Source organism: Kitasatospora sp. NPDC042419, assembly GCF_056437345.1.
This window is the reverse complement of sequence record NZ_JBWKAW010000008.1, coordinates 1-115343: the sequence shown is the minus strand read 5'-3', so window position 1 is coordinate 115343 and position 115343 is coordinate 1. Positions and strand designations below refer to the sequence as shown.

Below are 115343 nucleotides of genomic sequence, written 5' to 3'. Positions count from 1 at the left end.
GGTCGGGCGGAAGGTGAGCTCGGGGTAGAAGTGCTCCACCTCCGACGGCACGGCGAAGCGGAACTCGTGCGCGACCCGGACGGTCACCGGGCCGTCGAGGGTGAGGTCGAGCCTGCCTCCGCCGCTGACCGACGCCACCCGGCGGCCGGCCAGCACGTCCTCGATCGCCTGCTGTACTCCGATCCCGTTCTGCATGCGACCAGTGTGGACCGGCGGCCCGCAGCCTGTCCCGTCATCTGTCCGGTCACCCGTCACCCGTCACCCGTCATCGGTCACCTGCCGCCGGTCCTACGGCCGGCCTGCCCGGCCACGTTCGTCCAGGCCGGCCGCGCGCTCAGTGCGCGGGCCGGCCGCCGACCAGCTCGGCCGGCCCACCCGGCCGCCCGCGGGCGGCCAGCGCGGCCGAGGTCCGGGCCCAGGACGAGGACGACAGCAGGGCCCGCGCCTCGGCCGGCCCGCAGAGCCGCCACTCGACCAGCTCGTCCTCGGCCATCGCGATCGAGGCGAGCCGCTCCTCCGTCACCGTGCCGCCGTCGAACACGTACACCAGCACGGCCGTGTCCCGGGTGCCCGCCGGGTCCGCGTCCCGGCCGGGCAGCCAGTCCACGGCCAGCAGCCGGCCCGGCTCGCACTCCCACCCCAGCTCCTCGCGGACCTCCCGGCGGGCCGCCGCCCGGGGCATCTCCCGGTCCGCCTCGACGCCGCCGCCCGGCAGCACCCAGTACGGCACCGCTCCGCCCGGACCGTCCCACGGTCGCAGCCGCACCAGCAGCACCCGGCCCGCCGGGTCCGTGAACACCGTCCGCGCCTTGGCCCTGATCCGCGGACGGCCGGCGATGAAGGACTCCCGGTCCGCCGGGGGAGCGGCGGCCGTGCCGGCCAGGGACGGATCGCCCGCCGGCGGCAGCCCCTCCAGCCGAACGCCCGCCAGCCCGGTGTAGGCGGGCGGCGGCCCGGCGGTCAGATGGTCGAGGGTGTGCCCCGCCGGCAGGCTGCCCTCCAGCTCCAGCGGCCCGGCCGACCGCGGTGCCCGCAGACACGCCGTCACCCGCCGGGAGAGCCGCGGCGGCAGCGCGTGCCCCGCCTCCTCGGGGGTCAGCCACGCCCAGCCGCCTACCTCGGCCCGGTCCGGCGTGATCGCGGCCGCCTGCGCCGGTGTCAGCGGATCGGCCCAGTACAGGTGGGCGGCGATCGGCGGGCGGAGGTGGCCGAGAGTCCAGTCGAGGCAGGCCAGCGGCCCGAGCCGGGGCGTGAACCCCAGCTCCTCGGCGATCTCCCGGACGGCGGTCCGGCGCGGTGACAGGTCCTGCGGCTCCCAGCCCCCGCCCGGCACGGCCACCGGGTGCTCCCGGTCGTACGGCAGCCGGACCACCAGGACCCGCCCCTGCTCGTCCGGGAACAACACCCCGCCGGCCGCCAGCAGCTCACGCCCCGAACGCTCCGAACGCTCCGAACGCTCCGTCACCATCGCCATTCCCGCTCCCCAGTCCCGTCCCCACCCCGGGAACGCCTACCCACCCCGACTCCGCCCGCCACCCCCGCGGTTCCCAGCAGCCGGCCACCTGCCCACCACCCGCGATCCTCCGGCGCTCCGGTGCCCCGGCGCCGAAGATGATCACAAGTGCATGACGCTCCTTCCGCCCGGACCGCGCGGTGCACGAGGCTACGCGGCGTGATGTTCCGATCCCGGCCGAAGCTCGCCCGATTCCTCCTCGTCGTCGTCCTCCTCCAGCTCGTCCGGTTCTTCGTGCCCACGAACGCGCCCGGCAGCTGGGCGGGAACGGTGGCGGGGCTCCTGCTCGGCGGGATCCTTCCGGACCTGTGGGTGCTGCTGTTCGCCGCCCCCAGCGGGGTCCGGCTCATGACGGTCCGCTACGGCGCGGGGCGCGTCGTGCTCAGCGGGAACGTGCGGGGCGTTCTGGTCGAGATCGCGTGGCTGCCCACCGTGGAGCCCCTGGTGACCTGGGCGCTCGTCCCCGCCCGGGCCCTGCGACTGCGGCTCTGGCTGTCCTCGGTCGGCCTGCTGGCGGTGCAGGTGGCGCTCGGGGCTTGGCTGGTGTCCGCGCCTCCCGGCCTGGCCCGTGGGATGGGGACGGCGCTGCTGGCGCAGACCGCCGGCTGGATCCTCGGCTCCCCGGCGTCCCCGGTCGCCTCGTTCCGGGCCGTGTTGTTCCTGCCGTTCCGCCCCGCCTTGATCACGGGACTCCTCTGGTACCCCGACCGCCTGCGCGCCGAGGTCCTGCTCACCCGGGGCCGTGTCCGGGAGGCGCGACAGGCGCTGGAGAAGCTCCCCGCGGATGCCGGGGCGAGCCCCACCGACCTCGGCGTCCTGCTCGCCGAGGGCCGCTACGCGGAGGCCGAGGAGGAGGCCCGGGAGATCCTCCGGACCCGGGACGCGTGCTGCCACGGGGTCGCCTACATGGGCCTGGCCCGCGCGGCCGTCGCCGCGGGCGAGACGGGCGAACTGTCACGGGAGCAGGTGCGGGCCCGGGTCGACTTCGCGCTCGACGCCCTGCAGGCCGGCAGCGAGCGGGCCCTGCTGCGCCTCGTCCCGCAGGCCGCGGACGCCGCACTGCTCAGCCACCGGCCGGAGGTCGCCGTGCGGTACGCCCGACGGTGGGCCAGGGCCGGCTCCTCCCCGTTCTGGAGGGCGGACTCCTGCTGCTCGCTGGCCTCCGCGCTGGGTGGACTCGGCCGCCGCGACCAGGCCCGCGCCGCCCTCGCGAGGGCGCGCAGGCTCTACCCGGAGCTGGCCCGGATCCGGCAGCTGGAGGAGAACCTGGAGCAGCGGCCGGAGCCGGCCCTTCGGTGACAGCGCTTCGGGGGCAGCCCGTCGATGACCGGCCGGCGCGGACCCGGCCGGTCACACCCCGGTGCGTCAACCGCCGGACGGGGTCCGGCCCTCGCCGTCCTCCCCGGGCCGGGCGGTCGGCCCCGGGACGGTGAGGACGGCGAGGGCGGCCAGGGCGGCGGTGGTGGCGCGGGCCATCCGCTCGTCCTGCCGGAACGTCCCGCCGCGCAGGCGCGCGCAGCCCTCGACGGCGGCCAGCGCGAGCAGGCCGGGAAGCAGGTCCGTACTGCGGTCGACGACCCAGCGGGTGCCCCGGGTGGCCATCCACCAGAGGTCGGCCAGGGTGCCCGGCGGCGGTTCCACCGGTTCCGGGGCGGGCGCCGGGCCGAGCGGGCGCCCGGCCTCGGTGAGCAGTCCGTGGAAGGCGCGGGCGATCAGGTGGTGGCCCTCGGCACTGGGGTGCAGGCGGTCGACGCTGAGCAGCTGCCGCTCGGCGGTCCAGGGCAGGTCGGCGATGTGCAGGTGGACGGTCCCGTGGCGGGCGGAGAGCGTGTGCACCACCGTGTTCACCGCGCGCATCCGCCGCGCCAGCGGCCGGGCGAGCGGAGCCGGCAGCCGCAGCAGCGTGCCCGGGTCGGGCAGGCAGGCGGTGAGTACCAGTGCACCGCCGTCGGTGAGGCGGCTCAGGACGGTGTCGAGGGCCCGCGCGGTCCGTGCGACGTCGAAGCCGGACCGCAGGGTGTCGTTGCCGCCGGCGACCACGGCCGCGAGCTGCGGGCGCAGCGCGAGGGCCGCCGGCAGCTGCTCGGCCGTCAGGTCGGTGGTGAGTGCTCCGCTCCGTGCGAGGTTGGTGAACTCGACCCCCGTCCGGGACGGGGCCAGCGACCGGGCGAGCAGTGCCGCCCAGCCGCGCCATCCGTCGGCGAGCGGGTCGCCGATGCCTTCGGTGAGCGAGTCCCCGAGCGCCACGAACCGCACCGGTTCGCCGGTCCGCCGTCCACTCGCCCGTGCTGCCCCGTGCGCGGCGCCCGACCGGGTGCCGCCTCCCTCGTCGACCGCCGCGATCGTGTTCATCGCACCTCCCACACTTTCCCGGGCCCTGCGGCCCGGCCGTTCCGTCCTGCGTCCCGCGCCTCGCGCCCCGTCCCCCGCCTGCCGCTATTCCGCGCCGTGGGCGGCGAGGAAGGCGGTCACGGCGGAGGGCCAGCCGTATCGTTCGGCCTGCGCGCGGGCGGCGGCGCGCCGGGCCGGTTCGGGGCGCGCGAGGAGGTCGTGCACCGCGTCCGCGAACCCCGCGCCGGTGGGTTCGGCAGCCACGCCGGCCGGGCCGACCAGTTCCGGCAGGGCGGAGCAGCGGTTGACCGCCACCGGGGTGCCGCAGGCCAGCGCCTCCATCGCCGCCAGCCCGAAGGTCTCCACCGGCCCGGGGGCGAGCACCACGTCCGCGCAGCCGAGCAGGCGGGCGAGGGCGCCGCGCCCGGCCAGGTGGCCGAGGAAGTGGACGGGCAGCCGCTGCCGGGCCGCGCGGGCCGCCAGCCTCGACCGGAGCGGCCCGGTGCCGGCCACCGCGAGAACGGCGGGCCGGCCACGCGCGCGCAGCTCGGCGAGGGCGTCGAGCGCGTGCCCGGGGCGCTTCTCGGTGGAGAGCCGGGAGCAGAGCACCAGCAGCACCTCGTCCGGTGCCGCGTACCGGGCCCGTTCCTCCGCGCGTTCGTCGGGGGACGGCGGGCGCAGGGCGGCGAGGTCGACGCCGAGCGGTGCGCGTGCCACGTTCCGGACACCGAGGCGGCGGAACTCGGCGGCCGCCCACTCCGTCGTGCAGATCACCGTGTCGTAGGACCGGGCGGTGCGGCCGTTGAGCCGGTCGGCCGCCGCGCCGGCGACCGGGCCGGGCAGGCCCCAGGTGCGCAGCAGCCCGGCGGCGCTCTCGTGCGAGACCATCGCCGAACGGACGCCGTGCCGCCGGGCCCAGGCGCCGGTCCAGCGCAGGGTGGTCCGGTCGGAGACCTCCAGCCGGTCCGGTGCGAGCCGCTCCAGTTCGGCGGCGACCGCGCGCCGGTCGGTGAGCAGCCGGTAGCCGCCGCTGCCGGGCAGGACCGGACCGGGGAGGGTGACGACCAGCCCCTGTTCGCCCTCCTCCACGGCACGCCGTTCGCCGGGCACGACCAGCACCGGAGTGTGCCCGGCGGCCCGGTAGCCCGCGCCGAGGTGGCGCAGCGCCGTCCGCAGTCCGCCGGAGACGGGGGTGACGAAGTTCGCCACCCGGACGATCCGCAGCGGTCCGGCGGTCATGCCGTCAGCTCCTCCGTCACCGGGGCGCCCGCGGCATCCCGAGCGGTGTTCCGGCCGGTGGCCTCGGCGGTGTCCGGAACCTCCGCCGGCGGTCCGGGCCGTCGGCGGCTGCGGCAGCGGCAGCGGCTGCGACGTCTGCGGTGCCTGCGGTGCCTGCGGCGGGAGCACCGGCCGGGGCCGCCGCCGGTACGGGGGCGGGGGCGGGCGCGGTCGCCGATACGGGCGCGGAGGCGGCCGCGGGCGTGGACGCGGGCTCGGGGGCCGCGGCCACCCCGTGGTGCTCCGCCAGCACCTCCGAGTAGTGCCTCAGCAGCAGGTCCCCGACCGCCTCCCAGGTACGGGCCGTCACCTCCGACCGCCCCGCCCGGCCGTACGCGGCCCGCAGCTCGGCGTCCTCGGCGAGGGCGGCCACCGCGCGGGCGACCGCCGCTCCGTCCCGGGGCGGGACCAGCAGGCCGGTGCGGCGGTGCGCGACCAGGTCCAGCGGTCCGCCGGCGGCCGGGCCGACCACCGGGACCCCGCTGGCCATCGCCTCCTGGATGGTCTGGCAGAACGTCTCCAGCGGCCCGGTGTGCACGAACACGTCGAGCGTCGCGAAGCAGCGGGCCAGTTCCTCCCCGGTGCGCCTGCCGAGGAAGACCGCGCCGGGCATGGCGGCCTTCAGCCCCGGCCCGGACGGCCCGTCGCCGACGACCACCACCCGGACCCCCGGCAGTGCCGAGGCCTGGGCGAGCAGGTCGACCCGCTTCTCCGGCGCGAGCCGTCCGACGTACCCGACCAGCACCTCGCCGCCGGGTGCGAGCGCCCGGTGCAGCGCCTCGTCACGGTGGCGCGGGTGGAAGCGGACCGAGTCGACGCCGCGCGGCCAGAGCTGGACCCGGGCGACGCCGTGCGCCGTGAGGTCCTGCGCGGCGGGGGTGGACGGTGCGAGCGTCCGGGCGGCGAGGCCGTGGACGGTGCGGATCCGGTGCCAGGCGGCGGCCTCGCCCAGCCCGCGCCCGGCCCGGTAGGCGTGCGCGTACCCGGCGAGGTCGGTCTGGTAGACGGCGACGACCGGCAGGCCGAGCCGCGCGGCCACCTGCGCGCCGCGCGCGCCGAGCACGAACGGGCTGGCCAGGTGCACCAGGTCGGGCCGGTGCCCCCGGATCGCGGCGGCCAGCTGCCGGCTGGGCAGCGCGATCCGGACCTGGGGGTATCCCGGCAGCGGGACGGAGGGGACCCGCACCACCGGCAGGTCGGCCATGGCCGGGCCGGCGCCGAAGGTGTGCGACGGGCTGTGCGCGCCGCGCGCGGGCGCCGGGGTGACGACGAGCGGCTGGTGCCCCCGGCGGAGCAGGTGCTCGGCGGTCCGCAGCACGCTGTGGGCGACGCCGTTGACCTCGGGAGGGAAGGACTCGGTGACGATGACGACACGCATGCCTGAGTTCTGTCCGGGTCCGGCGTGCACGTGGCCAAAGGGATCTGTCGTACAAACGAACGCGGGTCGGCGATTTGTGCCGCCGACCCGCGTATCCGCCCGCCGAGGGGCTACCGGGGTGTTCAGACCGCCCCGGCGGCCGCCTCCTTCAGCTCCGCGTACGGCGCGAGCTTCCGGATCGACTCGATGCTCTTGATGCAGTCGTCCCGGCTCTCCTGCGGGTCGCCCGTCACCACGACGGAACCGTTGCTCGCCTTGAGCCGGAACCGGTGCATGCCGCTCTCGTCGGTGTACAGCTCGAACTTTCCTGCCATGGCAGTGTTCACCTCTCGTCTGGCTAGCCCCCTCGAACGGCAACGTAGGCCCGGATCCGCGCCGCTGCTTGCCGGACGGAGCATTCGGGTCGTCCGGCTCCTCGTCCTCCGCGCCCCCGGTTCCGGCGGAGGTCCGCTCCGCGGGGCGGGCGACCGGCTCGGGACGCCGGGCCGCGCGTGAGAGGGTCGGGGCACCAGCTCGCACGCGCAGGAGGAGGACCAGGTGCCGGGGTCGGAGTGGCAGGTCCACGGTCGGCGGAAGGTCTACGGGTCGCCGTGGGTCGAACTGTGGCTCGACGACGTCGACATCCCCGGCGTCGGCCGGACCGACCACCACGTCGTCCGGATGCCCCGCGCCTGCACCAGCTCCGTCGTCACCAACGACCGCGGCGAGCTGCTGATGATCTACCGGCACCGCTTCATCACCGGCCGCTGGGGCTGGGAGGTCCCGGCGGGTTGGGCCGACCCGGGCGAGGACCCGGCCGCCGCGATCGCACGCGAGGTCGAGGAGGAGACCGGTTGGCGTCCCGGAAAGGTCGAGCCGATGACCGAGTACGACGCCATGGCAGGCATCTCGGACGCCCGCTTCCACGTGTACCACGTCACCGGCTGCACCCGGATCGGCGAACCGGAGGACATCTCCGAGGCGGCCCGGGTGGAGTGGTTGCCGGAAGCCGACGTGGTCAAGCTCCTGACCGGCGGCGAGGTCGCCGACGGGCCGTCCCACGCCGCGCTCTCCTACTACCTCGGCCCGTACCGGCTCGCCGCGGCGGGCACCTGAACCCTGCCGCGGGTGTCCGTCGCCGGGCCGGGGCCTCGCGGGCCGGCGGGTGGGGCTCGCGCCGGTCGGTTCGCGCTGCGGTGGTGCCCGGGCGGGGCGACTCGTTCGTGAGTCCCCTGCTCGTCCCGCGGGTTGTCGGTGCTGCCGCCGGAGCCCGCGGGGTGGGAGGCGGCTCCCGGGGCGCCGTCTCCGGCCGGCTCCGGCCGGAGACGGTGGCGGCCCGTACGAGTGGCGGCCCGGTGCGCGGGCGGGGGAGGCTGGGGAGGGCGGGTGTGCGTGTTCCCGGCACCGAGGAGTGGTCATGGGCGACACCGAGGTACTGGTCGTGGGGGCGGGGCCGGTCGGGCTGACGGCCGCGGCGGAGCTCCGCCGCCGGGGTGTCGACTGCCGGATCGTCGACCGGCTGCCGGCCCCGCAGCCGTACGCCAAGGCGGTCGGCATCCAGCCGCGCACCCTGGAGGTGTGGGACGCCATGGGGCTGGTCCGCGAGGTCCTCGACGAGGCCGTGCCGATGCTGGGCCAACTGCTCTTCGTGAACGGCGAGCCCGGGCCGCGGATCGACCTCGACCTGCCCGCCGACGTGCCGTACCGCTTCGCCGCGCTCCCGCAGTACACCACCGAACGGCTGCTCACCGAGCACCTCGCCGGCTACGGGACGGCCGTCGAACGCGGCACCGAGGTGCTGGACCTGGAGCAGCGCGACGACCACGTCCGCGTCTCGCTGGCCACGCCGGGCGGGCCGCAGGAGGTGGCCGCGCGGTACGTGGTCGGCTGCGACGGCGCGCACAGCCGGGTGCGCCGCGCGGCCGGGATCGCCTTCGCGGGCGACGCCTTCCCGGAGCAGTACATGCTGGGGGACGTCGAGGTCGACTGGGACCTCCCCGAGGGCTTCGGCGTGCGCGCCTCCCACCGGAACGCCGACGGCGCCGTCGACGACCTGCTGGTCTGCATCCCGTTGCCGGGCCGTCGGCGGTACCGGATGTCGATGCTCGTCCCGCCCGAGCTGGCCTCCGCCCCGGCGGGCGGGGTGGCGCACGGTCTCGAACACGGCCACGCCCCGGAGCTGCGGCACATCCAGGCCGTGCTCGACCGCCTGTCACCGCAGCCGACCACGGCCACCGCGCTGCGCTGGTCGTCGGTCTTCCGGATCAGCCACCGACTGGCGGACCGCTACCGGGAGGGCCGGGCGTTCCTCGCCGGGGACGCGGCCCACATCCATCCGCCGACCGGAGCCCAGGGCATGAACACCGGGATCCAGGACGCGTACAACCTGGCCTGGAAGCTGGCCCTGGCGGTGCGCGGTGTCGCCGCCGACGGGCTGCTCGACAGCTACCAGGCGGAACGCCACCCGGTGGGCGAGGAGGTCGTCGGGCGCACCGTGCGGCACGCCCGCGCGGGCCTCGACGCCGACCACGACGACCTGACCACCGTGCTGCTCCGCGAGGCACAGCTCCTGGTCGGCTACCGCGGCGGGCCGCTGACCGCACCCGCACCCGCACCCGCACCCGGGCGCGGGCGCGGTGAAGGCCGAGGCGGCGACGGCGACGGTGACGGCGTCGGAGGCGACCACGGTCCCGCCGCAGGGGACCGGGCGCCCGACTGCGGCGGACTGGAACGGCCGCTGACCGCCTTCCCGCAGCGCCTGTTCGACCTGCTGCGCAGCCCCCGTCACGCCCTGCTGCTGTACGCCGACGCCGGGACACCGGCGGAACACCTCCACGGCACTGCGGCCGCCGCGCGTTCGGCGGCCCACGGCCTCCTGGACGTCCACGTCGTCCTCGCCCCGGAGGCGGACGCCAGGCCGGACGGCCTGCGGCTCCCGTACGTCCGGGATGCCGCCGGGGCGTTCCGGGCGGCGTACGCGGCCGACGACGGGGCGGCCTTCGTGATCCGTCCGGACGGTTACCTGGCCGCCCGCCTGCCCGCCGGCGACCCGGGCGGCCCGGCCGCCCACCTCCGCCGCACCTTCGCGGCCCCCGGCGCGGCGGGGAGGACCGCGTGACGCGAAAAGGAGCGGCGGAGCGGCGTCGCGCCGGGTGACGATTCCCGCAGCCCGCAGCACAGTCGGGTGGGCGCGGGACGGCTGGGGGAGGCCGTGGGTGCAGTACCTCGACCTCGACGCGCCCTCGGGAGGGCCGACCGGGACCATCAGTGACGTGCCGTGACCTGACGGCGACTCGGGCGGCGACTCGGGCGGCGACCCGGACGGAGGCCCAGTGTCCGGACCGGCCGTGAGCCGGTCTTCCCCCGGGTCGCCGGGGACGGTCGGACCGGATGCCCGGTGCCGTGCCCGCCTGCCGTCCGGGCCCGCCGCGGCGGAGCTGCGCCCGACGTTGATCGCCACCAACTCGCCGACGCGGACACGGACTTCGCCGGATCGAGTGAGAGGCTTCGGGACACGCCGAGACACCCGGTGAAGCGCTGCCAGGATCGGGGACCGCACCGGCGAACCCCCACCTCTCCGCAGTGAGCCGCCCGGCTCCGCTGCCGCCCGAGCACGCCCGTCGGCGGCCGGGGACGGGGCCGCCCGTGCCGTGACCGCCGACCGGAAGACGACCCAGGGAGCAACGTGACCCAGCCCCACGCGGATCAGGAGCACCCCGAGCACGACCACCCCGAGCACGACCACCCCGAGCACGACCACCCCGAAGACGACCACCCCGAACAGGACCACCCCGAACAGCCCCGTCCCGAACAGGCCCGGAGCGACCGGGAACCGGAGCGGCCTGACGAGCAACAGCAGGAGCACACCGAGGAGTTCCGCGCCCGCTTCTACGGTGACAACCGGATGAAGGCCGCCGCGTCGATCTCCACCGTCGCCATGATGCGCCGCCTGCCCCACCTCGTCCGCCGGGGCCTCTCGCTCGCCTGGCGGGCCGACCGTTCCGCGAACTCCTCGACCTCCAGCGCGACCGCACCATCCCCGCCCAGCGCCCCGCCGCCACGTCCTGACCGCAGGCGGCCCCCCGGCCGCCACGCCCAGCCCCCCGACGCAGCCCCCCGACCCAGCCCCCGCTCCCCGACCCCCGCTCCCCGACCCCCGCTCCCCGACCCCCCCGTTCCGGCGGAGCCGGCCACCCCGGCCGGCCCCGCCGGGCCCCTACCCGTGCGCGTCGGCCGACTCGTGCGGTCTCGCCCGCTGCTTCGACAGGTTCCGGGCCCCGGCGCGCCGTTCGGCGACGTCGGCGGCGTCGAACAGCTGCGCCGCGTGATCGATGAGGACCCCGATCCCGTCCAGCCGCCCGGTGCTGCCCACCCAGAGCATGTCCGGTGAGGGCACCGGCGGGGCGTAGAGGGCGAACACCGCGGTGCACCGGAACAGGGAGTCCATGGCCCAGCAGGCCGGTCCGTCCAGTCCGGTGGTGGTGGCCCTGGCGGTCGGGCGCACGCCCTCGGCCAGCTCGACCACGGTGGACGCGGCGCTCCGCGCGTCGGCGTGCGCGAAGCGTCCGGCCCAGCGCTGCAGGGGGTGCGGGTGCCGGATCCCGGCGAGCCGGAACAGCGCGTTCTGGTCGGCGTGCCCCTCCATGCCCGGCAGGCCGATCGCCCAGCCGTAGGGAGCCGTGTAGCGCTCGCCGAACTGGTGCACGAGGTCGTCGCGGGCCGCTTCGATCCCGGCGATGGTGTCGGCGGAGAGCGACTCCCACCCGAGCTTCTCGTAGTGCGCCTGGTGGAGCCGCGCGTCGCCGGCGTTGTGGACGATGTCGTGCAGGAGGAACCGCTCGGCGAGGTCGGTGAAGGCCGGGACCCGCCCGAACTCGGCCAGGACCTGGGCGATCACGGACACCTCGTGCAGGCTCCGCCAGCGGGCGAACGCCGTGTCGACGAATCCGCCGTCGAGGTCGTTGTGCACGTCCTTCGCCACCTGGACGGCGCGGGCCTGCAGTCGTGAGAGCGCCTCGAAGTTGGCGTCCTGCCCGGCGGCGGCGTCGGCGGCGCACGTCTCGTGGAGGTCGCGCCGCAGGTCGAGGACCGCGGCGACGACGAGTCGGTAGGCGTCCAGCGCCGGGCCCCAGTGCCGCCGGACGGCGCGGCGGAACCGGCGCTCCGTCCGGTCCTCGGCGAGCAGTCTTTCCGGCCCGCGGGCGAGGAAGCGGCGGGCGTAGGCGGCGGCCTCCTCCTTGACGGGGTCCGAGGGGGTGGGGCCGGCCGGCGGCGTGCCGGCGATGCGGGTGTTGCCAGGAGCAGTCACGTGAGCGTAGCTCTCTCGGGTGATCGGGCATGAGTGATCGAGGACGCTTCAGCGGCCGGGTACTCGATGCCGTAGAGGAATCCGGTCCGGTTCGGGGCCCGGTTCGGGGCTGTCCGACCGGCTCGACGCGTTGTGCACGACGGCATCCTTGCGCAGATGCGGCGCCGGTGGGTCGTTTCCGGACGGCACTTCGCGCGTTCCGTCGGGGCCGGGCCCGGCCGTGCCCGGCCGCTCCCCGCTGTTCCCCGGTCGCGCTCCGGCCGGCACCCGGCCGGCACGTGGAAGGACCCGACCGGCACGTGGAAGGCAGCCGCCCGGCACCCAACGGCACCCGACGGCACCCGACCGGCGCCCCTCCGCTGCCCGGGGGCGGTGTCGGTGGGGCGGGCTAGGGTGGGAAGCCCGTCGTTCCTGTACGGCCGGCACCGCCGCCGTCCCCTCCCGAGAGGCCCCACCCGCCGATGTACGCCCTGCACGCACTCTGGCGGGCCGACGGCCGGCTCGCCGTCTGGGTGGAGGACGCGGCGGCGTACCTGGGCGGGGGCGGCGCGGCGGAGCGCGGCCGGGGCGGGCATCCGTTCGCGTGTGCGGCGGGTGAGGTGGTGCGGCTGCTGGGTACGGTCGGGCCGGGTGTGGGGTGGCTGGCGGAGCAGGCGGCGGAACGCTGGACCGGGCTGCTGCTGCCGTCGCTCGGCGGCCGGCCGGTGCCGTCGCCGGACCTGCCGGTCGGCGCCGCGCCGCGCGGCGTGGGCCTGGTGCCGTGGCGGGTGCCGACGCTGCTGTTCGATCCGGCGCAGGCCGCCCAGCTGCTCGGCGCGCTGCACGATCCGCACTGGCCGGGGGCGACCGTCCGGCTCCCGGACGGGACGTCGGCCGAGCTGTCGTACGGCGCGTCGGTGCGCTGGCTGTCGGCCGTCCACGACCTCGCCTGGCGGCTGGTCGGGCGGGGGCGGCTGCTGCCCGCGCTGACGCGGGAGGCGGGGGAGTGGTACGCGCGCTGGCAGCCGGCTCCGGACGCCTCGGCCCGTCGCGAGGTGGTGTCGCTGGCCGCCGGGTGTCCGCCGGTCTGCCGCGCGGAGTCCCACCCGGCCGCCGCGTCCGCCCCGGTGACCGCTGCCCACGCTGCGTCCCCGGCGCCGGCCCCCGCCCCGGCCCCCGCGCCGACCGCCGCCCCCGCGCCGACCGCCGCCGCCCTGCTCGCCGAGGTGCTCGGCACCCTCGTCGACCAGGAGGCCCGGGCGGCTCTCGCGGAGGTCGACCCGCCCGCCGAACCGTTCCTCGCCGCGCTCCACTCGCCCGACGGCCGCCTCGGCGGGGCGCCGCCCGCCGGGCTGCCGGACCGGCTGAGCACCTGGCGGGCGGCCCGGCCGGCGGACGGGCCGGTGCGGCTGGGCTTCCGTCTCGCCGAACCGCTCGGCCCCGATCCGGACGATCCCGACGGCGGGGCGGTCACCGACACCTGGCGGCTCGACCTGATGGTCCAGGCGGTGGAGCGGCCGTCGCTGGTGGTACCGGCCGCCGCCCTGCGGCCGGGCTTTCCGGACCCCGCGTACGAGGCGCTCGCCCGGCTGGTCCCGGACCCGGCCGAGGCGTTCCTGGCCGAGCTGGAACGGGCCGCCCGGGTCCATCCGCCGTTGCGCGCCACGCTGTCGGGTCCGCTGCCCGCCGGGACGGACCTCGACCGGGAGGGCGCGCTGCGCTTCCTGCGCGACGGTGCCCCCGCGCTGACCCGGGCCGGGTTCGGCGTTCTGCTGCCGGCCTGGTGGCAGCGGCGGCCCCGGCTGGGGCTGGTCCTCACGGCGGGCGGTCCCGGCGACGGCCCGGGTGCGGTCAAGCGGACGGCCCAGGTCGACCGGGACGCCGTGCTGGCCTTCCAGTGGCAGCTCGCCATCGGTGAACTCGCCCTCACCGATCAGGAGTTGGCGGAACTGGCGGCCGCCCAGCAGGGGCTGGTCCGGCTGCGCGGCCGCTGGGTCGAAGTGGACCAGGCCCAACTCGCCGCCGCCGTGAGGTTCCTGGCCGAGCGGGGCAGCGGCACCATGGCGGCGGTCGAGCTGCTGCGGCTGGCCGTGGACGACGGCGCCGTGGTGGACGGCCTGCCGGTGACGGCCGTGCACGCCACCGGGCCGATCGGCGACCTGCTGGCCGGCCGGCCCGGGCCGGCCGACCGGGTCCCGGGGGTGCCGGCCGGGTTCGCGGGGGCGCTCCGCCCCTACCAGCGGCGGGGGTTGGCCTGGCTGGACGCGCTGGGCCGGCTCGGCCTCGGCGCCGTGCTGGCCGACGACATGGGCCTCGGCAAGACGGTGCAGACGCTGGCGCTGCTCGCCCTGGAGAAGGAGCGCGGGGCGACCGGGCCGGTGCTGCTGGTCTGTCCGATGTCGGTGGTCGGCAACTGGCAGCGGGAGGCCGCCCGTTTCACCCCGGGCCTGCGGGTGCACGTCCACCACGGCGCGGACCGCGTCGTGCCCGACCCGGCGGCCGCCGGCTCCGCGGACTCCGCCGGCGCCGCCGATCTGGTGATCACCACGTACGGGGTGGTCCAGCGGGACGCCGCCGAGCTGCGCCGGATCCACTGGCGGCGGATCGTCGCGGACGAGGCGCAGCACATCAAGAACCGGTCCGCGCGGCAGTCCAGGGCGCTGCGTTCGCTGCCTTCGGGCCCGCGGATCGCGCTGACCGGCACACCGGTGGAGAACCGGCTGGCCGACCTGCACGCCGTGCTGGACTTCGCCAACCCGGGGCTGTTCGGCACCGCGGAGGGGTTCAAGGAGCGGTTCGCGATCCCGGTGGAGCAGGCCGGCAGCGCCGACGCCGCGGCGCGCCTGCGGCGGGTCGCCGGGCCGTTCCTGCTGCGCCGGCGGAAGAGCGATCCGCTGATCGTCCGGGACCTCCCGGCCAAGCAGGAGTTCACCGTCCGCTGCACGCTGACCGCCGAACAGGCCGGCCTCTACCGGGCGGTGGTCGCCGACCTGCTGGAGCGTCTGGGCGGGCTGCGCGGGGTGGAGCGCAAGGGCGCGGTGCTGGCGGCGATCGGCCGGCTCAAGCAGGTCTGCAACCATCCGGCCCAGCTGCTGCACGACGGGACGGCGCTGGACGGCCGGTCGGGCAAGGTGGAGCGGCTGGTGGAGGTGCTGGAGGAGGCGCTGGCGGAGGGGGACCGGGCACTGGTCTTCACCCAGTACGCGGAGTTCGGCACGATGCTCCGGCCCTACCTGCGGCAGCGGTTGGGCGAGGAGGTGCTGTACCTGCACGGCGGGGTGCCGCGCGGGAGGCGGGACGAGCTGGTCGAGCGGTTCCAGGCGCCGGACGGGCCGCGGGTGTTCCTGCTCTCGTTGAAGGCCGGCGGCACCGGGCTGAACCTGACCGCCGCCAACCAGGTGGTCCACCTGGACCGCTGGTGGAACCCGGCCGTCGAGGACCAGGCCACCGACCGCGCGCACCGGATCGGGCAGCGCCGCGAGGTGCAGGTCCGGCGGCTGCTCTGCGTGGGCACCGTCGAGGAGCGGATCGACGAACTGATCGCGGCCAAGCGCACCTTGGCCGACGCCGTGGTCGGCGACGGCGAGCAGTGGCTCGCGGAACTGCCCACCGAGCGGCTGCGCGAGCTGCTCACCCTGTCCGCCGATGTGATCGGGGAGTGATCCGTACCGTGTCCGGACCCGCGCCGGGGGAGCAGCCGCTCGCCGACCGCCTCGACACCTTCTGGGAGGGGAGGGTGCCGACCGTCGTCGACGACGACGCCGGAACCCCCACCGCCCTGGACGAGTCGGGCCCGTCCGGGATCACGCTGGGCGGCCGCCCGCTGGACGCCGCCCTCGCGGCCGCCTACCGGCGGTTCACCGGGAACGGCTGAGCACGGGTCCGGCCGGGCGCGCCCGAGTACGCGCCCCGCCCGGGGCGCCTGCCCCACCACATGCCCGACCACATGCCCGACCACATGCCAGGGCGCCTGCCAGGGCGCCTGCCCGACCACATGTCCGGGCACGCGCCCGGCCGGTCCCCTCCGGCCCCGGTGAACCGCGGTCCGCCGGGCCTAGCCGGCCGTCACCGGGTAGTGGTCGGAGAGGTCGGTGTAGGTGTAGCTCTTGCCCCAACTGCTCACCGTCCAGGGAGAGCTGTGGAAGCGGACCACCGTGTTGCCGTAGGTCGCCGGGCGCGCGTGGTCGGCCCGGTAGAGGACGTAGTCGAGGTCCTCCTTGGGCTCGCCGGGGTAGCGGTAGGCGGCGATCGAGTTGTCGGCGGTGTCGAAGGAGTCGGCCCAGCCCGTGCGGGTGTCGGCCGGCGCGACGCCCGCGTTGGCGAGCAGCGAGGGGTACTCGGTGCCGTGCGAGTCGATGTTGAGGTCCCCGGCGAGGACGACCGGCTCGGCGGCCGGGATGTTCTTGGCGTCGACGAACGCCTTCATCGCCTTGAGCTGGGAGGCCCGGACGGCGGCCGGCTCCCCGGCGGAGCAGCCGGTGTCGGTGGACTGGAGGTGGGTGCCGATCACGTGCGTGCGCAGGCCGTTGACGTCGAGCACGGCGTAGACGAAGCCCTTGTTCGACCACCAGTCGGCCCCGCAGGCGTCCTTGAAGACGTACTGCTCCTTGCGGAGGATGGGCCACTTGCTGAGCAGCGTGACGCCGCCGTCCTCCGGGGTGGTGGAGCTGTAGTTGCCGGAGGTGGCGTCCCAGCCGCTGGTGGAGCGGCCGACGACCGGGGTGTGGTACGGGTAGGCGGCCGAGGCCTGGGCGACGAGCTGGTCGGAGGCGGCGTTGTCGAAGGCCTCCTGGAGCACGACCACGTCCTGGCCCTGGAAGAAGCCGGCGGCGGGGATGGCCTTGGCCCGGTGGTCCTGGCCCCAGTTGGGGTAGAGGCTCTTGCTCATCAGGAAGACGTTGTACGTCAGCACCTTGAGCGCGGGGACGCTGGGCAGTGCGGCGGCCCCGGCGCCACCGGCAGCCTGGGGGGTGGCGGCCTGGGGCGCGGCGGCCGGGGCCGTGGTGGCCGCGACGGCGCTCGGCGCGGCGGCGAGCGGGGCGAGCAGGGCGGCGGCGGCCGTGCAGGCCGCGGCGAGGCGCGCGGCCGGGCGGCGCGTGGAGGGAGTTGGCATGCCCGCAGTCAATGCGGGGTGGGTCACGTCCGGCAAGACAGTGAACGATAACCATATGAACTCATTGGTAACTTAAAGCTGTCTGGCCAACTCCTCCTTGGGCGGAGGAACTTGCCTGGCCAACTTGCTCGGCCACCACATGTGCCGGTCCAGGTCCATCGTCAGCGCGGTCACCAGGACCGAGCGCACCACCAGGGTGTCCAGCAGCACCCCGAGCGCCACCGCGAACCCGATCTCGGCGAACCCGACGATCGGCAGCGTGCCGAGCACCGCGAAGGTGCTCGCCAGGATCAGCCCGGCCGAGGTGATCACCCCGCCGGTCGCCGCCAGCCCGGCTACCGCGCCCTCCCGCGTGCCGTGCTGCGCGGACTCCTCCCGCACCCGGGTCATCAGGAAGATGTTGTAGTCGATGCCCAGCGCGACCAGGAACACGAAGACGAACAGCGGGAACGCCTGGTCCTGCCCCTCGAAGTGGAAGACGTGCTCGAAGAAGAACGCACTGATCCCGAGCGCCGCCGCGTACGAGAGCACCACCGTGGCGATCAGCACCAGCGGCGCCGTCACCGCCCGCAGCAGCAGCGCCAGGATCACCAGCACCACGCCCAGCACCAGCGGGATGATCGTCCGGTTGTCCTCCGCCGCGGCCCGCCCGGCGTCCAGGACGACCGCCGTCGAACCGCCCACCTTGGCGTCGGCGCCCGGCACGGCGTGGACGGCGTCCCGCACCCGGTCCACGGTGTCCTTGGCCGCCTGGCTGTCCGGCGGGTCGGCCAGGGTGGCCTGGAACAGCGCCTCCCCCTCGTGCGTCACCGGCACCGAGGCGGACGCCACCCCGGGGGTCGCCAGCGTCACCGCGCGCACGGTGTCGGCCTCGGCCGCCGTGCTGATGACGGTCAGCGGCGCGCCCGTCCCGCCGGGGAAGTGCTGCTCCAGCACCTCCTGGCCGTACACCGAGTCCGGCTTGTCGGTGAAGGTGCCGGCCGTGCTCAGGCCCGTGGCGTTCAGCGAGACCAGGCCGATGCAGCAGGCCGCCAGCGCCATCGCGGTGCCGATCCAGACCTTGCGCGGACGCCGCCCGATCCACGCCCCGACGTGCGCCCAGCGCCCGGTGCGGGTCGGCTCCGGGGTCCCGAACGCGGGCTTGACCGGCCAGAACACCCAGCGACCGACGATCACCAGCAGCGCCGGGAGCAGGGTCAGCATCGCGACCAGCGCCACCAGCACGCCGATCGCGCAGACCGGGCCGAGCCCGCTGGTGGAGTTCATCTCGGCGACCAGCAGGCAGAGCATCGACGCGACCACGGTGGCCGAGGACGCCAGGATCGCGGGCCCGGCCCGGTGCAGGGCGAACGCCATCGCCTCGTGCCGGTCCTGGTGCCGCCGCAGCTCCTCCCGGTAGCGGGCGGTGAGCAGCAGCGCGTAGTCCGTGCCGGCGCCGAGCACCAGCACGATCAGGATGCCGGCGCTCTGCGCGTTGACGGTCAGTCCGCTGTGCTCGGCCAGGAGGTAGATCACCGCCTGGGCGACCACCAGCGCCCCGGCCGCCGAGAACAGCGGCAGCATCCAGAGGACCGGGCTGCGGTAGGTGAGCAGCAGAAGGATGATCACCACGCTGACGGTGGCGGCGAGCAGCGTGCTGTCGATGCCGGCGAAGGCCTCGGCCTGGTCCGCTCCGATCCCGGCCGGGCCGGTGACGTGCGTGGTCATGCCGAGGCTGTTGTCGGCGGCGGTGGCGCGCAGGCTGTCCACCGCCGGGCGCAGGTCCTGCCAGCCGCCGGTGCCGATGTCGATCGGCACGATGGTCTGCATCGCCTGGCCGTCGGCCGACTCCACGGGCCCGACAACCTGGCCGAGCACGTGCGGGGCGGCGGCGAACTCCGCCGCGTCGCGGGCCGCCTCGACCTTGTCGGCGGGGGTGATCCCGCCGTCGCGCTCGTACACCACCACGGCCTGGGCGGTGTCGACCGGCTGGAACGCGCGCTGCTCGGCGAGCACCTGGGTCGACTCGGCGTTGCCGGGCAGCCAGCTGGAGGCCTGGTTGTCCTCGGCGTCGGTGAGCTTGCCCGCCAACGGGCCCGCGACCACCAGCAGGACCAGCCAGAGGGCGAGCACCACCCACTTGCTGCGGCGTCCGCAGGGCAGCGTGGCCAGTCTCCGGGTCGGGCTCATCGGGAAATCCCCAGCCTGTGAGGCGTCACTCGCTCCAGCCTGCCACCGCCCCCGCCGCTCGGCAGCCCGGGTTGCGCCGAACCGCGCGGGCGGGGCGGGCCGGTGCGTCGGCCGCGGGCCCGACACGGTCCGCGTGCCGGCCGGGCCCGGTGGTGCCGCCGGTCCGCGCGCCGGTCAGACGGGTGAGTCGGCCGCCGCGTAGACGCCGGTGCGGCTGCCGCGGTAGACGACTCCGCCGTGGGCGGCGAGCGACAGGCCGGAGTACTCGGTGCCGAGGGCGGACGGCTCGTCGCGCCACCGGAGCCGTCCGGTGGCGAGGTCGAGCGCGTGGAGCCGGTCGTCGTTCAGCGCGACGTAGACCATCCCGTCGGCAGCGGTCGTGGTGCTCATCCCGGCGCCGAGCCCGGGCGGCACCGCCGCGCTCCACCTGGTCTCCCCGGTGGCGGAGTCCAGCGCGGTGACCCGGTTGCCCTGGTCCAGGCAGAGCATCCCGTCGGCGAGCGAGCGGGGCGAGAGCAGGGCGAAGCCGAGGTTCGAGCGCTGCCAGCGGACCCGGCCGGTCGCGGCGTCCAGTGCGAGGACGGACGGGGCCCCGGCGTCGGCCGTGGTCACGTGGACGAGGCCCTGCCGGACCACCGGCGTTCCGGTGAGCCCGCCGAAGGCCCGCTGCTCCCAGCGGCGTTCACCGCTGCTCGCGTCCAGTGCGACGATCCCCTCCTCGAAGCCGGCGAGGTACACCGTGTCGTCGGCGACGGCGGGGGCGTGCGCGCCCGCCATCGCGGCGGTCCAGCGGTGGTCGCCGGTGGCCGCGGCGTACGCCTGGAGCTGGTCCCCGTAGGTCGCGAGGACGGCGCCACCGCTCACCGCCAGGCCCCCGGGCAGGTCGGGGACCAGGGCCTCCGGTGCCTTCGCGGCCCACCGGAGGGCGCCGGAGGCGGCGTCCAGGGCCTGCACGTGGGAGTCGGTGGCCACGCAGACCAGCCCGTCGCCGGCGGCGATCGGCCAGCCGGACGAGGGGTTGGCGGGCTCGCGGGAGCCGACCGCGGTGCTCCAGCGCGCGGCGCCGGTCCGCAGGTCGAGGGCCTCGACCGTCCCGTCGAGTCCCGCGACGTACAGCTCGGAGCCCGGGGACGCGGGCAGGGCGATCCGGCCGCCGGTCTGCGTCCGGCTCCACAGCCGGTGGCTGGTGTCGGGGTCCCGGCGCACCCACCAGGTGGCGCCTCCGACGGCGGAGAGCGCCGCGGCGCCTCCGGCGGCGCCGAGCAGGAGACGCCGGCGGCTGAGGCGCCGCTGCGCCGGGTCGAGCTGTCGTTCGTTTGCGTTCACACCGATGACGACCGCTCACGGCCGCGGCCGGTTCCCGCCGTCGCGCACGGGTTCCGCCTGCGCCGCGGGCCTCCGGGCGGGTGTCGCCTCCGGGTGAGTGTCAGGGAGCCGGGACGGCCGCCCGGGCGCGCAGCTCCTTCAGCGCGGTGATGTCCAGCGCGTGGCCGGTGCCGTCACCGCCGTGCTTGCGGTCCGGGGTCTCCACCACCAGCGGGACGCCGGCCGTCGCGGGGTGCTCGAACAGCTCCCGGAACGGCTCGGCGCCGATCAGGCCCGCCCCGATGTTGGCGTGCCGGTCCTTGCGCGCGCCGACCACGTCCTCCGAGTCGTTGGCGTGGATGAGCCGCAGCCGCCCCGGCCCGGCGGCCGCGACCAGCGCGTCCAGCGTCTCCCGGACCCCGCCCGGCACCGACAGGTCGTGACCGGCCGCGAAGGCGTGACAGGTGTCCAGGCAGACCCCGACCCGGGGGTGGCCGTCCAGCGCCTCCACGTACGCCGCGAGGTCCTCCATCCGCGAGCAGAGCGAGCTGCCCTGGCCCGCCGTCGGCTCCAGCAGCAGCCAGGGCGCGTCCTCGCCGAGCGCGTCCAGTTCCTCCAGCAGCGGCCGGACGTCCTCCCGGACCTGTGCCATCGCCTCGTCGCGGCGCGAGCCGCCGCCCGGCGCCGAGCCGACCGCCGAGCCCGTGTGCAGGACCACGCCCAGGGCGCCGATCGCGTGTCCGCGCAGCAGCGAGTGGCGCAGCGAGGCGGCGGAGTGCTCCCTGGTCGCCGGGTTGTCCGAGCCGAAGTTGATCAGGTACGGCGCGTGCACGTACGCCGGGATCCCCTGCTCGGCGCAGGCGGTCCGGAACTCGGCGTCCTGCGCCGGGTTGCCCGGGGGAGTGGCCCAGCCGCGCGGGTTGGCCACGAACACCTGCACCGTCTCCGCGCCCACCCGCCGGGCGTAGGCCAGGCCCGTTCCGGCCAGCCCGCGGGCGGCCACCGGCACGTGGGCGCCGACCGGGTTGCGGCCGGCGGCGAACGGTGCGGCCGCGGTCGGGCCGGGCGCGGTTGCGGGCGGAGCGGCGGGCGTGGTGGCGGATGTGGTGGCGGTACTCATGGCCCCGAGGATGTCACGCGGCCCGTCGGTGCCCTGTTGCCGGCCCGTCGGTGGCCCGTCGGTGGCCCGTCGACGGTCCGGGGGGGCGGAGCCCGGCCGACGTCCGGCGGCGGTTGTCGACGGGCCCTCCGCAGCCGGCCGGCGGTCCCTCGGCGGTCCCCCCCCGGCGGGCACTGCGCGGTCCACCACCGGACCGGTGGCGCGCCCCGGCCCTGGCCGTACGTGTACGACACGCCCGGAGCCGGACTCCTCCTTGCCCGATCGAGTGAATCGGGCGCCCGGCGCCGGACACGGCGGGCCGGGGCCCGCCACCATGCGGGGAGCAGTGGAGTCCCACGCCCCAGGGAGGCACCCGTGACCGCCGTCGAGCCCGCCGCGCCCGCCGACACCTTCGAGACGGTCGACCTGCGCGGCGCCGAGCTGGTGCGCAACCCGTTCGAGGCCTTCTCCCGGATCCGTGAACGGGCCCCGCTCGCCCGCGGCACCGTCCCGGTCTGGATCGCCACCCGCTACGAGGACGTCCGCACCGTCCTCGGCGACCCGCGCTTCGTCAACGACGCCGCCAACGTCCCCGGTGCCGCGCCCGCGCACCGCACCGAGCAGGTCTGGCGGGCGCGCGGCCTGCCGCCGGACTGCGAGAAGTACCTGCGCGCCGGGGTGTTCGACGCCGACGGCGCCGAGCACCGACGGCTGCGCGGCCTCGTGCACCCCTCCTTCACCGCCGGCACCGTCGGGCGGTTCCGCCCCCGGATCGAGCAGCTCGCCGAGGAGCACGCCCGCGGCCTGCGCGAGCGAACGGACGCCGACGGCACGGTCGACCTCGTCGCCCACTTCGCCTACCCGCTGCCGGTCACCGTCATCTGCGACCTGCTCGGCATCCCCGAGCCGGACCGGCCGCAGTGGCGCACCTGGAGCTCCTACCTCGGCCGCGGCGCGGGGGAGGGGCTGGACGACGCGCTGCGCGCGATGGCCGCCGCCGCCCGGGAGCTGATCGACCGCCGCCGCGCCGACCCCGGCGACGACCTGGTCTCCCGGCTGGCCACCGCCGAGGGTACCGGCCTCGACCCGGTGGAGACGGTGTCGCTGCTCCTCAACCTGATCGTGGCCGGCCACGAGACCACCGCGACGCTGATCGGCAACGGGACGGCCGCGCTCCTCGCCCACCCCGAGCAGCTCGCCGGGCTCCGCGCCGACCTCTCCGGACTGCCGGCCGCCGTCGACGAGCTGATGCGCTGGTGCGGCCCGACCCTCGGCGCGCTGCCGCGGTACGCCACCGAGGACGTCCGGCTGGCCGGCACGCTCGTCCGCAAGGGCGAGGCGGTGATGCCGATCCTCGCCGGGGCCAACCACGACCCCCGGGTCTTCGGCGAACCCGAGCGGCTCGACCTGTGCCGTGCGGCGGCCGTGCCGCACCACGACGCCCACCTCGGCTTCGGCTACGGCGCCCACCGCTGCATCGGTGCGGTCCTCGCGCACGAGGAGGCGGCGGCCGCGTTCGGCGCCCTGCTGCGGATGTACCCGGAGCTGGCCCTCGCCGTCGCCCCCGAGGCGGTCGAACGGGGCCCCAACCCGGTCGCCTGGCACCTGTCGGCCCTGCCCGTCCGCCTGGGCACGCCCGCCGACTGACGCTCCGCCCGCCGACCGGTACTGCGCCTGCGGACTGACGCTCCTCCTGCCGGCTGACGTCCCCCACCGGCTGACGTCCCCCGCCGGATGGCGCCCCGCCCGCTGACGCTCCGCCGCCCGCCCACCGTCGCCGCCCCTCCTGCGCGCCCGACCGCTCCCCGCGGTCGGGCGCGCCGTCGTTCCCGGGGCGGTCTCCCGGGGCCGCCGCCCCTCCCGCGTCCGCCGTTCGGCCCCCTGGCCACGCCGGTGCGCCCGCCCGGCCCGCGCGGGCCGGCCCCGGTCCGGGGATGACGCCGGCCCGACGCTCCGTCAGTCCGGCAGCCCAACCCTGGTGGCGGGGGCACCGGCGCGCACCTAGCGTCGGTTCGGCCGACACCCACCGGCCGTCATCTCCCGCACACACCGCGTCACCGCGCCGGCGTCCCCCGAGAGCGCGCCAGAAAGCAGGTCACCACTCATGCCCACGCGACGGGTCCATCACCTCGCCGCGGCCACCGCCGCCGCCACGACCGCCCTGACCACCGTCCTCACCGCCCTCGGTGCAGCCCCGGCCCACGCCATCGGCGGGCTGCACCTGGTCCAGCCCGGAGAATCGATTCAGCAGGCCGTCGACGCGGCCCTCCCCGGCGACACCGTCCAACTGCTCCCCGGCGAGTACCGGGGCAGTGTCCGGATCACCACCCCCGGCCTCACCCTGCGCGGCGCCGGGCCGACCTCCGTGATCCTCCCCGCCGACAGCACCGCCCGGGCAGGGGCCTCCGCCTCCGACACCGCCGCCGCGTGCGCGGCCGCCGGACACGGCCTCTGCGTGGTCGGCACCGACGACCGGCCGCTCACCGGCATCACCGTCGAGGCGCTCGCCGTCACCGGCTTCCGCAAGAACGGGATCAACGCCACCGGCACCGACGGCATGACCGTCCGCGCCACCCACGTCCACGACAACGGCCAGCAGGGCATCAGCCAGGAGAAGTCCACCCGGGGCGTGATCACCGCCAACGAGTCGACCCGCAACGGCCAGTCCGGCGTCTTCCTCGCCAACACCGTGGACAGCGAGGGCGGTGCGCTCTCCGCCGCCGGCACGGTGGTGAGCGGCAACCAGCTCGCCGACAACCGGATCGGCGTCACCGTCCGCAGGCTGCGCGACCTGACCATCGAGCAGAACGAGATCCACGGCAACTGCGGCGGCGTCTTCATCGTCGGCGACGAGGGCGTGCCCCGGGCGGGCGCGCTCACCGTCACCCGCAACCGGGTCCTCGCCAACAACCGCTACTGCCCGCCCAACCCCCGGCTGGACCACATCCAGGGGGCCGGGATCGTGCTGACCGGCGCCGAGGAGACCACGGTGACGGAGAACCAGGTCCGCGACAACGTCGGGGCCTCGCCGTTCTCCGGCGGCATCGTGCTCGTCCACAGCGTGGTCGGCGTGGCCAACGCCCGCAACACCGTCGCCGACAACCACGTCGTCGGCAACGGACCGGCGGACATCGCCGACCGCGACACCGGTACGGACAACTCCTTCGCCCGCAACCACTGCGCGGTCTCCGAGCCGGCCGGCCGCTGCTGATCCGGCCAACCCGGTGGATCCGGCCGATCCGGTAGCCCGGGCCCACCGCCGCACCTCCCCTCCCCGCCCCTCCCCGCCCCGCAATCCGTCGCCCCGTCCCGTCCGCCGGCCCCCCGGCCCGGCGGACCGCCCGGACGGCGCGGGCACCCCGCACACCCCGGCCCCCACCACAGACCGCAGCAACCCGCAGAACCCTGCAGAAAGCAGAGAGACGGCACATGACCACCGCACCCGCCACCACCCCGCAGGCCGCCATGCGCCTGCGGGAACTCGTCTTCGGCGCCGCCTGCGCCGCCGCCGTCCGCGCGGCCGCCCGGCTCGGCGTCGCCGACGCGCTGGGCGACACCCCCACCACCGTCACCGACCTCGCCGCCGAGCTGGGCACCGAACCCGGGCAGCTGCGCCGTCTGCTGCGCGCCCTCACCTGCTACGGCATCTTCGAGGAGACGGGCGGCGACCGCTTCGAGCACACCGAGATGTCCCGCCTGCTGCGCGAGGACGCCCCGAACAGCCTCCGCTACATCTCCCTCTGGTGCACCGAGCCGTGGACCTGGGAGGCCTGGCCGAAGCTGGACGAGGCGGTGCGCTCCGGCCGCAACGTCTTCCCCGAGCTGTTCGGCAAGGAGTTCTTCGACTACCTGCACAGCGACGCCGGGGACTCGGCCAAGGTCTTCGACAAGGCGATGACCACCTCCAGCCGGCAGTCCGCCGCCGACTTCGCCGCCTACCTCGACCTCACCGGAATCGAGTCGGTGGTCGACATCGGCGGCGGCCAGGGCCACGTCCTGGCCAGCCTGCTGGAGAAGCACCCGGCGCTGCACGGAACCCTGCTGGACCTGCCCAAGGTGGTCGCCGGCGCCGACCCCCGGCTGCGGGACGGCGGAGCGTTCGCCGCGCGCGCCCGGCTGGTGCCGGGCGACTGCCGGGAGGACATCCCGGTCCACGCCGACCTCTACATCATCAAGAACATCCTGGAGTGGGACGACGAGAGCACCCGCCGCACGCTGGCCAACGTCGTTGCCGTGGCGCGGCCCGGCGCCCGCGTCGTGGTGGTCGAGAACCTGGTCGACGACAGCCCGTCGATGCGGTTCACCACTGCCATGGACCTCATGCTGATGCTCAACGTCGGCGGGGCCAAGCACTCCGAGGCGAGCCTGGTCCGGCTGATGGAGGAGGCCGGCCTGTCCGTGGCGGAGGTCCGCCCGGTCAACCCGTACCTGCACGCCTTCGAGGCCACCGTCCGCGGCTGACCGGAGCCCCGGCCCGGACACCGCGACCGGGCCGGGACGACGGAGACCGCCGGTCCCCCTCAGCAGAGGGGGGACCGGCGGTCTCCGTCGTCCCGGTGGCCGGCTCAGGCCTTGCGCGAGGACTCCAGGTGCGCGAAGACCACCACGTTGTCCAGGTAGTCCCGGCGCTTCTTGTCGTAGACGCCGCCGCAGGTGATCAGCCGCAGCTGGGCGTCCGGCGTCTTCCCGTACACCTTCTGGTCGGGGAAGGCGTCCTTGGCGAAGGTCTCGACCGCGTCCACCGAGAAGACGGCGACCGTGCCGTCGGCCCGCTGGACCTCCACCTTGTGGCCCGGCATCAGCAGGCTGAGCAGCAGGAAGACGGCCGGCCCCTTGGTGGTGTCGACGTGCCCGGCGACCACCGAGGCGCCGCGTTCACCGGGGGAGGCGCCGTCCCGGTACCAGCCGACCAGGTTCTTGTCCTCCGGCGGTGGGGCGCCGAGCTGGCCGGCCGGGTCCAGGGTGAGTTCGGTGAAGGGGGCGTCCACGCCGATCTGGGGGATCCTCAGCCGGGTGGGCTTGGACCGCTTCAGCGCGGGCGCCGCGGGCGCGGAGGCCTTGGCGGGTCCGGCCGGTGACGCCGTGGCGGGCGCAGCGGCCGGGGAGCCGGCGGGCGCGCCGCCGGGCGTGGCGGGTGCGGTGGCCGCCGCCGGAGCGGCCTGCCCCGGCGCCGACTCGTCGGACGGCACCGTGTCCACCGAGTTGTAGATCAGCAGCAGACCGACCGCCGCCGCGCCCATCCCCGCGCGCAGCAGCCGGGACGTACCAGGGACCAGACCGGCCATCGCGCCGGCTCCTCTCCTCGGGCCCGTACCGCGGGCCCGACACGGCGAAGCGCCGCCCCGCGTGCCCCCGCCGCGACCGGCGCACTGGGCACCGGCCACGGCGGGGGAGCGGCGGGAAACGGCGCGGGATCAGATGGCTGCGTCGGCGGTGCGACGACCGCGGCGCAGGGCGATCGCGCCCGCACCGAGGCCGCCGAGCAGCAGGACGGCACCGGAGGCGAGGCCGCCGCCGGAGAGCGCCAGGCCGCCACCGCCGGTGTGCACGCCACCGTGCGGGGTCCTCTCGTCGGCCTTGTACTCGCCGCCCTTGGACTCGCTGCCCTTGTACTCGCCGCCCTTGGACTCCTCGGCCTTGTGCTCCTCGCCGGAGGAGCCCTTCTGCTTCTCCTCCCAGCTCTTCTGGCCCTCGGCGCTGGCGGCCTTGTCCTGCTTCTCCTGCCAGGTCAGGTTCTTGCCCTGGTCGGAGGCTCCGTCCGCGTAGGCGAGCGGGGCACCGGCGGCGAGGACGGCGGCGACGGCCGCTCCGGCGAGCAGCGTGCGTGCAGAACGCATGATGATGATCCTTCCGGCGCGGGGCCGCGATAGCCGACACGTCGTCGGCCAGGGGAATCGCGGGTGGGCGCCTGATCCACCGTCATCCACGGTGGCCGCCGCTGCCACCGGAGGGCGGCAGCGACGGCCGGGTAGGTGCGCCCTTCGGGTGGACTCCTCGGCGTGTTCACCCGGGTGCCCTGGGCGATCCGGGTGAACCTGCCCCACCGGGGTATCCGACGGTTCTCCGGTCGCCGGTCGGCGACCCTACGGACGTCTGCTCGTGCGGTCGGCTGGTCGTGCGGTCGGCTGGTCGTGCGGTGGGCCGGGCACGGGTGAGCCGGGGCACGGGTGGGGAGACTCGGCGCATGGCTGAGATCTCGAAGGACGTCCGCGAGCGGATCGAGGCGGGACACATCTGGTACGTCGGCACGGTCAACGCCGACGGGTCGCCGCATGTGAGCCCGATGTGGGTGGGGATGGAGGGGGACCTGCTGCTGTTCAACACCTCGGTCGGCCGGGTCAAGGAGCGGAACCTGCGGCGCGACCCCCGGGTCTGCCTGTCGCTGGCCGACCCGGCCGACCCGTACGACCGGGTGCAGATCCGGGGACGGGTGGTGCGGTTCGTCGAAGGGGAGGAGGCCGACCGGAACATGGACCGGCTGGCCCGGACGTACCTCGGCGTGGAGGAGTACGGCTGGCGGATCCCCGGCGAGCGGCGGGTGGTCGTGCTGGTCGAGCCCACCCGGGTCAGCCGGGTGTCCGGGGTCGAGCCCTTGCCGCCGGGCGCGCCCGGCAGCGGGCCGGCCGCCTCGGCCTGACCCGTCCCGCCTCGGCCGTCGTCCCACCCCGGCCGTCGTCCCACCCCGGCCGTGACCGTTCGCTCCGGGAGGGCCCCGGCGCCGGCCCGCCCGGGAGCGGTCGTCCGGGGGGCCGGGCGCCCCGGGGAACCGATCGGCCCGGCCCGCGTCTATCTTGAGGGGCCACGGACACGAGAGGGGCGGAACATGGGGACGGCCGGTCGGAAGGTGGCCGCCGCTGCGGCGGCGGGTGTGCTGCTGGGGGCACTGGCGGCGTGCGGGTCCGGGGGGTCGGAGACCTCCCGGAGCGCGGCCGGGAGCACGGCGGCCGCCTCGGCGAGCCCGGGCGGCACCGAGGGCTCGGCGGCAGCCGCCTCCGGCACCGCGTCCTCGGCCCCGACCGGGAACGCGGCCACCGGTGCGACGGGCGGTGCCGCGACGGGCGGCACCCCGGCGGCGGACGGCGCCACCGCGTCCGCCGGTGCCACGGCGGGCGGTGCGACCGGCGCGACGACGGGCGGCGCTACGGCGGGTGCTACGACGGGCGGTGCTACGACGGGCGGTGCGGTCGGAGGCGGCGCGTCCGGTGGCGCGTCCGCCGGAACCACGGCCGGTACCGCCTCCGGCACCACCGGCGGCGGTGCGCAGCCGCCCGCCGGGCCGGACTCCGACACCCTGCTGCTCGACGACAAGCTCGTCCTCCAGGTCCTGCCCGACCAGAAGGCGATGGCCGGCTGGGAGGAGGAGCGGCGGAAGGTGGACACCGGCGACCATGCCACCACCTGCACCGCCGCCGCGCCCTGCACCGGCAAGCCGCTGAGCGGCACGGCCCGTTTCGCCTCCGGCGACGTGACGGCGCGCTTCGCCGTCGACACCCTGGCCGGGAAGGCGGCGGCCAAGGAGCGGCTGAAGGAGGCGTACGCGGCCTACGGCGTCGGCGGGTACAGCACGCTCGACCTCGCCTTGCTGGGGACCGAGAGCCGCGCGTTCCAGGGGCAGTTGGCCGGCCGGGACGGCGTGAGCATCGTCCTGAGGTCCGGCACGGTGGTCGCCAGCGTCACCACCGAGGGCGGCCCGGTCGACCCGGCCGCCGCCCGGCGGCTCGCCGCGATGCTGGTCAAGCGCATCGAGCAGGCCCAGGCTGGCCGGACCCCGGACGCCGTCCTCGACCCGGCCTGACCGCCACCGGCCGATCCGGCCGAACCAGCAGACCCGGCAGACCCTGCCGACGACCACGGAGCCGGCATCGGCCGCCCTGCGCCCCGAACCCTGCGCCCCGAACCCTGCGCCCCGGACCCGGCCCCCGGACCCGGCCCCCGGACCCACTGCGGTCCGGGGGCCGCGTCGTGCGGATACCACGGTGGAGCCACGGCCAGGTGACGGAACGTCAGCACTTCACAGGTTCCAGCCAAGTTGAGGGCGGCCGTCCGCTGGCCGGAAAGTATCAGTCCGAATAGCGGACGCCACGGTGGACGGACGGCCCCGGCTGCGATGCGGGAGCGATGCCGCTGGTCCCGCCTGCGAAACCGGGTCGCGGACCGGGGGTCGTGACATAAGGGGCGGCTAAGGGAAGCCTGCGTGACCGGCGGGATCCGGTCGTTCGGGGAGGGGGCCGGAATCGAGCCAGACGGTTGCCCGGTAGCGAATCGGTAACCGAGAGTCGTACTGATGAACGACAAGCCCCGTCCGCCCCGCACCCGCCCCTCGGCCCGACGCGACTTCAGACTCCTGCTCTCGGGAGCCGTCGCGGCCCAGGCGGGCACTCAGGTGACCCTGGTCGCGCTGCCCCTGGTCGCGGTGGTGGAACTCGACGCCTCGCCCTTCCAGGTCGGCCTGCTGACGGCCGCCGAGACCGCCGCCTTCCTCCTGGTCGGCCTGCCCGCCGGTGCCTGGCTGGACCGGATGCGCAAGCTCCCCGTCCTGATCCGCGCAGACGTGCTGCGCTGCCTCGCCGTCGGCTCGATCCCGGCGGCCGCCGCGCTCGACGCGCTCACCCTGGTCCAGCTCTACCTGGTGGCCCTGGTCACCGGGGTGGCGACGGTCTTCTTCGACGTCGCCCACCAGTCCTACCTGCCGGTGCTGCTGCCGCGCGAGCAACTGGTCGCCGGCAACGGTGCGATCGAGACGGTCCGCTCCTCCGCGCAGATCGCCGGGCCGGGGCTGGGCGGCGGGCTGGTCCAACTGCTCGGCGCGCCACTGGCGATCGTCGCCGACGCGGTCGGCTACCTGGTCTCGGCGGCACTGCTCTCCCGGATCCGTGCCGAGGAACCGCGGCCCCGGACCGAGCCCGGCCGCTCGCTGCGCGCGGACGTCGCCGAGGGCGTCCGGTTCGTGACGGGGCATCCGCTGCTCCGGGTGATCGCGGCCACCACGGCCACCGCCAACCTCTTCAACGCCGTACTGATGGCCGTTCAGACCGTCTTCTGGGTCAGGGTCCTGGACCTTTCGCCGGCGGCCATCGGAGTGCTGCTGTCCGTCTCGGCGGTGGGCGGCCTGGCCGGGGCGCTCTGCGCGGGCCCGCTGGCCCGGTGGATCGGCCAGGGCCGGCTGATCTGGCTCGCCCCGCTGGTGACCGGGCCGTTCGCGCTGCTCTGGCCGCTCGCGGACGGGGGCGCGGGCGCGGTGCTGTTCGCCGTCGGCGGTGTGGTGGTCCTGTTCGGCGCGGTGGTCTACAACGTCGCCCAGGTGAGCTTCCGGCAGAGCCTCTGCCCGCCCGAGCTGCTCGGCCGGATGAACGCCACCATGCGCTTCCTGGTCTGGGGCACCCTGCCGCTGGGCGCCCTGCTCGGCGGCACCATCGCCGACGCGGCCGGGCCGCGCGCCGCGCTCTGGGTCTGCGCCGTCGGCATCCTGGTGGTGCCCGTGCCGCTGCTGCTCTCACCGCTGCGCGGCATGCGGGACCTGCCCTCCGCCCCGGAGCCCGGGGCCGCGTCCGGGCCTGGGTCCGCGGCGCCGGACCCGGACCCGGACGTGGAGCCGGACCCCCTGTCAGAGCCGTGTCCCGTGCCGGGGCCGGACCACGACCGCGCCGATCCGGAGGGTGCCGACGCCGTCAGACCGGTGCGCTGAACCGGCCCGCCCCGCCACGTACGCCCTGCCACGTACGCCCTGCCCCGTCCTGTCCCGCCCGCATCCTCGTGCCCCGTGCGAACGCACACCGCGGCCGGCCGGCTGCCCGGTTGCCGGGCCGCACCGGACCGACGCCCGCAGACACCCGCACCAGCCCCGGACCTCCGAACGCCCTGAACCGAAAGCGGAGACCCTTCCGTGTCCTCCAGCATCACGGCCGCCTACCTTGCCCGCTACCGGTCCGTCCTCGACGCCGCCCCCGCCCCCTCGGAGCTGCTGCCGCTCACCGGCGCCCAGCGGCGGTTCCTGATCACCCGCCGCCGCGAACTGCGCGGCCGGGCCGACATCGTGCCGCTGTTCTTCGCCTTTCCGCGCGGCACCGTGGACCTGCCGCGCCTGCGCCGCGCCGCCGTCCGGCTGGCCGCCCGACACCCCGCGCTGCGGGGCGCGTTCACGACGGTCCGCGGCACGCCCGTCCTGCGGCTCGGCGCGCCGTCGGTCGAGGTGGCCCGGGTGGTGGTCGGTGCGGACGGCCCGGACAGCCCGGACGTCCCGGACGGGGCCGCGGCGGCGGCGCTGCGCCGTGCGCTGCTGGACTGGCCGGTCGACGGCCCGGTGCTGCGCCTGCTGCTGGCGGCCGCGCCGGACGACGAGGAGGAGCTGCTGGCCGTCGCGCTGGACCACGCCGCCTGCGACGAGCAGTCGCTCGGCCTGGTCACGGCGGACCTCACCGCGGCGTACGGACAGGGCACGCCGGACCGGCAGAGCGAGCCGGAGGCCGCGGAGGCCGCGGAGGCTGTGCAGGCGGCGGGAGCGGCGGACGGGCAGGACGGCGTCGAGGCCTACCGCGCCGCGGTGGAGGGACAGTTGGCCGCCGAGGCGGCCGCGGCGACCGAGGCCGCGCAGGTTCACTGGGCGGCCCGGCTCGGTGCCCTGGACGAAGCGCCCCGGGGCGGGGTCGCCACCGGAGGGGCCGCCACCGGAGGCGTCGCCTGGTCCACCGGCATGGTGACCCACCGGCTGCCGGCCGCCTCCGGGGCCGCCCGGGGCGGGGTCTTCCCGGCCCTGCTGGACGCGGTCGGCGCGGCCGCCCGCCGGCTCACCGCGGGGGAGCGGGTGCTCGCGCTCGGCTACCCGTGGGGCGGCCGCCCGCCCGGTGCGGAGCCCGTCCTCGGCTGCTTCCTGAACACCCTCGTCCACCCGGCGCCGCCCGGGCCGGAGCGGGGCCTCGACGAGCTCGGCGCCGAGTGGTGGGACGACCTCGACCACGCGGACACCCCGTACGACGAGGTGGTGCGCGCCGCCCGCTCGGCCGGTGCGCGCTGGTCCGGAGCCCTGGACGGCCTGCTGACCTTCGAGGACCTGAACCGCCGCCCGCCGCTGGTGCTCGGCGGCACCGCCGGCCGGGAGACCCACCTGGGCGGTCGCCCGCTCGCCGCGCCGCTGGCGGTCTCCGCCTCGCACGGCGAGGACCTGCTGGTCCGGCTGGCCTGGGACCGCGACCGCTACCGGGACGCGGACGCCGAGGCCGCGTTCGGGGAACTGCTGGCGACGCTCCGCCGCCACCTCGGCCCGGCCGGCTGAGCCCGGCCGACTCCTTCCGTCCGAACCTGCCTGCCCGCCCGCCTGCCCGCCAGCCCACCGACCCACCAGCCCACCGGCCCGCCTTGCCCGGCGCGCGCACCCGGGCCCGCCCGTCCTGATCCGAGCCCGAGCCCGAGCCCGCCCCCCGAACCCGAACGACCCGCCGCGCGCGCCACCACCCCCGGCCCGCCCGGCAGCGGCGGGCCAACCGTGCCCGCCCGCCCCGTCGAACCGCATACCAACCCGCCACCGTAAGGGAGTTGCCCATGTTCGCACTCTCCTCGTCGCAGGAGATCGTCTGGCTGCACGAGCAGATGCTGCCCGGCAGTCGCGCGTACAACTTCACCGCCGCCCTCGACCTCTGGGGGCCGCTCGACACCGACGCGCTCCGGGCCGGTCTGGCCGCCGTGATCGCCCACCACCCGGGCCTCCGGCTCGAACTGGTGGCCCGGTCGGAGGGGCTGCCGCTCCAGCGGGTCGGCACCCGGACCGAACCGCGCCTGCGCACCAGCGACTTCTCCGCCGAACCCGACCCCGAGGCGACGTTCCGGACCCTGCTCGCCGCCGAGGCCGAGGAGCCGCTGGACACCACGCAGGCACCGCTGCTGCGCTGGCACCTCGTCCGCCTCGCCGACGACCACCACCGGCTGATCCACGTCGAGCACCACCTCATCCACGACGGTCACTCGTTCGCGATCCTGCTCCGTGACCTCTTCACCGTCTACCGGGCGCACGTCCTCGGCGGGACGGCCGAACTGCCCGCGGCCCCTTCCTACGAAGACCACGTGCGCGCCGCCGGACCCGCGCAGGACGCCGCCAGGGAGCGTGGACTCGCCTACTGGAAGCGCGAGTTGGCCGATGCCCCGGTGGACCTGACGCTACCCGGGCTGGCCCGTCCGGGAGCGGTGCGCCGGCACCGCGGCGGCCAGCTGCGCCAGTCGATCGGCGCCGACCTCGCCGAGCGGCTGCGCGAGCGCGGCCGGCGCGACGGGCACACCCCGTTCTCCACGCTGCTCACGCTCTTCGCCGAACTCCTGCGCCGGCAAAGCGGCCACCGCGAGCTCATGGTCGGCACCGCCGTCGGCAACCGCCCGCCCGGCTTCGAGGGCACCGTCGGCATGTTCGTCAACACCGTCCCGCTGCGCCTGCGGCTCGACCCGGCGGCGCCCGGGACCGAGACGGTGGACGAGGTGACCGACGTCCTCTTCCGCGCGCTGCCCCACCAGGACGTGCCCGTCCAGGAGTTGACCCGCGAGCTGGGCCGGCACACCACCGGCGCGGACAACCCGCTGTTCAGCGTGATGTTCAGCGCACACGACGCGCCGCTGCCCGACGTCCAGGCGCCCGGGCTGGAGGTGTCGCTGTACGAGGGGTTCAACACCGGCACCACCCGCTTCGACCTCGACCTGGTGCTGCTGCCCGACGACCGCCGGGTGGTCGGCGAGAAGCTCGGCGCGCCCGGGATGACCCTGGTCTGGGACTACGACGCCGACCTGTTCGCCGAGGAGACGGCCGGCCTGCTCGCCGAGCGGCTGCTGGAACTGCTCCGCGACTACCTCGACCGTCCGGACGCCGTGCTCGCCGACCTCGCGCCGGCCGCGCCCGCCCCCGCCGGCCCGGAGCAGCCCGCCCTGGACTCGCCCGCCCTGGACCAGACCGCCCCGGACCAGACCGCCCTGGACCCGTCCGTCGACCCGGCCGCTCCCGACCTGTCCGTCCTCGACCCGGCCGCCGCCCACGACCCGGGCGCCCTCGCCCTGCTCGCCGGCGCCGAACGGATCGGCTACGGCGACCTCGACCGCCGCGTCGCCGCCCTCGTCGAGCGCCTGCGCGCCGCCGGCGTGACGCCGGGCCAGCCGGTCGCCACCGTGCTGCCGCGCGGCGTGGACAGCGTGGTCGCGCTGCTCGCCTGCCTCCGGTACGGCGCGGTGTACGCCCCGCTCTCCTCCGAGGACCCGCAGGCCCGGCTCGCCCTGCTGCTGGAGCGGCTCGCCCCGGCGCTGGTCCTCGCGACCAGGCAGAGCGCACTCGCGCTGCCCGGCGCCGTCGCCCCGGCCCTGCTGGACGGTCCGGCGTTCCCGAAGGCCGAGCCCGCCGCGGTGCTCGACGGCGCCGCGTACGTGATCCACACCTCCGGCTCGACCGGCGTGCCCAAGCCGGTCCTGGTCGGCCGCGCCGCGCTGGCCCGCTACACCGCCGCGATCGCGGCCCGCTACGGCCTCGGGCCCGCGGACCGGGTGCTGCTCTTCGCCCGCCCCTCCTTCGACGTGGCACTGGAGGAGGCGCTGCCCTCGCTGGCCGCGGGCGCCGCCCTGGTGCTGCCGCAGCGCGAGGTGCCGACCGGGCCGGAGCTGGTCGCGGTGCTGGCGGCCCGCGGCGTCACCGTCGCCAACCTGCCGACCAGTTACGCCCTGGCGGTCCGCGAGGACCTGCGCGAGGCACTGGCGGACGGCCGCTGGTCCCCGCGCCTGCTCGTCCTCGGCGGGGAGCGGCTGCCCGCGCGGGCCCTGCGCGGGCTGGCCGAGGGTACCGCCGTGACCGTGCTGAACGCCTACGGCGTCACCGAGGCGACCGTCACCTCCACCGTGCACGAGGTCACGGCCGCCGACCTCGCGGGCACCGGCCCGACCGGGAGCGACCCGACCGGGAGCAGCCCGACCACCACCGACCCGACCGCGACCGACCCGACCACCTCCGGTTCGACCACCACCGACCCGACCGCGACCGCCCCCGACGCCGACGCCGCCGAGATCCCGCTCGGCACCGAACTGCCCGGCGTGCGCGTGCACGTCCTGGACGAGGGCCTGCACCCGCTGCCGCCCGGCGCGGTCGGCGAACTCGCCGTAGGGGGCGACGCGCTGGCCGACGGCTACCTCGGCCTGCCGGAGGTCACCGCGGCCCGGTTCGTCACCGTCCCCGCACTCGGCGGGGAGCGGGTCTACCGCACCGGCGACCGCGGCTTCCGGGGCCTCGACGGACGGCTCCGCTTCCTCGGCCGCCGCGACAACCAGGTGAAGCTGCGCGGCTTCCGGATCGAGCTGGAGGAGATCGAAGCCGCCGCCTCCGCCGAGCTGGGCGGCCGCTCCTGCGCCGTCGTGCTGCACCAGGACGAGACCGCCGGCCCGCGCCTGCTCGGCTTCCTGGAGGGGGACGAGCAGCCCGACCAGACCGCGCTGCACGCCGCCCTGGCCCGCCGGCTCCCGGCCGGCCTGGTCCCCGCGGCCTGGACGGCGCTGGCCGCCATGCCGCTGCTGCCTGGCGGCAAGCCCGACCGCGCCGCCCTGGCCCGGATCGCCGCCGAGGCGCCCGACGGCCTCGCGGCGGCCGCGGCCGAACCGCAGGCCTTCACCGGCCCCGGCCAGGCCCTGGTCGCCGAGGCCTGGCGCGAGGTGCTCGGCCACGACCGGTTCACCGCCGACTCGCACTTCTTCGAGGTCGGCGGGCACTCGCTGCTCGCCGCCCGGCTCGCCGCCTGGCTGGAGCCGCGCCTGGGCACCCGCCCGCCGCTGCGCACGCTCTTCCAGCACCCCGTCCTGGCCGACCAGGCCCGCGCCCTGACCGGAGCCGACCAGTGAGCCTCTCCGCCCCGTCCGCCGTCCTCGAAGCCGGCCACCGCGAGCTCGTCGACGCCTTCGAGAGCTTCGTCCGGCGTGAACTCGAACCGCTGGCCGCCGAGTTGGGCGAGTCCGCCGAGCAGCCGCCGGCCGACCTGCGGACCTACGTGCGCAAGCGCTCCGCCGCGCTCGGCTTCTACGCCGGCGACTACCCGGAGGAACTCGGCGGCGCGGACATGCCGTTCACCGCCGTCGTGCTGCTCCACCACGCCGCCGGGCGCAGCGGCTGCGCGCTCGCCCCGTACGCGCTGGCCGGCTCCGACGGGCCCAGCCCGCTGCTGCGGCACGGCACGCCCGAACAGATCGAACGCCACCTCGTCCCGCTGGTCCGCGGCGAGCGGACCCGCTGCCTGGCACTCACCGAACCGCAGGCGGGCTCCGACGCGTTCCGGCTCACCACGACCGCCGTCCGGCAGGGTGACGGCTGGCTGCTGAACGGCCGCAAGACCTTCGTCAGCAACGCCGACCGGGCCGACCTCGCCCTGGTGGTCACCGCCACCGACCTCGGCGACGGCGCCGGGCCCACCGCCGGCGCCACCGCGTTCGTCCTTCCGATGGACCACCCGGGCCTGCGGATCGGCCAGCGGTACGAGGGCATGTCCGGCGAGCCGCTGTTCGAGCTGACGCTCGACCGGCTGCACGCCCCCATGGCGTCGGTGATCGGCGGCGAGGACGGGGTCGGCGCCGCCACCGCGCTCGCCATGGACAGCCTCTCCCGGGGCCGGCTGGTGGTCGCCGCGATGTGCAACGGCATCGCCGAGTACGCGCTGCGGCTCGGCGTCGAGTACGCCCGCGAGCGGCAGGCCTTCGGGCAGCGGATCGGCGACTACCAGCACATCCAGGAGCACCTGGTGAGCACCCGGGCCGAGGTCGAGGCCTCCAAGCTGCTCACCCTGGCCTGCGCCCGGCTGGTGGACGACGGCACCGAGGCCCCCGAGAACGCCGCGCTCGCCAAGCTCACCGCCTCCGAGACCGCCGTCCGGGCGGTCGACCGCTCGCTCCAGGTGCACGGCGCCACCGGCTGGGTGCGCGGACATCCGCTGGAGTTCCTCTACCGCTACGTCCGGATGACGACCATCATCGAGGGGACCTCCGAGGTCCAGAAGGTGATCGTCGCCAAGGCCATGGGCCTGGGGTGAGACCGCGATGACCGCCCGATCGACCTACGGAGGAACAGCAATGACGATCCGTCAGTCCGAGCAGCAGCAGTCCGGCGTCAGTATCGCCTACGGCCGTCCGCACCAGGACGGCGCGGTGCTCGACCTCTTCACCAGCTGGGCCCGCCGCACCCCGCACGCCCCGGCGCTGATCGACGGCGAGCAGACCCTGAGCTACGCCGAACTCGAATCTCTCGCAGAGAAGTTCGCCGACACCCTGGCCGAGCACGTCCGCCCCGGTGACCTGGTCGGCCTCTGCCTGGACCACTCCGCGGCCCTGGTCGCGGCCACCCTCGCCGTCGCCAGACTCGGGGCCGTCCACCTGCCGCTCGGGCCGCGCCCGGGCGAGCGCCGGCTCCAGGCCGTCGCCGAACAGCTGCGCCCCGCCTGCCTGATCGGCGACCCGGCCCTGCTGCCGCCCGCCCACCGGGACGGGCTCCACCGGCCGCTGGACGCGCCCGGCGCGCCCGGCGCCGTCGCGGCCTTCGCCGCCGACCGCACCGCGGGCGTCCGCGCCCCCGCCGGGACCCTGTACACCGTGCTCACCTCCGGCTCCACCGGCACCCCGAAGGCCGTCGCGGTCACCGAGTCCGCGCTCGGCGCGCTGCTGCAGTGGTACCGCGAGCTGACCGGCCTCGGCCCCGGCGACCGGCACAGCCTGCTCATCGGCGTCGCCTTCGACCCGCACCTGATGGAGCTCTGGGCCGCCCTCACCGCCGGCGCCGCGCTCAGCGTCGCCCCCGACGCCGTCCGTTGGGACCCGGCCGCGCTCACCGACTGGTGGCACACGGCCGGCATCACCGTCGGCGTGCTGCCCACCCCGCTCGCCGAACCCGTCCTCGACCGCCCCTGGCCTGCCGGACTCGCCCTGCGCCACCTCTGCGTCGGCGGCGACCGGCTGCGCCGCGCCCCCGGGGCGGACGTCACCGCCACCGTCCACAACGCCTACGGCCCGGCCGAGGCGACCGTCGTCACCACCGTGCACAGCATGCCGCCCGGCGCCGACCACGGCACCGACGCGCCGCCGATCGGCCGCCCGATCCCCGGCGCCGTCGTCCTGGTCACCGACGAGGACGGCCGCCCGGTGCCGCGCGGCCACGCGGGCGAACTGCGGATCGGCGGGCGGGGCCTGGCCATCGGCTACCTCGACGCCGACCTCACCGCCCGACGCTTCGTCTCGGCGCCCGACGAGGTCGAGGGCACCGACCGGGTCTACCGCAGCGGCGACCGCGTCCTGATGCGTGCCGACGGCGTGGTCGAGTTCCTCGGACGCCTCGACGACCAGGTCAAGGTCAGCGGGGTGCGGATCGAACCGGCCGAGGTCGAGGCCGCATTCGAACGCGACCCCCGGGTCCGCCGCGCCGCCGTCGCCGCCCGCCCCGGCCCGGCCGGCGGGGCCCAGCTGCTCGCCTTCGTCCAGCCCGCCCCGGAGGGCCCCGCACCCACGGGCGCCGAACTGCTGGACGCCGTCCGGCCGTGGCTGCCCGAGCAGGCCGTGCCGGGCACCGTCCGGCTGGTCGACACCTTCCCGCTCGACGCCAACGGCAAGATCGACCGGGCCGCGCTGCTCAAGGCCGAGGAGGCCGCCCAGCAGGCCGGACCGGGGCCCGAGGAGGCCGCCACCCCCACCGAGCGGACGGTGCTCCGGCTCTGCCGCGGGCTGCTCGGCCGCGCGGACCTCGAACCGGCGGACAACTTCCTGGACGTGGGCGGGAATTCGGTCGCCGCCGCCAGGCTGCTCGCCGCGCTGGAGGACGAGTACGGGGTGCGGCTGCGTGCCCCGCTGCTGCTGCGCCAGCCCGACCTGCGGGCCATCGCCCGGCTGATCGACGACCGGCTCCCGGGCGCCGTCGCCGCCGGCTGACGGGCCGCCGCACCTCCCGACCGCCGCCGCAGGGCACCCCGGCCAGCAGCCGGGGTGCCCGGAAGGGACCACCCCATGACCTCCGCCGCCGCATCCGCCTCCTCCGCCGCCGCGCTCGCCTCCGCCGCCGCATCCGCCTCCTCCTCCACCGCATCCGCCGCCACCGCGCCCGCCGGTGTGCGCACCGACGGCGCCACCGTCCCGGAGTTGATCGTCCGGCAGGCCGAGCTGAGCCCCCGGGCGCTCGCCGTGACCGACGGCTCCACCGCGCTGACCTACCGGGAACTCGTCACCAAGGCAAGCAGGTTGGCCGCCGAGCTGGCCGCCCGCGGGGTCGGCCCCGGCACCGCCGTCGGCCTGCTCTGCGCCCGCGCGACCCGCCAGGCCGTCGCCCAGCTCGCCGTCTGGTGGGCCGGCGGCCACGTGGTGCCGCTCGATCCCGCCTACCCGCGTCCGCGCCTCACCGCCATGCTCGACGACGCAGGCGTCCGGCTGACCGTCGGGGACAAGACGCTGCTCGCCGACGCCGGTCTCGCCGCGGACCGCTCGCTGGCGCTCACCGAGTCCGGTCGCGCCGAGTCCGGCACCGTCGAAGCCGCCGAAGGCGCCGAAGTCACCACGCCCGCCGGCCCCGCCCCGGCCGCGGTCGCCCTCGTCTACTTCACCTCCGGCTCCACCGGGCAGCCCAAGGGCGTCCAGGTGCCGCACAGCGCCGTCGCCGACCTGGTCACCGCCCCCGACGGGATCGCGCTCGGCCCCGGCGACCGCGTCCTGCTCCACTCGCCCGCCGCCTTCGACGCCGCCACCTTCGAACTGTGGGCCCCGCTGGCCCGCGGCGCCGCCGTCGCCGTCTCGCCCGCCGAGCGCCCCACCCCCGAGGAACTCGCCCGCGACATCGAGCGGTTCGGCGTCACCACCGCCTTCATCACCACCGCACTCTTCCACCAGCTGGCGGCCCGCCGCTCGCGGATCTTCGGGGTCCTGCGCACGCTGATCGTCGGCGGCGAGGCGCTTTCCGCCGAGCACGCGGACGCGGTGCTGCGCGCCTTCCCATGGCTCGATCTCGTCAACGCCTACGGGCCCACCGAGGCCACCACCTTCACCACCCTGCACCGCATCCGGCCGGCCGACTGCACGGGCCCGGTCCCGATCGGCCTGCCCTTCGGCGGCGCCCGCACCCACGTCCTCGACGCGGACCGGCGGCCCGTCCCCGACGGCACCCGCGGCGAACTGTGGATCGCCGGCGCCCGGTTGGCGCTCGGCTACCTCGGCCGTCCCGAGCTGACCGCCGAGCGGTTCGCGGAACTCCCCGGCCTCGGCCGGGCGTACCGCACCGGTGACGGCGCCGCCCGGCGCCCCGACGGCACTCTGGAGTTCCACGGGCGGCTGGACGACCAGGTGAAGGTCCGCGGCTTCCGGATCGAGCCCGGCGAGGTCGAGCACGCGCTGCGCAGCCTGCCCGAGGTCGCCGAGACCGCGGTGGTGGTCCGCCGGGCCGGCTCTGAGGACGCCGCGCTGACCGCCTACGTGGTGCCCGCCGAGGGCACCCGTCCGGTGCCCGAGGCGCTCCGCCGGCAGCTCGCCGAGCGGCTCCCGGCCCACCTGGTGCCCACCGCCTGGACCGTGCTGGACGCCCTGCCGCTCACCGGCAGCGGGAAGGTCGACCGCCGGGCCCTGGCGGCCGACGACCGGCCCGCGTCCGGCGCGGCCGCCGGGCCCGGCACCGGAGCCGTGCTCACCCCGATCCAGCAGGTCGTGGCCGCCGCCTGGTCGCGGGCCCTGGAGCACCGGGTGACCGAGCCCGACGCGGACTTCTTCGCCGAGGGCGGCCACTCCCTGCTCGCCATGTGGGTGGTCGACGACCTCCGCGAGGACCTCGGCGTCGAGCTGCCGCTCGGTGACTTCCTCGACCACCCGACCGTGGCCGGCCAGGCCGCCCTGATCGAAAGCGCCCTCCTCGCGGCCGAGTCGGGCGCGTCCGGTGAGCCCGACGAGCCCGGCGTGTCCGGCGTGTCCGGTGACGCCGGCGGGTCCGCCGCGTCGGCCACCCCCGCCACCCCCGCCGAGACCGCCGAGACCGCGGACGGCGCCGTCGCCGCGCCCGCCGCCCACCCCCAGGAGTCCACCCGATGACCGCCCCCGCCGACCGGACCGGACCGGCCTCTCCCGTCGACCAGGCCGCACTGCTCCGCCGCGCCCGCCTCCGGGTGGCGGACGCCTCCGCGGACCGGGCACCCGCCGTCCCCGCCGACAGCACCGGCTCCGCCGACCCCGCCACCACCACCGAGCCCGTCCGGACCGCCGGCGCCGGCGGCCGCGGAACCGGGCCGGTGCCGCGCACGAACGCCACCGGCCCGGCCCCGCTCTCCCACGCCCAGCAGCGCATGTGGCTGATGGAGCGGCTCGGCCAGGGCGGCGCCCGCTACCACGTGCCGCTCGCCACCCGCCTGCGCGGCCCGCTGGACCTCGACGCGCTCGCCACCGCCCTCACCGGGCTGACCGCCCGCCACGCCGTGCTGCGCACCCGCTACGGCCATCGCGACGACCGGCCCCACCAGGAGACCGGGCCGGTCGTCCCGGTTCCGCTCCCCGTACTGCCGGCCGCCCCGGACGGAGCCGCGCCCGCCGGAACCGCGCCCGCCGGAGCCGCCCCGGACACCGGTGCCGAGACCGGCGCGGCCGAAAGCACCCCCGGAACCGCGGCCGCACTGCTGCACGCCGAGGCGGCCCGCCCCTTCGACCTCGCCGACGGCCCCGTGCTCCGCGCACTCGTCCTCCGGCACGCCCCCGAGGACCACACCCTCCTCCTCACGCTCCACCACATCGCCGTCGACGGCGGCTCCCTGCCGATCCTCGCCGCCGACCTCGCAGCCCTCTACGCGGCGGCCACGGAGCACCGCCCGGACGGCCTCCCCGACCCCGGACTCCCGTACGCCGACTACGCCCGCTGGGAGCGCGGCCGCGACGGCGAGCTCGCCGCCGCGGCCGCCGACCGGGCCGCCCGGCTCGCCGGCGCCCGGCCGCTGTCCCTGCTGCGCCCGGTACCGCCCGGCACGCCGGAGCGGTCGGCCGCCCTGCACAGCGCCCCGCTCACCGCCGACACCCTCGAAGGCCTGCGCCGGTTCGGTGCCCGGCACGGCGCCACCCTCTTCGCCGTCGTCCTGGCCGCGGCCTTCGCCGCCCTGCGCACCGCCACCGGCGAGCCCGATCTCGTCCTCGGCTGCGCGGGCGGCCACCGGGCCCGGCCCGAGCTGCGCCGGCTGGTCGGACTCCAGGTCAACACCCTGCCCGTCCGCGCCGAACTCCCCGGCGGCGACCCGACCTTCGCCGAGGTCCTGGCCACCGTCCGGACGGCGCTGCTCGACGCACAGGTGCACCACGACGTCCCGTTCGACCTGGTCGTCGAGCGGCTCGGCGCCGCCGCCCGCAGCGAGGACGGCACCGCGCTGCTCTCCGTCAGCTGCGACCTGGCCGGTCCGCCGGAGCCGCTCGCCCTGCCCGGCCTCTCCGCCGAGGCCGTCGACATCGACCTCGGGCTCGCCAAGTTCGGCCTCACCCTGCTGGTCGAGGAGGGGCCGCACCCGCGCTGCCTGCTCCAGCACGACCCGGCCGCCCTCGACGAGCCCACCGCCCGCCGTCTGCACGCCGCCTTCGCCGACCTGCTCACGGCCGTCGCCACCGGCGCCGACCGCCCGCTGTCCGAGCTCCCCGGCACCCGCCTCAACACCCCGGCACCCGCCGCCCCGGCCGCTCCCGGCGGGCCGGAACACCCGGCCGTCGCCGCCCTGCTCGCCGATCCCCGGGTCGCCGACGCGGCCGTACTCACCCCCGACCACGGGCCGGCCCTCGCCTACGCCGTCGTCCGGGGCCCGTCCGCACCCGGCGGCAGCGAACTGCGCGCCGCCCTCCGCCGACACCTGCCGCCCGACCGGATCCCCGCCGCCGTCACCCTCCTGGACACCCTGCCCCGCCGCCCCGACGGCACCGTCGACGCCACCCGCCTCCCCGGCGCGCCGCCCACCTCCGCGGGAACAGGCGCAGACACCGGCACCGGCGCCGCGGGCGCGGCCCATCTGGACGCAGTGCTGGCGGCGTTCGGGGAGCTGCTGGGCGGGCGCCCGCCGGCGGACGGGGACTTCTTCCGGCTCGGCGGCCACTCACTGGTGGCGGTCCAGCTCGCGGAGCGGCTGCGCACCGCCACCGGACTGCCGCTGACCGGCCTGGACGTCCTCGAACAGCGCACGCCGCAGGCCCTGGCCACCCTCCTCGCCGCCCGCGCGGATGACCGCCGCTCCACCGCCTCCGCCACCCGGAGCACGGGTGGCCGCAGCACGGCCGTCCGGGCCGGCACCGTGCTGCTCACGGGAGCCACCGGCGGCGTCGGCGCGGCCGTCCTCCAGGAGCTGCTCGCCCAGGGCCGCCCGGTCCGCGCGCTGGTCCGCCCGGAGTCCGCGCACCTGGTCGCCCGCAGCGGGGTCGAGATCGCGGAGGGCGACCTCGCCGACCCGGACAGCCTGCGCCGGGCCGTCGACGGCGTGGACGCGGTCATCCACTCCGCCTGCACCTTCACCGAGCACGACGTCGACATCGCCGCGATGCGCGCCCTGGTCGACGGCCGGCGCGGCGAGGGCGGCTTCGTCTTCGTCAGCAGCATCGACGCGTACGGGCGCCCCGCGCCGGGCGAGGTCCCCGAGGCCGGGCCGTCCGTCGAACCGGTCAGCCCCTACGGGCGGGCCAAGCTGGAGTGCGAGCGGATCCTCCTGGAGTCCGCCGACGGCCGCGGGCCCGGGACGGTGGTCCGATCGCCGCTGGTCTGGGGCCCGCACCGGCGGCTGCGCGACCAGCTCCGCTGGGGAGCCACCGGCGCGCTCTACCAGGACGCCCTGGCGGGCCGGCCGATCACCCTGCCACCGCCGGCAGCGGAGAGCGGCCACGACTGGTACGGCGCGAGCTGGGTGCACTCGGCGGCCCTCGCCCGGGCCGTCACGGGCTGCACCACCCGGGCACCCGGCCGGGTGGTCAACGCGGTGAGCGGGCACGTCTCCTGGGCGGACTTCACCGCCGAACTGGTCCGCCTGCTCGGCTCGTCCGCTGCCGTCGTCGAGTCCGGGGACGCGGACCCCGAGCTGCGCCGCCCCTGGCGCTACCGCGCCGACGCGCTGGCCGACCTGCTCGGCCCCGAGCCCGGCGAGGACTGGCGCGCCGTACTCGCCGCCATGACCGGGCCGACCGGACCGACCGCGCCGACCGGCTGACCGCCCGACCGCCGTCCCCGCACACCCCGCCGCACACCCCACCTTCCCTCCCGGCACGCCCCACCCCGCCCGACCACGCCCGACCCCGCCCCACCCCGCGCGAGCGGACACCCCGCAGGCCTCCGGCCGACGGGGTGTCCGCTCGACTGCCACCACCGGAAGCTCAGCCGGTGCGCTCCCAGCGGTAGAACTCACGCGCCATCGCGTCCTTCGGCCCGCGCCAGGTGGCCGGGTCGTACGCCTGGACGTACGCGGTGAGCGCGTCGCTGACCGCCCGGAACTCCGGGTGGCCGACCACCTGGGCGACGGCCGGGCCGGGTGGCCGGTCCGCCTCGATCAGGTGGAGGTACACGTCGCCGAACTGGAACAGGCTCCGCCCGGTGACGCCGATCAGGTGGGGCAGCTCGCCCCGGTCGGACTCGGCGAACACCTCGGCGATGCCCCGGGCCGCGTCCGGCTTCATCCGGGCGACGATCAGCGCGCGGTGCGTCTGCGTGGTGAGGGGAGGCGTCGTGCTCACAGCTCCGCGGCCCTCTTCTCGACCTTCTCGCGGATCAGCTGCATCTGGATCCGGGAGTTGCGGTTGATGTGGTTGACCATGCCGTCGTCGTCGACCGGCGCGGTCGGCTTCATCGAGAAGTCCTGCACCCAGCGCATCTTGGTGCCGGACGGGACCTCCGCGTACTCCCAGCGGATGTCCATGAACTCGAACGGGCCGGGCTCGACCCGCCGGGCGCGGACCGCGAGCGAGGACCGGTCGGTGGTGCGCTCGGAGACCCAGCTCCACACCTTCCCGTCGTCGTCGGGGTGCATGGTCAGCCGGAAGGTGACCCGGTCGCCGTCCCGCTCCAGCACCTCGACCGAGGCGTACTCGCTGAACAGCTGCGGCCAGTTCTCCAGGTCGTTGGTGATCTCCCAGACCAGGTCGAGCGGTGCGTCGATGACGATCTCGTTGTCGGTGTGTCCGGCCATCTCAGGCACCCGCCTTCGCGGTGACGACGGAGTTGACCAGCTCCAGGAACTCGGAAGGGGTCTTCGCCGACTCCGCGCCGTTGGTGACCTTCACTCCGTGCCGGTTCTCCAACTCGCCGACCACGCCGAGCAGGCCGAGGGAGTCCACGCCGAAGTCGTCGAAGCTGGCGCCGGGGCGCTCCAGGTCGAGCGGGTCGACGGCGACGCCGGCCCGGGCCTGGATGAGCGTCGCGAGTTCGGGATAGCTGAGGGGGTTGCTCACGGGATGTCCCTTTCATAGCGAGCGAGTTGCGGTTGAGCAGTCGAGCGGTTGAACCGACGGACGGACGGACGGCCGTGTGACCGGTGCAGCGGTAGAGCCGTGGAGCGGTGGAGCTTTTCGGACAACCGGAGAGGCGGCGCGCGCGGGTCAGGCCTCCGGTTCGCCGCGCCGCAGCAGCAGCGCGGAGTTGGAGCCCATCAGCCCGCGGCTGAGCACCAGCGCGGTGCGCAGTTCGGCCGGCCGGGCGCGCCCGGTCACCAGGGCCAGGTCGTGTCCGACCTCGGTGACGTTGGGGGTGGGCGGCAGGACACCGTCCTCCATGGCGAGTACGGCGGCGGCCGTGTCCAGCAGCGGTGCGCCGCAGTAGGCCCGGCCGGTACCGGACTTGGGTGCGGTGACCGGGACGCGTTCGGCGTACGGGCCGAGCGCGTCGGCCAGGGCGAGCGCCTCGGCGCGGTCGGCGGCGGGGACGCCGAGGGCGTCGGCGAAGACCACGTCGACCTCCTCCGGCGAGATCCTGGCCTCTTCGAGGGCGATCCGGATCGCCGCGGCCAGGCCCTCCCGGGAGGCCTCCCAGCGGGAGGCCCCGGTGAAGGTGGCGCCGTGTCCGGCGATGTACGCCCGGACGGCGGCCCCGCGCCGGCGGGCCGTCCGCTCGTCCTCCAGCAGCAGCATCGCGCCGCCCTCGGCGGGCGCGAAGCCGTTGGCCGCGGGGGAGAACGGCAGGTAGGCCCGGTCGGGCCGGTCGGAGAGGCTCAGCTCGGGGTAGCCGAGCTGGCACACCATCGAGTACGGGGCGAGCGGGGCCTCGGCGGCGCCGGCCACCACCGCGTCGGTGCCGCGTTCGATGGCCCGGGCGGCGTGGGCCAGGGCGTCCAGGCCGCCGGCCTCGTCGCTGGCGACCACCCCGCACGGGCCCTTGTAGCCGCCGCGGATGGAAACCTGGCCGGTGCTGGCGGCGTAGAACCAGGCGATCGACTGGTAGGGGCCGACGAACTGCGGTCCCTTGCCCCAGAGTTGCTGGAGCTCGCCCTGGCCGAACTCGCCGCCGCCGGAGCCGGCCGCGGTCACCACGCCGACCGCGTACGGGTCTTCCGGATCGGGGACGTACCCGGCGTCCGCCACCGCCTGGTCGGCGGCGGCCATCGCGTAGTGCGTGAAGCGGTCGGTCTGCACCAGGTAGCGGCTGTCGATGGCGGCCGCCGGGTCGAAGTCCCGCACCTGGCCGGCGACGCGCAGGGGGAGGTCCCCGCAGCCCTCGCGGGATATCCGGTCGAGGACGCTCACGCCCTGCCTGGTGGCCTTCCAGAAGGCGTCGGCCCCCACGCCGTTCGGCGCCACCACGCCGAGGCCGGTGATCACCGCCCGGCGGTTCTGCTGACGTGACGTCATGGATCTCACCCCGTTCTTGTGAGCACGACGGCGGACTGGAATCCGCCGAACCCGCTGCCGACCGAGAGGATGTGGCGCAGCGGCATCTCCCGCGCGGTGCGCGGTACGTAGTCGAGGTCGCACTCCGGGTCGGGTGTCTCGTAGTTGGCGGTGGGCGGAACCACCCCGCGGTCGAGCGCGAGGGTGCAGGCGACCACCTCGATCGCGCCGATCGCGCCGAGCGAGTGCCCGACCATGGACTTGATCGAACTCATCGGCGTCCGGTAGGCGTGCTCGCCGAGCGAGCGCTTGACGGCCGCCGTCTCGTGCCGGTCGTTCTGCTTGGTGCCCGAGCCGTGCGCGTTGACGTAGTCGACGTCGGTGCGCTCGACCCGGGCGTGGGCGAGTGCGTGGTCGATCGACCGGGACATCTCCAGCCCCTCCTGGGTGAGGCCGGTCATGTGGTAGGCGTTGCCGAAGGTGGCGAAGCCGCCGATCTCGCCGTAGATCCGGGCGCCGCGCCGACGGGCGTGCTCCAGCTCCTCCAGGACGAGTACGGCGCCGCCCTCGCCGAGCACGAAGCCGTCGCGGTGGGCGTCGAACGGCCGGGAGGCGTGCGCCGGGTCGTCGTTGCGTTCGCTGGTGGCCTTGATGGCGTCGAAGCAGGCGACGGTGATCGGCGAGATCGGCGAGTCGGAGGCGCCGGCGATGCAGATGTCGGCGCGCCCCTCCTCGACGGTCTGGAAGGCGTACCCGATGGCGTCGAGGCCGGAGGTGCAGCCGGTGGAGACGGTCTGCACCGGGCCGCGGGCGCCGGTCCGCTCGGCGACCGCCGAGGCGAGCGTGGAGGGCGCGAAGGCCCGGTGCAGCTGCGGCTCGGCGTGCCGGTGGTCGACGTCCCAGCGGGCGCCGCCGGCGCTGACCAGCGCGTAGTCGTGCTCCAGCCGGGTGGTGCCGCCGACGGCGGTGCCGAGCGAGACGGCGATCCGCCACGGGTCCTCGGCGGCCAGGTCGATCCCGGAGTCGGCGACCGCCTCGTCCGTCGCCACCATGGCGAACTGGACGTAGCGGTCGGCCCGTTGGACTTCGTCCGGGCCGAGCCCGTGGGCGCCCGGGTCGAAGTCGCACTCGGCGGCGATCCGGGAGCGGAACCCGGTGGGGTCGAAGAGCGTGATGCCCCGGGTCGCCGTCCGCCCGGAGGTGAGCAGGTCCCAGAACGCCGGGACGCCGACTCCGCCGGGCGCGACCACGCCGATTCCGGTGACGGCGACCCGTCGCCGGTTCACGAGGCCACCTTGGCGTGTTCCGGCGGGGCGGAGGTGCCGACCGGCTCGGTCTCCTCGGTGTCGACGTGGCCGAGCTCGGGGCGGGGCGCCAGCGGGCCGAGGTGGAAGACCATCCGGGCCTCGGTGTCGCCGACGTTGCGGAACCGGTGGCGCATGTCGATCGGGATCATCAGGCCCTGTTCGGGCTTGAGCACCCGGGTCTCGCCGTCCAGGTCCACCTCCAGGTCGCCGGAGACGACGAAGACGAACTCCTCGGAGTACGGGTGGTAGTGCTCGCCGATCCGCTCACCGGGCTGCACGATGGCCAGCCCCATGAACCCGCTGGTGGCGCCGCAGGTGGCCGGGGTGAGCATGGCGCGCAGGTCGCCGCCGCGCCGGCGGTTCTCCGGCGCCTCGGAGACGTGCACGATCCGTGGGTACTGCGTGGACATGGTTTCTTCCTTACGGATGTCGGGATCGGTGATCGGGGTCGAACCTGGGAGCCGGCGGAGCCGACGGGGTGTCGACGGGTGTCGACGGGCACCGACGGGTTTCGACGAGTACTGACGCTCCGTCAGACCGGCTGGGAGGTGCGGTCGGTGACCGGGTTCATGGCGCGCGCGGCGAGGAAGGCGCTGAGTCCGGCGACGGTCCGAAGGTCACCCTCGGAGCCGAGGTCGAGCAGCCGGCCGAGGACGGCGGCCTCGCGCTCGCCGGCGACGCCGAGCGCCGCCGCCGGGTCCGCCTCGGCGGGGACCCGCAGGTCCACCAGGCGGACCACGACGTCGTCCCGGTGGAAGACGGTGCTGGTCACCACCGGGCCGGTCGGGTCGACGGTGGCGAGGTTGTCGTAGTCGGCGAGCAGGTCGGCCACGGCCTGGCCGTTGCCGGGCTTGACCGGGTAGAGGACGGCGTGCCGGTGCAGCCGCCCGGAGGCGGGGGAGCCGGCGATCGCCTGGTGCTCGGCCGGCAGCGCGGCCCGGGCGAAGAAGGCGCGCGCCGCCTGCGGATCGCCCAGCTGACGGGCCTCCTCCAGGTACGGGTTGATCGCCTCCTCGACGGCCCGCACCTCGGGCTGCATGGCGACGTGCCGCAGCGCGTCGCCGAGGCTGCCGATCACCTCGACCGCCCGGACCACCCGGTTGCCGTGCATGAACAGCGAGGTGCGGCGCAGCCGGGTGGTGTCGTCGACCTCGGCGCGGGGCGAGGTGTAGCCGGACAGGATCCGGGCGACCTCCGGCTCGCTGCCGGGCTTGACGGTGAAGGTCAGGGCGTGCCGGACGACGCCGTCGGGGCCGGGGTCGGCCTTGGGCGGGCCGGCCTGTCCGACGGGGGCGGTCCGCGGCAGGCCCTCCGGGACCTCCTGCGGGGCCCGGGTGCCGGTGGCGCCGGCGGCCGAGGTCTCGCGGAGGATGGTGTAGCGCAGCGACCGGAAGGTGTCGCTGACGCAGCCGTGCATCGGCTTGACCATCTCCCGGTGGGCCGGGCTGTCCACCCACTCCAGGAAGGTCTCCTGGTCCTCCCACTCGCTGGTGATGAGCCACTGCCGGGGGTCGTTGATGGACTGGCAGAGCTGGTCGCTGACGTGGCCGGGGACGCCGGCCACCTGGTGGCGGAGCTGCTCGTACACGTCCATGAAGCGCTGCTGGGCGCCGTCCTGGATCTCCAGCATCAGCACCACCCGCAGGCGGGTCTCGGATTCGGAGTGCTGCCGCGCGGGCGGTTCGGACAGAGTCGTCATGATCCACTTTCTGCTTCTGGGCCGTACGCGTCGGGGGCCGCGTGCGGCGGCTCCGGGCCGGAGGGGCCGGGTGGCCTCCGGCGGGGGAGGGCGGTGCGGTGGCGGTCGGCCGGTCGGGGTCGGCGCCAGGCCTGAGGTCGATCGTGCGCGGCGGGAACGGGTGGCGCGAGATATGCGGGCCATCCGAGCGAAGCGGCGGCAGAACGCCCCCGGCGCGGGGGATGGAAGAACGGGGCCGCTGTGTCCGAGAGCCCCGTCGAGGGCGGCTCCGAGCCCGCATCAGGGCCCCGAACCCCCGTACAGGCTGGAGCAATTGATGAATCCGAAGGTTGACGACCGGGTGCCGGTCCTGATCGTCGGCGGCTCGCTGGTCGGGCTGTCGGCCTCGCTCTTCCTGGGCCGACTGGGTGTCAGACACCTCCTGGTCGAGAAGCACGCCGACACCTCGCATCACCCGCGTGGCCGAGGCAACAACGTCCGCACGATGGAGCTGTACCGGGTGGCCGGGATCGAGCCGGCGATCCGCGAGGCGGCCTCGGTGCTGGCACCGAACCACGGCATCCTGCAGGCCCCGTCGCTGACCGGGGAGGAGCAGGAGTGGCTGTTCCGCGAGATCGACCCGGGCGGGCGGCTGGCCCGCTTCAGCCCGAGCGCCTGGTGCCTGTGCAGCCAGAACGACCTGGAGCCGGTGCTGCTGCGCTCCGCCCGCGAGCTGGGTGCGGACATCCGGTTCTCGACCGAGCTGATCTCCTTCGAGCAGGACGCCGAGGGCGTGACGGCGCTGCTGCGCAGCCGGGAGACCGGCGAGGAGCGGCGGGTGCGGGCCGACTACCTGGTCGCGGCGGACGGCCCGCGCAGCCCGGTCCGGGAGGCCCTGGGCATCGGCCAGAGCGGCAAGGGCGAGCTGTTCCACAACGTGAGCATCACCTTCCGGGCGAAGCGGCTGGCCGAGGTGGTGGGCGACCGGCACTTCATCGCCTGCTACCTGACCGCTCCGGAGGCGGACGGCGCGCTGCTGCCGGTGGACAACCACGAGGAGTGGGTGTTCCACGCGCCCTGGCACCCCGAGCACGGCGAGCCGCTGGAGGCGTTCACCGACGAGCGCTGCGTGCGGCACATCCGGGCCGCGGTCGGCGTGCCGGAGCTCGACGTCGAGGTCACCGGGAAGGCCCCGTGGCACGCGGCCGAGCGGGTGGCCGACAGCTACTCCGCCGGGCGGGTCTTCCTGGCCGGGGACGCGGCGCACGAGATGTCCCCGACCGGGGCGTTCGGGTCCAACACCGGCATCCAGGACGCCCACAACCTGGCCTGGAAGCTGGCCGCGGCACTCTGCGGCTGGGCCGGCCCGGGCCTGCTGGAGACGTACGGGAGCGAGCGGCGCCCGGTCGCCCGGGTGACCGGCGAGCGGGCCTCGGCCCGGTCGGCCGAGCACAGCCACCCGGGGTACGCGGTGGTGCCCGGTGTCGGCCGGCAGGCCGGCGTGCTGTCGGTGGCGCTCGGCTACCGCTACCGGTCGGGCGCGGTGACCGGGACCGACCCGGACGGCCCGGTGGTGCCGGAGGCCTTCGAGTCGGCCGGCGAGCCGGGCAGCCGGGCACCGCACCAGTGGCTGCTGCGCGCGGGTGTCCGGCTCTCCACCCTCGACCTGTACGAGCAGGCGATGGTGCTGCTGACCGGCCCGGAGGGCGGGTCCTGGCACGCGGCGGCGCGGCGGGCCGCGGACCGGCTGGCCGTCCCGCTGGACGCGTACCGGATCGGGGAGGGCGTCGACGACGACCTGGCGCCCGAGCCGGGCACCGACTTCGCCGCGCTGCACGGGGTGCGCCCGGACGGCGCGGTGCTGGTGCGGCCGGACGGGTTCGTCGCCTGGCGGGCCGAGGGCGCGGCCGACGACCCGGAGGCGGCGGTGGAGCGGGCGCTGCGCGAGGTGCTGTCGCTGTAGCGGCCCCCGCCCGACGAACGGGACGGGCCCGCCGGTCGGTCGACCGGCGGGCCCGTCCTTCGACTGCGTCGAGGCATGTGGCGGGGCGTCAGTGGCCGCCCGCGTCGACCACCTCGACGTCCTCGATGTTCTGCTCGATCACCTCGGCGGGCAGCGCGACCCGGATCGCCCAGTAGTAGACGACCAGCGAGAAGGACGCGACCGCCGCCATGTCCCACCACATCGGGATGCGGCCGGTGCCCTCGCCGAAGCCGCCCTGCCAGGAGATCAGGCCGAGGCCGAGCAGGTAGGCGGGCAGCCACTGGGCGGGCCGCCAGTCCATCCGCGGGGCGTTCGGCAGGCCCTTGCGGGTGGCGTACAGGGCGTAGCTGCCGAGCAGCACGTAGCCGATGACGATGGCGATGCCCAGGCGGGACAGGGTGTGCCAGCCGGACCAGTAGATGATCAGGCTGGAGACCACGAAGGACATCGGGGCGATGACCGCGCCGCCGGGCAGGCGGTACGAGCGCTCGCGGGCGGGCAGCCGGCGGCGCAGCGCGCCGAAGGCCAGCGGCGCGCCGGCGTACATCAGCACGCTGGCGGAGACGATGAAGCCGACCAGCTCCTGCCAGCTCGGGAAGGGCAGGAAGCAGATGACGCCGGTGACGAAGGACATGACCAGGCCGAACCACGGCACACCGCGCTTGTCGACGCGCTCGAAGAGCTGCGGCGCGTAGCCGTTCTTGCTGAGGCCGTAGGCGATGCGCGAGGTGGAGGTGGTGTAGATCAGGCCGGTGCCGCCGGGGGAGACGATGGCGTCGAAGTACAGCACCCAGGCCAGCCAGCCGAGGCCGACCAGGGTGGCGAGGCCGGCGAACGGGCCGTCGATGCCGGGGAAGTCCAGCTTGTCCCAGCCGTCGGCGAAGGAGGCGGCGGGCAGGGCGGCGATGAAGACGACCTGGAGCAGCACGTAGATGACGGTACCGATGGCCACCGAGCCGAGGACCGCGCGGGGGATGTCGCGCTTGGGGTTCTTGCTCTCGCCCGCCAGCTGGATCGCCTGCTCGAAGCCGAGCAGGGCGAAGATGATGCCGCTGGCGCTGACCGCGGTCAGCACGCCCTTGATGCCGAACGGCGCGAAGCCGTGCGAGGTGAAGTTGGAGCCGTGGAAGTTGGTCACGGCCAGGACGAAGATCGCGAACAGCGGGACGAAGATCTTCAGCCAGGTGGTGGCGCTGTTGGTGCGGGCGAGGACCCGGACGCCGAGGAAGTTCACCGAGACGAAGAGGCCCATCAGCAGCACCGCGACGACGAATCCGCTGGGGGTGAGGGTGCCGTTGTCGTTGAGGAGGCCCTTGGCGAACTCCCAGTGACCGGCGTAGCCGATCATGGCCTCGACCTCGATCGGCGCCACGGTCGCCGCCTGGAGCCAGGAGAACCAGCCGAAGGACATGCCGGCCAGGCCGCCGAAGGCGTAGTGCGGGTACCGCGCGGTGCCGCCCGCCACCGGGAACATGCCACCGAGTTCGGCGTGCACGAAGGCGAGCAGGACGATGGCGACCGCACCGATGCCCCAGGAGATGAGCGCCGCCGGTCCGGCGACGACGACGGCGTTCTTGGCGCCGTACAGCCACCCCGATCCGATGATCGAGCCGACGGAGGCCCACATCAGGCCGATCAGGCCGATCTCGCGGCGGAGCGACCGGTGGGTGGTGGCTCCGCCGTCGGGTCCGGCACTGGTGCCGGGCGGGGAGAGCTGGTTGAGGGATGCCATGCGCGGTCTCTCTGTGGTGAGGGGGCCCCGGCGGCCGGGGCGCAAAGAGTTGCCACACAGTAGGCGTATTCAGAGACCTCTGCACAGATTTCATTACTGAATGTTTACCTACTTCGCGGGATATTCCCGCAGGTAGGAGGCCCTCTGTTCATGCACCCGTTACGTGACCGACGGGTAGTTTCGGTATTTGAGCGCGAATTGAGCTTCGCTTCGGAGTCGTGCAATATGGACGTCCGATGGATTCATAGAAATGGCGTTCGCCGCATATCGATGCCGCCGCGTGGCGCGCCCGCCCGCCGGAGCCGGCCGTACCTAACCTGGGGCGATGACCGACCGCCCCGCCGGGCCCCGCGCGCAGTTCCACCACCGATCGCTGTCGCCGTTGCGCGAGCACCTGCGCGAGTCGTTCTGGTTCGCCCCGCTGCTCGCCTGCCTCGCCGCCCTGCTGCTGGCCGGGCTGACCGCCGAGCTGGACGAGGCGGCCGTCTCGCAGAGCGTCGCCGAGTCCGGCTCGGCCGATGAGCTGATGCGGTTCAACAGCGCGGCCAAGTCCGTGGTGTCGACGGTCAGTTCGGCGATGCTCACGTTCATCGGCGTGGTGTTCTCGATCTCCCTGGTCGCCCTCCAGATGGCCGCCAGCCAGTTCTCCCCGCGGGTCCTGCGGCTCTACGTCCGCAGCCGGCTGACCAAGGCGACCTTCTCGGCCTGCCTGGCCACCTTCCTGTTCGCGCTGCTGGTCCAGTTCAGCTACGACGACTCCACCGACCCGGCGGAGGTCACCTCCGTCCCGGTCTTCTCCGGCGTGGTGGCCGTCCTGCTGGTCCTGCTCAGCATGGGCCTGTTCGTGCTGTACGTGCAGGCCACCACGCGGCTGCTGCGGGTGACCCACGTGATCGACCGGGTCGCGCGCGAATCGGTGGACGCGCTGCTCCAGTACCGGCTGATGCCGCCCGAACCGGCGCCGCCCGCCGTCCCCGACGACGCGTTCACCGTGCTGCACGAGGGCCGCTCCGGAGTGCTGCGCGACGTCAACATCGGGCGGTTGCTGCGGATCGCCCGCAAGCACGACGCGGTGCTCCACCTGGTGCCCCGGATCGGCGACTTCATCGCCCCCGGCACGCCGGTGGTCCGGGTCGCCGGCGCCCGGCCGCCGCGCCCGCGCCGGATCGCCTGGGCGCTCGACGTGGGCGTGGACCGCACCATGTACCAGGACCTCAGCTTCGGCTTCCGGCAGCTCGTCGACATCGCGATCCGCGCGCTCTCACCGGCCGTCAACGACCCGACCACCGCCGTGCAGTCGATCGACCGGATCCACCAGCTGCTGGCCATGCTGGTGCACGAGAGCTTCGGCGACCTCTGCTACCGGGACCGGCAGGGCGCGGTCCGCCTGGTCGAGCCGGTGCCGGACTGGCGGTGCATGGTCGACCTCGCCTTCACCGAGGTCCGCCTCTGCGGCGCCGGACACCCCCAGGTCACCCGCCGGCTGGCCGCCGCCCTGGACGACCTGCTGCGGATCACACCGCCCGGCCGCCGGCCCGAACTCCTCGAACAGCGCGCGCTGTTGGACCGTGCGGTGGCCGAGCAGCTGACCGACCCGGAGGTCCGCGCCTTCGCCCTGCGCCCGGACCGCCAGGGCATCGGCTGAACCACCCCGCCGCCTCCTGGCCCGCCGCCCTGCCGTCCCGCCGCCCTGCCGTTCCGCCGCCGGGCCGGGGCCGGGTCGGTCCGCGGCGTAGGGTGGCCCCCATGTGTTCCCGGATCCTGCCGCCGCCCGTCCGCTAGCGGGCGGCCCCTCCACGCACAGCCCGGCCCGGCGGCCCGCCGCCACCGGGCCGATGAGCGCCGCCCGCGTCACCGGTGGACCTCATCCGGCCGGGCCCCGCCCGGCACCCCGTCGTGGAGAACGAACGCATGACCACACATGTCGCCGTGCCGGTCCGGCACGGCCTGCTGTCCATCTCGGCCGCCGCGGTCGCCTGGGGCGTGGGCGGAGCCGTCGCGGCCCTGCTGCTGCGCACCGGAGGGATCGGCCCGGTGGCCGTCTGCTCCTGGCGGTTCGCCGTCGCGGCCGGCTGCCTCGCCCTGCTGCCCGCCCTGCGGCGCACGGCCCGGGGGCGGTGTGCCGGTGCCCCGTGCCGGGCGGCCGTCCTGACCGGGCTCGGACTGGCCGTCAGCCAGTGCGCCTACTTCGGCTCGGTCCAGTACGCGGGCCTCGGTCTCGGCACCCTGGTCACCATCGGCACCGGGCCGGTGTTCACCAGCCTCGGCGCCCACCTGCTGCTCGGCGAGCGGCTGTCCGGCCGGGCGTCGGCCGCGATCGTCCTCGCGCTCGGCGGGCTCGCGCTGCTGGTGGCCGCACCGGCGGCCGGTCCGCGCCCGGCGCTCGGGGTGGCGCTCGCGGTGCTGGCCGGGGCCGGGCAGAGCGGGCTGACGCTCTGGGCGCGCGGCGGCGGGTCGGCGCGCGCCTTGACCGGGGCGTTCGCCACCGGACTGCTCTGCCTGCTGCCGCTCGCGGTGGCGGAGGGCGGTGTGCTGCCCTCCGCCGGGGAGCCGCTGCCGACGGCCGCCGCGCTGCTGTTCCTCGGCACCGTGCCGACCCTTTTCGCCTATCGGTGGTACTTCGCCGGGTTGACGGTCGTGCCCGGGGCCACCGCGGCCGTCCTGGTGCTGCTCGAACCGGCCACCGCCGCGGTGCTCGGCGTCGCCTGCTTCGGCGAGCCGCTCACCCCGGCGCTGCCGGCCGGTTCGGCGCTGCTGCTGACCGCCGTCGCGGCCCTCACCCGCAGCACCGCGTAGCGGGGCGCGGCCGGTGCCCCGGCGGCCCGCGCCCCGCTGCTGCCGGGGCACGGGCCGGGGCGCGGGCCGGGCGCGGGCCCTCAGGGCACCGAGCGGAGCGCCGGCTGGCCCGGGACGAGCGACCGGAGCACCAGGTCGACGTGGACGTGGGCGGCCCCGGCGCGCAGCAGCGCGGTCGAGACGGCGCGCAACTCGTCCGGGCCGGTGCAGGCGAGCCGGAGTTCGAGGTCGGCGTCGCCGGCCAGGGCGAGGCCGCTCTGGACGGCGGGGAGCTCCGCGGCCAGCCGGTCGAAGTCGAGCGGGACGGGGCCGAAGCTCACCCGGGCGAGGGCCAGCAGCGGGCGGGCCTCCTCGGGCCCGGGCGCACCGGGGACGAGGTGGAGGGCGCTCACCGGCGCTGGAGCTGTGCGGCCGGTCGGTCGGTGACGGAGGGGCGGGACGCGCCTCGGGTGACCGGCGGCGCGACGAGGCGCGGGTCCAGGACCGGTTCGCCGACGCCGAGCGGGGCGGTGAGCGCGCGCAGCGCCGGTTCGCCGAGCTCGACGGCGGCCTGCCCGGCGCCGAGCAGTTCGGCCAGTGCGGCGGAGGAGCTGAAGCCGACCGCGCAGCGGCGGCCGTCGCGCAGACGGAAGAGGCGGAGAGCGGTGGTCCGTCCGGTGACGGTGACCGGGACGTGCCAGACGACGACGCGGGCCATGCGGGTGCTCCCGAGTGGTGGAGGGGCCTGCCGGAACTGCTCCTCCGACGCTAGGGCGGCACCGGGCGCCCGGACGCCGTCCTGACGCAGCGTTGACCGAATGCGGCGCTGCGTTGACGGAGTCCTGACGGTCGGCTGCACCGCTCATCGGACGGCACTCCCTATCATTCCCTATCCGTCCCCATCTCATGGTAGTTTGCGGACGTAAGGAGTCGTCGATCGGAAGGCATCCGGTGCCGGAGTACTACTCGGTGGAGCAGGTGGCCGAACTGCTGGGCCTGCACGTGCGGACGGTCCGCGGCTACGTCCGGGACGGCCGCCTCCGGGCGACCAGGATCGGCAAGCAGTACCGGATCGCCCGCCGTGACTTCGAGTCCTTCGCCGGAGCCGGAGCCGGAGCCGGGGTCGGCGCCGAATCCGAGGAACCGGCGGCGCCGGAGCCCGGCCCGCTGCACGTCGAGGCGTCCACCGTCGTCCAGATCGACGGCATCGGCACCCGGGAGGCCGTCCGGCTGTCCAACACCCTCGTCGCGCTGGTCTCCGGCCCGCGCGGGAACGCCGTCCCGACGCGGGTGGAGTCCTACCACAACGAGGAACGCGCGACGCTCAAGGTGATCATCCTCGGCGATCCGGCCGACACGGCCGAGCTGCTCGCCGTCATCCACACACTGACCACGGAGAACCGCCATGTCTGAGTCCGCCTCCCCGTCCGTCCCCGCCCCCGTCCCCGCCCCCGTCCCCCTTCCCGCCGCTCCGCCCACCGCCCTGCGGCTGCCCGCCGAGGGCCCGGCCATCCACGACGAGGCCGCCGCGATGGACGTCATCGGCGAGGCGTTCGGCTGCGACGCGGCGTGGGCGGTCGTCCCGGCCGAACGCTTCCCGGACGAGTTCTTCACCCTGAGCACCCGGATCGCCGGCGGCATCGTGCAGAAGTTCGCGACCTACCGGGTCGGGCTCGCGATCGTCGGCGACATCTCCCGGCACACCGCGCGCAGCAGTGCGCTGCGCGACTTCGTCCGGGAGAGCAACCGGGGCGGACAGCTCTGGTTCCTGGCCGACCAGGCCGAGTTCGACGCACGGCAGGCCGCCCTCACCGCCGTCCGCGACGCCACCCGCCGTTAGCCGGCCGCGCGCTCGGCTTGCCCCGGGCGCGCGCCGGGACGACCGTGGAGCTGACCGCCGTCCCGACCGCAGCCCTCGATCCGGACACCTCCTCGCACATCCGGACCGGGGGTAGGTGGAGCAAAGGGCCGATCACGAGATATCTTGACGTCAAGACGTTGGAGACGTGAAGCGGAGTACCGATGACTGACTCGACCATCATCTATACGCACACCGACGAGGCGCCGGCCCTGGCAACGTACTCGTTCCTGCCGGTCGTGCAGGCGTACGCCTCGACGGCGGGCGTGAAGGTGGAGACGCGCGACATCTCCCTCGCCGGGCGGATCATCGCGAGCTTCCCGGAGCGTCTGGAGGAGGGCCAGCGGATCGGCGACGCCCTCGCCGAGCTGGGCGCGCTCGCCAAGACCCCGGGCGCCAACATCATCAAGCTGCCGAACATCTCGGCGTCCATCCCGCAGCTGAAGGCGGCCGTCGCCGAGCTGCAGGCGCAGGGCTACGCGCTGCCGGACTACCCGGACGACCCGCAGACCGACGAGGACAAGGACGTCCGCGCCCGCTACGACAAGGTCAAGGGCAGCGCCGTCAACCCGGTCCTGCGCGAGGGCAACTCGGACCGCCGCGCCCCCGCGTCGGTCAAGAACTACGCCAAGACCCACCCGCACCGCATGGGCGCGTGGTCGGCCGACTCCAAGACCAACGTCGCCACCATGGGCGAGAACGACTTCCGCTCCACCGAGAAGTCCACCGTGATCGCGGAGGACGGCTCGCTGCGCATCGAGCTGCTCGCCGAGGACGGCACCACCACCGTGCTGCGCGAGTCCGTCCCGGTGCTGGCCGGCGAGGTCGTCGACGCCTCCGTGCTGCACGTCGCCGCCCTGCACGAGTTCCTGGCCGCCCAGGTCGCCCGCGCCAAGGCCGAGGGCGTGCTGTTCTCGGTCCACCTCAAGGCCACCATGATGAAGGTCTCCGACCCGATCATCTTCGGCCACGTGGTCCGCGCCTTCTTCCCGAAGACCTTCGACCGGTACGGCGAGGCGCTCGCCGCCGCCGGCCTGAACCCGAACAACGGCCTCGGCGGCATCCTCGCCGGCCTCGACGCGCTGGAGAACGGCGCCGAGATCAAGGCCTCGTTCGACGCCGAGCTGGCCGACGGCCCGGCCCTGGCCATGGTCGACTCGGACAAGGGCATCACCAACCTGCACGTCCCGAGCGACGTCATCGTCGACGCCTCGATGCCGGCCATGATCCGCACCTCCGGCCACATGTGGGGCCCGGACGGCCAGGAGGCCGACACCCTGGCCGTGCTGCCCGACAGCAGCTACTCGGGCGTCTACCAGGCCGTCCTCGACGACTGCCGCGCCCACGGCGCCCTGGACCCGGCCACCATCGGCTCCGTCCCGAACGTCGGCCTGATGGCCCAGGCCGCCGAGGAGTACGGCAGCCACGACAAGACCTTCGAGATCGCCGCGGCCGGCACCGTCCGCCTGGTCGACTCCGAGGGCAACGTCGTCCTGGAGCAGGCCGTCCAGCCGGGCGACATCTTCCGCTCCTGCCAGACCAAGGACCTGCCGATCCGCGACTGGGTGAAGCTGGCCGTCACCCGCGCCCGCGTCTCCGGCGACCCGGCCGTCTTCTGGCTGGACGAGACCCGTGCGCACGACGCCGTCCTGATCGAGAAGGTCAAGGCCTACCTGCCGGAGCACGACACCACCGGCCTGCAGATCGAGATCAAGGCCCCGGTCGAGGCCACCACGTTCTCGCTGGAGCGCATCCGCCGCGGCGAGAACACCATCTCGGTCACCGGCAACGTGCTGCGCGACTACCTGACCGACCTCTTCCCGATCCTGGAGCTGGGCACCAGCGCCAAGATGCTGTCGGTCGTCCCGCTGATCAACGGCGGCGGCCTGTTCGAGACCGGCGCCGGCGGCTCCGCCCCGAAGCACGTCCAGCAGCTGGTCAAGGAGAACTACCTGCGCTGGGACAGCCTGGGCGAGTTCTTCGCGCTGGCCGCCAGCTTCGAGCACCTGGCCCGCACCACGGAGAACGCCCGCGCCCAGGTGCTGGCCGACACCCTGGACCGCGCGACCGGCACCTTCCTCAACGAGGACAAGTCGCCGAGCCGTCGCCTCGGCGGCATCGACAACCGCGGCAGCCACTTCTACCTGGCCCTCTACTGGGCCCAGGAGCTGGCCCAGCAGACCGCGGACGCCGAGCTGGCGCAGGCCTTCGCCGGTCTCGCCGAGGCGCTGGGCGAGCAGGAGCAGGCCATCGTCGACGAGCTGGTCGCCGTCCAGGGCGCGCCGGTCGAGCTCGGTGGCTACTACCAGCCGGACCCGGCCAAGGCCGCGGCCGCGATGCGTCCGTCGAAGACCTTCAACGACGCGCTGGCCAACCTCGGCTGACCGTAGCCGAACCGAACCGGGAGGCCCCGGGGATCCGCAGGAGCGGATCCCCGGGGCCTCCCGGCGTTTCCCGGGCCGCCCGTCCCCGCCGCCGCCCCGGCAGTCGGCGGGCAGGCGGGGCGGCGGCGGTACGCGCGGGGTTCAGTGCCCGCCCTCGGGGCGGGCCTGGCGGGGGAGCAGGAAGGCGACCAGGAAGGCGAGGGCCAGGAGGGCGGCGGCGAGGCCGTACGTCCGTCCGGCGGCGTGCTGGAAGCCGTCGCTGCCGGCCCAGCCGAAGAACGCGGTGCCGAGGAGGGCGACGCCCACCGAGCCGCCGAGCTGCTGCTGCGCGTTGAGGACGCCGGAGGCCGAGCCGGTCTCCGCCTCCTCCACGCCGGCCAGCGCGATGTCGAAGAACGGCGCCATGATCAGGCCCAGGCCGAAACCGGTGACGGCCAGCGCGGGGAGCAGCTCCCAGCTGGTGAGGCCGGCCGCCCAGTGCTCGACCGAGAACCAGAGGCCGAGCGCGCCGAGGGCGGCGACGACCATGCCGCAGTGCAGCACCCGGCGGCCGTGGCGCGGGGCCAGGGCGGCGCCGGAGAGCACGGCGCCGGCGACCACGCCGAGCGAGAGCGGGATCATCGAGAGCCCGGCGTGCAGCGGCGTCCAGTCGAGGCCGAGCTGCAGGTGGAGGGTGAAGACCAGCAGCAGTCCGGAGAGTGCGGCGAAGAAGACCAGGCCGGTGGCGAGCGCCGAGACGAAGGCGCGCTTGCCGAACAGCGAGGGCTCGATCAGCGGGGTGCCGCCGCGCCGCAGGACGCGCCGCTGGTGGAGGGCGAAGAGCCGGAGCACCGGCAGCGAGGCGGCCATCGCCACGAAGGTCCAGAGCGGCCAGTCGAGCTCGCGTCCCTGGACCAGCGGGTAGACCAGCAGCAGCACGGCGAGGCTCAGCAGCAGCACGCCCACCGGGTCGAGGCGGCCGGCGCCGGCGGTGCGGGTGACGCGGTCGGCGGGCAGGATCCGGCCCGCCAGCAGGACGGTGAGCAGGCCGACCGGCAGGTTGATGAGGAAGACGGTCCGCCAGCCGAGGCCGAACCAGTCGGCCTCGGTGAGGTAGCCGCCGAGGGTGGGGCCGAGGACCGAGGAGAGCCCGAGGACGGGGCCGAACAGGCCGAACGCGGCGCCCATCTCCTTGGGCGGGAACATCGACTTGATCAGTCCGAGGCCCTGCGGGATGAGCAGCGCGGCGAACATGCCCTGGACGGTCCGGGCGCCGACCAGGGCGCCGGCGCCGGGTGCGGCGGCGCAGAGCACCGAGGCGAGGGTGAATCCGGCCGCGCCGACGGTGAACAGGCGCTTGCGTCCGAAGAAGTCGCCGAGCCGGGCGCCGGTGATCAGCAGCACGGCGAAGGCGAGCGTGTAGGAGGCGGAGATCCACTGGATCTGGGCGTCGCTGCCGCCGAGGTCCTGCCGGATGGCGGGTGAGGCGACGCCGACGATCGTGGTGTCGAGGAGGTCCATCACCTCGGCGGCCAGGATGACGGCGAGGCCGGCCCAGCGCAGCCGGTAGCCGGCCGGGTGGTCCTCGGCGGCGGCCGCCGGGGGCGCGGGCTCGGGAGGGGCGATCTGGTCGGTCATGGGGTGTACTCCGGGTTCAGAGCGGCGACGAACGTTGTTCGTCTCAACGAACACTGTTCTTTTCGACGAACAGTGTTCTCCCATGGAACGGTGTTCGTGTCAAGTAGTCTGGGAGCCGTCACCGACCACGAAGGAGCCCCCATGACCAGTGCCGCCCCGCGTTCCGGCTGGTCCGAGCACTGGCAGGAGAAGGAGAAGGCCGCGCCCAGGCGGCAGCCGCTGAGCCGGGAGCGGATCGTCGAGGCCGCGCTGCGGATCGTCGACAACGAAGGCATGGACGCGCTCAGCATGCGCCGGGTCGGCCAGGAGCTCGGCACCGGCGCCGCCAGCCTGTACGCCCACGTCGGCAGCAAGGAGGAGCTGGTCGAGCTCGTCCTCGACCTCGCCTACACCGAGATCGAGCTGGAGGAGCCCGATCCGGCCGAGTGGGAGGAGCAGGTGAAGCGGCTGCTGCGCCGCTCCCGCCAGGTGCTGCTCTCCCACCGCGACCTGGCCAAGGCGGCCGTCGTCGCCAACGTCCCGGTGACCCCGCACGCGATGGACATCGCCGAGGCCATGCTGGGCATGCTGCGCGCCGGCGGCCTCGACGAGCAGACCGCCGCCTACGGGGTCGACCTGCTCGGGCTCTACACCACCGCGACCGCCTTCGAGGCGTCCACCCGCGGCGGCGGGAACAGCGAGGAGTTCACCGAGCAGATCCGGCGCTACTTCGACACCATCCCGGCCGAGCGCTACCCGATGATCACCTCGATGGCGGTGGCGCTCACCCGCAACGTCGGGGACGAGCGGTTCGAGTTCGGGCTGGACATCCTGGTCGCCGGCCTGGCCCGGCAGCCCGGCCCGAACGGCCCCGCCGACCCGGGCGGCCTCAGCGGTGCGGACGGTTCCAGCGCTGCGGACGGCCCGGGCGGCGGGGCCGGCTGAACCGGCGGGGCCGGCCCGCACCGCCGCCGGGAACGACGGAACCCCCGCCCGAGGGCGGGGGTTCCGGAGTCGTCGCGGGCCGGGCTCAGCCGGCGTCGGCGGCCGGTGCGGGGCGCTGGCTGCGCTTGTCCAGCGAGGCCAGGTACGCGTTGTACGCCGCCAGCTCGGCGTCGCCGCTGCGGTCCTCGGCGCGGTCCCGGCGGCGGGAGAGCCGCTGCTCGGAGCTCATCCACTGGTAGACCAGCGCGATCAGCACGATGGCGGTCGGGATCTCGCCGAACGCCCAGGTGATGCCGCCGGCCAGCTTCTGGTCGGCGAGCAGGTCGGTCCCGGGCGGCGCGCCCTCGGCGGTGAAGGTCTTCACCAGCGGCTGGCCGGCCATCATCACCGCCACGCCGAAGAAGGCGTGGAACGGCATGCCCATGAACAGCTCGATGATCCGCATCACGTGGCCCGACCGGTTCGGGCCCGGGTCCACGCCCATGATGGGCCAGAAGAACGCCAGCCCGGTCGCCAGGAAGTGCACCATCATGAAGATGTGCCCGAGCCGGTACTCCATGAGGAAGTCGAACAGCGGGGTGAAGTAGACCCCGTACAGGCTCGCGATGAACAGCGGGATGGTGAACGCCGGGTGCGAGACCACCTTCACGTAGGTGCTGTGCAGCAGCGCCACCAGCAGCTCGCGCGGCCCGCGCGGGCGGCCCTTTCCGGCCGGTCGCAGCGCGCGCAGCGCCAGCGTGATCGGCGCCCCGAGCAGCAGCAGGATCGGCGAGAGCATGGAGAGCACCATGTGCTGCATCATGTGCGCGCTGAACAGGACCATGCCGTAGTCGTTCAGCCCGGTGGAGGTGACCAGGATCACCGACCCGACGCCCAGCGCCCAGGCCGCCGTGCGCCCGACCGGCCAGCGGTCGCCGCGCCGGTGCAGCCGGACCACGCCGGTGACGTACAGCGCCAGCGCCGCCAGGCTGCCGATCAGGAACACCCAGTCCGGGGACCAGGTCAGCACGTTCGAGAGCGTGAAGGGCCCGAGTTCCGTCATCCCGCCGTGGTGGTGCATTCCTGACATTCCGTCGCCCATCGGCGGGTCCTGCTTTCCATCCTCGCGGCCCCAGGGTGGGTCCGGTTCGCCCGTTTTGCTTCGCCGTACAGCCTAGGCGGGCCTTACTCCGGAGCGTCCGGCACCCCCCGTGCGACCGGCTCGGCCGCCCGGCACGAGGGCGTTCCCGCTGCGGCGCCCGGCGGCGAACGCGCCGAGCTCCCGGCAGGCCGGGTCGGGGGGCGAGGGTGGAAGCCGCAGGTCGATCACGACATCACGCACGCCCTAGGGGACGACGATCCGCTCGGTCCTGTTCGCCCCGATCACCTCGATTCCCCTGGTCCCCAGGATGCCGTCCAGCGGCAGGGACACCGTGTAGGGGGCGGTGGCGGGGAGTCCGATGCCGGGCAGCGAGCCGACGACCTCGATGCCCCAGTACTCCGGCCGCACGACGTAGACCAGCGGCGACAGGCGAACCGTCATGTTCAGGTAGGGCATGACCCCGCTGACGACGAGGATGAAGGTGCCCGGAACGATCCCCGGGACGACCCTCGCCTCCTCGAAGCCGATGATGCGCACGGACTCCGGAGCCGGCAGATCCGCGTAGTTCGCCACCATGATCAGTCCTTTCGTCGCTGTGACGTCACCAGTCACTTCGTCGACGCAGACTAGTGGACAATCGCCTACGAACTGCATGTCCAACACGCCCGTGGACCAGGCAGCGGAACGGCCGGGCCGAGCCGCAGAGCCGGCCCACGGCGCCTTCGGCACCGATGGCGCTCGTCGGCCCGTGCGTGTCGGGAGGATGCCGGTTTCCTGTGGTGTCAGCCGCGCGGGACGAGGGTGTTCCCGCTGCGGCGCCCGGCGGCGAAGTCGTCCACGTTGCGGACCGTGGCCGCGATGATCTGGCCGACCGCGGTGCGGGTGAAGTAGGCCTGGTGCGAGGTGACCAGCACCTGCGGGAAGGTGACCAGGCGGGCCAGGGTGTCGTCGGTGATGCCCTGGATGGAGCGGTCGGTGAAGAAGACGCCGGTCTCCTCCTCGTAGACGTCCAGGCCGACGCCGGAGAGCCGGCCGGCCCGCAGCGTCTCGACCAGGGCCGCGCTGTCCACCAGGCCGCCCCGGCTGGAGTTGACCAGGATGGCGTCGTCCTTCATCCGGGCGAGCGCGGCGGCGTCGATCAGGTGGTGGGTGTCGGGCACCAGCGGGACGTGCAGGCTGACCAGGTCGGCGCGGGAGAGCAGCTCGTCCAGCCCGGTGTAGGCCATGCCGAGCTCCTGGCAGGCCGGGTTGGGGGCGAGGTCCCAGCCGAGCAGCTCGGTGCCGAAGCCGTGCGCGATCCGGGCGAAGCACTCGCCGATCTTGCCGGTGCCGATGACGCCGACGGTCATGCCGTGGATGTCGCGGCCGAGGAGGCCGTCGAGGCGGAAGTCGAACTCGCGCGAGCGGCTCGCCGCCCGGGTGAGCCGCCGGTTGACGGCCAAGGCGAGGGTCCAGGCGTGCTCGGCCACGGCGAAGGGGCTGTAGAAGGAGACCCGGGCGATGGTCAGGCCCAGCTCGGCGGCGGCCTCCAGGTCGATGTTGTTGAAGCCGGTGGAGCGCTGGGCGACCAGCCTGGTCCCGCCGGCGGCGAGCAGTGCGAGCGTCTCGGCGTCGAGCTCGGCGTTGACGCTGCTGCTCACGGCCGGGTGGCCGGCGGCGAGCGGGGCGGTGTCGCGGTTGAGGAAGAGGTCGAGGCAGCGCAGCTCGTGCCGGTCCGCGAACGCCTCCTCCAACAGCGGTCGCTCGTCCGCCTGGACGCCGTACGCGAGGATCTTCATCGGCTGCTTCCTTCCCGGCTGGTCCTGGTTCCGGTCCCGGACCGGTGGGCCGGTCCACCGGCCACGCTAGCCGGACGTGACGGGCGTCGCAGTGTGCGGCCCGCCCCCGGCCGGCGGCTCCGCCGCGGCGATCTTTCGGTGTCGACCGAAGTATGACCGGATTCGTGCGCAACCATTCGTACCCCCGCCGATTGGCTGTTCCCTAGGTCAAAAAGCCTTGCGAGCATCGAAACAGGGAGTGCGATCAAGAAATCGCCTCTGATTAACGATTAAACAATCGTTCGTGAACGGTGCCCTAACAACAGTGCGGGGCACCTGAGGGGGTATCACCATGTCCGAAGAGACCCATGCGTCGGAGCTGACGCGTCGCCGGATGCTGCAGGGGGCCGCGGCCGCGCTGACGGTCGCCGCCGGCACCGTCGTGATCGGGGTGGCCGGCCCGGGCGGCGGGTCGGCCACCGCCGCCGACCCCGGCGCGTCCGACACCTTCGACGAGGTCTTCCAGGGGCGCCGCATCCAGGGCCGCCCGGTCGACGGCGGCAGCCACCAGCACGGCGGCGCCGGCACCGGCTACGAGGTGCGGATCGACGGCGACGAGCTGCACATGATGCGCAACGCCGACGGCACCTGGATCAGCGTCATCAACCACTACCAGACCTTCGCGACGCCGCGTGCGCTCGCCCGGGCCGCCGTCAGCGACCTGCAGGGCGCCACGCTCGTCCCGATCGCGACCGCCTGAGTCCGCCCGCCACCCGAACCGCACACCACCACCGAGGGGGGACTCATGGCAGTCCGCAAGAACCAGGCGACCCTGACGGCCCAGGAGAAGCGGGCCTTCGTCAACGCCGTGCTCGCACTCAAGGCGTCCGGCGGCTACGACCCGTTCGTCACCACCCACAACCAGTTCATCGTCAGCGACGTGGACAACGGCGAGCGGACGGGCCACCGCTCGCCGTCCTTCCTGCCGTGGCACCGCCAGTACCTGCTCCAGTTCGAGCGGGCGCTCCAGGCCATCGACCCGAGCGTGAACCTCCCGTACTGGGACTGGACGGCCGACCGCTCGACCACCTCGTCCCTCTGGGACGCGGACTTCCTGGGCGGCAACGGGCGCAGCGGCGACAACCGGGTGACCACCGGGGCGTTCGCCTTCTCCGGCGGCAACTGGCCGCTCAACGTCAACACCGACACCCGGACCTACCTGCGGCGCCAGCTCGGCACCGGGGTGGCCCAGCTCCCGACCCGGGCCGACGTCGAGTCGGTCCTCGCCATCACCACCTACGACGCCGCGCCGTGGAACAGCTCCTCGTCCGGCTTCCGCAACAACCTGGAGGGCTGGCGCGGGGTCAACCTGCACAACCGGGTGCACGTCTGGGTGGGCGGCCAGATGGCCACCGGCGTCTCGCCCAACGACCCGGTCTTCTGGCTGCACCACTGCTTCGTGGACAAGCTCTGGTCGGAGTGGCAGAAGCGCCACCCCGGGGCGACCTACCTGCCGACGTCCGGTACGCCGGACGTGGTCGACCTGAACGAGACCATGAAGCCGTGGAACAACGTCACGCCGGCAAGCCTGCTCGACCACAGCGGCCTGTACACGTACGACACCGGCTTCTGAGGGCGCCGGGCTCCCCGGGGTCCCCGCCGGTCCCCAGGGGCTCCGGAGCCTCCGGGAGTGCCGGGCTCCCTGAATGACTCCTGAACGAAGAACGGCCCCGGCCCCCGAGTGCGCACTCGGGGGCCGGGGCACCGGCCTGCGGGCAGAACGGCAGAACGGCAGAACGGCAGAACGGGCAGGGCGGTCAGATGACCGTCTCGGCCTCCAGGTAGCGGTCGGCCGGTACGGTCTTCAGCTCGGCGACGGCCTCGCCCAGCGGCACCAGGTTGATGTTCGTGCCCTGCAGGGCGGTGATGTGCCCGAACGCGCCCTTGTGCACGGCCTCGATCGCGTGCCAGCCGAAGCGGGTGGCGAGCACCCGGTCGTAGGCGGTCGGGGTGCCGCCGCGCTGGGTGTGGCCGAGGATGACCGGGCGGGCCTCCTTGCCGAGCCGGTGCTCCAGCTCGCGGGAGAGCTGCGTGGCGATCCCGGTGAACCGCTCGTGGCCGTAGATGTCCCTGCTGCCCTCCTCCCAGTGCATGGTGCCGGCCTCGGGCTTGGCACCCTCGGCGCACACGACGATGGCGAACTTCTTCTGCCGGTCGAAGCGCTCGCGGACGACGGCGGTGAGCTTGTCGATGTGGAACGGGCGCTCCGGGACGACGATCGCGTGGGCGCCGGCCGCCATGCCCGCGTTGAGCGCGATCCAGCCGGTGTGCCGGCCCATGACCTCGACCACCATGACGCGCTGGTGCGACTCGGCGGTGGTCTTCAGCCGGTCCAGCGCCTCGGTGGCGACCGAGACGGCGGTGTCGAAGCCGAAGGTGACGTCGGTGCAGGCGATGTCGTTGTCGATGGTCTTCGGCACGCCGACGATGGGCAGGCCCGCGTCGCTCATCAGCTTCGCGGCCTTCAGGGTGCCCTCGCCGCCGATCGGGATCACCGCGTCCAGGCCGAGGTCCGCGCAGTACTGCTTGGCGCGCTCGACGCCGTCGCGCAGGTGGCTCGGCTGCACCCGGGAGGAACCGAGGATGGTGCCGCCCTGGGCGAGGATGCCGCTCACAGAGTCGAGGGTCAGGGGACGGTGGTGGCCCTCCAGGAAACCGCGCCAGCCGTCCTCGAACCCGATGATCTCGTCGCCGTGGTCGACCACCCCCCGGTGGACCACGGACCGGATCACCGCGTTCAGGCCGGGGCAGTCACCGCCGCTGGTCAGCACTCCAATACGCATTGCTTTGCAACTCCCGAGCAGAACCGAGGAACGGCCGGACTACAGGCTGGGACGACGAACCGCCACCGTAACGACCGCCTTCCACGCCGGGTCGACGTGGAGGTGGCCGTCGGGTGAAGGACCGGCCGATTCGGACAGAACATCCGAAACCGGCCGTGGGTGTCGAGCATACGGCCCCTGCGTCCGGCCGGGCAGGAGCCGACGCGGGAGCGGCGCCGTCGGCGCCCCCGCGCGGAAGTGCAGCCTGCTGCCGAGGAGGGTGTGCAGCCGGCAGCCCCATTGTCGTACGTCCGGGCCCGCCCGTGGACCGGGTGCCCGCATGGCGGGCACCCGGTCCGGTGCGAACGGGCCGGGTGCGTACTACGCAGGGCGCGAAGTGGCCGCGATGCGCTCGGTGCGCAGCGCGTCGTACCAGGTGGTGTCGGCCGGCGGCAGGGCGTTGACGTCCAGTGCCAGCTTGATCAGCATGTCCGCGACGGCCGGGTTCCGCGCCATCACGGGGCCGTGCAGGTAGGTGCCGAAGACGGTGTCCCGCCAGGCGCCCTCGGTGCCGTCGCCGGTGCCGTTGCCCCGGCCGGCGGTGACCCGGGCCAGCGGCTGGACGCCCTGGCCGAGGTGGGTGACGCCCTGGTGGTTCTCGAACCCGGTGAGCTGCGGCAGGCCGAGCCGCGGGTCCACGTCGGCGAGCACGTCGCCGACGCACCGGGCGCCCTCGCCGCGGGCGGTCCAGACGTCGAGCAGGCCGAGGCCCGGCTCGCGCTGTCCCAGGTCGTTGATGAACTCGTGGCCGAGGATCTGGTAGCCGGCGCAGACGGCGAAGATGATCGCGCCGTTCTCGGAGGCCCGGACCAGTCCGCTGTCGTTGCGCAGCCGCTCGGCGGCCAGTCGCTGCGGCCGGTCCTCGCCGCCGCCGATCAGGTAGATGTCCCCGCTGGTGGGGACCGCCTGGTCGGAGCGGACGTCGATCCGGGTCACGTTGAGGTGGCGCTGGCGGGCCCGGCGCTCCACGACCAGGGCGTTGCCCCGGTCGCCGTACGTGCTGAGCAGGTCCGGGTAGACCCAGACCACGCGCAGGCTGCTCTCACTCATCCTCGAAGGCCTTCCGTGCGTGACGTGCGTGCTGTGGGCTGCTGGACCGGCATCAGCCGGCCACGACCTTCCGCAGCTGCTGGAAGGCGGTGTAGTTGGCGATCGCCTCGATCCGGCCGGGCGGGGCCATCCGGACGGCCTGCTCCAGCGAGTCCACCACGTGGAACTGCAGCCCGGCGACCTCCAGGCGGACGGCGAGGTCCAGCTTGCGCTGGCCCATCACGAACACCGGGTGCCCGGCGAGGCGCTCGTAGTCGACGTCCCAGAGCCAGGAGGTGTCGGTGCCGTCCGCGTCGAGCGCGTTGACGGAGAGGATGACCGGTGCCGGCGGGCCGTCGATCAGCGAGAAGGTCTCCAGCCAGCCGGCCGGGTTCTTGGCCAGCAGCAGCCTTATGTCGCGGCCCTGGTACTGGACCACGTCGTAGCGGCCGGCCACCGCGGTGACGGACTGCATCCGCTCCAGCGCGACCTGCGGGGAGACGCCGAAGACGGCGGCGACGGCGGCCGAGCTGGTGGCGTTGGCGAGGTTGGCCCGGCCGGGCAGCTGGAGCCGGATCGGCCAGGCGCCGCGCTGCGGGTCGATCACGTGGGTGCCCTGGAGCGCCCAGTGCGGGTTGGGGCGCCGGAAGCCGCACTCCTGGCAGAACCAGTCGTCACCGGGGCGCTGCATCACGCCGCCGCAGGCGGGGCAGGACCAGGCGTCCTCCTTCCACGCCTGTCCGGCGGCCACCCAGACCACCTTCTTGCAGGAGGACGCGGCCCAGGTCACCAGCGGGTCGTCCGCGTTGGCGATCACCACGGCCTCGGTGTCCTGCAGGCCCTCGCGCCACTTCTCGGCCATCATCCGGGTCTCGGCGGCGCGGTCGAGCTGGTCGCGGGAGAGGTTGAGCAGGGCGATGGCCTTGGGGCTGGTGTCCCGGGCGACTCCGGCCAGGTACTTCTCGTCCACCTCGATCACGCCGAAGCGGGCTTCCGAGCCCCCGGCCAGGGCGGAGGTGATGCCGGCCGGCATGTTGGCGCCCAGCGCGTTGGAGACCACCGGGCCGGCGGCGCGCAGTGCCTCGGCGATCAGCCGGGTGGTCGTGGTCTTGCCGTTGGTGGCGCTGACCAGGACCACGTCCAGGTGGTCGGCGAGGGTGGCGAGCAGATCGGGGTCGAGCTTCAGGGCGATCTTGCCGCCGATCACCGAGCCGCTGCCTCGGCCCGCCTTCTGGGAGAGGGCGGCGGCCACCTTGCCGGCCGTGACCGCGATCTTGGCGCGGGCGGGCAGCGAGGCGTCGCGTGCGCCTGTGGGCTCCGATTCGGTGCCTGCCATGCTCAGTGGTTCCTCCTTGCTGCGGCACCGCCCAGGACCGGACAACGGGCCGTGGGGCGGCGGGGACGGGATCAGCCTACCGACTCCGCCACCCGGCTCGGTGCTCCGGACCCCACGCCGCCTGCTGCGACGCCCCCGGGGCCCCGCCCGGGAGGCCCTGACGCGGCGTCAGGATCGGCGGTGTACGGAGGGGCCGTTCGCCGTCGGGGACGCGGTTCCGGCGCCCGCCGGTTCCCGGGCGCCGTCCGGCCCGGCGCACCCGCCCCGGGCCGGACGGCAGGGGTGCCGTCCGGCCCGGGGCGGGTGCGGTCCTTGGTGAGGATGTGGTGAAGAAATGACCTTCCGATTACCGCTTGTTCGCGGGATGCGCAGGTCGGAGGCGGTCCGGGCGAGGATTCCGGGGGTGGGTCCTAGCGGCGCTACCGGCCCCCTACCGGCCCTACCGGCGCTACCGGCCCTACCGGCCCGGCCGGGTCTGCCAGGGCACCGGGAGCTCCTCGGCGGCCTCCGCCAGGTGCGCGGTGATCACCAGGGTGCCCTCGTCGACCTGGTAGTCCAGCGGCGCCGCCAGCTTCCGCATGGTGGCGATCAGCCCGGTGTTGGAGGACTGCGTGACGGCGTACACCGTCTCCACTCCCGCCTCCAGCGCCAGCGCCGACATCCGCCGCATCAGGTCCAGGCCCAGCCCGCGCCGCTGCCAGGCGTCCTCGACCAGCACGGCCACCTCGGCGCTGTCGTCGTCCCACATCAGGTGCCCGAGGGCGACGATCCGGCCGTCGGACGCCTCCACCGCCAGGGTCTGGCCGTGCCGCGGGTCCAGCAGGTGGTTCAGGTACCGGTCGGCGTCCCGGACCGGCCCGTGGTACCGCTTGCGCAGGGTGTCGGGGGAGCAGCGGTGGTGCATCGCCAGCGCCGCCTCCTTGTCGTCGGCGTCCGCGCGCCGCACCGTGAGGTCGGCCCCGGTCGGCACCGTCAGCCGGGCCCGGACGTCCGGCACCCGGGGGCCGAGCAGGGTGTCCAGCTCGACCAGGGCCTGGGCCCGGGCGAACTCGGTCGGCGTGAACGGCAGGTGCGGGCGGGTGAGCTCGATCAGGTCCCCGGACGGCACGGGCAGCCGCATCACGTGCCCGTCCACCCCCGCGGCGGACCGCCCGGCCGCGCCCGGGTACTGCCGGATGCTGCACTGCCCGAACAGCTGCCGCAGCGCGACCGGCAGCTCGGCGGCGTCCAGCGCCGTCCGGGTGGCCAGCGCCAGCACGTGCGTGGGGACGTCCACCAGGTCGTGCGCGTCCGCCGGGTCGGTCCAGATGTCGTGCCCGCCGGCCGCCGCCACCAGCGCGGCCAGCTCCGTGCGGCCGAGCGAGCGCGGCGCGCGGACGAAGAACTCGTCGACGGCGCCCGCCGGCAGCGGGTGGGACTGCATCGAGACGATGTTCACCTGCCGCTCGGCGAAGGCCGTGCAGACCCGGGCCAGACTGCCGGGGGAGTCCTGCACCGTGGTGCGGACCCGCCAGAGCGCGGTCTCCTCGAAGTCGTGCAGCGGGCCCTTCAGCGGCTCCTCCGACGGCGCCCCGCCCGCTCCCGCCGCGCTCGGCGGGGGCGCGTCCGGCCCGGGTGGGCCGTGCAGCTGGTGGCGGTGTGACCACCAGGTGTGGAACAGCGCCGTGGCCAGCAGGGCGACCGCGGAGGCGGCGAGCACCACCGGGCCGTCCGGTCCGTGCAACACGAACTTGGCGACCAGGTCGGCGGCGGTCACCGAGAGGAAGACGGCGGCGAGTTCCACCGTGTCGCGGCGCCAGCGGTGGGTGCGGGCACCGCGCCGCTGGGCACGGGAGGGGGTCGGGTTCCGGTACTGGGCGGTCTCGGTCGTCAGCTGCTCCGTGTGCTCCATGCCATCAATCTGCCGCTTCGGTGTTTCACGATCACGAATCCCCCGTGACCTGACGGTTAATGGTGCCGGCGGACCCCTTCACGACCGCCCCCTCGGGCCCCGTCACGGGTGGCCGGCCCCGTGGGCGGCGGCCCGCACCTCGTCGAGGAGCAGGGCGAGGTCCTCCTCGGTGGTGGCGGCGTTGAGGAGGCAGGCGCGGAGCATCTCGCGGTCGCCGAGGCGGGCGCCGGTGACGAAGACCCGCCCGCGCCGCTGGACTTCGGCCGGCAGCCGGCGGTTGAGCTCGTCGACCGCGGCCTCGTCCAGCCCCGCGGGTCGGAGACGGAACGCCACGATCGAGGTCTGGACCTCCGCCAGCAGCTCGAACTCCTCGTCCGCCGCGACCAGTTCGCCGAGGCGGCGGGCCAGTGCCGTGCACCGGGCGATGTCCGCGGCGACGCCGTCGCGGCCCCGGTGGGCGATGGTCGCCCACACCTTGAGGGCGCGGAACGGGCGGGTCTGCTCGGTGCCGTACTCGGAGAACCAGCCGAGTTCGCCGGCCGCCTCGTCCCGCAGGTAGGAGGGGACGAGGCTGAAGGCGGCGCGCAGCTCATCGGTGTCGCGGACCAGCGCGCAGCCGCAGTCGACCGGGACGCCGAGCCACTTGTGCGGGTCGAGGGCGAGCGAGTCGGCCCGCTCCAGCCCGGCGTAGCGGTGCGCGATCACCGGGTCGAGGACGCCGAACGCCCCGTACGCGCCGTCCACGTGCAGCCAGAGCCGCTCCTCGGCGCAGACGTCGGCGATCGGTCCGAAGGAGTCCACCGCTCCGGTGCCGACCGTCCCGGCGGACGCCACCACCAGGAAGGGCAGCAGCCCGGCGGCCCGGTCGCGGGCGACGGCGGCCCGCAGGTCGGCGGTGTCCAGCAGGCCGTCCGGCCCGGTCGCCACCGTGCGCAGGTGCCGGCTGCCGAGGCCCAGCAGCTCGGCGGCCTTGCGGACGCAGGAGTGGGTCTCGCCGGTGACGTAGCCGACCAGCGGCGGCATCCCGGCCAGGCCGTCCTCGCGGACGTCCCAGCCGGCCTCGCGGGCGGCGCGGTTGCGGGCCGCGGCCAGGCAGACGATGGTCGCCATCGAGGTGCCGGAGGTGAGCAGCCCGCCGCCGGCCGGGTGCGGGAAGCCGACCAGCTCGGCGATCCAGCGGACCACGGCCCGCTCCAGGTGGACGTCGGCGTGGTCGCCGCCCGCCGAGCTCGGGTTCATCGCGGCGGCGGCGAAGGCGGCGAGCACGCCGGCCGGTGCGGGGGCGGAGTTGACCCAGCCGAAGAACCGCGGGTTGCCGTTGCCCATCGGGTACGGCAGCACGTCCCGGCCGACGGCCGCCAGCAGCTCGGCCAGGGGGCGGCCGTCCACCGGCAGCGGTGCGTCCAGCAGGGCGCGGCGGGCGTCGTCGTCCATCGGCTGCCAGACCGGGCGGCCGGGCAGCTCGGCGAGGTGGTCGGCGACCAGGTCGGCGGCGGCGTGGGCGGCGGCGCGGAAGTCCTCAGCGGTCACGGTGGTGCTCCAGCAGGTGGGGGAGGAGGCCTGGTGGCGCGGCGTCCTCGGCGCACCTGGGATCAGTGGGCCGATCGTACGAGAGAGGCCCGCGCCGTGCGGCGCGGGCCCACTACCTGGGACGGAACGGCCCGGCCGGTGCGGCGGGCCGGGGGCCGGAGGTCCGCTCCGGGCGGGCCGGTCAGTCGAGCGAGGCGGAGAGTCCGCCCGCGGAGCGGCAGTAGCCCTGCATCTCCGGGTCGGTGATCTTGGCGCAGAGCCGGCCGGCCGCACCGCCGTCGGTGTAGTTGACCGTGTAGTAGCTGACCAGGCCCTCCGCGCAGGCCTTGCGCTGCCAGCCGTCGGCGGCGGTGGCGCACTGCTGGGCGGCCCAGTCCTCGCGGTCCAGGTTGTACTTCATGGTGCGCGAGCCGACCCCGCGGCTGCAGTCCACCGACCCGCCGCCGGCCTTGCCGTTGAGGCACCACTTCAGGGCCTCGGCGTACACCTCGGGGTGGTTCGGGTAGTCGTGAGAGGAGAGGTAGAAGGTCGGCGCGTAGAAGAAGCAGGCCGACTGGAACAGCGACGGCTGCTCCTTGCACGGGTAGAGCGGGTCCTGGGCGAGCTTGTCGGCGGGCAGGTTCGCCTTCGCCTTCTCGTCCTCCTCGTCCGGTCCGAAGAGCTGCATGAACAGGCCCTCCGAGCAGCGGATCCGGTTCTGGTCGGTGGTGAACTTGTTGCACAGGTCGCGCGCCTTGGCCACGTCCTGCTTGGCGACGAACATGGTGCCGTGGCCGACGCCGTGGATGCACGGGCCGCTGTTCTTGGGCGCGCAGAGCTTGAGCAGGTCCGTCTCGGGCTGGGCGGAGGCGTTCAGCATCTCCTCGACCGCGCCGTGCAGGTAGCCGGCGGCGCAGGTCTCGTGCGGGAAGGAGATGACCTTCTGGAAGTCGGCGTTGAACCGCTTGACCGCCGCGTGTCCGAGCTCGTGCGCGATCGGGTGGCAGAACCGCACGGTGTACGGCAGCTGCTTGGTGATCCGGTCGAGGTCGGCCAGCGCGACGCCGGGGTCGGTGGACTCCATCTCGGCCATCAGCTTGTTGCGCAGCGTCGAGCGGGTCCACACCGCCGGGTCCCCGGTCGGGGTGGCGCTCGCGGCCGGCTGCGCGGTCCCGGCGGGCGCGGCCCCGGCCGTGCCGTCCGCGGTGTTCGCTCCGGCGCTCCCCGGGGCGGCCGGGCCGACCGCCGCGGCGACCTGGTCGGGCGTCCAGTCGGTGACGGCCACCGACCCCAGGCCCAGGACCCCCAGCAGCAGGGCGGTGAGAATCGCGAAGGCTCGCGGTTGCATGGCGGAGATCCCCCGGCGGATCGAGACGGACGGGTCGCTCCCCATCCTGACGGCACGGGCGTGGGATTCCGCGTTTTCGACCGCCATTCGGGAGGTGTCGGCGACGCTATCGCACGTCCTGCCCGGTCAACGAGGCGGGATGGCCCCGGTCACCGGCCCACCTCCGGCCCACCTCCGGCCCACCTCCGGCCCGTCCCCGGCCGGACGGCGCAGCGGGTGCGGTGCGCCGTCCGGGGGAACCGACGGGGGGTCAGAGTTCGAGCGAGACCTGGTACTCCGTCAGCCAGGCGTTGAGGTCGAGCGCCAGGTCGACGGCCAGCCGGACCGACTGCGGGTCGGTGTCCGGCGCGAGCGCGTCGGCCAGCCCCCGCCGGTCCAGGAGGTCGAGCACCGGGGCGCCGGGGGAGCCGGTCAGCTCGGCGAGCTCGCTGCGGAGCATCTCCGGGTAGTGCGGGTCCTGCACGCTCGGGTAGGGGGCCTTCGCCCGGTCGGCGATCTCGGCCGGCAGCACGTTCCGGACGGCGGCGCGCAGCAGGCTCTTCTCCCGGCCGTCGAAGTGCTTCATCGACCACGGCGTGTTGAAGACGTACTGCACCAGCCGGTGGTCGCAGAACGGCACCCGCACCTCCAGCCCGGTGGCCATGCTCATCCGGTCCTTGCGGTCCAGCAGGATGCAGACGAAGCGGGTCAGGTTGAGGTACGAGATCTCCCGCATCCGCCGCTCGAACGGGTCGGCGTCCGGCAGGTGCGGCACTTCGGCGAGCGCCTCCCGGTACCGGACGTGCCGGTAGCCGGCCAGGTCGAGCTTGCCGAGCAGTCCCCGGTCGAGCAGCTGTTCGCGCGGGCCCGCGCCGGCCCCGCCGAGCCCGGTCAGCGAGGCCGCCCAGGGGAAGTCGTCGGCGTTCACGGCCTTCGGGTCGTGGAACCAGCTGTACCCGCCGAACAGCTCGTCCGCCGACTCGCCGGACAGCGCCACCGTCGACTGCATGCGCACCCCCTTGAAGAGGAGCAGCAGGGAGGTGTCCATGTCGCCGAAGCCGCCCGGCAGGTCCCGGGCGCGCAGCGTGGCGAGCCGGTGCGCCCGGTCGGTGAGGGCGTTGCTGTCCAGCTCGATCACCCGGTGGTCGGCGCCCACGTACCGGGCGAGCAGCGCGGCGTACGGGCCGTCCGGCGTGGAGCGGACCGCGTCCGCGTGGAAGTGCTCGCTCTGCCCGGCGAAGTCGACCGCGAAGGAGCGGACCGGTCCGGCGCCCGCCGCGCGCAGCGCCTTGGCGGCCAGCGCGGTGACGGCGCTGGAGTCGAGGCCGCCGGAGAGCAGCGAGCAGAGCGGCACGTCGGCGTCCAGCTGGCGGTGGACGATGTCGTCGAGCAGCGCCCGGACGGTGGCGACCGTGGTGGCGAGGTCCTGGGTGTGCTCGCGCGCCTCCAGCGCCCAGTAGCGGCGGACGGTGACGCCGGTGCGGCGGACCCGGACCACGTGGCCGGGCCGGACCTCCACGATGCCCCGGTACGGGGTGAGGCCCGGGGTCCTGGCCAGGGCCAGCAGCTCGCGCAGCCCGTCCAGGTCGACGACCGCGGGCACCCGCGGGTGGGCGAGCAGGGACTTCGGCTCGGAGCCGAAGACCACGCCGTCCGGGGTGGGGTGGTAGTGCAGCGGCTTGACGCCCATCCGGTCGCGGACCAGCACCAGCTCCTCGCTGCGGGCGTCCCACACCGCGAAGGCGAACATGCCGTTGAGCCGCTCGGCGAGGTGCTCGCCCCACTCCAGGTAGGCGTGCAGCACCACCTCGGTGTCGCTGCGGGTGCGGAAGCGGTGGCCGGCGGCCTCCAGTTCGGCGCGCAGTTCGCGGTGGTTGTACACCTCCCCGCTGTAGGTGAGGGCGGCCAGCGTCCGGCCGTCGTGCTCGACCGTCATCGGCTGGACGCCGCCCTCGACGTCGATCACGGCGAGGCGGCGGTGGCCGAGCGCGGCGTGCCGCTCCAGGTGGACCCCGCCGGCGTCCGGGCCGCGGCAGACCTGGGTGGCCGTCATGGCGTCGAGCACTGGACGTTCCAGGGTGAGGTCGCGGTCGTAGGCGACCCATCCGGTGATCCCGCACATCAGCAAGCCTCCGGTTCTTCCGACACGAATCTCCGAGACGAATCCGGTGTCCTGATCCGTCTCCCCCGATGCGTAGGCGGGGAATCACGCTACGTGGTGGTGCGTATCCCTACAAGGGCGTGTCGGCGGGGTCCGGCGCCGTCCGCCGCCCGCGCGCCCGGTCGTTCGCCCGTCCGGCCGCCTTCCGGTACGGGCGCCCGTTCGACGGTCGGATCCGTGCCCGAATCGGGGTGGGTGTGAGCCGGATGCCGCGATATCTGCCCGAATTCGGGCAGGATCTTTGATCTCGGTGCCGGGCGCGGCCTAGGCTCCCCACTCGTGTCCAGCTCACCCGGTCCCTCGCACCCTCACGAAGACCTGCTCGCCCACCTCACCCGGACCAGCCCGCTCGGGCCCCGCGAGGCGGCGCGGGTGGTGGCGGAGGTGCTGGCCTACTTCTCCGAGACCACCGAGGAGTACGTCCGCCGCCGCCACGGCGAGCTGCAGGCACGCGGCCTGACCAACGAGAGGATCTTCGCCCGGCTCGCCGAGGAGCTCCCCGCCCGCCGCGTCGCGGCCCCCGGGCTCTCCGCCCGGCAGCTGCGCCGGATCGTCTACGGCTGACGGCCCCACCCTCGGGCCGACCCCGCCCCGCCCCTCCCCTCCTACTGCGTTCAAGGAGTCCACCCCATGTGCGGAATCGTGGCCTACATCGGCCCCAAGGATGCGACCCCCTTCCTGCTGGAGGGCCTGGCCCGGCTGGAGTACCGCGGCTACGACTCGGCCGGCGTCGCCGTCGCCGGGCGCACCGGCGGGATCAAGCTCCGCAAGGTCAAGGGCAGGGTCGCCGACCTCGCCGCCGCCGTCCCGGCCCGCTTCAAGGGGTCCACCGGCATCGGCCACACCCGCTGGGCCACCCACGGGGTGCCCAGCGACGCCAACGCCCACCCGCACCTGGACAACGCCGAGCGGATCGCCGTCGTCCACAACGGCATCATCGAGAACGCCGACGAACTGCGGGCCAAGCTCGCCGCCGACGGTGCCGTCTTCCGCTCCGAGACCGACACCGAGGTGCTCGCCCACCTGATCGCCGCGCACGCCGCCCAGGGCGTGGAGCTGGAGGAGGCCGTCCGCGCCGCCCTCGGCATGGTCGTCGGCACCTACGGCATCGCCGTCCTCGACGCCGAGCAGCCCGACCGGATCGTGGTCGCCCGCAACGGCAGCCCGATCGTGCTCGGCATCGGCGAGAAGGAGATGTTCGCCGCCTCCGACGTCTCCGCCCTCGTCCGCTACACCCGCCAGGTCGTCCACCTGGAGGACGGCGAGCTGGCCACCGTCCGGGCCGACGGCTTCCGCACCTTCACCGAGGACGCCCGCACCACCCACCGCCAGCCGTCCACCGTCGACTGGGAGATCGACTCCTACGACACCGGCGGCTTCGCGCACTACCTGCTCAAGGAGATCCACGAGCAGCCCGGCACGGTCGAGCGCACCCTGAGCGGCCGGCTCGACGAGCGGTTCGCCACCGCCCACCTCGGCGGCCTCAACCTCGACGCCCGGGAGCTGCGCGAGATCCGCCGGGTCAAGATCCTCGGCTGCGGCTCCGCCTACTACGCCGGCGAGATGGGCGCCCAGCTGATCGAGGAGCTCGCCCGCATCCCCGCGCACAGCGAGCCCGCCTCCGAGTTCCGCTACCGCAACCCGGTCATCGAGGCCGACACCCTGTACATCGCGGTCAGCCAGTCCGGCGAGACCTACGACACGCTCGCCGCCGTCCAGGAGGTCAAGCGCAAGGGCGGGCGGGTGCTGGGCGTCGTCAACACCGTCGGCAGCGCGATTGCCCGCGAGTGCGACGGCGGCATCTACCTGCACGCCGGCCCGGAGATCTCGGTCGCCTCGACCAAGGCGTTCACCTCCACGGTCGTCGCCTTCGCCCTGATCGCCCTGCACTTCGGCCGCATCCACGACCTCTCGCCCGCCGACGGCCGCCGCATCGTCACCGCCCTCAAGGCGCTCCCCGACCAGATCCGCGAGATCCTCGCCCAGAGCGATGCCATCGCCGAACTCGCCGGCCAGTACGCGGAGTCCGAGGGCATGATGTTCATCGGCCGGGTCCGCGGCTTCCCGGTGGCCCGCGAGGGCGCGCAGAAGCTCAAGGAGATCTCCTACGTCCACGCCGAGGCGTACCCCGCGAGCGAGCTCAAGCACGGTCCGCTGGCCCTGATCAGCCCCGAGCTGCCGACCGTCGCGCTCGTCCCGGACGACGAGCTCCTCGACAAGAACCTCACCACCCTCGGTGAGATCAAGGCCCGCTCCGGCCGGGTGCTCGCCGTCGCGCACCGCCGCCCCGAGGCGAAGCTGGCCGACCACTGCATCCTGGTGCCCAAGAGCGAGCCGGAGCTCGACCCGCTGCTGCTCAACATCCCGCTCCAGCTGCTGGCGTACCACGCCGCGGTCGCGCTGGGCCGGGACGTCGACCGGCCCCGCAACCTGGCCAAGAGCGTGACGGTCGAGTAGCCGGCGCGCCGGTCCGGGGCCGCGTGTGCCCCGTCCATGGCCCGCGCGGGCCCGCGCTGGGCCTGTACGGGGCCTGTACGGGGCCTGTACTGGGCCTGTACGGGGCCGGAGTTCCCGGGGGTGCCGACACGTGTCGGCACCCCCGGGAAGAAAAAACCGCCGTTTTCCCCCGGGACCTGCTACAGTCGATGTCAGTTGCAGTTTTGGTTCCCATGAACTTTGTGTGCGCCTGTCGGTTGTAACGGCTGGCGCATTTTTTCTTTCCCCTGATTTTCCCCGGATTTCTTCGGATTTTCTCGGATCTTCTTCGGGTGGGCACTCTGGCGGCGACGCGGAACCTGCGAGGTGCGGGTTCCGGGAATTGCCCTTTCAAGGAGAATTTTTATGGCTAATGGCACTGTGAAGTGGTTCAACGCGGAGAAGGGCTTCGGCTTCATCGAGCAGGAGGGTGGCGGCCCGGACGTCTTCGCCCACTACTCGAACATCAACGCCCAGGGCTTCCGTGAGCTGCTCGAGGGCCAGAAGGTCGAGTTCGACGTCACGCAGGGCCAGAAGGGCCCGCAGGCGGAGAACATTCGCCCCCTGTAGTACCACCCGCTGAGCGGCTTTCCGCCGAACAGCACGGGCCTGCACTGCGCTACCGCTCGGTGCAGGCCCTTCGGCATTTCCGGACGGCGCGCGGTCGGCGCCGGTGAGCGCGAGCGCGGCGAGGAGGCTCTGCCATGGTGGACTCCAGGGGACCCTCCGGCGCAGGCCCCGTCCCCTCCGCGACCGGGCCGGCACCCGGCCCCGGACCCCGGCCCCGGCCGACGCCGCGGCCCCCGGGCACGCCCCGGCCCCCGCTCACCCCGGGCCTCCCGGCCACGCCCCGGCCGCCGCGCGGACCGGCACAGCCCGGCCCGTTCGCCCGGATGGGCCTGCCGGACGCGCTCGCCCGGGTCCTGACCCGGCAGGGCATCACCGAACCCTCCGCGATCCAGGCGGCGACCCTCCCGGCCGCGCTGGCCGGCCGCGACGTCCTCGGCCGCGGCCGCACCGGCTCCGGCAAGACCCTGGCGTACGGGCTCCCGCTGCTCGCCCGGACGGCGGGCCGCTGCGCCGAACCGGGCCGCCCGGTGGCGCTGGTCCTCGTCCCCACCCGCGAACTCGCCCAGCAGGTCGGCGACGCGCTGCGGCCCTACGCCCTGGCCGCCAGGCTGCGGCTGACGGCGCTGGTGGGGGGCCTGCCGGTGCACCATCAGGCGCTGGCGCTCAAGCGGGGCGCCGAGGTCGCCGTCGCCACCCCCGGCCGGCTGGCGGACCTGGTCCGGCGCGGCGACTGCGCGCTCGACGGCGTCGCCGTCACCGTCGTCGACGAGGCCGACCAGATGGCCGAGCTGGGCTTCCTCCACGAGGTCACCGAGCTGCTCGGCCGGGTCGGCGCCGACGGCCAGACCATGCTCTACTCCGCGACCCTGGACCGGGGCGTCGACCGGCTGGTCGAGCGGTTCCTCCGGGACCCGGTCAGCTTCGCGGTGGATCCGCCGACCGACGCGGTGGACACCATGGAGCACCACGTCCTGTACGTCCGGCAGCCGGACAAGCGCTCGACCGTCACCCACATCGCCTCCCGGGCCGGGGCGTCGATCATGTTCGCCGAGACCCGGGACACCGCCGACCGCACGGTCGAGGACCTGCTGGCGGGCGGCGTCCGGGCGGCCGCGCTGCACAGCGGCAAGTCGCAGCCGCAGCGCACCCGGACCCTGGAGCAGTTCCGCGCCGGCGTGGTCACCGCGCTGGTCGCCACCAACGTCGCCGCCCGGGGCCTGCACGTCGACGGCCTCGACCTGGTCGTCAACATCGATCCGCCGAGCGACCCCAAGGAATACCTGCACCGCAGCGGTCGGACCGCGCGGGCCGGCGCCACGGGCACCGTGGTCACCCTGGTGCTGCCCGGCGAGCGCCGGGACACCGCCCGGATGCTCACCGCCGCCGGGGTCACGCCCGCCTGTGCGCAGGTGCGGCCCGGCAGCGAGGAACTCAGCCGGATCACCGGCGCCCGGCCGCCGAGCGCCGTGCCGGTGACGGTCCCCGACCCGGTGCCCGAGGAGCCGCCCCGGTGGGGGCCGGCGGCCCGGCGGACGGTCGGACGCTGACCGTCACCGCCCCCGACGGGGCGGACCCGGGCGCGGCGGGCCCGGGCCGGCCGGGTTACGGCGGGCGGGCCTCCGGGCACACCCGGAGGCCCCGGTCTCAGCCCGCGCGGTGGACCACCTCGCCGCCGACCACCGTCAGGTCGACCCGGGCGTCCAGGAACGCCTTCGGGTCCACGGCGAAGAGGTCCTCCGAGAACAGCACCAGGTCGCCGAGCTTGCCCGGAGTGATCGAGCCCAGCCGGTCCTCCAGGAAGTTGGCGTGGGCGCTGCCGAGGGTGTAGCCGCGCAGCGCGTCGGCCAGCGGGACGGTCTCCTCGGGCACCCACGCCTCCCCGCCGGCCAGCCCCTGCCGGGTGACCGCCGTGTAGAGGCCGACCAGCGGGTCCATCTCGGCCACGTTCCAGTCGCTGGAGAACGCCAGCACCGCGCCCGCGTCCCGCAGGCTGCGCATCGGCCAGGCCTTCGACCAGCGCCGCTCACCGACCGCCTCGGCCCAGTCGCGGCCGGGCCCGGCGATGTCGGGCGAGCAGTGCCGGGGCTGCATGCAGGCGACCACGCCCAGCCCGGCGAAGCGGGGCACGTCGGCCGGGTCGAGGCACTCGACGTGCACCACCTGGTGCCGGGCGTCCCGGGGGCCGTTGACCCGCCGGGCGTGCTCGACGGCGTCCAGCACCGTACGGATGCCCCGGTCGCCCGTGGCGTGCACGAAGGCCTGGAAGCCCGCCGCGTCGAGCCGCGCCAGCACCTCGGCGAACTCCCCGGCCGGGTAGAAGGTCTCGCCCCGGTGGCTGTGGTGGCCCGCGTACGGCTCCAGCAGGGCGGCGGTGTGCGGCTCGACCACGTCGTCGATGTACAGCTTCAGCGGGCCGACCCGGAAGCGGTCGGTGTCGTGCCGGCGGGCCGCGGCCGCGAACTCGGCCAGGTCCGCGTCGGTGGTGCCGCGGGGGTGGAAGAGCGCGGCGACCAGGCGGGACCGCAGCCGGCCCTCAGCGATGGCCCGCTCGAACAGGGCCAGGTCGTCCAGCGAGTTCTGCGGCTCGACGACGGTGGTCAGGCCGTACCGGGTCGCCAGGTCGAGGCTGGCGCAGAGCCGGCCGTACTGGCGGTCCGGCGCGGCCCAGGGCACCCCGGCGGCGCGCAGCGCCCGGTGGCCGTCGCGGGAGAGGCCGCGGACCGCGAAGTCGGTGAGGAACCCGGTGGGCTCGCCGGTGGCCGGGTCCTTCCGGACGGTGCCGAAGGCGAGCTCCTCGGTCCGTGCGGTGATGCCGAGGCGGCGCAGGGCGGCGGTGTTCAGCCAGGCGGTGTGCACGTCGTAGCTGAGGACGAAGGCGGGCCGGTCGCCGGTGAACGGGTCGAGGTCGGCGGCGGTGGGCATCCGCCCGCCGGCGATGGCGGAGTAGTCGAAGGCCTCGGCCTCGATCCACTCGGCGTCGGGGTTGCGGCGCAGCCAGTCGGCGATCCGGCGGCCGATCTCCGGCAGGTCGGCGGCCCCGGCGAGCTGGACGCAGGCCGCGTCGGAGCCGAGCCGGACGTGGTTGTGGCTGTCGATGAAGCCGGGTGCGAGCAGCCGGCCGCGGGCGTCGACCACCTCGGTGCCGGGGCCCGCCAGGTCGCGCCAGCCGTCGCCGTCGCCGACCCAGGCGATCCGCCCGTCCCGGACGGCGACGGCCTCGGCGCGGGGGCGCCGGTCGTCGACGGTGTGGACGTGGGCGTTGTGGACGATCAGTTCGGCGGGGCGGTTCACGGGTGCTCCGGGGTGCTGGTGGCGGTGCTTGCGCCGGTGGCGGACGCGGTGGCGGGGGATGCGGTGGCGGCGGCGGTGGCGGACGCGGGGGTGCGGGTGGCGGGGGGCTCGGCGGCGGGTGACCGGAACGCGGGTTCCTGGTCGGCGGGGAGGCTGAGCACCCAGTGGGTGGCGGAGCGCGGGCGCAGGTAGGCGAACCAGTAGAGGACGCCGGCGGCCAGCACCGCGAGGGTGATCAGCAGGTCGCGCGCGGACTGCCGGGTGAGCGTGTAGCCCAGGACCACGGTGGTGAGGACGGGCGCGAGCGGCCAGAGCGGCATCCGCCAGGCGTCGGTGGAGCGGTGGCGGCCGCGCCGGGCGGCGAGCGCGGCCACGCCGAGCAGCAGGTAGATCACGGCGACCACCACGCCCGTGAAGCCGAGCAGCGCGTCGATCGGCACGGTCAGCGCCAGCACCGCGCCGGGCAGGCCGATGGCCAGGGTGGCGACCCAGGGCGAGCCCCAGCGCGGGTGCAGGGTGCCGAGCGCGCGGTTGACCGGGTCGGGCCAGGTGCGGTCGCGGGCCGAGGCGTAGAGCACCCGGCCGTTCTGGATCACCATCACGATGACGGCGTTGAGGATGGCGGCCGCGATGCAGAGGCTCACGAAGGTGCCGACGCCGCTGCCCGCCCAGTCGTCGACGACGGCGACGAGGTCGCCCGCCGCCAGCTGGTCCGGCGAGGCGACGCCCAGGCAGATCGCCACGACCGGCAGGGTGATCACCAGGACCCCGGCCAGCAGGGACCAGAGCACCGTCCGGGCGACCGAACGGCGCGGGTCGCGCAGGTCCTCGGAGAGGTAGACCGCCGTGCCGAACCCGTTGTACGTGAAGATGGCGACGGCCAGTCCGGAGATCAGCAGGCCCGCGGTGAACGGCGAGGTGCCGCCCTGCCCGTCCGGGACCACCGCGTGCACCAGGGTGGACACCGGCTGGCGGACGTGGGTCAGGCCGAGCACCGTGACGACCGCGGCGGCGAGGACCTCCAGCCCGAGGAAGGCGCCGGTGATCAGGGCGTTCGACTTGATGTCCAGGACGCCGACGGCGACCGCCACGCACATCACCAGGGCGCCGGCGACGGCCGGGTCCACGGTGAGGACGGAGCCCAGGTACCCGGCCGTGCCGAGCGCGATGATCGGCGGGATCACCAGCAGCGAGACGATCGAGATCACGAAGACCAGCCACCCGGCCAGCCGCCCGAGCACCTGCCCGACGATCGAGTACTCGCCGCCCGCGCTGGGCACCAGGGTGCCGAGCTCGGCGTAGCAGAGGCCGACCCCGAGCGAGAGCACCGCGGCGACCAGCAGGCTGATCACCGCGCCGCTGCCCTGCGACTGGAGCAGCGGCGGGACGACGATGAAGAGCGACGACGCGGGCGTGACACAGGACAGGGTCAGCAGGACCCCGCCGAACACGCCCAGCGAGCGCGGCAGCGCCGAGACCTGGGGCGGAGGGGGAGGGGAGGACGCCATCGGGGACCGGACTCTCTCGCGGGGGAAGGTGTCCGGCCATTGAAGGGTGGCGAAAAGAACGCGTCAAGAATGTTCAGGCATCGTTTCACCTGTCATTTGTGTGATGGCCTGCGAATCATTCGCACGAGAGAGGTCCTGGGGAGTCGATCGCCTAGCCGACGGGCAGATCGTAGGTGTAGGACTCCTTCACGATGTCCAGGTGCATCCACGTCTCGGAGCGGGTGACGCCGGGCAGCGCGCGCACCGCCTCCAGCCCGGTGAACAGCTCGGCGCGGTCCGGCGCGTCCAGGCCGCAGACCACGTCGAAGCGCCCGTAGCCGGTGGCCACGTAGTTCACCCCCGGCAGCGCGGCCGCCGCCTCCGCCACCGCCCGGGCCGGCCCCCGGACGCCCAGACCGACCCCGGCCGCCTCCCGGACACCGACCGCACGCGACTCCACCAGCCCGGTCACATGGACCGCGCCCACCTCCAGCAGGCGCAGCACCCGCGCCCGGGTCGCCGGCTGGGAGAGGCCGATCCGCTCGGCCAGCGCGGCGAAGCTGGCCCGCCCGTCCAGCTGCAGCAGCCCGAGCAGCCGACGGTCGGTCGAGTCCAGCTCGGGCGGCGGCCCCGCCGGGACGCCCGCCACCTCGGGCGAGTACGCGTCCCGGACCAGCTCGGAGCAGCGGAACACCTCCAGCCCGCGCACCCCTGGCACCGCTCGCAGCGCCGCGAACTCGCGCTCCAGCGCGGCCTCGTCGGCGACCCTGACCTCCGCGATCACGCTCTGCGGGCCGGCCGTGCAGGACACGAAGCTGGCCGCCCGCCGCCCGGCCGCCATCGCCGCCACCGGGCGGCCCGGCCCGGCCACGTCCAGCGACACGTGGGCCACCGCCTCGATGCCGGCGACCGAGGGCGGCACGATGCCGACGATCCGCACCTCGCCGCGCTGGAGCAGCCGCTGCACCCGGGCTCGGGCCGCCTCGCGCGAGATGCCGAGCAGCTCGGACAGCCGTTGGTAGCTGACCCGGCCGTCCCGTTGCAGCTCGCGGACGAGGGCGGCGTCGGTGGTGTCGAGCACGCGGGGCTCCTGGGGGCTGGGCGGGGGAGTCCCGGCAATCTACCCCGCCCGCCCGCCGGTCCCGCTCGTGCTGTGCGCATCGCGCGTGCTGCCCGCGTTGCCCGTGCTGTCTCGTGCCGTCCGCGGGTCAGCCGGTCGTGGCGCCTCGTACGGCCGCCGCGGCCCGGACGGTGGCCGCGGCCAGGCGGTGGTTCTCCGGGGCACCGCCGCCGCCACCGGGGCTGAAGCTGCGGCGGGTGTAGCTGTAGGCGATGCCGCTGCGCGGGTCGGCGAAGGACTGGGCGCCCACCGCGCCACTGTGCCCGAACGCCTCCGGCCCGAGGAACGGGTAGCGGGAACTCTGCGCCTCGAAGCCGAGGCCGAAGTGGTCCTGCTCGCCCGTCACCAGGTCGGTGCCGGGGGTGCGGACCGGCCCGAACTCGGCGATCGTCCCGGCGGTGAGCAGCGGCGGCCGCCCGTCCACCCCGTGCGCCGCCGCCGCGTACATCGCCGCCAGCCCGCGCGCGTTGCCGACCCCGCCGGAGGAGGCCGGGCCCTGGGCGCGGACCGAGCGGGTGTTGCCGAACTCCACCAGGTCGGTGGGCCGGGCGGCGTTCAGGTTGAAGGCGATTCCGGTGAGGCTGTCGGGCGCGGGCCCCTCGGTCGGCCCGCCTTCGGCCTGCCCGCCCGGGGCGGGCCGGGCAGGACGCACCGGCAGGTAGCGCGGCTCCAGCTCGGCGGGCAGTCCGAGATGGAAGTCCAGCCCGAACGGCGCCCTGACCCGCTCCTCGAACAGCTCCTGGAGCGAGCGGCCGGTCCGCCGGCGGACCACCTCGCCGGTCAGCGCGCCGATCACGAAGGCGTGGTAGCCGTACGCGGTGCCGGGCTCCCAGTACGGCTTCTGCCGGGCCAGCCGGTCGGCGAGCCGGCGGTCGTCCGCCAGCTCCTCCGACGTGAACCCGCCGTCGACGCCGATCAGCCCGGCGCGGTGCTCCAGCAGCTGCCGCAGGGTCACGCCCGACTTGCCCTCCGCGGCGAACTCCGGCCAGTACCGCGCCACTTCCTCGTCCAGGCGCAGCACGCCCTCCTGCACCAGCAGTGCCACCACCAGGTGGGCCGCGCCCTTGGCCGAGGAGTAGAGGGCGAACAGCGAGTCGCCCGAGACGCCCTCGCCGGCCCAGAGGTCGACCACCCGGCGCCCGTCCAGGTGGACGGCCAGTTGCGCGCCGCCTTCCTCCGGCTCGGCGGCGACGACGGCGGCGAACTCCGCCCGCACCTCCTCGAACCCGGGCGCGACGCTCCCGTTCACACCGGCACTGCCGGACATGGCTCCCCCTCGGCTGCTGACTGCTGACTGCTGACAGATGACAGATGACAGATGACTGACGGATGCACGGGCCGTGATCATCGGCCTGCCGCTCCGTCAACCGCGCCCGGGGCGTGTTGATTCCGGCGTCGACGAGGGGATTCCTTACCGGCTCCACCGGTCCGGCCCGGCTCGGTTCGGCCCGGCTCGGTTCGGCTCGGTCCGGTCCGGCCCGGGCGGCCGCACCGCGTGAGTGCGCGGGTGCGGGCCGCCCGGGCCGGGGGGCGGGACCCGGGGTCAGTAGTCGGCGCTGGGCGCGCGGGTGGTGTCGCCGAGGTCGGGCAGGTCGCGGAGCTCCAGGGCCTCGCCGTGGTGGTCGAGTTCGAGGACGACCAGGGTGTTGCGGCCGGCGCGCCAGAGCGGGCCGGGGGCGTAGAGGGTGCGCTGCGGGCCTTCGTGGGTGTAGCGGCCGAGCAGGAAGCCGTTCAGCCAGAGCAGGCCGCGGCCCCAGCCGGGGAGCGCGACGAAGGCGTCGCCGGGTGCGTCGAGGTCGGTCTCGAAGCGGTGGAATGCCGGGTCGCCGTCGTCCGTCCCGGTGGCCTCCTCGAAGACCAGCGCGTCGAGGTCGGTGAGCGGTAGCGGCCGGATCTCCCAGTCGAAGAGGCGCTGCCGGTCGTGCGAGACGCCGCGGCCGATGCCCTTGCGGTCGTCCAGCTGGGGGCCGTAGTTCGTTCGGCCGAGGGCCTCGACCAGGATGTCCAGGGTGACGCCGGCCGGGCCGGTCTCCAGCGGGAGGGTCCCGCCCGGGGCGTTGCGGTCCAGGACGCCGAGCGGGCGGCCGTCCGCGAAGACCAGGGCGCGGTCGCCGATGCCGTCGATGCGCAGCGGCATGGCGGGGCGCGGCCCCGGGACGCGGGTGCGGTAGTGGATCAGACCGAGGGACTGGCCGAGCTTCTCCATCGGCTCGGGGGCGGCCCGGCGCACCGGGGTGGAGAGGGCGTCCAGCGAGGCCAGCAGGCGGGCCCGGCCGGTCGCGCGGTCCAGTCGGCGCGGGGCCAGCCGGGGCTCGGGGGCGGGGAGTTCGCCGTCGGGCAGCGGCACGTACTTGCCGATCACGGCCCGCAGGGCGTGGAACTTCTCGGTGAGTTCGCCCGCCTCACCGATCGGCGCGTCGTAGTCGTAGCTGGTGACGGTGGGCTCGTACCCCGCGTCGTACGGGTTCGCGCCGGAGTGGTTGGCGCCGGACCAGAAGCCGAAGTTGGTACCGCCGTGCGCCATGTAGAGGTTGACCGAGGCGCCGGTGGCGAGCAGCTCGTCCAGCGAGCGGGCGGACTCCTCGGCGTCCCGGACGTGGTGCGGTTCGCCGATCCGGTCGAACCAGCCGATCCAGAACTCCATCGCGGCGAGCGGCCCCTTGGGCTGCCGGCGGCGGAGCACCTCGAACCGCTCGGGGGCGCGGGAGCCGAAGGTCGCGGTGGCGAGCAGGCCGGGGACCGCCCCGCCCTGCTGCATGTAGTCCTCGGAGCCGTCCGTGGTGAACAGCAGGCAGTCCACGCCGCGGGCGACCAGACCGTCCCGCAGGTGCGCCAGGTAGGCGGCGTCGTTGCCGTAACTGCCGTACTCGTTCTCGACCTGGACCGCGACGACCGGGCCTCCCCGGCCGGCCAGCAGCGGCAGCAGCTCGGGCACCAGCGCGTCGAACCAGCCGTCCACCTCGGCCAGGAAGGCCGGGTCGGAGGTGCGCAGCCGCAGCCCGTCGACGGCGAGCAGCCGGGCGGGCAGGCCGCCGAACTCCCACTCGGCGCAGATGTACGGGCCGGGGCGGAGGATGACGTCCAGGTCGTGCGCCCGGGCCAGTCGGACGAACCGGGCGACGTCCCGCCAGCCGGTGAAGTCCACCTCTCCGGAGGGGAGTTCGTGGAAGTTCCAGGGGATGTAGGTGTCCACGGTGTTGGCGCCGAGGGCGCGCAGGCGGCGCAGCCGGTCGTCCCAGAGGTCCGGGTGGACCCGGAAGTAGTGCAGGGCGCCGGAGACGATGCGGTGCGGTGTGCCGTTGCGGCGGAATCCGGTGTCGTCGTAGTCGAGCATGCGGTGACCAGCTTTCGATGGTGGCGCGGGCTGCCGGGTCGGGTTCAGGCGGTCGGGCCTGGGCAGTCGGAGGGCCGAACGGGTGGTGCGGCAAGATCGTGCCCGCAGCGGGCCCGCCGCCCGGCCGCCGTCCCTCCGCCGCCGATCTCCCGCCGCACCGCCGTCCTTCTCCTGCCGCACTGCCGTCGTCCCTCCGCCGTGGCCTCCCGGGTTCCCCCGTCTGCCCCGGAAGCCGCTCGGGACACCCCCCGGGACGGGGTGTCCCGAGCGGGCGGCCAGGCCTAGACTGCTCACCCCGTGCGGTATTACCGGCGGGTAGGCGCATCGACCGGTAGGGATGGAGAGTCCGGATGGCCGACGAGCGGGTGCACGCGTTCGGGGACGACGCGCTGGGTGGGCACGACGCGGTGGCGCTGGCGGCGCTGGTACGGGCCGGCGAGGTCAGCCCGGCGGAACTGGCGGCGGCCGCCGCGGCGCGCGCCGAGCGGATCGACGGGGCCCTCGCGCCGGTCGCCTTCGCCTCCTACGAGCGGCCGCACACCGGGGCCGGCGCCGACCGGGACGCCCCGCTGTACGGCGTGCCCAGCTACCTCAAGGACAACGTCCACCTGCGCGGCATGCCCACCGGGCAGGGCAGTTCGGCGTTCCGGGCCAAGCCCGCCCGCCGCACCGCCGGCTTCGCCGAGCAGTTCCTGAGCACCGGCCTGTCCGTCCTTGGCAAGACCCGGCTGCCGGAGTTCGGCCTCAACGCCTCGACCGAGTACGCCGAGGCCCGCCCGGTCCGCAACCCGTGGCTGCCCTCGCACTCCCCGGGCGCCTCCTCGGGCGGCTCGGCCGCCCTGGTGGCGGCTGGCGTCGTGCCCATCGCGCACGCCAACGACGGCGGCGGGTCGATCCGGATCCCGGCGGCCTGCTGCGGCCTCGTCGGCCTGAAGCCGACCCGCGGCCGGATGGTCGCCAACGGCCAGGGCCGCCTGCTGCCGATCGACCTGGTCACCGACGGCGTGCTGACCCGCTCCGTCCGTGACACCGCCGCCTTCTTCGCCGCCGCCGAACGCCACCACCGCAACCCCGCGCTGCCGCCGCTCGGCCTGGTCGAGGGCCCCGGTGACCGCCCGCTGCGCGTCGGCCTGGTGATCGACTCCCCGCTGGCCGTCACGGACGCGCCGACCCGCGCCGCGGTCGAGGAGACGGCCGCCCGGCTGGAGTCGATGGGCCATTCGGTCAGCCCGGCCACCCTGCCGTTCGGCGAGGAGTTCTCCCGCGACTTCACGATGTACTGGGGCTACATCGCCTTCCTGATCGCGACCACCGGCAAGCTGATGCTCGACCCCGGCTTCCAGGCCCACAAGCTGGACGGCCTCACCACCGGGCTGCGGCGCAGCTTCCACCGCCAGTTCCGGCACACCCCGGGCGTGCTGCGCCGGCTCCGCCGGGCCGAGCAGGCGTACGCGGGGATGTTCGGCGAGTACGACGTGATCCTCTCGCCGGTGCTGGCGCACGTCGCACCGCCCATCGGACACCTCAGCCCGAACGTCGCGTTCGACGAGTTGATGGCCCGGCTGCTCCGGTACGTCGCGTTCACGCCGCTCAACAACGTCACCGGCGGGCCGGGCATCGCGCTGCCCGCCGGGGCCGCCGCGGACGGGCTGCCGATCGGGGTGCACCTGTCGGCCCCGCACGGCGGGGAGCGGGTGCTGCTGGAGCTGGCGTTCGCGCTGGAGGCGGACCGGCCGTGGCGACGGATCCAGGACGGCGAGGGGCGGCAGGGGCAGGGGCAGGGGCTGGGGCAGGGGCAGCAGCTGCGGGACGGTGTGGGGCGGGAGGAGCAGCGGGTCGACGTGGTCGAGCGGGGCTGAGTCGGGCTGAGCGGGGCTGAGTCGGGCGCGGCCGGCCGGCCCGGCCCGGCCCGGGGCTCAGCTCAGGACCGGGGAGGCGATCGCGCAGGCCGCCCGGACCTCGCGGCGCAGCGGGCCGAGCACGTCGTCCGCCTCGTCCGGCTCGTGCGGCTTGTCCGTCGTGTGCGGTCCGTCCGGACGCTCCGGTTGCTCCGGTGACGCGTCGTCGGGCCGCTCGGGCAGCGCCGTGCCCGTCCGCAGGGCGGTGGCGAGCGCGTCCAGGTCACGGGTGATCGCCCCGACACCCTCCGCGGGCGGCGTCGGCACGCCGTGCTCGACCCGGACCCGGGTGGCCGTGGTGGCCTCCACCACCCGCTCGACGGCGATCACCAGCGGCCACCAGGCGGCCGCCCGCGTCGCGGTGGGCGGCGGCTCGGTGAGCGCCCGCTGGAACTCGGAGCGGACCGCCGAGAGGTCCCGGTAGAGCCGTCGACGGTGGCGCAGCCGGGACGTCTGGTCGCGCCCGGGCGCGGCGGTGAAGGCCAGCGCCACGTACGCGGCGGTGTCCGAGACCGCGTCGGCCAGCCGGTCCCCGATCCGGGTGTGCCAGGACTCGGGCCAGCACAGGTAGCCCGCGACCAGTACGATCCCGCAGCCGATCAGCGAGTCGTAGAGCCGGGGCAGCACCAGCCGGAAGCCCTGGTGGTTCAGCAGGTCGGAGAGGAGCAGGATGACCGGGGTGATGGCCGCCGTCTGGAACGCGTAGCCCTTCGCGGAGACGGCCGGGATCAGCGTCGCCAGCAGCGCCATGGTCGGCACGTCCCACCAGCCGATCGGCACCTCGGCGAGCACCGGGATGGCGATCAGCAGCCCGGCGGCCGTACCGAGGGCGCGCAGCACGGCCCGTGAGAACACCGAGCCGAAGTCGGGCTTGAGGACGAAGGTCACGGTCAGCGCCACCCAGTAGGAGCGGGGGACGGGGAGTACCGAGACCACCGCCTGGGCCAGGCCGATGCAGAGGGCCAGCCGCAGCCCGTACCGCCAGGACGCGCCGGACAGCAGTGCCGCCCGGGCCGTGCGCCTGACCCGCATCCGCGGGGCGGCGGGGTGGCCGAGCGGGTCGGGGCGGCGGTGGGGGGCGTGAAGGACGGGACCGTGAACGACGGGACCGTGCGGGTCGGGACCGTGGGGGTCGGGCGGGCTGTGCGGATCCGGTGAGCTGGGCGGGTGCGGGTGCGGGTGCGGGTGGCGGTGCGGCGTGTGCGGGTCGGGCACGGGCTCGGCGACGACGGCGGCCGCGTACCGCAGCGCCTGGTCGAGCGCCCGCTCCGAGGGGCCGGTCGGCGGTGGCAGGTCCAGGTCGGGCGGCGTGGCGACGGAGCCCAGCCCGACCGCATCGGCCAGGTCCAGGACCGCCGCCGGGTACGCCTCCGGCAGCGGTCCGAGCCGGGCCGGGCGCAGCTTGGCGGCGGAGGCCGCCTCGACGATCGGGATCACCGCGTTGAGCCGGGCGACCAGCCGGGCCAGGCCCGGGGAGCGGCCGTGCCGCCGGGTGCGGTGGGTGAGCAGCAGGTCGTACGAGCTGTTGAGCGACTGGGTGACGGCCTGCCGCCGTTCGTCGTGCGCGGGGCTGCCGGCGGCGCGCAGGAAGCCGGCGACGGTCCGGTACGTGTCGGCGACCGCCTCCCGCTCCGGCACGCCGCCGCGCAGCGGCCAGGCGAACAGCGTGAGCACCAGGACCACCAGCCCGCCGAGGCTGAGCAGCACCGGCGCCTTCCACCAGGGCTGCGGCATCGGCAGGCCGGCGCCGACGACCGCGTTGAGCAGGAGCAGCAGCCCCGAGACGGAGGCGACCGCGCCGATCGAGGAGATCATCCCGGAGACCAGGGCGACCAGCGTCAGCACCACGACCGCCGGCCAGCCCTCGCCGTACACCAGGGTGCCGAGGGTGACCCCGACCGCGCCGAAGAGCTGGGGCACGGCGATGTTGAAGACCCGCATCCGGTACGCGTCGGCGGTGTCGCCGATGACGGCGGACAGCGCGCCCATCGAGACCAGGGCGCCGTACTCGGGCCGGTCGGTCGCGAAGCCGACGGCGAGCGGCGCGGAGAGCGCGACCGAGGCGCGGGCCACCGCGGCCCAGGGCACCGGTGCGGGGTGCGGGCGCAGCCCCGCGGTCAGCCAGCTGGGAGGGGTGAGCCGGGCGGCCCTGGTGCGCCGTGCCATGCAGCCAACCTACGACCCGTCGGCGGGCGGGGCCCGGCGGCACGGCTGGGGCGCTCGCTTGGCTGGGCGCTCGCAGGGGTGGTGCGCTCGCACGGGTGGTGGCGGCGGCTCGTCGGTGGTGGTGATGGTGCCGTGGCGTGCTGGGCGGCCCGCCGTCCGCCCCCGGCTCGCGGGTGGGACGTGCGGGCCGGTGGTCAGTTCGCCGACGTCGGCAGGGCGGGCTCCTGGCCCGGTCCGGCCGCCGCCCCCGGCTCGGTGCCGGCCCCGTCGGCGGGACGGCGCCCGGTGGGGAGGTCGCGGACGCGGCCGACCGGGGACAGGAGCAGGATCAGGGCGGCCAGGGGCACGCCGGCCGTGGCGATCCACATCGCCGGGCGCAGGCCGAGGGTGGTGCCGAGGACGCCGGCCAGGACGGCGCCGAGCGGGAGGGTGCCGAAGTTGAGGACGGCGGCGCTGGCGGTGAGCCGGCCGAGCAGCTCGGGCGGGCAGTAGCGCTGCTGGAAGCCGGACTTGAGGACGTTCCCGGCCACCACCCCCGCCGAGACGCTGAACCCGCCCACCGCGTAGCAGAGGACGCCCGCACCGCCGCTGGTGAGGGGGATGAGCAGGGCGAGCGCGGGCAGGCCGAGTTCGAAGAGGACCATCGCCCGGGCGGTGCCCATCCGGGCGCCGACCCGGCGGGCGGCGAACGCCCCCGCGACGCCGCCGCTCCCGGCGGCCGCGACCAGCCCGCCGACCGTGCCGGCGTCGAGCCCGACCTCGCGCACCAGGAAGGCCACCTGGATCGACTGGTACCCCATCAGCGCCAGGTTGGAGGACGCGCCGAACAGCGTCAGGGCGCGCAGCCAGCGGTCGCCGGCGACCAACCGCAGACCCTCGGCGACCTCGCGGCCGAGCGCCCGTTCGGCGGTCCGCGCCGCCGGCTTCTCGCGGTGCCGGATCCGGCCCAGGCAGAGCAGCGAGACGAGGAAGGTCGCGGCGTTGGCGAGCATGCCGTTGGCGGCGCCGGCCAGCTGGGCGATCAGGCCGCCGGAGCCCATGCCGACGATCTGCGCGGCCGAGGCGCTGCCGTGGAGCTTCGCGTTGCCCTCGGGCTGGTCGGCGGGGGCGAGCAGGTCGGGCAGGTAGGCGGTGTAGGCGGTCTGGAAGAAGACGGCGGCGGTGCCGGTGAGCAGCGCGACGGCCAGCAGCAGGCCGGTGCTCAGCAGGCCGGCCCACCCGGCGAGCGGGACGGCCGTGAACAGGACCAGTGAGACGGCCGCGGCGGCCAGCATGACGGGGCGGCGGGGTAACCGGTCGACCCACACCCCGGCCGGCAGGCCGACCACCAGCCACGGCGCCCAGGCGGCGGCGCTGAGCAGGCCGATCTCGAAGGTGGAGGCGTGCAGTTCGGTGACGGCGATCAGCGGCATCGCCACGCCGGTCACGGAGGCGCCGAACTTGCCGGCGGTCTCGCCGCACCAGAGCAGTCGGAAGTCCCGGTGGCGGCGGAGCAGTCCGCCGCGGGGCTGGTGGCTCATCGGGAGTCTCCCCGGGTGTCGTGGACGGCCTTCCCGGTGCGGTCCGCTCCGGTGCCGCCCCCGCCGGTGCGGTCCGCTTCGGTGCCGCCCCCGTCGTGCGGACGGCGGGGGAAGGACTGGAGCTGGACGACGATCGGCAGCGCCCCGGGGTCGGGCGTGGCGCCCGGGGCGGGGGCGTGCCGTTCGATGACGGCGGTCAACTCGTCGTTGAGTGACTGGAGTTGGGCCGGGTTGAGGCGCAGGTGGCTCCAGTCCGAGATGGTGCCGACGTTGCGCCACTCGTCCGGCCAGTCCTCCGAGAGGTACGCGTCGACCCGGCTGAACAGGTGCCGGACCAGCTCCTGCAGGTAGACCGAGAGCGGGCCGTGGCTGTCCGGGTCGTGGCGGAAGTCGGCGGCGTCGAGCCGGTTGGAGACGGGGACGCGCCGCCACCAGCGTTCGCGCTTGGTGCCGCGGCCGGTCTCCTCCTCGATGAACCCGTGTTCGGCGAGGTGGCGCAGGTGCCAGCTGACGGTTCCGGTGTTCTCGCCGAGCCGCTCGGCGAGCAGGGTCGCGGTGGCCGGGCCGTCGAGGTTCAGCAGCTCGAAGATCCGCATCCGCAGCGGGTGGGCCAGTCCGCGCAGGCTGCGGGCGTCGAGGCGGCGGTGCGGGCGCTGCGCCGGGGCGGCGGGCGCGGCGGGCGCGGTCGGGGCGGCGGGTTCGGGGGCGTCGGAGTGCTCGGTGGGCATGCCGGAATTCTAGGATGCAGAGACTTCTCTGCATAGGGATGTCTGCAGAGAAGTCTCTGTAAGTTGCGGGTGGGTGGGCGGGCGCGGTCGAACCTGCCGGATCAGTGGGCCGGGTGCCCGGTCACCGCGTCAGACGGGACGTCGTCCCCGTCCTGGCCGGGCAGCGGCCCGCTCGCGCCGTGCGTCCGCGCGTGCCGCGCCAGGCTGTCCCGCAGCCGCGTCAGCCGGCGGATCTCGGCGTCCAGCGCGGCCAGACGCTCCTGGACGACCGGGGTGAAGGTGTCGGGCCCGTGGTCACCGGTGGACGCGCAACTGCGCGGCGGGTCCTCGGTCAGCAGGGCCAGCCGGTGCGCCTTGCGGGCCAGGTCCTCGACGGTCAGCCCGAGCGCCAGCAGCTCGCGGATCGCCCGCACCCGGGCCACCTCCTCCGGCCCGTACCTCCGCTGGCCGGAGGCGGTCCGCGCGGGCGGTGGCAGCAGCCCGCGCTCCTCGTAGAACCGCAGTGCCCTGGGCGTCGTGCCCGCCGCCGCCGCGGCGTCCCCGATCCTCATGCGCGTCCGTCCTCCCGCTCACGTTCACACCGTCACCAGGCGGCCTGTACCTCGACGATCGTCGCGCCGAAGATGCCCTCGCCGCCGAACAGTCGGGGCAACGCCGAGGGCGCCCGTTCGATGCCCGACACGACCGTCGTCGGCACGACGAGTTCCCCGGAACGCAGCCAGGCACCGAGGCGCTGCCGCCACTCGGCCTCCAGGTCCGGGTACTGCATCCCGCTGACCCCGTACACGGTCACGCCCTTGGTGAGCAGCCGGAAGGTGTCGACCACGGCCGGCGAGCTGCCGCCGCGCCGGTCCGGGGAGAACTGCCCCGACAGCGCCCCGACCAGCGCGAACCGGGCGCCCGGGCGGGCCGCGTCGACGGCGGCGGTGAGCTGCTCGCCGCCGACCAGGTCGAGCAGCACGTCGATGCCGTCCGGGGCGGCCGCCGCCAGTTGCTCGGCGATCGTCCCGAAGCCGGAGCCGTTCCCGGAGCCGTCCCGGGAGCCGTCCCCGGGGTCGCGCACGAGGACCGCGTCGTAGCCGAGTTCCCCGGTCAGCCGCTTCGCCTTGGCCGGGGAGCCGGTGGTGCCGATCACCCGCGAGGCCCCCAGCAGCCGGGCCACCTGCCCGGCCACCGTGCCGACCGCGCCCGCCGCGCCGGTGACCAGCACGACGTCCCCGGCCCGGACCTCGGCCGCACGGGTCAGCGCGCCGTACCCGGCCGAGGCGGGGGAGAGCAGCGCGAACGGGTCCGGGAGGCGGTCGTCCACGCGGGTGAACGAGGCGGCGTCGGCCACCGCGAGGTCCCGCCAGCCCTGCAGGTGGGTGACCAGGTCGCCCGGGCGGAGCGGTGCGTCGCCCGGCTGGTCCGGGCCCACCGCCAGGACGTCGGCCAGTGCCGGACCGAACAGCGCCTGACCCGGACCGATGGTCGGCAGCGGGGTGTCCGTCAGCTCGCCGCCGATCAGGGTGCGCAGGCCGGGGAAGACCAGGAAGGCCCGGTTGCGCACCAGCGCCTGACCCGGGCCCGGGGCGGCCAGCGGCGTTTCGGCCAGCGCGAAGTGCTCGGGGCCGGGGAGGCCGGCGGGCGCGGAGACGAGCCGCACCTCGCGGGCGGTGGTGGGGAGGGACATGGCGGACTCCGGGAGTGACGGCGCGGCGGCCGGTCCGCCGCGCAGGTGCCGGGACGGTAACCCTTGACGCGCGGGTCAGGGGCAAGTCTGCCGGTCCGTCACCGTCCCACCGGTGACCGGCTCGTCCGGCGTCCGACGTCCGGACGGCACCTCGGCCCGCCCTCGGCCTGCGCCTGTCCCGTCGTCGGCCCGCCTCCGCCCCTTCTGCCCGCCGCTCGCCCGTCTGCGGCTCCTCCGTCCGCCGCTCGCCCGTCTGCGGCTCCTCCGTCCGCCGTAGTCGGCCCCCGGCCGGTCCGATGATCTTCTAGAGTCGCCTCCGGTGCGACCGTACGACCGCACCGGGCGCGTCCCTGCGCACACCTGCACCACGGAGAGGCGGCACCACCATGAGCGAGCAGCAGGCACCCGAGCCCTTCGAGCCCGTCGTCGAGGACTGGCAGACCGCCCTGGTGGTCGTCGCCCACCCCGACGACATGGAGTACGGCGGCGCCGCCGCCGTCGCCCGCTGGACGGCACAGGGCAAGAAGGTCGTCTACGTCATGGTCACCAGCGGCGAGGCCGGGATCGACACGATGGCCCCCGAGGAGTGCGGCCCGCTGCGCGAGGCCGAGCAGATCGCCTCCGCCGCCCTGGTCGGCGTGGACACCGTCGAGTTCCTCGGCCACCAGGACGGAGTGGTCGAGTACGGGGTGCCGCTGCGCCGCGACATCGCCCGTGCCGTCCGCCGCCACCGCCCGGACATCGTCATCACCAGCAACTTCCGTGACACGTACGGCGGCACCTTCCTCAACCAGGCCGACCACATCGCCGTCGGCCGGGCCACCCTGGACGGGGTGCGGGACGCGGGCAACCGCTGGGTCTTCCGCGAGCTGACCGCCGAGGGCCACGAGCCGTGGAACGAGGTCCGGCAGATCTGGGCCGTGGCCTCGCCGGAGTCGCGGCACGCGGTCGACACCACCGACCACTTCGACGCCGGCGTCGCCTCGCTGGAGGCTCACAAGGCGTACCTGGCGGGGCTGGGCGGCTCGATGGCCGATGCGCGCGGCTTCCTGGAGGGCTTCGGGCGGGCGGCCGGCACCCGGCTCGGCACGCGGTTCGCCGTGCCGTTCGAGGTCTTCCCGCTGCGCTAGCCGGAGGCGGGCCCCGTCGGGGCCGGTCAGTCCTCGGGCTGTTCGGTCTGCGCGGGGCTGCTGCCGTTCTCGGTGCCGTCGTTGTCGTCGTCGCCGTGACCGTCGCGGCCCCTGTCGCGGCCCTTGTCGTGGCCGTCCTCGTGCCCGTCGCCGTCGCCGGGCCCGTCCGCGCCGTCGCTGCTCCGCCTACGCCGTCCGCGTCGGCGGAGCAGCCCGTGCAGCACGAGCGCGGCGACGGCCAGCCCGAGCCCGACCAGCAGCCAGAGCTGGTACCGCACCGCCGTCCGGTAGACCCCGCCGATGTTGGCGCCGGCGAGGTAGCCGAAGGTGGACCACACGCCCACCCAGAGCGCGGCGCCGAGCAGGTTGAACGGCTGGAAGCGGCGCCACGGCATGCCGGTGGTGCCGGCGATGATGCCGTTGGTCTGCCGCAGCCCGTCGACGAACCGCGCGACGGTCACCACCTTGCCGCCGTGCCGGGCGAAGAACCCGTCCGCGCGCGCCATCCGGGCCGGCGTGAGCAGCACGTACGGGCCCCAGCGGTGGACGAAGGCACGCCCGCCGGTGGCGCCGATCAGATGGCCCAGGCTGTTGCCGACGACGGCCGCCGAGAAGGCGATCGCCACCACGGCGGCGAAGCTCAGGTGCCCGGTGCCGGCGTAGACGGAGGCCAGCACCAGGATGGTCTGACCCGGCGCCGGGATCCCGCAGTTGTCGAGCAGCACGAACAGCGCCACCGCCGGGTAGCCGTACTGCTCCAGCAGCGGCGCGAGTGCGGCGAGCGGCCCGGGCAGCGCGGGGTCGGCCGCGGCGAGGGCGGCCGCGGCGGCGAGCGGGACGGACGGGGACGCGGACGGCACGACTCACCGCCCCGGGCCGCGGCGGCGCGGGGCGGCGGCCGCTGGGGTCAGTGGATCGCCTTGCGGGGTTCGATGTTGCAGTCGGGGCCGGGGTAGATCAGGCCCGTGTGGCCGTCTTCGAAGCGGACCACGTACGGCGGCTGGCCGTCCTGGCCGCGCACCTCGACGATCTCGCCCTTCTGGTCGACCATGCCCACCGCTCGGCTGTGGACGTGGAGCTGGTCACCTACCGCTGCGTGCATGGTCATGCTCCTCGGGTAGCGGTGGCCGCGTGGGCGGCCGTTCTGCCTTCCACTGTGCTGCGGGGGCGGTCCGCCCGCAACGCCGCGCCGCGGCCCCGCGGCGTGTTCGGCGGGCTCGGCCGCCGGGGTCGCCGCCGGGCCCGGCCGCCGGCACCCGCCGCTCAGCGGGCGCCGAGGTGCTCCGCGAGGTAGCAGCGGACCAGCCGCTTGCACTCGGCGATCATCGCCGGGTCGCCGTCCGGATCCCCGCGGAACGCGAGCTTCAGCACCGCGTCCGCCGCCTCCAGCGCCACCCGCAGGCCCAGCGTCAGCGCCGCCGGGTCGGCCGCCGCGAACAGTTCGCCGCCGAGCGCCTGGAGACGGAGCGCGACCGCGCTGTTGTTGTCCAGGTCGGCGTCCAGCAGGTGCCGGTCGTCCCGGACGCCGACCGGCACGGCCGCCCCGGCCAGCCCGAAGTCCACCTGACCGAAGCCCGGCACGCTCCGCTTCATCGCGACGAACTCCTCCACCGCGAGGTCGGTGAACCCGGCCGGCCCGGTGGGCGTCCCGGCCCGCAGCCGGGTGTCGAGGCGGTGGAGGTACCGGTCGAGGTTCCGGCCGGCCAGCGCCGCCAGCAGGTCCTCCTTGCCCGCGAAGAACTGGTACAGCGTGCCGATCGGCACCCCGGCCCGGTGGGCCACCTCCTTGGTGGTGAGCGCGGTGGGCCCGGCCTCGTCGAGCAGCGCGGCGCAGGCGTCGAGGATTCGCTCGTACCGCTCCTGGCTGCGCTGCTGCACCGGCCGCCGGCGGCCGGCACCGGTCCGGCCCGGCGCCTGGTGACTCCTCGTGTCCGCGCTCATGGGGCCACTGTGCCGCATCCGGCGCGCGCCGGGCGAATCATCGGCGCGAGTGGAACGCGCGACTGCCCGATCGCCACGCGCTCCCCTGCCGCGCCCCCGCGGTCCCGGCGCCGTCGGCCCGGCGGGCCCGCTCGGCCCCGGTGCGGCGCCGCCACCTCGGGCCGAGGGGACCGTCGGGGTCGCTCAGTGACCGCCGTCCGGGGGAGGCGGCACGGTGACGACCGGGCAGTGGGCGCGGTGCAGCAGGCCGTGCGGGACCGACCCGAGCCGCATGCCGGTGAAACCGCCCCGCCCACGGCGCCCCACCACGACGGCGAGCGCGTGCTCGGAGGCCTTGGCCAGCTCCTCGACGGGGTGGCCGCGGATCACCTCGTGCGTCGCCGGCGTGGCGTCGGGGCGCACCGAACGGCGCCCGGCCGTGGCCTCGTCCAGCAGCCGCTGCAGGGTCCGGACGGCCTCGTCCTCGTCGACCCGCCGGATCAGGTGGGACTGCCACGTCCAGACGGCGTGCAACGCGGCTCCGCGCCGCTCGGCGAGGTCGAAGGCGAAGTCCACGGCCGCGGCCGAGGACGGGCTGCCGTCCACGCCCACCACCACGTGCGGGGTGTCGTGCGCGGAGTGCTCGGGCTCGCGGACGACGACCACCGGGCAGTGGGCCTGGGCGCTCACCGGGACGGTCACCGAGGAGGTGCTGAGCACCTCCTCCAGCCGGCTCAGGCGGCGCGACCCGAGGACGACGAGTTCGGCGCGGGCGGACTCCCGGCAGAGGACCAGGGCCGGGACGCCGTCCAGGGCGACCGCGGACACCGGCAGCCCGGGGCGCTGCCGGCGGGCGAGCTCGGAGGCCTGCTCCAGTGCCTCGTCGCCGCGTTCGCGCAGTTCCTTGTGGTAGCTGCCGCCCGCGAGGACGCGCACGTCGTGGGGGAGCGGCGGAAGGGCGTGCACCATCCGCAGCGGGAGTCCGCGGCGGTCCGCCTCGTCGGCGGCCCAGGCCAGCGCCGCGGGCTCCGGGGCGACGGCGTCCACACCGAGGACGATCGGATGGCGCTCGCTGGCGGATGTCATGGTTCCTCCACCGGATCGGAAGGCCGGGCGGACGGCGCCGACGAGCCGTCCGGCGACGCGCGCCCCGCACTCCCATGGCACCACGTTCCGCGCGGCCCTGCCGGTCCACCCGGTACCCGCACCGTCGCGGCCGCGCGGCCGGCGCGGCCGGCGCGGCAGGTGGGGCCGGCGGGGGCCGGCGCGCGCAGGACGCCGGCCCCCGCCCCCGCCGTCGCTACGACCACTCCGGGGTGACGTACGCCCCGGAGATCCCGCCGTCCACCAGGAAGGTGTTGGCGGTCATGAACGAGGAGTCGTCGCTGGCCAGGAAGGCGACGGCGGCGGCGATCTCCTGTGGTTCCGCGAACCGGCCGAGCGGGATGTGCACGAGCCGGCGGGCGGCCCGCTCCGGGTCCTTGGCGAACAGCTCCTGCAGCAGCGGGGTGTTGACCGGCCCCGGGCAGAGCGCGTTGACCCGGATGCCCTCCCGGGCGAACTGCACGCCCAGCTCGCGGGACATCGCCAGCACGCCGCCCTTGGAGGCGCTGTAGGAGATCTGCGAGGTCGCCGCGCCCATCACCGCGACGAACGACGCGGTGTTGATGATCGACCCCTTGCCCTGCCGCCGCATGTGCCCGATGGCGTACTTGCAGCACAGGTACACGCTGGTCAGGTTGACGTCCTGGACCCGCTTCCAGGCGTCCAGCCCGGTGGTCAGGATGGAGTCGTCGTCGGGCGGCGAGATCCCGGCGTTGTTGAAGGCGATGTCGAGCCGGCCGTAGTGGTCGACGGCCTGCTGGAACATGGCCTCGACGGCGGCCTCGTCGGTGACGTCGGCCCGCACGAACAGGCCGCCGACCTCCTGGGCCGCCCTGTTCCCGCTCTCCTCGTCCAGGTCCACGCACACCACCTGGGCGCCCTCGGCGGCGAACCGCCTGGCGGTCGCCAGGCCGATCCCGCTGCCCGCGCCGGTGATGACGGCCACCCGGCCGTCGAGTCGCTGGGTCGTGCTCATCGTTCCTCCGTGGAGATGAAGACGTTCTTGGTCTGGGTGAAGGCGTCGAGGGCGTCCGGGCCGAGCTCGCGGCCCAGTCCGGACTGTTTGAACCCGCCGAACGGGGTCGAATAGCGCACCGAGGAGTGCGAGTTGACGGACAGGTTGCCGGCCTCCACCGCGCGGGAGACCCGCAGCGCCCGGCCGACGTCCTGCGTCCAGATCGAACCGGAGAGGCCGTACTCGGTGGAGTTGGCGATCCGTACCGCCTCCTCCTCGCCGCGGAACGGGACCACCGTGACGACCGGGCCGAAGACCTCCTCGGTGAAGGCCCGGTCGTCGTGCCGCACGGGCGCCAGCACGGTCGGCGGGTACCAGAAGCCCGGACCGTCGGGGGCGGTCCCGCGGATCGCCACCGCCGAGTCGTCGGGGACGTACGACGCCACCCGGTCCCGGTGGGCCGCCGAGATCAGCGGCCCCATCTCGGTCCGCGGGTCGGCCGGGTCGCCGACCCGCACCCCGCGCACGGCGGACTCCAGCAGTGCCATGAACTCGTCGTGCACGGACTCCTCGACCAGGATCCGCGAGCGTGCGCAGCAGTCCTGTCCGGCGTTGTCGAAGACCGCGTAGGGCGCGGTGGCGGCGGCCCGGGCCACGTCCGCGTCGGCGAACACGATGTTGGCGCTCTTGCCGCCGAGTTCGAGGGTGACCGGTTTGACCTGGGCCGCGCAGCCCGCCAGCACGGCCCTGCCGACGGCGGTGGACCCGGTGAAGACGACCTTGCGGACGTCGGGGTGGGTGACGAAGCGCTGTCCGACCACCGTGCCGCGGCCGGGCAGGACCTGCAGGACGCCCTCGGGCAGGCCCGCCTGCAGGGCGAGTTCACCCAGGCGCAGCGCGGTGAGCGGGGTGAGCTCGGCCGGTTTGACGATGACGGTGTTGCCGGCCGCGAGCGCCGGGGCGAGGGCCCAGGCCGCGATCGGCATCGGGAAGTTCCACGGCACGATGACACCGACCACGCCAAGGGGCTCCTGGAAGGTGACGTCCAGGCCGCCGGCGACCGGGATCTGCCGGCCGAACAGCCGCTCGGGGGCGGCGGCGTAGTACTCGATCACGTCCCGGGCGTTGCCGGCCTCCCAGCGGGCGTTGCCCACGGTGTGCCCGGCGTTGGCGACCTCCAGGGCGGCCAGGTGCTCCAGGTCGGAGTCGACGGCGGCGGCGAACGCGCGCAGCAGCCGGGCCCGGTCGGCGGGGGCGACGGTGCGCCAGGTCTCGAAGGCGGTCCGGGCCCGCGCGATCGCGGCGTCGGTCTCGGCGAGCGAGGCCAGTCCGACGGTGGCGATCACCTCCTCGGTCGCCGGGTTGACCACCTGCTGGTGGTCGGGTCCGGGCGTCCCGTGGTGGTCGGGTCCGGGCGTCCCGTGGTCGTCGGGTCGGCGCCTCCCGTGGTCGTCGGGTCCGGTCCTCCGGTGGTGGTCGGGTCCGGTCATCTGACTGCTGCCTCCTTGCGGCAGGCCGCGGTGAACGCCTCGAACAGCCGAGGGTCCTCCGGGTCGGTCTCGGGGTGCCACTGGACGGCCACGGTGAAGGCCCGGCCGTCCAGTTCGAGTGCCTCGACACTCTCGTCGGTGCTCCAGGCGGTGGCCCGCAGGCCGGCGCCGGTCCGGCCGACCGCCTGGTGGTGGTAGCAGGAGACCCGTGCCGCGGGCCCGAGGATCCCGCCGAGGAGGCTCCCGGAGCGGATCGTCACGTCCTGCCGGACGAAGCCGGCCGGCAGGGTCCGGTGGCTCCCCTCCGGCAGGTGCTGGACCAGGTCGCCGCCGAGTGCGACGTTGAGCAGCTGCAGGCCGCGGCAGACGCCGAGGACGGGCAGGTCGCGGTCGAGCGCCGCCGCCAGGAGGTCCAGCTCCCAGCGGTCCCGGTGCGGTTGGGGCCGTCCGGTGCACGGGTGGGGGAGGGCTCCGTAGCGGGCCGGGTCGATGTCGGCGCCGCCCGCGAGCAGCAGCCCGTCGAGCGCGCCGATCAGGCGTCCGACGCCGCCGCCCCGGTGGGGCGGGAGCAGGACGGGGGTGCCCCCGGCCCGGGAGACGGCGTCCAGGTAGGTCTGCGGCAGGACGGCGGCGTTCTGCCGCCAGACGCCCCAGGCCGCCTCCTCCAGGTAGCCGGTGATGCCGATCAGCGGGTGCGCGGTCACAGCCGCTCGAATCCGCGGCGCCGCTCCCAGTCGGTCACCGTCGCGTCGTAGGACGCCAGTTCGGTCCGGCCGGCGTGGGCGTAGTGCCGCACGACGTCGGCGCCGAAGGCCTTCTCGGCGGCTTCGCTGCGCTCGAACGCCTCCACCGCGTCGCGCAGCGTCGACGGCACCCGCGGTGCGTCGGAGGCGTACGCGTTGCCGCTCTGCTCCGCCTCCAGCGGCAGCCGGTGCTCGATCCCGTACAGGCCGGCCGCGATCAGCGCGGCGACCGCGAGGTACGGGTTGACGTCCCCGCCGGGGACCCGGTTCTCGAACCTCAGCGACGGGCCGTGACCGACCACCCGCAGCGCGCAGGTGCGGTTGTCGCGGCCCCAGGCGATGGCGGTCGGGGCGAAGCTGCCCGGCGCGTACCGCTTGTAGGCGTTCACGGTGGGGGCGAGCAGCAGCGAGAAGTCCGCCAGGCAGGCGAGCTGGCCGGCCAGGAAGTGCTCCATGGCGGGGGAGAAGCCGTGCGGGCCGTCGCCCGGCATCACCGGCCGGCCCCGGTCGTCGCGCAGGCTGAGGTGGATGTGGCAGGAGTTGCCCTCGCGCTCGTTGTACTTGGCCATGAACGTGAGGCTGACCCCCTCCTGCGCGGCGATCTCCTTGGCACCGGTCTTGTAGACGGTGTGGTCGTCGCAGGTGGTGAGCGCCTCGCCGTACTTGAAGGCGATCTCGTGCTGGCCCGGATTGCACTCCCCCTTGGCGGACTCCACCGTGAGCCCGGCGCCCGCCATGCTGTTGCGCAGCCGCCGCAGCAGCGGCTCGATCCGCGAGGTGCCGAGGATGGAGTAGTCGACGTTGTACTGGTTGACCGGGGTGAGCCCGTGGTACGCCTTGTCCCAGGCCTGCTCGTAGCTGTCCCGGAAGACGATGAACTCCAGCTCGGTGCCGACGTACGCGTGCCAGCCGTGGTCGGCCAGCCGGTCCAGTTGGCGCCGCAGGATCTGCCGCGGGGAGACGTCGACCGGGCTGCCGTCGTGATGGTGCACGTCGCACTGGACCATGACGGTGGCGGGGTGCCAGGGGACGGCCCGCAGGGTGTCGAGGTCGGGGGTGAGGACGAGGTCCCCGTACCCGCTGTCCCAGGACGAGATCCGGTAGCCGTCCACGGTGTTCATGTCGACGTCGACGGCGAGCAGGTACCCGCAGCCCTCGGCCGCGTCGGGGACGACGTCGCGGAGGAAGTGCTCGGCGGCGATCCGCTTGCCCTGCAGGCGGCCCTGCATGTCGGTCATGGCCAGGACGACGGTGTCGACGCTGCCTTCGGCGACCAGCGATTCCAGCCGGTCGAGGGTGAGCCGGGGCGCGGTCGCGGTCATCGGGTCTCCGATTCGTCGGCGGGGGAGGGCTCCCGGTCCGGCAGTTCCCGGCTGCCGGCGGTGGGAGTGTCGTGGCGGCGGGGGCCGGTGGCGGCGGCGTCGAGGGGCCGGCCGGCGGTGGCGGTGGTCGTGGCCGTGGCTGTGGCTGTGGCGCTGGCCGTGGTGGCGAGGGGCGGGCCGGCGGCTGCGGCGGCGTCGTGGATCCGGGGGCCGGTGAACCAGTGCCGGGCGGAGGCCAGCCACCAGAGGCCGGCGAACCCGAGCACCACCGCGACCGCCACGGGGGTGTAGTTGAAGTCGGCCGCGGTGACGGGGCTGACGGTGGGCAGCATGAACAGCACGGTGATCACGGCCGTCCAGCCCACCGCGACGCCGCCGACGACCCCGCTCCAGCGGCCGAGGTGCCAGGGGCCGCGGGGGAACTCCCGGCCCTGCCGCAGCCGCAGGAACACCGGGATCACGTAGGAGAGGTAGAGGCCGATCACCGAGATCGAGGTGACGGCGGTGTAGGCGGTGGTGTTCCACAGGGCCGGCAGCCCGAGCAGCAGGGCGCCGCCGGTGGCCAGCCAGACGGCGCTGGTGGGGGTCTGGGTGCGGGGGTCGATCCGGTGCCAGATGCGGGAGCCGGGCAGCGCGCCGTCCCGCGAGAAGGCGTAGATCATACGGGAGTTGGCGGTGACCGAGGCCATGCCGCAGAAGAACTGGGCGCCGATCACGATCAGCAGGAGCAGCTTGGCCCCGGTCGGGCCGATCGCGTCGATGAAGATCTGCGCGGGTGGGACGCCGGTGCTGGTGTCGAGCGCCCCGGCGTAGTCCTGGATGGCGAAGGTGATGCCGAGCAGGAGGATCCAGCCGGCCACCAGCGAGACCAGGATGGCGTTGACGATGCCGCGCGGGCCGGAGCGGGCGGCGTCGTGGGTCTCCTCGGTCATGTGCGCGGAGGCGTCGTAGCCGGTCAGGGTGTACTGGGCGAGCAGCAGACCGAGCATGCCGACGTAGAAGCCGTTCCGGAAACCGGTGTTGTTGACGAACTCGGTGAACACGAAGGACGCCGGGGCGTGGCGGTCGGGCAGCAGGGTGAGCGCGCCCACGATCACCGCCACGCCGAGCAGGTGCCACCAGACGCTGACGGTGTTGAAGAGGGCCACCAGCCGGACGCCCCGGGTGTTGAGCAGCCCGTGCAGCAGCAGGATCACCGCGAAGATCTCCACGGTGTGGCCGGGGGTGGCGGCGAAGCCGAACTGGAGGTCGAGGAAGGCGTTGGTGAAGAAGGCCGCCCCGTAGTCGACGCCCGCGGTGACGGCCACCTGGCCCATGAAGTTGAACCAGCCGGTGAACCAGGAGGCGGCGGGCCCCTTGCGGCGGGCCAGTTGGGCGGCCCAGTAGTAGAGCCCGCCCGCGGTCGGGTAGCTGGAGCAGATCTCCGCCATCGCGAGGCCGACGCAGAGGGTCATCAGGCCGACCAGCGGCCAGCCCCAGGTGATCATGGCGGGGCCGCCGGTGTTCATGCCCATCCCGTAGAGGGTGAGGCAGCCGGAGAGGACCGAGACGATGGAGAAGGAGACCGCGAAGTTGGAGAAGCCCGACATCGAGCGGGCCAGCTCCTGGGTGTAGCCGAGCTCGCGCAGCCGCTGTTCGTCGCGGGACAGCGCGGAGGCGGGGGGTGTGGCGTCGGGGGGTGCGGCGTCGGGGGGTGTGGCGTCGGGCGCCGTGCCGGAAACGGTCGTGGAACCGGCGGGAAACAGTGGACTGGCAGGCTGATCGGCCGGGCCGGCGCTCGGGCCGGCGGCCGGACGGGAGCCGGCCCTTTCTTCGGATGTCATGCACACCCCTGGGGAATGAGGCGGGGGAGCGGGGATCGGCACGCGTCCACGTCGTCATGGTGCGGCGCCCTTGCGCTCAATGGTCTGAAAGCAGACCATTGAAGCCGTGTGCAGCATCGTTCACCCGTGGCCGCCCCGCCGTCAAGAGCACTCCCCCGACCGGCTCCGATACGCCCCCGGGTACGATCACCCCGTGGAGGCACAGGTGGACCGGCAGCTCGACAGCGTCTTCCGACCCGTCCGCACCGGCAACGCCTTCGAGGAGACCGTCGAGCGGATCCTCCAGGCGATCAAGCTCGGCGTGGTCGGCCACGGCGACCGGCTCCCCGCCGAACGCGACCTCGCCGCCCGGCTGAACGTCAGCCGCGAAACCCTGCGCGAGGCCCTCCGCTCACTCCAGCAGGCCGGCTGGGTCGAGGCCCGCCGCGGCCGCTACGGCGGCACCTTCGTCACCTACCGGCTGCCCGCCCCCGACGTCGGCGAACTGCGCCGCGCCGCGCGGGACCTCGGCGCGGAACTGGAGGACGCGCTCGCCCTGCGCCTCGTCCTGGAGACCGGCGCGGCCGAGCTCGCCGCCCGCCGCGAACTGACCGGGGACCAGCAGGCCTACCTGCGGCAGCGGCTCGCCGACGCGGACGGCGCGAGCCCCGACGAGTACCGGCAGTGCGACTCCCGCTTCCACCTGGCGATCGGCGAACTCACCGGCTCGCCCTCGCTCGCCGCCGGCATCGCCGAGGCCCGGATCCGGCTCAACGACCTCCTCAACGCCATCCCGATGCTCGGTCGCAACATCGAGCACGCCTCCGACCAGCACCGCGCGATGACCCGGGCCATCCTGGCGGGCGACGCCGCGGCCGCCCGCCGGGCCACCGAGGAGCACCTGGAGGCGACCGCCGCACTGCTGCGGGCCTTTCTCGGCTGAACGATCTGCGGGTGGCGGTCTGCGGCTCGCGTTCGGCGTCTGGCAATTCGGCGCCGCTTCACTAACATGAGTACCACTCATGTTCTTGCGCCGCCGTCCACCGCCACCAGCCGCCGTCCGCAGGGAGCCGAACCATGCCGAGCCGACTCGACCTCCCGGCGGGCTTCCGCTGGGGAGCCTCCACCGCCGCCCACCAGATCGAAGGAGCCGTCGACGAGGACGGCCGCGGGGCCTCCGTCTGGGACGTGTTCGCCGCCAGGCCCGGGGCCGTCCGCGACGGCCACACCGGGGCGGTGGCCTGCGACCACTACCACCGCTACCCCGAGGACATCGCCCTGATGCAGGGCCTCGGACTGGACGGCTACCGCTTCTCCGTCGCCTGGCCGCGCATCCAGCCCACCGGCGCGGGCCCGGCCAACCCCGCCGGCCTCGCCTTCTACGACCGGCTGACCGACGCCCTGCTCGAAGCCGGCATCACCCCGCTGCCCACCCTCTTCCACTGGGACCTGCCCCAGGCCCTGGAGGACGCCGACGGCTGGCTGAACCGCGACACCGCGCACCGCTTCGCCGAGTACACCGCGATCGTCGCCGACCGCCTCGGCGACCGGATCCCCGCCTGGATCACCCTCAACGAGCCCTTCGTGCACATGGTCTACGGCTACGCCCTCGGCATCCACGCCCCCGGCCGCGCCCTGATGCTCGACGCCCTGCCGGTGGCCCACCACCAGCTGCTCGCCCACGGCCTGGCGGCCTCGGCGCTCCACGAGCGCGGCCTGGACGTCCTGATCGCCAACAACCTCACCCCCGTGTGGCCCGCCTCGTCCGCCGCCGCCGACCTCGCCGCCGCCCAGGCCTACGACGCCCTCCACAACCGCCTGTTCACCGACCCCCTCCTCCTCGGCCGCTACCCCGACCTCTCCGCCTACGGCGTCGGCCCCGACCTCGGCGGCAGCGTCCGCGACGGCGACCTGAAGCTGATCGCCGCCACCCCGCTCGCCGGCCTCGGCGTCAACTACTACAACCCCACCCGCATCGCCGCCCCGACCGACCCCGGCCTCCCCTTCGCCGAAGCCCCGATCGAGGGCGTCCCCCGCACCGCCTTCGACTGGCCCGTCGTCCCCGACGGCCTCCGCGAACTCCTCACCAGCCTCCGCGACCGCTACGGCGCCGCCCTCCCGCCCGTCACCGTCACCGAGAATGGCTGCTCCACCGCCGAGGGCACCGACGACCCCGACCGCATCACCTACCTCGCCACCCACCTCGACGCCCTGGCCGAAGCCGCCGCCGAAGGCGTCGACGTCCGCGGCTACTACACCTGGTCGCTGCTCGACAACTACGAATGGGCCGAAGCCCGTCGAACGTACTGTCATTCGACGGCCGCGCCCAGTCGCGGTCCTCCCGGAGGATCCGGTCCATGCCCGCGTACCACCACGAACCACCGATGCAGCACCCGTCGACAGACCCGGCCGAGTGGCCGGAGATCGACCTCTACCTCCGCAAGTCCAAGGTCGTCCGGGACGGCGACAAGCGGGACATCACGTCCATCCGTGCCCAGGAGTCCGAGGGCCGTGAGTGGGCAGCGCGGAACCACTACCGCGTCCGGAAGGTCTGGGTCGACAATCTCTCCGCCTGGTCGGACGTTGCCCGCCCCGGATTCGACAACGCCCTCGCGGCCGTCCTCGACGACCAGGTGCCCGCCCTCTGGTGCTTCGCGCTCGACCGCTTCACCCGCAAGGGCATCGACGACATCGGACCGGTACTGGGCAAGGCCCGGGTCATCTTCCACTGGGAACGGCTCGACAGCTCCGACCCCAACGACCGCCGATGGATCATCGACCGGGCGGAGCAGGCGCGGGAGTACTCGGAGCGGCTCAGCTACAACATCAGGGTCACCAAGAAGAACCAGCTCAAGAACGGCCAGTGGTCGAGCCGCCCTCCGTACGGCACCGAGGCCACCAAGGACCGCAAGCTGACAAACGGGACGCTCTGGCCGGTCGTCCTGCACATCTTCCGCAGCCTCGCCGACGGCATCAGCGCACGCTTGCTCTGCAAGGCGCTGAACTCCGGGCCGAGCCCCGTCCTCTCACCCTCGGGCGGCGAATGGGGTGTGTCGACGATCTCCTACATGATCCACAACCCTCTCTACGAGGGCTGGCAGACGATCAAGCACCCCAATGACCCGCGAACCCCCATCCCTTACCGGGACGAGAACGGGGAACGCGTGCGGGTGTGGGTCGACGGTTCCGAGTCGATCCCGCACGAACTCGCCGTTCGTGCGCGGCAGATGCTCACCGCTGGCAACTTCCCGAACCGTGAGTCCGTGGACAACCGGAAGCAGCACCTGCTCACCGACACCACCCGGTGCGCCGGCTGCCGCGGCGCCGCGTCGGCCGATGGCCGGAACCACCTCTGCAACCGCCACAAGGCCGGCCAGAATTGCCTCGCGCCGGTCTCCGCGAGCCGGAAGCTCCTGGAGGACTGGGTGGTCGAGGCCTGGTTCTCCAGGCTGAACGGTGCCGACATCGACGACCCCCTGCTGGTCATCGCCGCAGAGCGGTGGACCGGCTACCAGCAGCCGGAGAACGCCGCGAAGCTCGCCGACGCGGTCGCCGGCCTCGCGTCCGCCGAGGGCGCCGTCCGCCGCCTGGCCAAGCAGCAGGCCGACGGGTTCTTCGACCCGCCCTTCGATGCCCACCTCCCCAAGCTGCAGGCAGAGGCCCGGGCAGCTCTGCTCACCGCGAAGGAGAAGGTGGCCGCCGCCACCCCCAAGCAACTCGACGTCACCTGGCTGCTGGAGGACGCGAGCATCCGCAAGGCCTGGAACGGCGCCGGACACGAGCTCCGAAGGGAGCTGATCAGGCTCCTCGTACGACGTGTGGTCGTCTCCAAGGGGCGCCGAGGGGTTCCGTTCGACGGCGCGGCCCGCATCGAGGTCCACTGGCTCGACGAGCCGGACCCATGGGCCGACGAGGCGGAGCCAGTACTGGTGGGCGGCCGCTGAGGACTGCTGCGGCCCGGGCAGGCTGGGCTGTTGACCTGTCCGGGCCCTCTGCGGACCGGGCAGGCCACCTTACTGATGACGCCGGGCCGCACCAAGCCATCGTTGCCGAGGACCCTAAGGAAGCCCTGCTCCACGGAATCCCGGAGGCCGCATTGTCCCCAGCAGTCACCTCACCTCTCGTAACTTGTGTCGTGCGGGATATGGCATCCCTCGGCAATCGGGACCTGGGACCAGCCGTAGGTCGGTTCCACCTTGGCGGACCCTTGAACGGGGCGGCAACCGGAGGAGGGTGGCTGGTCTCCACGTCGTCGAAGGAGGTGGCAGGGGACCTGACCCGGCTGCTGGACCTGGCTCCCGAGCCGAATACTTCGGATGTCCGAGGGATCCATGAAATCGACACCCACCGGACCGAGTTCCCGATCTCGCTCGACGGGCCGCTCTCTCTTTCCTACCGGCTGCGCACGCGGGGCCGCAACGGCATTCAGGTCTGTGACGGTACTCGCCAGTTCGAGCCGGCGAGTACCGCGGGAGCCGCGTGCAGCTGCCCCTCCACCTGGGGCGAACGGCGTGCGCTGTCACGGGCGGGGCGAGGACCGAAGCCGGAGATCACTGTGAGGTTCAGGTTGGTCGAAGAGCCGACGATCGGGAACTTCGACCTCATGTCGTCCTCATGGGTACTGATGGAGGATGCCGAAGCCGTGGCGGCCGCTCTGAGCACAAGGGGTTCGACGGCAGCGGTTCTGCGCATCGATCGGCCTGCAGTGACTACCCCGCACGGGGTCGAGATCGTTGGCCGCCGTCCGAGGCTCCAACTGCAGGCTGATGGTCTGTGACCTCGCCAGCGATGCCTTCGATGCTCGGGCACGGAGTCGCAGCCTCGGCAGCGAACCTGTCGGGCGACGTGCGTCAGCACGGTTTCCCAATCTAGCTCCGGTCACCCGACGGCCGCTGGGAGAGTCGCGAATGCGTGAATCCCTACTGCCTACGGAGTGAAATGCCGGACAATGCCTCTCCCAGCCCCTTCCCGGCGCAGCACGCGGTGGGGCCGTGCCCGCCGGCGGCCCCGGAAAGCTCTCCGCCGAGTGCCCAACCGTGCACCGAGATGCCCGGTTGCATCGTCGATCACGCGGACCCGGCCAGCTTCGTAGTCCCCTGCACTCAGTTCGACCACCATGGCCCCGAACACACGATTCACGGCCCCCTCGGACGCCCGGTCTTCACGATCCGCCGCACATGGCTCGCAGATGACGACTGCGAGCCGATCATCGAAGGCTGGGGCCACGGCAACGACCTGGAGTTGAATCAGAACGAGGCCCGCGAGTTCGCCCGACAGCTGCGCTACCAGGCCAACCGGATCGACGAAGAAGCCGACCGTCTCGCTGCCGTCGGATCCCTGCGAGCCGACAACGGCTGCAGCGCTCATCCGTGGTGCGAGAAGGGCGGTGAATCGCACTCGGACTGCGAAAGTGTAGAGATCGCCCTGGAGACCGTCGACTCCCGCAACCCTGGCTGCGGCAAGCCGTATCTCAGCGCACGCCTGGCAACCTACGACGGCGTACCCACCTGCGGAATGCTGCTCGACACCTGGACGGATCTCAGCGCTGCCGACCTCCGCCAGGTGATCGACGACATTGGGACCTACCTCCCGAAGCTGAGGATCCTCGCCGCACGGCTCGCCGAGGCCGAAGCCGGGACCGAAACTGCTCAAGATAGCTCAGCCTGAGCGACCAGCCATTGGGAGGTGGTCGAGCGCTGCCAGTGCGGAGTAGGTGGATTGACACCCTCCGCAGCGTTGGCCGGTACGGCCGGGCGTGCTGGAGCGCTTCCCGGGGCACGTTCTCCTGCCACACCCACCGGCTCATCGCGGGTCCGGAGCGTAGGCGCTGCGCGCGCCCGGGTATCGGCAACTGGCCCTCGGGACGATGGCCATCTGGGGCTCCGGGTCGGTTGTGTTGACCTGGGTCTCCATGCTGTCTGGCGGGCTGCCGTTCAGCTCGACCGTCACCGTCGCCCTGTGTGGGCAGTCGCGACATATTGGTCGGCGGAACCGGATTCTCCGGTCCGGTCCCGCCGACCGTTCCTGTCGGCGCCTGTCTGCGGCCAGCCGCGCGGTCGGCGGATGCGGCCTCAGAAGCCGTTGTCTTTCCGAGAGTGATTGGTGCGTTTCCGCTGGTCAGGCATAGGGTCGGTGCTTCGGCGGCAGAGACGGGGTGTCGTGTCGTCT

88 protein-coding genes and 2 pseudogenes (1 of these 90 running past the window's edge) are annotated in these 115343 nt (G+C 74.7%); 37 read left to right on the top strand and 53 right to left on the bottom strand.

Features of this window, described 5'->3' with window-relative positions:
- Together AC067J_RS18060 and AC067J_RS18055 are read right to left on the bottom strand one after the other, a co-directional pair.
- Window positions 1-195, bottom strand: the beginning of a protein-coding gene (locus AC067J_RS18060; RefSeq protein WP_478300250.1) for a DUF6188 family protein. Its footprint begins 210 nt before the window's first position; only the first 195 of its 405 coding nucleotides appear in the window; it begins with the start codon at window positions 193-195; its stop codon lies beyond the left edge, outside the window.
- A 139-nt stretch (window positions 196-334) separates the two neighbouring features.
- A complete protein-coding gene (locus AC067J_RS18055) occupies window positions 335-1474 on the bottom strand; it encodes an NUDIX hydrolase (RefSeq protein WP_478300248.1) in 1140 nt (379 codons plus the stop codon).
- Between the two features lie 198 nt (window positions 1475-1672).
- Here AC067J_RS18055 and AC067J_RS18050 point away from each other — a divergent pair, with 198 nt between their 5' ends.
- Window positions 1673-2812: a hypothetical protein gene (locus AC067J_RS18050; RefSeq protein ID WP_478300246.1), complete on the top strand. Its 1140-nt coding sequence runs from the start codon at window positions 1673-1675 to the stop codon at window positions 2810-2812.
- Between the two features lie 66 nt (window positions 2813-2878).
- On the opposite strand, the gene AC067J_RS18045 is transcribed toward AC067J_RS18050, so the two are convergent.
- The 4 genes and pseudogenes from AC067J_RS18045 to AC067J_RS18030 form a co-directional block, all read right to left on the bottom strand.
- A complete protein-coding gene (locus tag AC067J_RS18045; RefSeq protein WP_478300245.1) occupies window positions 2879-3865 on the bottom strand; it encodes an SGNH/GDSL hydrolase family protein in 987 nt (328 codons plus the stop codon).
- A gap of 84 nt (window positions 3866-3949) precedes the next feature.
- On the bottom strand, window positions 3950-5083 hold the full coding sequence (locus AC067J_RS18040; protein WP_478300244.1) for a glycosyltransferase: 1134 nt from the start codon (window positions 5081-5083) through the stop codon (window positions 3950-3952).
- Window positions 5084-5345: 262 nt separating this feature from the next.
- A pseudogene (locus AC067J_RS18035) lies at window positions 5346-6500 on the bottom strand (glycosyltransferase family 4 protein); the annotation flags it as partial.
- 122 nt (window positions 6501-6622) lie between these two features.
- On the bottom strand, window positions 6623-6814 hold the full coding sequence (locus AC067J_RS18030; RefSeq protein WP_478300243.1) for a YegP family protein: 192 nt from the start codon (window positions 6812-6814) through the stop codon (window positions 6623-6625).
- A gap of 223 nt (window positions 6815-7037) precedes the next feature.
- Here AC067J_RS18030 and AC067J_RS18025 point away from each other — a divergent pair, with 223 nt between their 5' ends.
- Entirely contained in the window at window positions 7038-7595 is a 558-nt protein-coding gene (locus AC067J_RS18025; protein WP_478300242.1) for an NUDIX hydrolase, read from the top strand.
- Between the two features lie 301 nt (window positions 7596-7896).
- On the top strand, window positions 7897-9597 hold the full coding sequence (locus tag AC067J_RS18020; protein WP_478300241.1) for an FAD-dependent monooxygenase: 1701 nt from the start codon (window positions 7897-7899) through the stop codon (window positions 9595-9597).
- Window positions 9598-10695: 1098 nt separating this feature from the next.
- Here AC067J_RS18020 and AC067J_RS18015 read toward each other — a convergent pair.
- Window positions 10696-11787: a DUF5677 domain-containing protein gene (locus AC067J_RS18015; protein WP_478300240.1), complete on the bottom strand. Its 1092-nt coding sequence runs from the start codon at window positions 11785-11787 to the stop codon at window positions 10696-10698.
- A 461-nt stretch (window positions 11788-12248) separates the two neighbouring features.
- Here AC067J_RS18015 and AC067J_RS18010 point away from each other — a divergent pair, with 461 nt between their 5' ends.
- Entirely contained in the window at window positions 12249-15428 is a 3180-nt protein-coding gene (locus AC067J_RS18010; RefSeq protein ID WP_478300239.1) for a DEAD/DEAH box helicase, read from the top strand.
- Complete coding sequence (locus AC067J_RS18005) at window positions 15425-15640, top strand: hypothetical protein (protein WP_478300238.1); 216 nt, start codon at window positions 15425-15427, stop codon at window positions 15638-15640. The genes AC067J_RS18010 and AC067J_RS18005 overlap by 4 nt, the downstream gene beginning before the upstream one ends.
- Window positions 15641-15820: 180 nt before the next feature.
- Here the strand turns inward: AC067J_RS18005 and sph are convergent, their stop codons facing one another.
- From sph to AC067J_RS17985, 4 genes are all read right to left on the bottom strand, one after another.
- Complete coding sequence (gene sph, locus AC067J_RS18000; RefSeq protein WP_478300237.1) at window positions 15821-16879, bottom strand: sphingomyelin phosphodiesterase; 1059 nt, start codon at window positions 16877-16879, stop codon at window positions 15821-15823.
- A 72-nt stretch (window positions 16880-16951) separates the two neighbouring features.
- The gene (locus tag AC067J_RS17995) at window positions 16952-19048 is read right to left on the bottom strand and encodes an MMPL family transporter (RefSeq protein ID WP_478300236.1); all 2097 of its coding nucleotides are present in this window, start codon (window positions 19046-19048) and stop codon (window positions 16952-16954) included.
- A 174-nt stretch (window positions 19049-19222) separates the two neighbouring features.
- A complete protein-coding gene (locus tag AC067J_RS17990; protein WP_478300235.1) occupies window positions 19223-20374 on the bottom strand; it encodes an outer membrane protein assembly factor BamB family protein in 1152 nt (383 codons plus the stop codon).
- 100 nt (window positions 20375-20474) lie between these two features.
- Window positions 20475-21473, bottom strand: a complete 999-nt coding sequence (locus tag AC067J_RS17985) for a deoxyribonuclease IV (protein WP_478300234.1) — start codon at window positions 21471-21473, stop codon at window positions 20475-20477.
- A 354-nt stretch (window positions 21474-21827) separates the two neighbouring features.
- Between AC067J_RS17985 and AC067J_RS17980 the strand changes: the two genes are divergently transcribed.
- The 3 genes from AC067J_RS17980 to AC067J_RS17970 all read left to right on the top strand — a co-directional run bounded on the left by AC067J_RS17980 (window position 21828) and on the right by AC067J_RS17970 (window position 25913).
- A complete protein-coding gene (locus AC067J_RS17980) occupies window positions 21828-23099 on the top strand; it encodes a cytochrome P450 family protein (protein ID WP_478300233.1) in 1272 nt (423 codons plus the stop codon).
- A 457-nt stretch (window positions 23100-23556) separates the two neighbouring features.
- Complete coding sequence (locus AC067J_RS17975) at window positions 23557-24663, top strand: right-handed parallel beta-helix repeat-containing protein (RefSeq protein WP_478300232.1); 1107 nt, start codon at window positions 23557-23559, stop codon at window positions 24661-24663.
- Between the two features lie 218 nt (window positions 24664-24881).
- On the top strand, window positions 24882-25913 hold the full coding sequence (locus AC067J_RS17970) for a methyltransferase (RefSeq protein ID WP_478300231.1): 1032 nt from the start codon (window positions 24882-24884) through the stop codon (window positions 25911-25913).
- Between the two features lie 104 nt (window positions 25914-26017).
- Here AC067J_RS17970 and AC067J_RS17965 read toward each other — a convergent pair whose 3' ends face one another.
- Window positions 26018-26737, bottom strand: a complete 720-nt coding sequence (locus tag AC067J_RS17965; RefSeq protein ID WP_478300230.1) for a class F sortase — start codon at window positions 26735-26737, stop codon at window positions 26018-26020.
- Between the two features lie 129 nt (window positions 26738-26866).
- Window positions 26867-27289 carry a hypothetical protein gene (locus AC067J_RS17960; RefSeq protein WP_478300229.1) on the bottom strand — a complete coding sequence of 141 codons (423 nt, stop codon included), beginning with the start codon at window positions 27287-27289 and terminating at the stop codon, window positions 26867-26869.
- 347 nt (window positions 27290-27636) lie between these two features.
- Between AC067J_RS17960 and AC067J_RS17955 the strand changes: the two genes are divergently transcribed.
- The 9 genes from AC067J_RS17955 to AC067J_RS17915 all read left to right on the top strand — a co-directional run bounded on the left by AC067J_RS17955 (window position 27637) and on the right by AC067J_RS17915 (window position 44611).
- Window positions 27637-28089: a PPOX class F420-dependent oxidoreductase gene (locus AC067J_RS17955; RefSeq protein ID WP_478300228.1), complete on the top strand. Its 453-nt coding sequence runs from the start codon at window positions 27637-27639 to the stop codon at window positions 28087-28089.
- Window positions 28090-28275: 186 nt separating this feature from the next.
- Complete coding sequence (locus tag AC067J_RS17950; RefSeq protein ID WP_478300227.1) at window positions 28276-29247, top strand: hypothetical protein; 972 nt, start codon at window positions 28276-28278, stop codon at window positions 29245-29247.
- A gap of 489 nt (window positions 29248-29736) precedes the next feature.
- A complete protein-coding gene (locus tag AC067J_RS17945) occupies window positions 29737-31137 on the top strand; it encodes an MFS transporter (RefSeq protein WP_478300226.1) in 1401 nt (466 codons plus the stop codon).
- A 198-nt stretch (window positions 31138-31335) separates the two neighbouring features.
- Window positions 31336-32721: a non-ribosomal peptide synthetase gene (locus AC067J_RS17940; protein WP_478300225.1), complete on the top strand. Its 1386-nt coding sequence runs from the start codon at window positions 31336-31338 to the stop codon at window positions 32719-32721.
- A 266-nt stretch (window positions 32722-32987) separates the two neighbouring features.
- The gene (locus tag AC067J_RS17935) at window positions 32988-36296 is read left to right on the top strand and encodes a non-ribosomal peptide synthetase (RefSeq protein ID WP_478300223.1); all 3309 of its coding nucleotides are present in this window, start codon (window positions 32988-32990) and stop codon (window positions 36294-36296) included.
- A complete protein-coding gene (locus AC067J_RS17930) occupies window positions 36293-37474 on the top strand; it encodes an acyl-CoA dehydrogenase family protein (protein WP_478300220.1) in 1182 nt (393 codons plus the stop codon). The genes AC067J_RS17935 and AC067J_RS17930 overlap by 4 nt, the downstream gene beginning before the upstream one ends.
- 40 nt (window positions 37475-37514) lie before the next feature.
- The gene (locus AC067J_RS17925; RefSeq protein WP_478300218.1) at window positions 37515-39356 is read left to right on the top strand and encodes a non-ribosomal peptide synthetase; all 1842 of its coding nucleotides are present in this window, start codon (window positions 37515-37517) and stop codon (window positions 39354-39356) included.
- 75 nt (window positions 39357-39431) lie between these two features.
- A complete protein-coding gene (locus AC067J_RS17920) occupies window positions 39432-41489 on the top strand; it encodes an amino acid adenylation domain-containing protein (protein WP_478300216.1) in 2058 nt (685 codons plus the stop codon).
- The gene (locus AC067J_RS17915) at window positions 41486-44611 is read left to right on the top strand and encodes a condensation domain-containing protein (RefSeq protein WP_478300215.1); all 3126 of its coding nucleotides are present in this window, start codon (window positions 41486-41488) and stop codon (window positions 44609-44611) included. Before AC067J_RS17920 ends, AC067J_RS17915 begins: the two co-directional genes overlap by 4 nt.
- A 163-nt stretch (window positions 44612-44774) precedes the next feature.
- On the opposite strand, the gene AC067J_RS17910 is transcribed toward AC067J_RS17915, so the two are convergent.
- From AC067J_RS17910 to AC067J_RS17880, 7 genes are all read right to left on the bottom strand, one after another.
- Window positions 44775-45131, bottom strand: a complete 357-nt coding sequence (locus AC067J_RS17910) for a TcmI family type II polyketide cyclase (RefSeq protein ID WP_478300213.1) — start codon at window positions 45129-45131, stop codon at window positions 44775-44777.
- Window positions 45128-45583: an SRPBCC family protein gene (locus AC067J_RS17905; protein ID WP_478300212.1), complete on the bottom strand. Its 456-nt coding sequence runs from the start codon at window positions 45581-45583 to the stop codon at window positions 45128-45130. The genes AC067J_RS17910 and AC067J_RS17905 overlap by 4 nt, the downstream gene beginning before the upstream one ends.
- Before the next feature lies 1 nt (window position 45584).
- A complete protein-coding gene (locus AC067J_RS17900) occupies window positions 45585-45845 on the bottom strand; it encodes an acyl carrier protein (RefSeq protein WP_478300210.1) in 261 nt (86 codons plus the stop codon).
- Between the two features lie 147 nt (window positions 45846-45992).
- Window positions 45993-47237 (bottom strand): beta-ketoacyl synthase N-terminal-like domain-containing protein, encoded by a 1245-nt coding sequence (locus tag AC067J_RS17895; protein ID WP_478300208.1) that lies wholly within the window; start codon window positions 47235-47237, stop codon window positions 45993-45995.
- A gap of 5 nt (window positions 47238-47242) precedes the next feature.
- Window positions 47243-48502, bottom strand: a complete 1260-nt coding sequence (locus tag AC067J_RS17890; protein WP_478300206.1) for a beta-ketoacyl-[acyl-carrier-protein] synthase family protein — start codon at window positions 48500-48502, stop codon at window positions 47243-47245.
- Window positions 48499-48933 carry a cupin domain-containing protein gene (locus AC067J_RS17885; protein WP_478300205.1) on the bottom strand — a complete coding sequence of 145 codons (435 nt, stop codon included), beginning with the start codon at window positions 48931-48933 and terminating at the stop codon, window positions 48499-48501. Before AC067J_RS17885 ends, AC067J_RS17890 begins: the two co-directional genes overlap by 4 nt.
- A 122-nt stretch (window positions 48934-49055) precedes the next feature.
- Window positions 49056-50222 (bottom strand): SchA/CurD-like domain-containing protein, encoded by a 1167-nt coding sequence (locus tag AC067J_RS17880; protein WP_478300203.1) that lies wholly within the window; start codon window positions 50220-50222, stop codon window positions 49056-49058.
- A gap of 316 nt (window positions 50223-50538) precedes the next feature.
- Here AC067J_RS17880 and AC067J_RS17875 point away from each other — a divergent pair, with 316 nt between their 5' ends.
- A complete protein-coding gene (locus tag AC067J_RS17875; RefSeq protein ID WP_478300201.1) occupies window positions 50539-52164 on the top strand; it encodes an FAD-dependent oxidoreductase in 1626 nt (541 codons plus the stop codon).
- Between the two features lie 88 nt (window positions 52165-52252).
- Here the strand turns inward: AC067J_RS17875 and AC067J_RS17870 are convergent, their stop codons facing one another.
- The gene (locus AC067J_RS17870; RefSeq protein WP_478300200.1) at window positions 52253-53917 is read right to left on the bottom strand and encodes an APC family permease; all 1665 of its coding nucleotides are present in this window, start codon (window positions 53915-53917) and stop codon (window positions 52253-52255) included.
- Window positions 53918-54242: 325 nt separating this feature from the next.
- Here AC067J_RS17870 and AC067J_RS17865 point away from each other — a divergent pair, with 325 nt between their 5' ends.
- Window positions 54243-55562 carry a DUF2254 domain-containing protein gene (locus AC067J_RS17865; RefSeq protein ID WP_478300198.1) on the top strand — a complete coding sequence of 440 codons (1320 nt, stop codon included), beginning with the start codon at window positions 54243-54245 and terminating at the stop codon, window positions 55560-55562.
- Between the two features lie 266 nt (window positions 55563-55828).
- Window positions 55829-56713: a DMT family transporter gene (locus AC067J_RS17860; RefSeq protein WP_478300196.1), complete on the top strand. Its 885-nt coding sequence runs from the start codon at window positions 55829-55831 to the stop codon at window positions 56711-56713.
- Between the two features lie 80 nt (window positions 56714-56793).
- On the opposite strand, the gene AC067J_RS17855 is transcribed toward AC067J_RS17860, so the two are convergent.
- Both AC067J_RS17855 and AC067J_RS17850 read right to left on the bottom strand, forming a co-directional pair.
- Window positions 56794-57105 carry a hypothetical protein gene (locus AC067J_RS17855; protein ID WP_478300195.1) on the bottom strand — a complete coding sequence of 104 codons (312 nt, stop codon included), beginning with the start codon at window positions 57103-57105 and terminating at the stop codon, window positions 56794-56796.
- Window positions 57102-57410 (bottom strand): SAV_915 family protein, encoded by a 309-nt coding sequence (locus AC067J_RS17850; RefSeq protein ID WP_478300193.1) that lies wholly within the window; start codon window positions 57408-57410, stop codon window positions 57102-57104. Before AC067J_RS17850 ends, AC067J_RS17855 begins: the two co-directional genes overlap by 4 nt.
- 233 nt (window positions 57411-57643) lie before the next feature.
- Here AC067J_RS17850 and AC067J_RS17845 point away from each other — a divergent pair, with 233 nt between their 5' ends.
- The 3 genes from AC067J_RS17845 (at window position 57644) to AC067J_RS17835 (ending at window position 60934) form a co-directional block, all read left to right on the top strand.
- Window positions 57644-58105 carry a helix-turn-helix domain-containing protein gene (locus AC067J_RS17845; protein WP_478300191.1) on the top strand — a complete coding sequence of 154 codons (462 nt, stop codon included), beginning with the start codon at window positions 57644-57646 and terminating at the stop codon, window positions 58103-58105.
- Window positions 58098-58532, top strand: coding sequence for a DUF4180 domain-containing protein (locus AC067J_RS17840; RefSeq protein ID WP_478300189.1), 435 nt, complete (start codon window positions 58098-58100; stop codon window positions 58530-58532). The genes AC067J_RS17845 and AC067J_RS17840 overlap by 8 nt, the downstream gene beginning before the upstream one ends.
- Window positions 58533-58714: 182 nt before the next feature.
- Window positions 58715-60934: an NADP-dependent isocitrate dehydrogenase gene (locus AC067J_RS17835; protein WP_478300187.1), complete on the top strand. Its 2220-nt coding sequence runs from the start codon at window positions 58715-58717 to the stop codon at window positions 60932-60934.
- A gap of 141 nt (window positions 60935-61075) precedes the next feature.
- Here the strand turns inward: AC067J_RS17835 and AC067J_RS17830 are convergent, their stop codons facing one another.
- The gene (locus AC067J_RS17830; RefSeq protein WP_478300185.1) at window positions 61076-62551 is read right to left on the bottom strand and encodes an MFS transporter; all 1476 of its coding nucleotides are present in this window, start codon (window positions 62549-62551) and stop codon (window positions 61076-61078) included.
- A 141-nt stretch (window positions 62552-62692) separates the two neighbouring features.
- Here AC067J_RS17830 and AC067J_RS17825 point away from each other — a divergent pair, with 141 nt between their 5' ends.
- On the top strand, window positions 62693-63475 hold the full coding sequence (locus AC067J_RS17825) for a TetR/AcrR family transcriptional regulator (RefSeq protein WP_478300183.1): 783 nt from the start codon (window positions 62693-62695) through the stop codon (window positions 63473-63475).
- Window positions 63476-63560: 85 nt separating this feature from the next.
- Here the strand turns inward: AC067J_RS17825 and AC067J_RS17820 are convergent, their stop codons facing one another.
- The 3 genes from AC067J_RS17820 to AC067J_RS17810 form a co-directional block, all read right to left on the bottom strand.
- On the bottom strand, window positions 63561-64535 hold the full coding sequence (locus AC067J_RS17820; RefSeq protein WP_478300568.1) for a cytochrome c oxidase assembly protein: 975 nt from the start codon (window positions 64533-64535) through the stop codon (window positions 63561-63563).
- 264 nt (window positions 64536-64799) lie between these two features.
- Window positions 64800-65132: a hypothetical protein gene (locus tag AC067J_RS17815; protein ID WP_478300181.1), complete on the bottom strand. Its 333-nt coding sequence runs from the start codon at window positions 65130-65132 to the stop codon at window positions 64800-64802.
- Between the two features lie 206 nt (window positions 65133-65338).
- A complete protein-coding gene (locus AC067J_RS17810; RefSeq protein ID WP_478300180.1) occupies window positions 65339-66334 on the bottom strand; it encodes a 2-hydroxyacid dehydrogenase in 996 nt (331 codons plus the stop codon).
- 331 nt (window positions 66335-66665) lie between these two features.
- Here AC067J_RS17810 and melC1 point away from each other — a divergent pair, with 331 nt between their 5' ends.
- Together melC1 and melC2 are read left to right on the top strand one after the other, a co-directional pair.
- Window positions 66666-67073 (top strand): apotyrosinase chaperone MelC1, encoded by a 408-nt coding sequence (melC1, locus tag AC067J_RS17805; protein WP_478300178.1) that lies wholly within the window; start codon window positions 66666-66668, stop codon window positions 67071-67073.
- A gap of 45 nt (window positions 67074-67118) precedes the next feature.
- Window positions 67119-67946, top strand: a complete 828-nt coding sequence (melC2, locus tag AC067J_RS17800) for a tyrosinase MelC2 (RefSeq protein WP_478300176.1) — start codon at window positions 67119-67121, stop codon at window positions 67944-67946.
- Window positions 67947-68130: 184 nt separating this feature from the next.
- Here melC2 and AC067J_RS17795 read toward each other — a convergent pair whose 3' ends face one another.
- From AC067J_RS17795 to asnB, 7 genes are all read right to left on the bottom strand, one after another.
- The gene (locus tag AC067J_RS17795) at window positions 68131-69156 is read right to left on the bottom strand and encodes a 6-phosphofructokinase (protein WP_478300175.1); all 1026 of its coding nucleotides are present in this window, start codon (window positions 69154-69156) and stop codon (window positions 68131-68133) included.
- Window positions 69157-69516: 360 nt separating this feature from the next.
- Window positions 69517-70245 carry a type 1 glutamine amidotransferase gene (locus AC067J_RS17790; protein ID WP_478300173.1) on the bottom strand — a complete coding sequence of 243 codons (729 nt, stop codon included), beginning with the start codon at window positions 70243-70245 and terminating at the stop codon, window positions 69517-69519.
- A gap of 52 nt (window positions 70246-70297) precedes the next feature.
- On the bottom strand, window positions 70298-71560 hold the full coding sequence (locus AC067J_RS17785) for a MurT ligase domain-containing protein (RefSeq protein ID WP_478300171.1): 1263 nt from the start codon (window positions 71558-71560) through the stop codon (window positions 70298-70300).
- A gap of 457 nt (window positions 71561-72017) precedes the next feature.
- Complete coding sequence (locus AC067J_RS17780) at window positions 72018-73451, bottom strand: GNAT family N-acetyltransferase (RefSeq protein ID WP_478300169.1); 1434 nt, start codon at window positions 73449-73451, stop codon at window positions 72018-72020.
- A 102-nt stretch (window positions 73452-73553) separates the two neighbouring features.
- Entirely contained in the window at window positions 73554-74981 is a 1428-nt protein-coding gene (locus tag AC067J_RS17775; protein WP_478300167.1) for a pyridoxal phosphate-dependent decarboxylase family protein, read from the bottom strand.
- A 181-nt stretch (window positions 74982-75162) separates the two neighbouring features.
- Complete coding sequence (locus AC067J_RS17770) at window positions 75163-76308, bottom strand: hypothetical protein (RefSeq protein ID WP_478300166.1); 1146 nt, start codon at window positions 76306-76308, stop codon at window positions 75163-75165.
- 250 nt (window positions 76309-76558) lie between these two features.
- Window positions 76559-78409 carry an asparagine synthase (glutamine-hydrolyzing) gene (asnB, locus tag AC067J_RS17765; protein WP_478300164.1) on the bottom strand — a complete coding sequence of 617 codons (1851 nt, stop codon included), beginning with the start codon at window positions 78407-78409 and terminating at the stop codon, window positions 76559-76561.
- 318 nt (window positions 78410-78727) lie between these two features.
- On the opposite strand from asnB, the gene AC067J_RS17760 reads away from it, so the two are divergent.
- The 4 genes from AC067J_RS17760 to AC067J_RS17745 all read left to right on the top strand — a co-directional run bounded on the left by AC067J_RS17760 (window position 78728) and on the right by AC067J_RS17745 (window position 83040).
- Window positions 78728-79012 carry a hypothetical protein gene (locus AC067J_RS17760; RefSeq protein ID WP_327683601.1) on the top strand — a complete coding sequence of 95 codons (285 nt, stop codon included), beginning with the start codon at window positions 78728-78730 and terminating at the stop codon, window positions 79010-79012.
- A gap of 66 nt (window positions 79013-79078) precedes the next feature.
- The gene (gene glmS / locus AC067J_RS17755; protein WP_478300162.1) at window positions 79079-80905 is read left to right on the top strand and encodes a glutamine--fructose-6-phosphate transaminase (isomerizing); all 1827 of its coding nucleotides are present in this window, start codon (window positions 79079-79081) and stop codon (window positions 80903-80905) included.
- 384 nt (window positions 80906-81289) lie between these two features.
- A complete protein-coding gene (locus tag AC067J_RS17750) occupies window positions 81290-81493 on the top strand; it encodes a cold-shock protein (RefSeq protein ID WP_042388274.1) in 204 nt (67 codons plus the stop codon).
- 323 nt (window positions 81494-81816) lie between these two features.
- Window positions 81817-83040 (top strand): DEAD/DEAH box helicase, encoded by a 1224-nt coding sequence (locus AC067J_RS17745; RefSeq protein WP_478300159.1) that lies wholly within the window; start codon window positions 81817-81819, stop codon window positions 83038-83040.
- Window positions 83041-83137: 97 nt separating this feature from the next.
- Here AC067J_RS17745 and AC067J_RS17740 read toward each other — a convergent pair whose 3' ends face one another.
- The 5 genes from AC067J_RS17740 to AC067J_RS17720 all read right to left on the bottom strand — a co-directional run bounded on the left by AC067J_RS17740 (window position 83138) and on the right by AC067J_RS17720 (window position 90725).
- Window positions 83138-84784 carry an amidohydrolase gene (locus AC067J_RS17740; protein WP_478300158.1) on the bottom strand — a complete coding sequence of 549 codons (1647 nt, stop codon included), beginning with the start codon at window positions 84782-84784 and terminating at the stop codon, window positions 83138-83140.
- Window positions 84781-86292 carry an APC family permease gene (locus tag AC067J_RS17735; RefSeq protein WP_478300156.1) on the bottom strand — a complete coding sequence of 504 codons (1512 nt, stop codon included), beginning with the start codon at window positions 86290-86292 and terminating at the stop codon, window positions 84781-84783. Before AC067J_RS17735 ends, AC067J_RS17740 begins: the two co-directional genes overlap by 4 nt.
- A gap of 151 nt (window positions 86293-86443) precedes the next feature.
- A complete protein-coding gene (locus AC067J_RS17730; protein ID WP_478300154.1) occupies window positions 86444-87352 on the bottom strand; it encodes an Lrp/AsnC family transcriptional regulator in 909 nt (302 codons plus the stop codon).
- A 127-nt stretch (window positions 87353-87479) separates the two neighbouring features.
- Window positions 87480-88658 carry a serine hydrolase domain-containing protein gene (locus AC067J_RS17725; RefSeq protein ID WP_478300152.1) on the bottom strand — a complete coding sequence of 393 codons (1179 nt, stop codon included), beginning with the start codon at window positions 88656-88658 and terminating at the stop codon, window positions 87480-87482.
- Window positions 88659-88934: 276 nt separating this feature from the next.
- A complete protein-coding gene (locus tag AC067J_RS17720) occupies window positions 88935-90725 on the bottom strand; it encodes a glycoside hydrolase family 35 protein (RefSeq protein WP_478300150.1) in 1791 nt (596 codons plus the stop codon).
- 350 nt (window positions 90726-91075) lie between these two features.
- Here AC067J_RS17720 and AC067J_RS17715 point away from each other — a divergent pair, with 350 nt between their 5' ends.
- Complete coding sequence (locus AC067J_RS17715; RefSeq protein WP_478300149.1) at window positions 91076-92584, top strand: amidase; 1509 nt, start codon at window positions 91076-91078, stop codon at window positions 92582-92584.
- Between the two features lie 57 nt (window positions 92585-92641).
- Here the strand turns inward: AC067J_RS17715 and AC067J_RS17710 are convergent, their stop codons facing one another.
- From AC067J_RS17710 to AC067J_RS17690, 5 genes are all read right to left on the bottom strand, one after another.
- On the bottom strand, window positions 92642-94789 hold the full coding sequence (locus AC067J_RS17710) for an FUSC family protein (RefSeq protein WP_478300147.1): 2148 nt from the start codon (window positions 94787-94789) through the stop codon (window positions 92642-92644).
- Between the two features lie 194 nt (window positions 94790-94983).
- Window positions 94984-96309, bottom strand: coding sequence for an MFS transporter (locus AC067J_RS17705; RefSeq protein WP_478300145.1), 1326 nt, complete (start codon window positions 96307-96309; stop codon window positions 94984-94986).
- On the bottom strand, window positions 96306-97037 hold the full coding sequence (locus AC067J_RS17700; RefSeq protein WP_478300144.1) for an ArsR/SmtB family transcription factor: 732 nt from the start codon (window positions 97035-97037) through the stop codon (window positions 96306-96308). Before AC067J_RS17700 ends, AC067J_RS17705 begins: the two co-directional genes overlap by 4 nt.
- Before the next feature lie 101 nt (window positions 97038-97138).
- Complete coding sequence (locus tag AC067J_RS17695; protein WP_478300142.1) at window positions 97139-97588, bottom strand: MerR family transcriptional regulator; 450 nt, start codon at window positions 97586-97588, stop codon at window positions 97139-97141.
- A gap of 32 nt (window positions 97589-97620) precedes the next feature.
- Window positions 97621-98709: an MDR family NADP-dependent oxidoreductase gene (locus tag AC067J_RS17690; RefSeq protein WP_478300140.1), complete on the bottom strand. Its 1089-nt coding sequence runs from the start codon at window positions 98707-98709 to the stop codon at window positions 97621-97623.
- 386 nt (window positions 98710-99095) lie between these two features.
- On the opposite strand from AC067J_RS17690, the gene AC067J_RS17685 reads away from it, so the two are divergent.
- Window positions 99096-99839: a PIG-L deacetylase family protein gene (locus tag AC067J_RS17685; RefSeq protein WP_478300138.1), complete on the top strand. Its 744-nt coding sequence runs from the start codon at window positions 99096-99098 to the stop codon at window positions 99837-99839.
- 26 nt (window positions 99840-99865) lie between these two features.
- Here the strand turns inward: AC067J_RS17685 and AC067J_RS17680 are convergent, their stop codons facing one another.
- From AC067J_RS17680 to AC067J_RS17640, 9 genes are all read right to left on the bottom strand, one after another.
- Entirely contained in the window at window positions 99866-100699 is an 834-nt protein-coding gene (locus tag AC067J_RS17680) for a DedA family protein (protein ID WP_478300136.1), read from the bottom strand.
- Between the two features lie 47 nt (window positions 100700-100746).
- Window positions 100747-100941 carry a DUF1918 domain-containing protein gene (locus AC067J_RS17675; RefSeq protein WP_478300134.1) on the bottom strand — a complete coding sequence of 65 codons (195 nt, stop codon included), beginning with the start codon at window positions 100939-100941 and terminating at the stop codon, window positions 100747-100749.
- A gap of 161 nt (window positions 100942-101102) precedes the next feature.
- Window positions 101103-101780 (bottom strand): TetR family transcriptional regulator, encoded by a 678-nt coding sequence (locus AC067J_RS17670; RefSeq protein ID WP_478300132.1) that lies wholly within the window; start codon window positions 101778-101780, stop codon window positions 101103-101105.
- Between the two features lie 183 nt (window positions 101781-101963).
- Window positions 101964-102845, bottom strand: coding sequence for a universal stress protein (locus tag AC067J_RS17665; protein WP_478300130.1), 882 nt, complete (start codon window positions 102843-102845; stop codon window positions 101964-101966).
- Window positions 102846-103059: 214 nt separating this feature from the next.
- On the bottom strand, window positions 103060-103839 hold the full coding sequence (locus AC067J_RS17660; RefSeq protein ID WP_478300128.1) for a 3-oxoacyl-ACP reductase: 780 nt from the start codon (window positions 103837-103839) through the stop codon (window positions 103060-103062).
- A complete protein-coding gene (locus tag AC067J_RS17655; RefSeq protein WP_478300126.1) occupies window positions 103836-105308 on the bottom strand; it encodes an aldehyde dehydrogenase family protein in 1473 nt (490 codons plus the stop codon). Before AC067J_RS17655 ends, AC067J_RS17660 begins: the two co-directional genes overlap by 4 nt.
- The gene (locus AC067J_RS17650; protein ID WP_478300124.1) at window positions 105305-106012 is read right to left on the bottom strand and encodes a gamma-glutamyl-gamma-aminobutyrate hydrolase family protein; all 708 of its coding nucleotides are present in this window, start codon (window positions 106010-106012) and stop codon (window positions 105305-105307) included. The genes AC067J_RS17655 and AC067J_RS17650 overlap by 4 nt, the downstream gene beginning before the upstream one ends.
- Complete coding sequence (locus tag AC067J_RS17645) at window positions 106009-107373, bottom strand: glutamine synthetase family protein (protein ID WP_478300122.1); 1365 nt, start codon at window positions 107371-107373, stop codon at window positions 106009-106011. Before AC067J_RS17645 ends, AC067J_RS17650 begins: the two co-directional genes overlap by 4 nt.
- Window positions 107370-109196, bottom strand: coding sequence for an amino acid permease (locus tag AC067J_RS17640; RefSeq protein WP_478300120.1), 1827 nt, complete (start codon window positions 109194-109196; stop codon window positions 107370-107372). Before AC067J_RS17640 ends, AC067J_RS17645 begins: the two co-directional genes overlap by 4 nt.
- Window positions 109197-109389: 193 nt before the next feature.
- Here AC067J_RS17640 and AC067J_RS17635 point away from each other — a divergent pair, with 193 nt between their 5' ends.
- From AC067J_RS17635 to AC067J_RS17615, 5 genes and pseudogenes are all read left to right on the top strand, one after another.
- On the top strand, window positions 109390-110118 hold the full coding sequence (locus tag AC067J_RS17635) for a FadR/GntR family transcriptional regulator (protein WP_478300119.1): 729 nt from the start codon (window positions 109390-109392) through the stop codon (window positions 110116-110118).
- Window positions 110119-110252: 134 nt separating this feature from the next.
- Window positions 110253-111467: pseudogene (locus AC067J_RS17630) on the top strand (GH1 family beta-glucosidase); the annotation flags it as partial.
- Between the two features lie 65 nt (window positions 111468-111532).
- A complete protein-coding gene (locus AC067J_RS17625) occupies window positions 111533-113119 on the top strand; it encodes a recombinase family protein (RefSeq protein WP_478300118.1) in 1587 nt (528 codons plus the stop codon).
- A 317-nt stretch (window positions 113120-113436) separates the two neighbouring features.
- Complete coding sequence (locus AC067J_RS17620; RefSeq protein ID WP_478300116.1) at window positions 113437-113952, top strand: hypothetical protein; 516 nt, start codon at window positions 113437-113439, stop codon at window positions 113950-113952.
- 269 nt (window positions 113953-114221) lie between these two features.
- On the top strand, window positions 114222-114842 hold the full coding sequence (locus AC067J_RS17615) for a hypothetical protein (protein WP_478300114.1): 621 nt from the start codon (window positions 114222-114224) through the stop codon (window positions 114840-114842).
- Window positions 114843-115343: the final 501 nt, after the last annotated feature.

What these genes read in the sequence shown, in the direction of transcription:
- AC067J_RS17690 (WP_478300140.1), bottom strand. Translation starts at nt 98,709, where the DNA reads ATGTCCCTCCCCACCACCGCCCGCGAGGTGCGGCTCGTCTCCGCGCCC.
- AC067J_RS17705 (WP_478300145.1), bottom strand. Translation starts at nt 96,309, where the DNA reads ATGAGCCACCAGCCCCGCGGCGGACTGCTCCGCCGCCACCGGGACTTC.
- AC067J_RS17695 (WP_478300142.1), bottom strand. Translation starts at nt 97,588, where the DNA reads ATGAGGATCGGGGACGCCGCGGCGGCGGCGGGCACGACGCCCAGGGCA.
- AC067J_RS17825 (WP_478300183.1), top strand. Translation starts at nt 62,693, where the DNA reads ATGACCAGTGCCGCCCCGCGTTCCGGCTGGTCCGAGCACTGGCAGGAG.
- AC067J_RS17645 (WP_478300122.1), bottom strand. Translation starts at nt 107,373, where the DNA reads ATGACCGCGACCGCGCCCCGGCTCACCCTCGACCGGCTGGAATCGCTG.
- AC067J_RS17830 (WP_478300185.1), bottom strand. Translation starts at nt 62,551, where the DNA reads ATGACCGACCAGATCGCCCCTCCCGAGCCCGCGCCCCCGGCGGCCGCC.
- asnB (WP_478300164.1), bottom strand. Translation starts at nt 78,409, where the DNA reads ATGTGCGGGATCACCGGATGGGTCGCCTACGACCGCGACCTCACCCTG.
- AC067J_RS17905 (WP_478300212.1), bottom strand. Translation starts at nt 45,583, where the DNA reads ATGGCCGGACACACCGACAACGAGATCGTCATCGACGCACCGCTCGAC.
- AC067J_RS18040 (WP_478300244.1), bottom strand. Translation starts at nt 5,083, where the DNA reads ATGACCGCCGGACCGCTGCGGATCGTCCGGGTGGCGAACTTCGTCACC.
- AC067J_RS17880 (WP_478300203.1), bottom strand. Translation starts at nt 50,222, where the DNA reads ATGACGACTCTGTCCGAACCGCCCGCGCGGCAGCACTCCGAATCCGAG.
- melC2 (WP_478300176.1), top strand. Translation starts at nt 67,119, where the DNA reads ATGGCAGTCCGCAAGAACCAGGCGACCCTGACGGCCCAGGAGAAGCGG.
- AC067J_RS17720 (WP_478300150.1), bottom strand. Translation starts at nt 90,725, where the DNA reads ATGCTCGACTACGACGACACCGGATTCCGCCGCAACGGCACACCGCAC.
- AC067J_RS17665 (WP_478300130.1), bottom strand. Translation starts at nt 102,845, where the DNA reads ATGACATCCGCCAGCGAGCGCCATCCGATCGTCCTCGGTGTGGACGCC.
- AC067J_RS17750 (WP_042388274.1), top strand. Translation starts at nt 81,290, where the DNA reads ATGGCTAATGGCACTGTGAAGTGGTTCAACGCGGAGAAGGGCTTCGGC.
- AC067J_RS17745 (WP_478300159.1), top strand. Translation starts at nt 81,817, where the DNA reads ATGGGCCTGCCGGACGCGCTCGCCCGGGTCCTGACCCGGCAGGGCATC.
- AC067J_RS17795 (WP_478300175.1), bottom strand. Translation starts at nt 69,156, where the DNA reads ATGCGTATTGGAGTGCTGACCAGCGGCGGTGACTGCCCCGGCCTGAAC.
- AC067J_RS17615 (WP_478300114.1), top strand. Translation starts at nt 114,222, where the DNA reads ATGCCCGGTTGCATCGTCGATCACGCGGACCCGGCCAGCTTCGTAGTC.
- AC067J_RS17885 (WP_478300205.1), bottom strand. Translation starts at nt 48,933, where the DNA reads ATGTCCACGCAGTACCCACGGATCGTGCACGTCTCCGAGGCGCCGGAG.
- AC067J_RS17935 (WP_478300223.1), top strand. Translation starts at nt 32,988, where the DNA reads ATGTTCGCACTCTCCTCGTCGCAGGAGATCGTCTGGCTGCACGAGCAG.
- AC067J_RS17965 (WP_478300230.1), bottom strand. Translation starts at nt 26,737, where the DNA reads ATGGCCGGTCTGGTCCCTGGTACGTCCCGGCTGCTGCGCGCGGGGATG.
- AC067J_RS17820 (WP_478300568.1), bottom strand. Translation starts at nt 64,535, where the DNA reads ATGCACCACCACGGCGGGATGACGGAACTCGGGCCCTTCACGCTCTCG.
- AC067J_RS18020 (WP_478300241.1), top strand. Translation starts at nt 7,897, where the DNA reads ATGGGCGACACCGAGGTACTGGTCGTGGGGGCGGGGCCGGTCGGGCTG.
- AC067J_RS17865 (WP_478300198.1), top strand. Translation starts at nt 54,243, where the DNA reads ATGACCGACCGCCCCGCCGGGCCCCGCGCGCAGTTCCACCACCGATCG.
- AC067J_RS17790 (WP_478300173.1), bottom strand. Translation starts at nt 70,245, where the DNA reads ATGAGTGAGAGCAGCCTGCGCGTGGTCTGGGTCTACCCGGACCTGCTC.
- AC067J_RS17785 (WP_478300171.1), bottom strand. Translation starts at nt 71,560, where the DNA reads ATGGCAGGCACCGAATCGGAGCCCACAGGCGCACGCGACGCCTCGCTG.
- AC067J_RS17715 (WP_478300149.1), top strand. Translation starts at nt 91,076, where the DNA reads ATGGCCGACGAGCGGGTGCACGCGTTCGGGGACGACGCGCTGGGTGGG.
- AC067J_RS17810 (WP_478300180.1), bottom strand. Translation starts at nt 66,334, where the DNA reads ATGAAGATCCTCGCGTACGGCGTCCAGGCGGACGAGCGACCGCTGTTG.
- AC067J_RS17700 (WP_478300144.1), bottom strand. Translation starts at nt 97,037, where the DNA reads ATGCCCACCGAGCACTCCGACGCCCCCGAACCCGCCGCCCCGACCGCG.
- AC067J_RS17985 (WP_478300234.1), bottom strand. Translation starts at nt 21,473, where the DNA reads ATGAGTACCGCCACCACATCCGCCACCACGCCCGCCGCTCCGCCCGCA.
- AC067J_RS17850 (WP_478300193.1), bottom strand. Translation starts at nt 57,410, where the DNA reads ATGGCCCGCGTCGTCGTCTGGCACGTCCCGGTCACCGTCACCGGACGG.
- AC067J_RS17675 (WP_478300134.1), bottom strand. Translation starts at nt 100,941, where the DNA reads ATGCACGCAGCGGTAGGTGACCAGCTCCACGTCCACAGCCGAGCGGTG.
- sph (WP_478300237.1), bottom strand. Translation starts at nt 16,879, where the DNA reads ATGCCAACTCCCTCCACGCGCCGCCCGGCCGCGCGCCTCGCCGCGGCC.
- AC067J_RS17655 (WP_478300126.1), bottom strand. Translation starts at nt 105,308, where the DNA reads ATGACCGGACCCGACCACCACCGGAGGACCGGACCCGACGACCACGGG.
- AC067J_RS17945 (WP_478300226.1), top strand. Translation starts at nt 29,737, where the DNA reads ATGAACGACAAGCCCCGTCCGCCCCGCACCCGCCCCTCGGCCCGACGC.
- AC067J_RS18010 (WP_478300239.1), top strand. Translation starts at nt 12,249, where the DNA reads ATGTACGCCCTGCACGCACTCTGGCGGGCCGACGGCCGGCTCGCCGTC.
- AC067J_RS18055 (WP_478300248.1), bottom strand. Translation starts at nt 1,474, where the DNA reads ATGGCGATGGTGACGGAGCGTTCGGAGCGTTCGGAGCGTTCGGGGCGT.
- AC067J_RS17780 (WP_478300169.1), bottom strand. Translation starts at nt 73,451, where the DNA reads ATGGAGCACACGGAGCAGCTGACGACCGAGACCGCCCAGTACCGGAAC.
- AC067J_RS17670 (WP_478300132.1), bottom strand. Translation starts at nt 101,780, where the DNA reads ATGAGCGCGGACACGAGGAGTCACCAGGCGCCGGGCCGGACCGGTGCC.
- AC067J_RS17735 (WP_478300156.1), bottom strand. Translation starts at nt 86,292, where the DNA reads ATGGCGTCCTCCCCTCCCCCTCCGCCCCAGGTCTCGGCGCTGCCGCGC.
- melC1 (WP_478300178.1), top strand. Translation starts at nt 66,666, where the DNA reads ATGTCCGAAGAGACCCATGCGTCGGAGCTGACGCGTCGCCGGATGCTG.
- AC067J_RS17995 (WP_478300236.1), bottom strand. Translation starts at nt 19,048, where the DNA reads ATGAGCCCGACCCGGAGACTGGCCACGCTGCCCTGCGGACGCCGCAGC.
- AC067J_RS17625 (WP_478300118.1), top strand. Translation starts at nt 111,533, where the DNA reads ATGCCCGCGTACCACCACGAACCACCGATGCAGCACCCGTCGACAGAC.
- AC067J_RS17710 (WP_478300147.1), bottom strand. Translation starts at nt 94,789, where the DNA reads ATGGCACGGCGCACCAGGGCCGCCCGGCTCACCCCTCCCAGCTGGCTG.
- AC067J_RS17815 (WP_478300181.1), bottom strand. Translation starts at nt 65,132, where the DNA reads ATGGTGGCGAACTACGCGGATCTGCCGGCTCCGGAGTCCGTGCGCATC.
- AC067J_RS18045 (WP_478300245.1), bottom strand. Translation starts at nt 3,865, where the DNA reads ATGAACACGATCGCGGCGGTCGACGAGGGAGGCGGCACCCGGTCGGGC.
- AC067J_RS17915 (WP_478300215.1), top strand. Translation starts at nt 41,486, where the DNA reads ATGACCGCCCCCGCCGACCGGACCGGACCGGCCTCTCCCGTCGACCAG.
- AC067J_RS17955 (WP_478300228.1), top strand. Translation starts at nt 27,637, where the DNA reads ATGGCTGAGATCTCGAAGGACGTCCGCGAGCGGATCGAGGCGGGACAC.
- AC067J_RS17950 (WP_478300227.1), top strand. Translation starts at nt 28,276, where the DNA reads ATGGGGACGGCCGGTCGGAAGGTGGCCGCCGCTGCGGCGGCGGGTGTG.
- AC067J_RS17685 (WP_478300138.1), top strand. Translation starts at nt 99,096, where the DNA reads ATGAGCGAGCAGCAGGCACCCGAGCCCTTCGAGCCCGTCGTCGAGGAC.
- AC067J_RS17725 (WP_478300152.1), bottom strand. Translation starts at nt 88,658, where the DNA reads ATGTCCGGCAGTGCCGGTGTGAACGGGAGCGTCGCGCCCGGGTTCGAG.
- AC067J_RS17770 (WP_478300166.1), bottom strand. Translation starts at nt 76,308, where the DNA reads ATGCAACCGCGAGCCTTCGCGATTCTCACCGCCCTGCTGCTGGGGGTC.
- AC067J_RS17970 (WP_478300231.1), top strand. Translation starts at nt 24,882, where the DNA reads ATGACCACCGCACCCGCCACCACCCCGCAGGCCGCCATGCGCCTGCGG.
- AC067J_RS17640 (WP_478300120.1), bottom strand. Translation starts at nt 109,196, where the DNA reads ATGACATCCGAAGAAAGGGCCGGCTCCCGTCCGGCCGCCGGCCCGAGC.
- glmS (WP_478300162.1), top strand. Translation starts at nt 79,079, where the DNA reads ATGTGCGGAATCGTGGCCTACATCGGCCCCAAGGATGCGACCCCCTTC.
- AC067J_RS17860 (WP_478300196.1), top strand. Translation starts at nt 55,829, where the DNA reads ATGACCACACATGTCGCCGTGCCGGTCCGGCACGGCCTGCTGTCCATC.
- AC067J_RS17920 (WP_478300216.1), top strand. Translation starts at nt 39,432, where the DNA reads ATGACCTCCGCCGCCGCATCCGCCTCCTCCGCCGCCGCGCTCGCCTCC.
- AC067J_RS17835 (WP_478300187.1), top strand. Translation starts at nt 58,715, where the DNA reads ATGACTGACTCGACCATCATCTATACGCACACCGACGAGGCGCCGGCC.
- AC067J_RS17960 (WP_478300229.1), bottom strand. Translation starts at nt 27,289, where the DNA reads ATGCGTTCTGCACGCACGCTGCTCGCCGGAGCGGCCGTCGCCGCCGTC.
- AC067J_RS17975 (WP_478300232.1), top strand. Translation starts at nt 23,557, where the DNA reads ATGCCCACGCGACGGGTCCATCACCTCGCCGCGGCCACCGCCGCCGCC.
- AC067J_RS17925 (WP_478300218.1), top strand. Translation starts at nt 37,515, where the DNA reads ATGACGATCCGTCAGTCCGAGCAGCAGCAGTCCGGCGTCAGTATCGCC.
- AC067J_RS17840 (WP_478300189.1), top strand. Translation starts at nt 58,098, where the DNA reads ATGTCTGAGTCCGCCTCCCCGTCCGTCCCCGCCCCCGTCCCCGCCCCC.
- AC067J_RS18030 (WP_478300243.1), bottom strand. Translation starts at nt 6,814, where the DNA reads ATGGCAGGAAAGTTCGAGCTGTACACCGACGAGAGCGGCATGCACCGG.
- AC067J_RS17895 (WP_478300208.1), bottom strand. Translation starts at nt 47,237, where the DNA reads ATGACGTCACGTCAGCAGAACCGCCGGGCGGTGATCACCGGCCTCGGC.
- AC067J_RS17875 (WP_478300201.1), top strand. Translation starts at nt 50,539, where the DNA reads ATGAATCCGAAGGTTGACGACCGGGTGCCGGTCCTGATCGTCGGCGGC.
- AC067J_RS17660 (WP_478300128.1), bottom strand. Translation starts at nt 103,839, where the DNA reads ATGAGCACGACCCAGCGACTCGACGGCCGGGTGGCCGTCATCACCGGC.
- AC067J_RS17870 (WP_478300200.1), bottom strand. Translation starts at nt 53,917, where the DNA reads ATGGCATCCCTCAACCAGCTCTCCCCGCCCGGCACCAGTGCCGGACCC.